The organism is Bowmanella pacifica, assembly GCF_014645355.1.
Taxonomy (GTDB): Bacteria; Pseudomonadota; Gammaproteobacteria; order Enterobacterales; family Alteromonadaceae; genus Bowmanella; species Bowmanella pacifica.
The window spans coordinates 57,672-173,014 of sequence record NZ_BMLS01000002.1 but is presented as its reverse complement, the minus strand read 5'-3'; the positions used below and the strand labels follow the sequence as shown (position 1 = coordinate 173,014).

Genomic DNA, 115,343 nt, shown 5'->3' with positions numbered 1-115,343 from the left:
CGAACATATGTTCCAACTGGCGGTTGCACATAACAATTTTGCCTTGCCCATCGACTACTAGTGTTGCATCTGGCATGGCATTCAGCAGAGTACTAAGCGACAGGGTTGGATCCAACATGCTGACATCCCGGGGTTTTTAATCATGTTAATTCTGTTGCAGCGATCTTACCCTTGGGAGGTTGATGGTTTTTTGATCTGCATCTATTGGTGTTGCTCGCCAGGGGACATGGCATCTGTCCCCTGGTTATGAACTGGGATTGAACAAATTCTATGCTAGAAAGTTAGCCCAATCCCAAATGCGGTTAACGTTGCCGAACCGGATAAGGCTGACCGCTGACCCATTTGTGATATAGCCAGCCGCTTAAGGTGATTAACAATGCACCGGTGAGCACGGGAGCAAACAGGAAGGGCCAATCCTGGGCGGTAAGCATAACTACCAGTGGATTGGCGCCAGCTGGTGGGTGGGTGGTTTTGGTCAGTAGCATCAGGCTAATGGCCAGACCAACTGCCACGCTCAGGCTCAGGGGAGTAAGTCCCCAAGTGTGCAGTACAGCAAGACCTACCAAGGTCGTGAGTAAATGGCCGATGATGATATTTTTAGGCTGGGCAAGCGGACTGGCTGGCAGGCCGAATAAAATCACCATAGTGGCGCCAAAGGGGGCCATCAGCCATACCTCGTGTTGCCACTCATCCAAATGGGTGAGCAACAGGGTGCAAAGGGTTGCCCCAATACCGGCAAGCAGAGCGGGATGAGAGAACAATAAGCGAGCGTGTTTCAATGATTACCTCTGGGTAGACAGTTCTGTGTATATTTATGGTAGACAGGTCTGTGTATTTTTGTCAATTTAAAACTCGGGAACAAGAAAAGTACTATTGCGCTTGATTGGCTGACGACATTAAAACTTGCTTGAATAGGGGGAAAGGGGAAGAAGGCACTGTTTAGCAGTGCCGCATGTAAGATGGCTAAATCGGGTGGTAAAAACGGTTGGTGCGGGGCAGAAAATAATTGCCGTAGTTCAAGCTGAACAGCACATGATGGGCTCGGCCCCGAATTTCGTGACGAGGAACAAAACCTATAACTCTTGAATCGGCGCTGTTGTCGCGGTTATCACCCAGCGCCAGATAGGCTTCATCGGGAACCGTTACGGGAGGAAAGTTAGCCAGGGGTTGTGGGCCAGGTTTAATGCGCACGCTGTGCTGCACACCGGTTAAATTTTCAATTAAATCTTCGCCCTGGTCGGTGCTGTGCAGCGCCACGTAGTCTAGCGCCTGTCCGTTAATTAATAACCTGTTGTTGCGCATTTCAACGATATCGCCGGGAATGCCGACCACTCGTTTCACCAACTGGTTACCGGCTTTGGCTGATTCAAATACGATAATGTCGCCACGGGCTGGATCGGCCAGCCTTTTCAAGGATATCTGGCTAAACGGCAGGCGGACATCGTAAGCCAGTTTATTTACCAGAATACGGTCACCTTCAAGAATGGTGGGCTTCATGGAGCCGGTAGGGACATCATTCCAATCTGCCACGGCACTTCGGAATATCAGCATCAGGGCGATAAAGACGAGCAGCCCTTTGTTATCTTTTAGCAGCTTGCTAAGGGTTTTATGCATAAGAACTTCCAGTTGTGGTTGCGTCGTTAATTTGAAACATAAATGGGCGGGAAATTCCCCCTGTGGAACAAGTTAAGTGTAACAAAACGCAAACTTTGGCTTTAACCCGTGGCCACCACTTGTCCGCTGACAGGATCCCAGCGCGGGCAGTCCTGGCGACTAATATCAAACGGACCAACCCACCAACTGTTGGTTATCTGCAACTGTGACATACTTGGCAGACTGACCAGGTGTTGGGACCAATCAGGGCCTGAAGGCTGAATCTGAATAAGCCCTTCACTGGCCTGATGTTTAAGCAATGCCCAAAACATCAAATCTCCCAGATGGGGGAGGGGCTCCAGCACTAAGTTCAACTCGTGAAACAGCTGACCGGCTGTGCGAGCGCCTTTATCTTGTAAAACTTGTAGTACTAGCTGTAGTGTTAGTCCCGCGCCACAATCTGTCCAAGGCAGCTCTTGAAGTTGCCGCTTTAATGCCTTAGCCATAGGTTCAATTGCCGGTGTGCCTTGTTTTATGATGGCATTCAGTTCAGCCACCTCACCTTGCTGAAAGGCATGCCAGGTGCGTTTTGCATCTTGGTACTGAGCTGGGCTGACCTCAAAGCGTTGCTGTTTATACAAATAAATTAATTGCTCAGGGGAGAGCTGGCCTAAACCGCTGAAATGAGCAATGCCGGGGAAGTCCGAAATGCAGATAAGCTGCAAGCGCTCAGCCAGATTGGCAGCGGCCAAACGGGTCAGCACATAAGCCAGGATCAACTGGTCATAATTATCATGCTCAAACCATAACACCACATGCTCATATTGATGGGCGGTTGATAAGCGTTTATAAGCCAATTGTTGGCGCTGTTCTACATCGGCCAGAGGCATGTCATAGTGCTGGGAAATAAACTGGCTGCGGGCGGTTAGCCATTCAAGGCCTGGCAGATCCAGTACCGGCCCCTGGCAAAAGGGATCGGAAAATTCCAGGAAATCGCCAATAAAGCCCGCTTCTTGCAGGTTTCGTTGTATATCAAGACCACAGCGAATATGCAGAGTTTTTGGGGTATCTAAGGTCGTCATGGGATTGTACGATTAGCGCAGGCTTAGCTTACAGGGTAGGAAAGGGAATGGCGCATCTCAAGCATAAATCGTGATGGCGCGATTTTTTGCTGCAAAAGCCTGAATGCAGTTCTGTCATTCGGTATCAAACTGGCTATGATGATAATGCGGCGACTTGCTTGGTTGATAGAGGTTTGGGTGACCCGATATCTGGTTTATTTATGCATGGCCATCGCTGGTTTTCAGGTTTGGGCGGCGGGCCCGGCTCAGCGCGTCATTTATACCTACCATGCCGACCCGCCTTTCTACCTGCCTGAACAGCCCACGGATCTCAGTCGTGCTTGGGTAACGCGCTTCAACCAATTTCAGTCTGAAGTACACTTACAGGTCAAACACATTGCGCGAGCGCAGCTCAATGGGCTTATAGAGTCTGGCCAGTCTTATTTGGTTTTATGGGCCAACCCGCTGTTCTTCCAGAGCAAAGATCCTGCTTTGCTGGCGTCTGAGGCGATATTCTGGGATGCCGATATACTGGTCAGCCGGGTTGATAACCCTGTTGAGTACCATCACCCCACCGATTTGACTGGGCTCAGGCTTGGTGGGCGGCAGGGCTTTTATTACCGGGGAATAAATGAATTGGTGGCGCAAGAGAAGCTGACCCGCCAAGACGCTGTCGATGATTACCAGAATTATCAGCGCTTGTTAAATAAACAAATTGATGCGTTTATTATGCAGCGCTCAGCCTTTTGTTACTGGCAAGGCAATGGGTTGAACGCAGCTTTACTTTATGTGGCAGAGGAGCCCCATGATGCCTATTCTCGCCATGTGTTAGCCAGCGTCGATAATCAGGATGTATTGAGTGCGATCAATGCATTTATCCGTGCGGAAAAAGCGGATCCACAATGGCGTGCATTGTTGATGAAGTGGGGCGTCGAAGGGTTGATGAACCCATTTGAGCTGGAGCTGGAAGAGCTGCTGGAAGCGGATATAGATAAGCAGAATTAAAGGCCTCCGCGTACCACTGGCGGAGTTGAGCCTTGTAGCCGGGGCATTGGTCGCAATCGGCATGGCCTTGATTGGGGTATCTGGGTAATCTGCCTAGGAGGTTAGAATAACAATTAAAGGATTACCCCAAATGAAACGACTCCTTCTTCCCTTGGCCTGTTTATCCGTTGGCGCAGCGAGTGCGGCGGACTTGGACATGGCCAATAAGATTCGCAGTGAGGGTTTTTACAACTCTCATGTTATGCACACTCTAGAACACCTGACCGATAAAATCGGCTCCAGAATCACAAATTCTCCGCAGATGGATGAAGCAAACCGCTGGACCATGGAGCAGTTAAAAAGCTGGGGCCTGGAAAACGCCCATCTGGATCCTTTCGATTTTGGCCGCGGATGGTCCCATGACTCAGCCAGCATTCATTTGATCGCCCCCCGTGAAGAGTCTTTGCACGGTATTCCTGTCGCCTGGACCCCTGGTACACAGGGTAAAGTTGAAGGTGAGTTGATGATGCTGGACGCGGTGACCGAAGCGGAGTTACAGCAATATAAAGGCAAGCTTAAGGGTAAGATCCTGCTGATGGGCGATCCGCCGCCAATTGGTAAGCCTAAGACTATTATCTTTGCGCGCCATGACAGCAAAAAACTGGGTGAGCTGAAGGAGTTTGATCCCAGCCGTCCTGCCAGCCATGAAGGTTGGATGACGCCTGCCCGTAAAGACACCCGCTTGCAGAGCTATAACTTTAACAAGGCACTGGAAGCTTTCCTGGCCAAGGAAAAAGTGGCGGGGGTGATATACCGCTCCAGCCGCCAGGGTGGTCTGGTCAGGGTGTTTGGTAAGAGCCACAGGGTTGGAGACACTTTCCCTGTACCCGCTATTATCATTGAGCAGGAAGATTATAGCCTGCTGCAACGTATGTTAGATCGTAAAGAAACGCCCAAACTGGCCCTGGATATCAAAGCCAGATTCCACGATGAACATACGGATGCTTATAACACTATCGCTGAAATCCCTGGAACGGACAGCAACCCCGAAGTTGTGATGGTGGGGGGACACCTGGACTCCTGGCATGCCAGCGACGGCGCAGTGGATAACGGTGTTGGTGTGGCCGTTGCCATGGAAGCGGTACGTATTTTAAAAGCCCTGGATGTACAGCCTAAACGTACCATACGTATCGCCCTGTGGTCAGGGGAAGAGCAGGGATTGCATGGCTCTCGAGCCTATGTGGAAAAGCAGTTCGCCACCCGTCCTGAACCAAAAGATAAAGTCGAGCGGGCGTTGCCTCGTTATTTGTGGAAAAGTCCCGGTTGGCCGATTGAAACCAAACCGGCATACGACAAACTGTCGGTGTATTTCAATATGGACAACGGCAGTGGCCGTTTCCGCGGTATCTACACCGAAGGTAACGTAGCGGTTAAACCCTTGTTTACAGACTGGTTTGGTCCATACATGGACTTGAGTACCGGCGCGATTTCTAACCTGTCTACCGGCGGTACGGATCATGAATCTTTTGATGATGTGGGCCTGCCGGGCTTCCAGTTTATCCAGGATCCGCTGGATTACAGCACCAGGTTGCACCATACCCATATTGACTCCATTGATCATGTAATTGAGGACGACCTTAAACAGGCGTCGGTGATCATGGCCGGTTTTCTGTTTGAGGCAGCCATGGCCGAGGAGCGTATGCCACGCAAACCTATTCCTGCCGCGCCGTCCAAGCTGAAGCAAGAGCGCCAGAAGCTGGAAACCGAGAAAGAACGTCGCACTCGCGAGCGCGATGCACGTAAAGCCCTGGATACCAAAGCCTACGGTATCTAATTTAAACGCCCCGCCGTTATCGCGGCGGGGCGTTTCTTTATTGCCTTTATCTGTCATTGAGTGAACTTCTGGCCTTCGCTCACCTTCTTCTTGTCGGTTATTAATCTTTATTTTCGGGATATCTATCGGGCGCATCTGGTCGTTTCTTTTAAGATAGTTTATTCTCCGTTTGTCTGAATTGTTGTAATAAATAATTCTTTGTTGTAGCTTTGTTAATGAGAACACGCTGCATTACAGGAAAAGAACATCATGAGAATGCTTAAGCACAATAAAATTCTGGTGGCCGTGCAAGCGGCCTTGATTGCCGGTGCCCTACCAGCTCTGGCGCAAGAACAAAAGCAAGCTGAAGAAAAGCAGGCTGACGTCGAGGTCGTGGAAGTTAAAGGCTTCCGTGGTTCGGTACAGAAAAGTTTAAATATCAAACGCTTATCCAGCACCATTGTGGATGCCGTATCAGCCGAAGATATTGGCAAGTTCCCGGATCAAACCGTGGCAGATGCTATGTCGCGTATTACGGGCGTACAGGTTGAAAAAACCGACGGCGAAAGCGATAAAGTCAGCATTCGTGGTACTGCTCCGCATTTGAATCTGACCTTGTTGAATGGTCAGAATGTGGCCTCCGCCACCGCATCTACCTCGATTCTGACCCCGTCCCGAGGCTTTAACTACTCATTGCTGCCTGCCGAAGTGGTTGAAACCCTGGAAGTGCATAAATCTGCTCAGGCCAAGGTTGACGAAGGTTCTATTGGCGGTACGGTGATTGTTAAGACTCGTAAGCCCTTGTCTACGGACCGCAATTATCTGGTGTTGTCGGCGCGTGACGCTTATCAGGAGTCTAGTGGTGAACACAGCCCACTGCTGTCAGGTTTCTATTCCTGGAAAAACGATGACAGCAACTTTGGTTTAAACATCGGTGCGGTTTATAAAGACAACAGCATTCGTCGTGACCGTGAGACGACAGCCGGTTTTGTTGAAGCACAGATCGATGACAAAACCTTTCTGGCACCTTCTCAGATCCGAGCCTCTCGTTATGAGTCAGATAAGGACCTGAACACTTTTACCGCCACTTTTGAATATGCGGCAACCGATGATCTGAAACTGACCTTCAACAACTTGTTCTCCAGTGTGGATGTTAGCAATAAGCAAGTGGCCAACGGTGCCTACGTGGTTGGTAGCGTGAATGACATCACTAATGCTCAGATTGTCGGTGACACTATCGTATCCGGTCAGGTGCAACCTAATGATGCCGACGTAAACTGGGCCAAAGAAGTACTGTACAGTGCCGGTAGTCATGATGGCAGCTACGATACCCAAGTTCATGATCTGCACATTGAATACCGTGGCGACAACTTTACCTGGACCACACAGCTTGGTCATACCCGCGCTGAGGGGGATATTCAGGATGACCAGGTTGAGTTTCAATCCTCTGCCCTGGTGGGCTTTGATGTCAGCAACGGCCAGATGCATTACGATTTGCCTGATGATCTGACCCCCGCCGGTTATGGTGGTCTGTATACCCACAGAAACCTCATTAGCAACGCCCAAAAAGAAAGCTATATCCAGACCGATTTTAATTGGTTGCTGGACTCCGAATGGCTGCGCTCCGTGGACTTTGGTGTGAAGTACCGCGACCACAGCAAGACCTCGGGTTTGTACAAAGTGGTATGGCACCCGGACGATGTGGGCGCCATGACTCTGGCTGACTTTACCGACGGTGCGTTGGTAGATGACTTTATGGGTGAAGGTCGTGAGCAGTCTGACTTGTATCAGTTCCGCTACGACAATTGGGATCAGTGGACAGCCAATACCAAACCACTGCGTGAATACGACCATATGCAATATGGCTTTGATTTGACCGAGAAGACCACCAGTGCTTATGTGCAAGGTAACTTTGCTTTCGATAAGCTGAGCGGTAACCTGGGTGTGCGTTATGCTCGCACCGACCAGCGCAGCGAAGGGGTGGATTTCTGGATGAAGTACAGCTGGGATCCCGCATCCTGGACTTGGATCCCGGTTATTGTTGAACGTGATTATTCAGACTTTTTGCCCAGCTTAAACCTGAATTATCAGTTGGATGATGATGTGATCATTCGCTTTGCGGCGGCCAAGGTTATGTCCAGACCGGACTATGATTTGCTGACCAGCCGTCGTGGTTACCGTAAGAGTGCTTGGTCTAACCCGAAAAACCCGGGCTTCCAGGGCAACCCCTATCTGGATCCTTACCGTGCAACCCAGTATGACATCTCGGCCGAGTACTATTTCACCAAGTCGTCAATTTTGTCGGTGGCCTTGTTCTATAAGGACATCAGCACTTATATCGATGAACAGTACTTCCCGGTTATGTTGCCCGACGATGAGGGCAATGTGGATGAGTACAACCTGAAGACCCCGGTCAACAGCGATGGTGGGGTTAACCAGGGTATCGAAGTCAATATTCAACATGACTTTGACAACGGCTTTGGGGTACTGGCTAACTATACCTACGCCGATGCAGATATGGACGAAGAAGGTAAAGAGTTGCCTAATAACTCAGAGAATACCTACAACGCCACTGCCTACTATGAGAAAGGCGATATCTCTTTGCGCTTGTCATACAACTATCGCGGCAGCTATTACGCCGGTGTGATAGGTGATATGCGTTGGTATCAGAAGGGCTACGGTCAATTGGACGCTAATATCAGCTATAACCTGAATGACAACGTGACCTTGTTGCTGCAAGGTGTAAACCTGAGTGATTCCAAACAGGAAGCCGACTTGGGCGACGACAACCGCCCATACTTTATCAACCATTACGGCCGTCGTTTATTCGCCGGTGTACAGATGAAGTTCTGATAACCATTGTTGACTGGATAAAAGGCTGCCTTAGGGCAGCCTTTTTACTTTTTGCCCTGGAATGTAATTGATGGTGATAAATTGCCTCTTTGTCTTAAATGAGAATTATTTGCAAGTGTGTGGCGGTAAACTCCCAGTGTTTAAGGTACTGACATAAGTTCAGGCCCTTTGACGTAGTATGACGGTTATTGTTGGAGAATGTTCTTTGAGTAAATTAGCCCCCCTTGCCCTAACAGTGTTAACCAATCATCTGCTTACCCCGCATATGCGGCGGCTGACGCTACAAGCTGAATCTATCGCGCCCCTGGAACAGGTATCGGCAGGGAGTTATTTAAAGCTGTTGTTTAATGCCCAAGGAGGCACAGATCTTAGTCGGTTGACCGAGGAACAGCGTCCTGCCATGCGGACTTACAGCATTCGCGCCATAGATAGGTCGCAGCAAACCTTGACCCTGGACGTGGTGATGCATGGGCAAGGACAGGAAACCGGACCGGGCTCAGATTGGGCAAGCAAGGCTGTGACGGGAGAGCAGATTTATATGGTGGGGCCGGGCCATCTGGCCAACAGCGCAGCGATGGAAGAGGGCGCCGACTGGTACTTTTTTGTGGGTGATGCCACCGCACTACCCGCTATTTCCACCTATCTGGAGACACTACCAGCTGATACCCAAGGTTATGCTGTGATACAGGTAAAGACTCAGACCGACCAACAAACATTGTTAAAACCCGAAGGTGTCAGGCTTCACTGGGTTGTCGAGGCTGAAGGTCAGAGCTTGCTTACTGAGGTGTCCCGACTGGATTGGCTGGACGGACGCGTTGCTGCGTGGGTAGCCTGCGAATTTGATGCCATGCGCCAGTTACGACAGTATTTTCGCAACGAGCGTGCGGTACCTCATCAAGATATCTATATCAGCAGCTATTGGCGACAGGGAAAGCCTGAAGATAAACATGTTATTGACAAGCGCATCGATGCACAGACCTATACGGCCAAATTGGCCACTGACATAAATAGGTAAGTTATTGTTCTGCTGATATTATATCTTGCATCATGGATTGGTGAGGCGGTCGGATAACCCGTATTCCAACAGGGTGTGATTATCCGTGTACTGCCTCTTAGCCTGTGCGATGACAGTGCATATAAGAGGAGCTGGCCATGACTATCATTTTAGATAAGTGAAGCGACAATCTAACGGAATTTCCGCTATGGGTTTGATTCTTCGCAAATATTCTTACTTTTAACGCATTTATACTGGCTGGGATGGATCTGATTTTCAGAATCTTTCGTATTGTCCGGTTAATAGAATGGCGTAGTCGTATTGTCTGCCCCCGTTTTGAGGTTCTGTCATGTACTGGAATAAAACGTCCCACCCGTTGTTTTTCATTATCTTCAGTTTGTTAGTGGCGGAAACGCTGCTGCTAGCGTTTTGGTATGACACTTGGGAGGTAGCACTACTGATCGGCCTGCCACTGGCGGCCATGCCCATGGCGGCGATGAAATGGAACGGCAACTCGGCCATGACCCCCCATGTGGTGGCGATTGCGCTAATGTTATTTACCGCGCTGCATATTCATCAAAGTAACGGCTTACTGGAATTCCATTTTGAAGTGTTTGCTTTTATGGCGTTCTTGTTGGTGTATCGCAACTGGAAGGTGCTGGTTACCGCGGTGCTAGTAGTGGCGATTCATCACGTAAGCTTTTTTGCCATGCAAACCAATGGCATGCCGCTGATGGTGCTGGAAGAAACTCACGCTACCTGGGGACTGCTGTTCTTACATGCGGTGTTTGCTGTGACTGAAGCTATTATTCTTGGCCTGGTTGCTGAGCAAAGCCGTAAGGAAGGCATGGCGGGAATGCATTTACGAGACGGTATCGAACACATGCTGGCAGAGGCTGAGAAAATTCGTCTGAAGCAGGCGATTGCCCATTGTCAGACTCACAATTTAGGCGCATTTGGCGGTTTTCTACAGACCCTGAATGACCAGATGAGCAAGGTGACAGACGAAACCCGTCATCTGGAAACCCAGTCGGATACCCTGGCGAATCTGACACAGGAGCTACATGCCTCTGCCGACACCCAAAAGTCCACGGCCAGAGATGCGTCTGAAACTGCAGAGGCGCTGGCGGGGGATATGCAGAGTCTGAGCGACAGCGTGCAGAGCTTAAGTACCTTGATTGATACGGTGGTGGAAAAAAACACCGATGTCAATTTTGCCTTAAAAACCTCTTCCAGCCGTGCTGAGAACCTGGTTTCGCAGTTTCAGCAAAGTCGTGGTCAAATTTCGGAATTACAACAAGTAGGCGACCGTATTGTCGATGTACTGAATTCCATTCAGGGCATCGCCGATCAGACTAACTTGCTGGCGTTAAACGCCGCCATTGAGGCGGCTCGGGCTGGGGAGCAGGGGCGAGGTTTTGCTGTGGTGGCTGACGAGGTGCGGGCGTTGGCGGGTAAAACCAAAGATGCGACCTTAGTGATAGCCCAGCAAACGTCGGAATTGCGCCAGGTGGTAGGTTCTACTGTGGATGCTTTTGCTCAATCGGAGCAACAGGTTTCGCAAATGAGCGCCGACATTATCAAGAGCACCCAGCTTATTGCCGAGGTGGATAGCGCCATGGGAGATGTGCAGGAGGTGAAATCCAAGGTGGAATATAGTGCCGAGCATGGTGCGAAGTTCGCGGCCAATGTCTCCGAGATGGCCGCACGCCAACAAGAGGCCATCAGCGCCGAGCTGCAGGCCATTGAGGAGGCATCAGAGATTGCCAGTCAGGTTGCACAGTCTGCAGATGTATTGTTTAACCAGGTTCGGGTGTTTGATACCCAGTGAAACGTGCATGGGTGTGGGGCATCGTCATCAGCCTGTGGCTGGTTTACATGATAGTGGCGTTCATTTGGATGGGCGAACGCCACCTGCGTTGGTTTGACCCCCAATACAAGCTGGCCGGACAAAGTGCTGCCTTACAAGGCTATATTGCCAACTTACCCGGCAACAGTGTGATTGAATTTGTTGAACCGGGCTGCTACTGCAATCCCTTCTCCAGTGACCATCGAGAAACGCTGCGCTCGGACTTCCGCCATCAGGGCAAGGTGGTGCAGGTTATCAAGCCAGGCGACGCAGAGCGGGCATGGTTACCCTCAACCCCAGCGGTGTTAGTGCTGGGGGAGAATAAGCAAATTGTTTACTTGGGGCCATATAGCGCTGGACTGTATTGCAGTGCAAACAACAGTTTTGTGGTGGCGGCGGTGAATAACTACCAGCGCGCTAATCTGACAACTGGCATTCTGGATGATGCCAAGGGCTGCTATTGTCACCTTTAGTGACCGGTTTGGCGTAACGCCATTTCTGCGCCTGAACAAGGCATCTAGCCTATGACAAAACAATCATTGCCCTGATATCTGAGCTGGGCCATCATGCCTGTTTTACAATACGGGATTGTTTGCTGGTGGGGTTGCCACACACTGATGTACCCGAACGTTTGGGTGTAAGCCTGGCGATTCTGGCTGCCTTTGGGTTTTCCTTTAAGGCTATCTTTGTCAAGCTGGCGTATGCCAGTGCCGAGGTGGATGCTGTTACGCTGCTAACCTTACGCATGCTGTTCGCTTTTCCCATTTTCTTCATTATTGGCTTTTCTGCACTGCGCGGAGGCCCCAGGCTAAGCCGTAAAGATTGGTTGTTGTTAGTTTTGCTTGGGCTGGCGGGCTACTACGGTGCATCCATACTGGATTTTATGGGCCTGGCTTATATCACGGCCGGCCTGGAGCGTTTAATTCTCTTTACCTATCCGACCCTGACTATTCTGCTGGGGGTATTGTTTCTCGGTAAGCGTTTTGACCGGCGCCTGATGTTTGCGCTGCTATTATGCTCTATGGGGATTACCCTGGCTTGTGTTACGGATTTTGGCTTTTCCGACGATGAAGCGAGGGTGATCACAGGCGTGCTACTGATCTTCGGTTCGGCATTGGCTTATGCCTTCTATAGCGCTTTTTCTGAGGTGTCGATTAAGCGGCTTGGTTCCATGCGATTTTCGGTATTGGCCATGCTGGTGTCTATTTTTGCCGTACAGATGCATTTCCTGCTGGTTAATCCGCTGACGCATTTAATTCAGCCCACGCCGGTGTATTTATATTGTGCTGCGATGGCAGTATTTTCCACTGTGCTACCGGTGTTCTTTCAATCTGCTGCGGTGCGTCGTATTGGTGCGCCCCGCACTGTGCTTATTGGTACTTTGGGGCCGGTATTAACCCTGTTTTTCAGTTGGTTAATCCTCGCGGAGCCGCTCACCCTGATGCAATTGGCTGGTACAGTGTTGGTGATTGCCGGTGTGATGGTGGTCAATCCGCCCAAACGTGGTTAGTTTGTGTCGGCGCGGATTCGTGGCCTTATTGCGCGTCCATATTCTGCATGATCCTTTGGGTCAGGGTTTCTTCCAACCAGCGACTTAAGGGATCTTCGCCACCTAACGCCACCGCGCGGCGGCAGGCGTAAAATGAGGCATGCTGGCGGCTCATACCATGATTTAAGGGATGCAGTGTCGCCAAGTGCTCCTGACTGAGCAGTGTCATAGGCAGGTAGCCCCAGCCAAGGTTATCCAGCACGCCATCGCGCACTAATTCAAAGCTGCTCAGGGCGATGCGGTTTTCTCCGATGCCGGGCAAATGAAAGCACTCCTGATTGGCACTGTTTAAATAGGTGACTTGCGGGTACATATCCAGGTCTTGATTTGCCACACGTTTGAGTTGACTCAAAGGGTGGCTTTTCGCGGCCATCATGGTCATATCTATCTGACCGGTGACCCGCATCACCAAATCGCTGACGTTCAGATTATGGTTACTGTCCATGGTGAAATAAGCCACATCTATTTCGCCGTCTCTGACCAGTTGAATAAGGTGCTCGGGACTGGAATACATCATCTTAACGTTTACAAAGGGCTGGCGGGCGGTAATTTCTTTTAGCAGGGTGCGCCAAAAGCGCTCAGGCAGCACATCGTCGCGTCCCAGGCGTAAGGTTTGCCCCATAGAGTCAGGCCCTTCATAGGCCTGACGTTTTAAGATGTTGTAAGAGGACACAATACGCTGACATTGATCGAGAATAAGGGTGCCGGTCGCGCTCAGACTCAGGCGGTTACCCTGTCGCTCAAAAAGTTGGGCATTTAGCTCATCTTCCATGGCCGCAATGGCCATACTGATGGTGGTGCGATTTACCTGCAGACTGCGAGCCGCCATTGAAATGGAAGAATGCTTGGCGACTTCAAGAAAGTATCCGATGCTGTCAATTTTCACTCGCTGGTACCCTTGTCTATGGTTTAGTGGCCAAGGCGCATAAGTAACACCGAGCCGATCAGCAGTGCCAAACCAAGGCAACTGACAAGATTCAGTTTATGACCAAATACCAGGCGGGTAGCAATGGCGGTGCCAGCAATGGACAGCGCGCCCCAGATGGCATAGGCCATAAACAAATTGATACCCTGAACGGCTAAGGCCAGTAAGGCAAAGGCCCCCATGATAAAGACAATGGACAAGATACCCCAGCCTTTATGGGCAAAGCCCTGGGATTTTTCCAACGCCAGGTTCGCGATAATATCCAGCCCAACCGAGCCCAGTACATAAAACAAATGGATACTCATGCCTGCTGCTCCGACAAATGGTGACCATAATGAAGTACCCCAATACCGGCCAGTGCCAGGACAATGGCGCCCATTTGCAGCGCGCTGATATGTTCACCCAGAAAATACAGCGAGCCCAGCGCAATAAGTACCATACCCAGCCCTTCCCAGAACGCATTGGCCAGTGCCACCGGAATAATGCTGGTAGCCTGGCTTAACAGCAGGTAGGCCAGCCCCACCATGCCAGCGGCTAACAGCATGCCATAAAAGTGCTGGTTTGCTTCAACCAGCAGTTTCATGCCGATGGTGCCAATCACTTCACCGACTACCGCCAAAATAAGAAATAACCAATGCATCTGTGCTCCTTTGCATTATGTTGTCTGACAGGCATTTAAACGCAAAAGCGCCGGGACCCTGAAACCACTGAGCGTCAATTATTTTGGCTGTTGTGCAGAGGAAGCCTTGTTTATTGTGGCTGTGATTTGTGAGCGCCTTGGTCGCGCGCTCTATACGCCGATATGCTGTCCGCCAGAAACTGGGCTTGTTTCAGCAGGAATTCTGCTTATACACTGGGTACTTACTATTGCCTGATAGGGGCTGGTCATTGCGTTATTTTGCCAAGGGACCTAACGGGCATACATCTGACTCAATATGGAGTGTGTTATGCGTATTGTTACCTTGGGGCTGTTGTTCGGCTTACTGGTCGGTTGCTCACAGCCGCCTAAACCCACTGAAGAGACACAAAGTGAATCTACCGCCCAGCAAGCGCTGCGGTTTAACGTGCTATTAAATGGCAATGTGGTGGGGCACTTGTATGCCAATCACCAGGGCAATGACATCAGTATCGACTTCGACTTCAAAAGCAATGGTCGGGGGCCTGCCTACAAAGAGCAGATAAGCCTCAATGACCAGGGCATTCCACAGAGCTGGCAAATCAGCGGCAACACCACCTTCGGTAATCCGGTAGAGGAGCAAATGCAGATCCATGCCGGGCAAGCCACCTGGCGGGACGCTACCGGACCGGGAGAAGCCAGAGTTGAGAGCAGCGCCCTCTATGTGCCGCAAAACAGCAGCCCTTATCAAGCCTACATTATGGCAAGGGCCTTGATGAACACCGAAGGTAAAAGCATGGCGGCGCTGCCGGCCGGTACCATGCGCCTAACTGCATTGGAAACCTTAACCTTGGATAACGACAAGGGGCCGGTGACACTCAATACCTTTGCCCTAAGCGGCGCGCAGTTGGATCCCGACTATTTGATCCTGGACGATAAAAAACAGTTTTTTGCCTATATTACACCGCGCCTGATTGTGATCCGCGAAGGTTTTGAAGCCGATGAAGCCAAGCTGCGCCAATTATCGGCCAAGTATTCCACCGAACGTTTTGAGGCTATTCAATCTGAATTTGCCCATCAATACCAAGGGGCGGTGCGGATCCGAAATGTGCGGATTTTTGAACCTCAAACCTTAAGCCTGAGTGCGCCGGTATCTGTGCTGGTTGAGGGCGAAAAAATTGCAGCCATTGAGCCATTAACGGTGGCCACCCAGGCCGGTGAAACCGAAATTGACGGTGCAGGCGGCACCTTAGTGGCAGGACTGTATGAGATGCACAGCCATACCGGTGACGACGATGCGCTGATGAATGTGCTGGCCGGCGTCACCACAGTGCGAGATATGGGCAATGCCCTGGAAGTACTGGATGAACTGAAAGGCAAAATCGACAGGGGTGTACTGGCGGGCCCGCGTATTACCCGCTACGGCATGATTGAAGGCAAAAGCCCGTCCAATAACAACAACGGTATTTTGGTAGCCAGCCAGGAGCAAGCTATTGAAGCGGTACATACCTATGCCAAGCACGGTTTTGAAGGGGTAAAACTCTACAACAGTATGAAAGGCGAGTGGGCCCCGGCGATTGCCGAGGAAGCCAAACGCCTGAATATGAGGGTAACAGGTCATGTGCCAGCGTTCTCTAACGCCAATGCCATGATCCGCGCCGGCTTTGATGAAATGACCCATATCAATCAGGTGATGCTGGGGTGGGTATTAAAGCCGGATGAAGACACCCGTACCTTATTGCGGCTGACTGCCCTGGACCGCTTGCCAGCATTGGATTTGACCAGCCCGGCGGTACAGGAAACCCTGGATTTGATGGTAGAGCATAATGTTACCATCGACCCCACCCTGGCTATTCACGAATATCTTTTGTTGTCGCGTAATGGCGAGACCCGGGCCGGGGTGAGAGATTATATCGAACATATGCCGCCAGGTGTGCAGCGTAGCGCCAAGGTGTCACTGGCAAAAATTGCCAGCCCGGAGCAGGACCAAGCGTACCGCGGTGCCTACGAGCAAATCCTGACGGTACTAAAAATGATGAAAGAGCGGGGCATCAAACTGTTGCCTGGTACCGACCTGGGCGGTGCATTTAACCTGCATCGGGAGCTGGAGCTTTATGAGCAGCTGGGCTTTAGCCCGGCCGAGCTGTTAAAGCTTGGCAGTTATGATATGGCCAATTACCTCGGCCACAGTGACCGCGGCAGTATTGAGCCGGGTAAACTAGCCGACTTCTTTTTAGTGCCAGGTAATCCGACTGAAAATATCAATGCCATTAAAACCATCAGCCTGGTGTCTCGCGGCGGCGTATTCTATTACCCCAGTGAGGTGTATCCGAGCTTTGGTATTAAACCCTTTACCGATATTCCCAAGGTGCAAGGGCCAGCCAACTTGTAATTCAGAGGGATAAACAGGCTCGCGATGCCGTTTATATATCGCCAGCCTGTTTTCTATCAGTTCAGTCGCATTTTCCTTAGTTGGCTGTCTCTTTTGTCAGGATATCGATCATGGCTTTGGCTACCCCGGCCGATGACAGGTAGTTTTGCCCGGTGATAATTCGCCCATCGATTTCAATATGTGGGGTATTGCGCGGGCTATACAGGAAGGTGCCACCGCGCTCTTCAATGGTTTTAGTAATAAGAAACGGGAATTCCTGGAAGTAAGGCCTGTCCTGATGCTCATACTCGTCAGGATAACCGCTGATACGTCGCCCCTTAACCAGGTATTCACCGTTTTTCAATCTAAGGTGGGCTATACCGGCGGTGCCGTGGCAAACCGCAGAGATAATGCCGCCATGCTGTTCATAGATAGTCATGCTGATTTTTTGCAGTTGTGGATGGTCAGCTACCCCATACATGGCGTTGGTGCCGCCCACGTAATGGACGGCCCGGTAGTCTTGTGCCACCACTTGCTCAGGTTTCAGCGTATGGCCAATGGCATACATAAAGTCGCTGTTATACAGGTACTTTTTGTGCATGGGTTCTGAGGTATTGATGTACGCCAGTGGTAACGCGCCACCTTCTGGACTGACAAAGTCTATGCTGAAGCCTGCTTTGGCAAATTCGTCGTAAGCATTGACGATTTCCGAGAAGCTAACGCCGGTAGGCAGCTTGGAATCCCCATGAAAGTGTGCGCTGGAGAGAATAAACAGAATGCGTTTGCCATTATGTGGGCTGGCTTCGCCCACCGCGCTTTTGCTTAAGATCTGCCACATCCCATCGAGCTTTTTCAGTAAAAACATATCGATATAGCGCTGCTGCCTGGCTGGCATCAGGATTTCGGCTTTTACTGTGGCCAGGTTGCCTGCCCTGTCTATATGCAGAATACGGCCAAGACGCCCGTTGAACTTGCCCTGATTAGCCTCCTTGTACCAATTGATATAGTCAGTGGCCGGTACTTCCCAAAAGGGCGTATCCGGCTTTTCCAGATACAAGCGGGCCTGGCTATGAAAGGCTTGTTTTAGTCTGGCTTTATCGCTGTAAGCACTGCCGTGGAAATAATCTTGGATGGCGGTTTCTATGGCCGCATGTTCTGTTGCTGCGGTTAACTCTGTGTCTGACCGGGCTGCTGCAACCTGTGTATAGGTGAACAAAATCAGCCAGGTGACAAGTGCGAGTAATCGATGTTTCAAAATAGTACCCTCCGTTAAAGTGGCTGGCCACGTTAACGAAAAGGTCTTGAAAAACACTACGAAATGATAATTCCGTACTGCCAGATTATGCTTTCGAAGCCTTGGCTGGTGTGAGCTGGCGGAATTTGGCCGGAGTGGTGCCGGTAAATTTCTTAAAGGCCGAGTAAAAGGTGGAAAGGGAGTTATACCCTGAGGCGTCAGCAATATCTTCGGCACTTAATGAGGCGTCTGACAGCAGTAGAGATTTAGCATGCTCAATGCGTTTCTCATTCAGGTAGTGAGGAAAAGACATAGCCAGGTTGTCGTTAACAAACTGCGATAATCTGGAGGTGTTAGTGCCCAGGCGTTTGGCCAGTTGTGCCAGGGTCAGGTTGGGATTCAGGAACAACTGCTCGTCGTGCATCAATTGGTTAAGCCTGACCAGCATCGCGGCCGCATCATCATGCGGAATTTTTTTATCCTGATAGCGGTGTTGTTGGCGTTCCCGGCGGGCAAGAACCGCCATCATGATGCTTAAGTAAAGGATCAGCGAAAAGCTCAGTGCACCACTGATATAAGAGGTATAGGCACCCGTGAAGTAGGCAAGCCAGATCACCGCCGTGCCCAGCCACACACTTAAGCAAAGTGTCTGTGGGTTGGATAAATCCAGCGGCTTTTGCCTGACTTGCTGCAGCAAGGGGCTAACGTGCCGCAGGCTGAGTAGCAGGTAAAACAGCCACACATAGTTCACCACTTTATACAGCACATCACCCCAGAGTGGGGCGTGGGTTTGATATGGATAAAGTACGCCGATAATGAGGATGGCCGACAGTGGCACCAATACATGGAGCCAGCGAGACTTGGGAAGGGGGGCCTGATGGCTTATCGACTGGCAATACAGATATAAAAAGGGCCCAATCAGCAAACAGGCAGACAGCCCAATTTGCAGGAAGACTTTGGCAAGATCCGGCGAGAAATAGAAAAACACCGACTTACCCACACGAATGCTAAGCATCAGCAGCAGACCACCAAGTAGCTCGTCACTTTGGCTGCGATGAGCTTTGCTTAGCAGGTAACCTACCAGCAATAAGGCGTTAAATACCCCCAGGGCGCTAAAGAAAAAAAGCAGTTGTATTGTCATTATGGTGCCTGCAGACAGGGTCTGCGTAGATCTTGTATTTGTGCTGGCCTCGTTCAGGCTATGGTGCCCTCCGGCATTGGCCAGTCTTGTCTGATGCTGACAACTATATCTTCTGAGATACATATGACAACAACAGAGCGCGGAGATTCGGGCTGATCTTGTCGAACAGCCCGATGATACAAGAGTGGGTAGGACGACACTGTCCTCATCAGGGGATCGCAGGCAGAGTGTTTGGGATTATCCCTGATGCTCCTTTAAGCCTGGTTTTCCATTCTCCAGATAGAAGCGCTTGAATAGTTCCAGCGGCGCACCTGGGGTGAATACCCGGTCAACTACCATCAGGTCGGCCTGCCATTTCTCTGGGGTAACAGTACAACGTGTATAGCCCCTTTTCACGGCGGTGGCTTTCAGATGAGGATTGAGGGCCAGCATGGATTTGGCCAGTTCATCCTGATAAACACCATCGCCGTTAGAGGTGATGGAGGTGGCCAGGAATTCGGCGCAAATAATGTCTTTACCATTGTCCTGCATCACATCGCAGGCATAGTGACGATGTGAGTCACCCGAGGCGACCACGGTTTTTCCTTTGGCATACCGTTCTATCTGGGATAACAGGCGTCGGCGGCTGTGCAGATAGCCAGACCAGGTATCCATGGGATACATATCCTCGCCGTCCTTTTGGCGATGAATTAAATGACCAAAATGTACTTGTTGGGCGAGTAAGTTCCAGTGGCTGCGGCTGTTGGCAAGTTGCTCAAATAACCAGGCTTCCTGAGCATCCCCCAGCATGGTGCGTTTATCTGAGTAGACTTCTGGCGATTTTACGCCGTCAGCCAACTGATCACTGCGATATTGCCGGGTGTCGAGAATGTAGGCGTTTAGCAACTTGCCATATTGTGCGCTGCGGTACATTCGCATATCACCGTTTTGTGGAAATGAGCGCAATCTCAGCGGCATGTTTTCATAATAGGCCTGTAGCGCCATGGCTTTTCGGGTTTGGAAAAGTAACGGTGGGGTGCCGTCCTGATCGATATTGCCCGCCCAGTTATTGTCTATTTCGTGATCGTCAAAGCTGACAAACCAGGGGGCGCTGGCATGGGCGCGTTGCAGGTGAATATCCAGTTTGTACAGGGCGTAACGGCGTCGATAATCTTCAATACTATAGATTTCCTGTCCAACTACCCGTCGTGCGGCTGCCCAGTGTTCCCCACGGTTAGGAAAAGGGCCAGTGCCTTTGTCTTTGTACTCGTAGATGTAGTCGCCGTAGTGGAAGATAAAATCCAGGTCTTCATTGGCGATATGATCCCATGCGGTATACAGGCCATGTTCGATGCTTTGGCAGCCGGCAATCACAAATTTTACCTGGCTCACATCGGCATCAGGTAAGGGCAGGGTTTTACTGCGGCCATGCACACTGCGCTCGCTGCCACATTTAAAACGATACCAATACAGAGTATCAGCCTTAAGCCCGGTAATCTCCGCGTGTACCGCGTGCCCAAGCTCCGGGGCGGCGACGGCAGTGCCTTTTTGCGCTATGCGTTTAAATGCAGGGTCTTCAGCTACTTCCCAGTGTACTCGCATAGGCACCATATGCATGCCGCCATGCTCAGCTACAGGTTCAGGGGCGAGCCGGGTCCAGATTACAAAGCCGTCGCTGTCAGGATCGCCGGATGCCACGCCAAGCTGAAAAGGATTTATTCTGAAGCTGGGGTATTCATATATCCCCTTACGCTCCTGCCGGGCGGCCAACACCTGTGAAGACAAACAAGAGAGCAAGCTGATGCCGCCCAGCGACATGGCTCCCTTGATAAATGTGCGCCTGTCTGTTCCTTTCATAATGACTCCAATACTGAGGCTGCCAATATGCTTATGTGGATTGCAGCCTGGAATAAAAGACAAGGGCAGAGGTGATTCTGCCCTTTATTATCTATACCTTGCGGGAAGCTTAGAATTGATACCGTGCGCCCAGCAGGATCCTTCTGTCCAACTGACCAGTGTCATGGGGCAGGCCCATGCGTGATACCGTTTCCAGACGCTGCTCGGTGATGTTTAATACCTGAAGCTGAATGCTTAAATCGTCAGACAGGTTGTAGCTGGAAGAGAAATCCAGTTGGCCGCGTGCATTCTGGAAAACCGGTACGCCGAAGCTGCCAGACATGGACTCAACAAAGTCGCTGCGATAGGCATAAGACAGCCTGGCGTCAAAGTTGCCATTGTCGTAGTAGATAATGGCGTTGTAGCTGTTCTTGGAAATACCCGGCAGGGCCGCGACATCTCCTTTGGTGTCTTTGCCGTCTTCAAAGGCCGCGTCACTGTCGGCATAGGTGTAATTAAAGATACCGCCAAAATCTGCCAGGGATTCATGCAGGAATTCAAAGTTAGACTGCACGATAAACTCCAGCCCCTTGAGATCATTCTTATCGCCGTTTGATGGGATAGAGAAGGTAATAGGGCCAGTTACCCATTCGCCGGTAACTTGCGAACGGAACTCTCTGTCTTCCACCATGGAACTGGTGACAATCAGCCCATCAATGTTTTTATAGAACAGATTGAACGCCAGCAGACTCTCTTCCGAAAAGTAATACTCCATGCCCACATCCAGGTTATCGGACGTGAAAGGTGACAGGTTTGGATTACCAGCGCTGCCGGTACCGCCACTTTCATCAATGCCAAAGTAGCTGGTGGATACCCGCAGTTGCATCAGGGTCGGACGGGTCAGGGATTTTGAATAAGACGCCCTGATTTGCATGTCCGGTGTCACTTCATAGCGCAGATTCATGCTAGGCAGTAGCTGTGAGTAGTCATTGTTGACTTCGGTAGGAGTGGAATAATCATTGGCCACCTCATAGCCATAAGAGGTCTGTCTGGTGTCTACAAAACGCAGACCGGCGTTAAAGTACAGATCCTCGGTCTCAAAGGTGATCTCACCATACAGAGCAAGGGTTTTTTCGTCACCAGAGTAGGTATTTTGTGCCGCACGGGACTGGTAATTCACCAGCACCGAGCCTGGGAGCGTGACCCCTTCAATGGTTTCGGTCACCAGTTGGCCGGTTTGTGGGGCCCAGTATTCGCTGACATCGAAACCGTTAACAAAGTACATATCCAGCAGCTTGTTAGGGTCTGCCGTTATGATTTGATTGGGGAAAGACGCCGGCGCATCGTTAATATTGAAATCTTCCAGAATCAGGGCATCGGCCAGGGTAGGCAGGGTGGTTAAATCGGTATCTTTGGCGGCATTGTCCACGGCCAGATACATGTATTCTCGACTTAACTCACGGTCAGAATAGCGAGCGCCAAAATCAATATGGCTGATAGGGCCAGAATCAAAGTAACGGGTAAAGTCGACCTTAGTGCTGAACTCACTGTCCTTATCGGTAGAGGGGCGAATTAAGATGACGTTAAGCATGTATTCTTCTGCCATTGCCGGGTCGGACAAGTCGAGCCCAGGGGAAGACCACTCGATAAAATCACCATTCACATTGTAGCTGACCGGGTAACGCACCAACTGACCCGTGCTTAGGTCCCCTCGGGCAAATGACAGCAATGAGGAGGCTGTATCGCGTGTACGGTCTGAATAACCGATGTAGGGTTTAATTTCCCACTGATCATTGGGCTGATAGCTGGCCGAGGCCGAGATAAGGAAAATATCTTCCTGCGAGTCACTGTCATTGGTGGCGATGCGGTTTTGTACATCGGTAATAGTGGCTGACTGAATAACACCATCCACAATGTTGGCGTTTTCTATGGCTTTAAGCTGGCTTTCCGGCGGCGCATCAGCGCGGGTGAAAATCCGGTCTCCTTCTAAGGAGCCGTATATGCCGTCGAGCTTGATTTCCAGGTCTTCTGAGGGCCTATACTGGAAACCCAATGTGGCGCCAATGGTTTCCCTTTCGTCGGTATTGATTTCATAGTTGATGGTCGATGGAACCAAGCTAGTCAGTTCTTCCTGTGTTGCCGTGGCGTGCAGGTCACTGGTTCCACCTGCTCCCAGAGCCCTGGCTGAAATACCGCCGTTGGAATGAGTTACGTAACGGGTGTCGGAATAGGCAATAGACGCGGTCAGGCCGAAAACGTCATCCCAGTTCTGGCTGATAAGACCCGCAAATCTGGGGCCGATGTCGTCGGCGTTTTCAGCGTATTGTCCCTGAGCCGAGACAGAGGCATTAAAACCTTCACGCTTAAGGGCTTCAGGGGTAGACAGTTGGATTAGTCCTGCCAGGCCACCTTCTGTATCTTTGGCGTTAAAAGACTTTTTTACCACGGCGTTGGAAAACAGCTCCGAAGCCAGGATTTCAAAGTTAAAGCCGCCACCTGTTACATTGCTGATAGGGCCGGTGATACCGTTAATTTCCACTCTGGAATAAGCCGGTCCTAAGCCTCGCAGGTTTATTGAACTACCATCGCCAAAATCGTTGCGGGTTAAGGTTACCCCAGGTACACGCTGTAAAGACTCAGAGATATTAAGATCGGGGAACTTACCGATATCTTCGGCAGATATGGCATCAATAAAACTACCGGAATCCCGCTTTTGATTGAGGTTATTCAGAATGCTGCCGCGCACACCTTTAACAACGATTTCTTCCACAGGCTCTTGCTGGCTGTTGTCCTGGGCGTAGGTGGTGGACACGCCCATTAGCAACAATGTGCCGGTGGGTACCAGAGCGGCTTTTAGGCTGGTATGTAGTTTGCTCTTCTTCATTCTGATTAAACACCTTAAAAATGGCTGAATCTGTGTTCAGGTTTTATGTATCGTGGCAGTATTTAATATTATGTTTGTGACAGTTTTAAGAAAGTCATGTTTTATTTGTGTATTTAATGAAGCGAGCAAGTGGTGAGTGTTGCGGTCCGGACGTAAAGCTGTGTCTCCCTTTATCGTCCTGGACCGCGTGACTATTGCACTTTTGCATGGGGAGGGCTGAGGACAAGTAACGCATTAGCCACGGGTCTTAATGCGTTTTGGTGAGAAGACGGGGAGTTGACCACCTGGTTGTTGATCACCATGGTGGTGGAGCCTCCGCCATCCAGGTTTATTCCGTCATAGGCCCCCAGTGCCAACATCAAATGGCGCAGTTCTTCTATGCTCAGACCTGCACTCACGCCAGGCTGTCTGCCATCAACGGTCACCAGTAAAATATTGCCCTTAGCCGTGATGCCCAGTGCGGTTCGCGGGTTTCTTAAATTAATCCAGCGATGAACCAGCAAGCGCCGTTGATGGTCAGCAGAAGTACTGAGCTGCCATCCCTCTATATGTTCCCGCCTGCTTGCTTGTCCGTGATAAAGCAGCGTTGGCCCGGCCGCCAGCGCTTCTATATTATCCGAGCTCAGCATGGGCTGGCCGTTTTCCTCGCTGACATCAAATGCCACAGTGAGGGTAGATTTATCTTTTAACTTCGCTTGTAGATAGGGGCGCAGATTGCCTGTCGCCGTTAAAATATAATCATCAGACTGGCTATCAGGATGAAAGGCCGAGAGTTGCCCTTGCGCATTGATACTGACCGACAGGGTGTCTGGCCCTGGTTCAAAACCAGCCTCTCGTGTGAGCAATACCAGCTCATTGCTGCGCAGGCAGGTTTTATCGTGTGCTGCCAAAGCACTGCCTTGTGCATCCCCAATACCGCAGTTTCTGACTTTGCCTGCGGCTCGGTTGATACCTGCGACCGGGCTAATGTCGCCGTCGTCCCAGAATAGCCGGATGTCAGTAAGCGAATACACCAACTTTGCGGTTAATTGGGGGGTATTTTGGATGACCACAGCCGGTTGATGATTTAATCCCTCACTTAGCAGCCGCCCATTTTCGATGAGCAACCCAGTGGGATCGCCAACCACCCCGTCTTGCTCATGCATCACAAAGAAGTTGGCATTGATGGCCGCAATAGCTTCACTTCGCTCGGCCAGTTGCAGCACCGTTTCCACGCCCTGTACTTGATTACCCGCCAAGCGATTTGCCAGTCTGCCTTCAAAGGCATTTACCTCAATTTCCAGGACATTGATATGCCATGTCCCCATGGCGCTTAGCGGGTGATATTCGGCATAACCAATTTGCAGCGGCGTCTCGAGTGGTGGCAGTGCGTGTAATTCTTGCTGAGCGGCCGAGTGACTGGCAAAACGGCCCAAAATCACTGTCTGATACTCCTTATCTGGCATACCTGGAACGCTAAAGCGCTCGCTTTCAAGCGCTGTTACCCCATGCTGGCGCAGTGTGTCTGTCAGTTGCTTATGTCCTTGCTCAGACAGCAATGGGGAGGAGTAGATATACCAGGGCTGCTTATCTGCTTTGGCGGTACTGACAACCTGAGCAACATGGTGATGCAGGCCTTCTCTAACAGGTTGCTTGCTGTAGGAGAGCACTCTTTGTTGTGCAGCGAAGATAAAATTGTCCGCTGTGATTTCCCCTGCTAGTAATGTATTGCAGAAGGTTGTTAGCGTATAAGTGAACGCCAATAGGCTTATTGGCTTGGTATAGGAATGGTTGCTGCTCATTGGGGGCTTGTATCCGATTAAATTTTCCAGACTAGCTTATTAATGACCTCTTGCTTTGTAAATACCGTCGCGGGTGTTAATATTCGGATATACCGCATCTGAGCAAAAGTTGATGAAAAATATTGAGTTGGCTGAGTTGATTCCCAGCCACATTGCTGTTTTGAGAGAAATACACCGACAGGGATCGGCCACGCGCGTAGATTTGGCAGAGTCGACGGGCTTATCCCCCCAGTCGTTAACCCGCTTGACTAAAGAGCTGCTTAACAAGGGGTTGATTGTTGAAGGTGAACGCCGCCAGAAACAGCGTGGCCAGCCAGCGATTTTTCTGTCAATTAAGCCCAGTAAGCTGATTTCCATTGGCTTGGTGATTGAGCATGATGCCATTACCTGCACCGCCAAAGAATTGGGCGGTGAACAGTTGGTGTTCTTGAAAAAACAAGGCAATTTTGAGCAGGCCGCCTTTGCCATTGAGCAGGTTAATCTGATGCTCAACGCGGTGATTGCACAGTGCCCGGATGATGCTTATGGCTTAGGTATTGGTGTGTCTATCCCGGGCTTTTTTGATAAGCAAAACGAGGTGTGGCGACTGATATGCTGGTTGGATACCGAGGGATGGAAACAAGTAAACCTTGATACATTTTTGGATGCATCGGCTACTTTCCCCGTATACATAGAGAATGACGGAAGATCAGCGGCCATCGGGCAAGCGGTTGAAGGGGTGGGAAGAAATGTCGGGAGTTTCTTCCAGTTGTTGATGACTAAGGGCATCGGCGGGGGCTTTGTTAAACAGGGTAAGTTGTTGCGCGGCAGTAACGGTAATGCCGGGGAATTTGGTTTTTTCAGTACCAACAGCGACCCTGAAACCATTCAATACTATCAGCCCACTACCGAGTGCCTTGATCATTACCTGCAGGAAAAATGGGGTAAGCCACTGGCCACTGCCGATCTCAATAAGGCGCTGCATGAGCAGGAACCCCACTTACAACACTGGCTTAACCGAGCCGTTTCCCATATCGAACCAGGACTGAATGCCATTATCGCGCTGTTGGACCCACAGGCCATTATTCTGGCTGGCCGCTTGCCTTTGGTTATTCGCCAGGAGTTGAGCAAGCGTGTCAGGTTGTCAGGGGTAACCTATGGGCAGTACCGGGCACCACTACCGCAAATTATTGTCGCTCCCGAGCAGGATAGCCTGATACTGGGGGCGTCCACCCTGCCGGTTGCACGCTATTTTTACGCGGAGTAATCAATCAAAGGCAATACGAGCAAGTTGGGTTTTGTGATATCGCAAATACCCGAGCGAACAGCATAGGCAGGCTAGGCTGACGGCCAGTTGGTAGCCGTGCAGGGAAAAACAGGCGCCAATAAAGGCCAGTAGTGAATAGATCAGCATAATGCTGGCGAGCCAGAGTTTTACCAGCATGACAAAGGGCACCTGAGCGGCAGGGGAGGGCATGGGCTCGTCCGTTAGCCGCCAGCCTATTCCTGATACCTGCACTTTGTTTTGGAATGCCTGCGTAACAGAGTTGGCCTGTTTACCCGCAGTGTAATGACTAACCAGCAGGGTGAGCAAACCTGTCACAACGATATTACTGCTGAGAATAATGGCGAACATTTCTCCGTTGCTGTTATCCACGGAAAAATACAGCAGATTCCCCAGTGTGACGCTGATGACTATGGCGGCAATCTCGGCATAAATCGTCATCTTCCACCAGTACCACCTGGCGATAGCCGCTACCGCTGTGCCGGCCTGAATAATCAGAATGTACTTGTAGATACCAATAATGCTGACCGAGGTATTGGCAGTGGCAATAAGAAATGCCAGTAACGCCAGCAATATCACCGCGCTGCGTTCAATTAAGGCGTTTTTGGGGCCCGCATCTGGCTGGCGTGGGGGGAAAATATCATGAACAAAATAGCTGGCGCCCCAGTTCAGACGGGAATCCAGGGTACTCATAAATGAGGCCACAAAGGCAAACAGCAATAAAAGCAGGCCACCGCCGGGAAAAAACTGTGTGGCCATAGGGAAGTACACCGACTCGCTGTTTTCTGCTCCGGGAAAATACACCAATGCAATGGCGCCCAGCAAGAACCACGGCCAGACACGCAGTACATAATGAATACCAATGAAAGTCAGGGAAGTCAGAAAGGCATCCTTTTCTGATTTGGCCGAGACCAGCCGCTGTACAAATAGGCCATCGCCGGGCACTGAGTACCACCATCCAAACAGCAGTAACAGCCAAAAAGACAGGTTGTCTGGCTGACCGAGAGAAAACCGCGCGTCCTTATCAGGTATTTTGTCCATTAGGGACAGCCAGCCGCCGTGTTCAGCACTCGCGTTAATCACGGCAATGCCACAGAGTAAGAAGCTGACGAAGAGCACCACAACAAACTGCAACATATCGGTTTGTACAACGGCTTTAAATCCAGACATCAGGGTGTAGAAAATTACCCCTACCATGATCAAGGCTGTGCACAGCACCGCAAGTTGATAACTGGATAGGGGGAGATTTAGCGCGGCGCGGTCGATCACAAACTGCAGCAGGATAACAAATGAATAGGTGACCGATGCCAGCACCAGTACATTGATAATACCGGCATCAATAAAGGCATTGATTTTGCGATAGACTCTGGCCGGGGCTTGTTGGCCATAACGTAGGGAAATGATTTCTGCGCTGGTGGTAACGCCGGAGCGGCGCCACAATCTGGCAAAGAAAAATAAGGTAGCCAGGGAGCCCGGTGCGCTAATTAGCCAGAACCAGTTCTCACTGATACCCCCATGATAAAATGCCCCGGAGATAAGTAATGGGGTATCCGAGGAGATAGAGGTTACCGCTGCGGAGCAGCCCAGAATCAGCCAGGACGTGGAATGCCCCCCGGTGAAACGATCAAAGGTCAGTTGGTGTTTCTTAAAACGGGCTGTGCACCAACCCAGCATACTGACAGCAGCCACAGTAAACAGCCATTCCACAGTGCCCATGCAAGACTCTCACATCGTCAAAAATCAATCTGGTGGTAAAACATCTAATCAACAAGCGAGGCGCAAGGCCGGACAGGCAAGGGCATACTTCTACCGACGGGAGTTAACAATAGCTTTGGCCGGGCAGCCTACAGGACAAATATGACATTACGACGACAGGCGTTGTCGATGGGGTTTGCTCAGGGGAGTAGGGCGAGGGGGGCTTTTTTCGCCCCATAAAGAGAGGGCTCAGTCTATGAAACTGAGCCGATGAAACTACTTAATAGCGCACGCAGTTGCGACCGGAGCGTTTGGCTTCATACAATTTGGCATCGGCTTCGTTCAGCAAACGCTGATAATCCGGATGCCCATTAAAGGTGGCTACCCCTAAAGAGGCTGTGGCTTTTACATGCCGTTGGTCGGCCAGTTCAATGTGCAGTTGTTCAATCCCAACCCGAATACGTTCGGCCAGTTTAACGGCATCTTCCAAGCCCAGTTCTGGTGCCACCACTAACACTTCTTCGCCGCCATACCTGAAAACATAATCGGTTAGGCGAATCTTGTCTTTAATGGTTTTGCTGGCGTGTCGAAGCACAATATCGCCAGCGCCATGGCCGTATATGTCGTTAATCCGTTTAAAGTGGTCCAGGTCCAGCATAATGACCGAGAAGCTGTTTTGCCCCTGCAGCGCCATTGCCGTTTCTTGCTGAAGTATTGGGCTTAAGAAGCGTCTGTCCAGCAAGGTGGTCAATGAATCTTGTTTGGACTCTTTGGCTAGATTGCGATCGGCTTCATCGGTAAGTAGCCAGATAATTTCCTTTAGCGTGTCGGTCAGCTTTGCTGCCTGCTCCCTTTCGTTCTCGGTGTCTGATTTGGCCAATGCGGTGCAGGCTTGGTCAGCGAGTTCTAAGGCTGCGTTAATATCCCCGGCGCGCTTAGTGTCGGCAGAAATCAATGGCAGCTTATGCCGGATCCACAGCCCGAAATCTTTTTGAAAAAGCGATTCATTAAAGGCATCGGTGGAGAACTTGTGCGCCAGTAAGGTGCTGGTCATCCACTGGTATATGCTTGATTTAATTCGTTCAATCTCCAGCGCCACTTCCTGCGCTGACGATGCGGTAATAAATTCCTGGGAGGTGCGCTCATTGGTCACTTTCCCTCGCATATAGGAATCATTAATAATGCTGAGCGCGGAGTCCAGCAGGCGGTTGAGGGTGGTAACTGCCTCGGCGGTTTCCTGCGTTGAATGCTTGGCGAGGATTAGGGTGGTAAAGATCTCACCTTTTAAGATTGTCATGCCCACGTCAACCAGAGACATAGGGATCTCTGCCCTGGCATGCACTTCTCCGACGCTTTGGTGGTAGCGCATCGAATCTACAACATATTCTTTGGTTTTGGGCTTGGTGGTTTCTCTTAACCATTTGGTCATTGAGGTCTTGAGTCGTTGTTCCACCAACTCATTGCTTAAAAATTTTGCCGAGCCTGGATCTGACAACAGCACATCATAAAACTTGTCGACATATCGGGTCAGGTTGGGTTCGATAAGAGGCTGAATTCGTTCCAACAGCGCATTGGTTTGTGGAGTGAAGATGCTTCCATAGTAGTAATGATCAATCATACTCATCTGCTAATTACCTATCTCTGAGCGAAGCGGGGCTGTATTTGGGTACACAAACATCCTGTACGGGCACAGTCCTTGTAGTCTCCTCTGTTTCCAATGAATTGGCTCTGAAGAGTATAAGTTAGGTTTCACAATTACCAGTGAATTTGCCCAAGATCAGATACCTGACCGATTGAAAGCGGCAAGGCCCGGAAAAGTACCGGCTAGACTGGTTGGCCATCGGCAATTTCGAGCACTGATATTGCACCGCTAAGCCGTCCTTTCTGAGGTTGCTACGCTGGCGGAAAATGGGGGAATAGATGAAAAGAGATGGCTTAGGGGGGAAGCATTCCCCCAAGCCATCACTGACGGACAGAGCAAGTTGCTCCACCGGCAATCTTATTGCTTAAGTTTTTGCTGGCTGAAGTAGGCGGCCAAATCGGCGGCGTCCTGGTCGCTGAGATTGGCTACCATAGGGGCCATCATCGCACTCATGCCGCCGCTGCGCTGACCATCTCGATATGCTTTAATGGCAGACTCCAGGTATTGGGCATGCTGCCCCGCCAAATTAGGATACATGGCAGCAATGCTGTTGCCATCGCCCCCATGACAGGCGGCACAAGTAGTGGCTTTGGCCTTGCCAGCCTCGGCGTTGCCTGCCGCCTGCGCGTTGTCGCCCAGGCTGAGGTATAAGAAAGCGGGCAGTGTCAGATAGAGTAATTTCATAAAAGCCTCTTCAAGTCAGGATGCATTCGGTATTGGCCTTATGGCCTGGCGTCAGTTTGGTAAAAGTCCAGCGAGGAATTCAGCACTGGGGTGACGATGTTGGTGCGAACCACATAATCACCAAAGCCTTCTTCACTATTTCTGTCCTGGCTCCAGCGACTAATCAAGCCTTCCAGTGTACTCAGAATATCTTCGATTCTTTCATTGCTTTGGTACAGCCTGGGGATGCGTGTGCCCTGGCGGTTTCCGCCCAGATATAAGTCGTAGCGCCCCTGCGCTCTGCCAACCAGACCCACCTCGGCCAGCATGGCGCGGCCGCAGCCGTTGGGACAGCCGGTTACCCGGAAAATAATCGACTCATGAGCCAATTGATTGCTGGCCAGCATATCGTCCAAGTGCTGAACAAGCTCTGGCAGCAGTCGCTCCGCTTCGGCCATGGCCAGCGGGCAGGTTGGGAAAGAAACACAGGCCATAGCGTCTTGCTGCTGAGGCGTGAGGGCTTTGTCGATCAGGCCATGTTCCAGGGCGATGGCGGTGATGGCTTCCCTGTCTTCGCTTGCTACGCCGGCCACAATAATGTTCTGGTTCGGGGTCAGACGAAAATCCCCTTTGTGGATAGCGGCAATTTTAGCCATGCCGGTTTTACGCATCAGACCGGGCTGGTCGATAAGGCGGCCGCTGGGGATAAATAAGGTCAGATGCTGCTTACCGTCTATGCCTGCGATCCAGCCGATGCGGTCACCGCGGCTGGTGAATTCATAGGGCTGAATGGGGGCGAACTGGCAGTGCGCGCGCTGTTCCACCTCGGCCTTGAATGTTGCCACGCCAACTCTGTCCAGGGTGTATTTGGTTTTGGCATTGCGCCTGTTGCTTCTGTCGCCCCAATCGCGCTGTACAGAGACCACGGCTTCGGCCACCGCCAGCACATGCTCAAGAGAGATAAAGCCGAATTCGCTGGCCAAACGCGGGTAAGTGCTGGTATCGCCATGGGTCATGGCCAGGCCGCCGCCCACCAACACATTAAAGCCAATCAGTTTGCCCGCCTCTTCGATAGCCACAAAGTTAAGATCGTTGGCATGAATGTCCACATCGTTTTGTGGTGGGATTACGATGGCGGTTTTGAATTTACGTGGCAGGTAGCGCTCACCCAGTATGGGTTCGCTCTCTGGCTGCTGGACCTTCTCCCCGTCCAGCCAGATTTCCGCGTAGGCGTTGGTTTTGGGCAGCAGATGCTCGGAGATTTTTTTCGCCCACTCGTAGGCCTGTTGGTGTAATTCACTTTCTATTGGATTGGAGGTGCAAAGTACATTGCGGTTTACATCGCCGGCGGTGGCTTTGGCATCCAGTCCCAGTTGGTTGAGCAGTTGGTGTACTGGTTTGATATTGTGTTTTAGCACCCCGTGCAGCTGCACGGCCTGGCGGTTGGTTACCCGAATGGAGCCGTATTCGGTGCGCTGACCGGCAAACTCATCAATGCCCAGCCATTGTTTGGGGCTGATGATCCCGCCTGGGAGGCGGATCCTCAGCATCACGCTGTGCAGCGGCTCCAATTTCTGTTTGACCCGTTCGGCGCGGATATCGCGGTTGTCTTGTTGATACATGCCGTGAAAGCGGATCAATTGGAAGTTATCGCCGTTAAAGCCGCCGGTCATGGGATCGCTGAGATCGTCATGGATGCTGCCGCGCAGAAAATTACTCTGGGCTTTGAGGCGTTCGTTGTCGGATAAGGGCTTTTTGGTCATGACTTAACTCTTGTTGGGGCAGGGCGCTACCAAGCGCCGCTGCCTGCGTAGAAGATGGTTTCTCTGGCTAAGGATTCGCCGCTGGCCAGCTCTTCGATATAAAAATGGATATCGTTCTTTTTCTGTCCCGGGGTTTTGGGAACCGACACGGCCAGCACGGTGGTGGCGTGCTCACCGGCAGCCACTTCAATCTGAGTTGGGCCGTTGATTTGCATGCCCTGTAGCCCTTCAGCGCGAATGCTGTAGTGCTTGCTGTGCTGGGATTTATTCAGTGTCTTAAGCACAAAGGTGTTTTCTATATCGCCCTGGTGATTAATGCGGTACAGAGACTGACGGTCGCGACTTACACTGACCTCAAAGTCATGGCGATGCGCCGCCCAGACAAACATCATGGTGACCGTCAGCAGTACTGCTGCACCATAGCCCAGATGGGCACCCCAGGTACTTTTGCTGCCACTGTCGACGGCATAACGAATCAGGCCTCTGGGATAGTTGAATTTATCCATGGTGTCGTCACAGGCATCCACGCACAATCCGCAGTTGATACATTCGTATTGCAGGCCGTCACGTATGTCGATCCCCACAGGACACACCTGCACGCACAAATTACAGTCGATACAATCGCCAACGCCCTCGGGTTTGGCGGCACCGCGTTTTCTGGGGCCGCGGGACTCACCGCGGGTTGCATCATAGGCAACCAGCTTGGTGGACTTGTGGAACATGGCGGACTGAAAGCGGGCATAAGGGCAGATATGCTGGCACATTTTTTCGCGCAGCCAGCCGCCGTTGATATAAGTACAGACCGCAAAGAACCATACCCAGCCCTGAATAAGCAGGCTGGCTTCTAAGGTAAAGAACTCTGAATACAATTCCCTGGCGGGCACAAAATAGGAGATAAACACCAGTGCTGTACCCAGTGACATGGCCACCCACAGGCTGTGCTTGAGGCTTTTTTTGGCTAGTTTCTCGCCGCTCCAGGGCTGTTTATCCAAGGTGCGGCTATGGCTGTGACTGCCTTCTACCCGCCGTTCTACCCAGTTGAACATCAAGGTCCATACCGTTTGCGGGCAGGTATAGCCGCACCACACCCGACCATACAGTTGGGTAACATAAAACAGCAGAAAGGCGCCTAAGATAAACAGCAGCGCGAATATGGCCAGATCGTGCGGGTACAGGGTAACGGAAAAGATAGCTAAGGTTTGCTGGCCAATATCGAACAGTATTGCCTGGCGACCGTCGAATTGTATCAGTGGCAACAGTACAAACAGTCCCACTAACAGAATGTTCAGATAGCGGCGGATACGCTGGAACCGACCGTTCTGTTCACGAATGTAAATCTTGGCCGGCGAAGCAGGCACCTTAAGAATAACGTGCTGCTCAGAGATGGATGATTTATCCATGTTACCCCCACAGGATCTGGCTTAAAGACCCGCGGAAGTGTAAGGATTAATTCTGTCTGTAATAGATACAATAAAGTAAATTACAATAGGTACAGATTGGGTAGCCGACGCACAGATATGACGAGTTTTATTTATGAACAACTGGCACAACGTTTCAGCGAGCAGATCCATACCGGGCTCTGGCGTCCCCAGCAGCGTTTGCCCTCTATTCGCCAGCTCAGTGAAGAGTTTGGGGTGGCTAAGATCACCGTGCAGCATGCGCTGCATAAATTAGAAGCCAGTGGCCTGGTGGAAGCCCGGCCCCGCTCTGGCTATTTTGTCTGTCAACGCTCGGTACCCGCGGTGCCGTCGTCTAAGCGGTTGCTGAATACCCAGCCGAGCCTGGTGAATATGCCGCTGATTTTTCAGGATATTATGGCCAGAAGCGCGGCCTTTGATTTGTGCCCAGGCGCCCCCGTTAATGAGCCTGCCAGCCACCTGTTGCAGCTTAACCGCCATATTGGCCGGGCCATGCGCCAGCAATTGCACCACAAAGCGCTGTATTACACCGGCCCGCAGGGAAATCCGGCCTTAAGAGAACAAATAGCGCTGCTCTACCAGGGGCGCAACTGTCCGCTGGATGCCGAGGCCTTGTGTATCACGGCTGGCTGTCAGAATAGTTTGTTCCTGGCGTTGATGAGTTGTTGTGAGCCTGGCGATACGGTGGCGGTAGAAAGCCCGGCATTTTATGGGGTGCTGCAATTGCTGCAACAGCTACGACTGAAAGTGGTGGAAATTCCAGTGTCACCCACCTTGGGCCTAAAAGCCGCCGATCTTGAAGCTGTAGTGCGCAAGTGGCCGGTTAAGGCCTGTGTTATTACCGCTAGCTTTGCCACCCCCACAGGCGCCTCGATTCCTGGCGAGGAAAAACGCCAGTTGGTGGCTCTGGCAGAGCAATACGGGCTCACCCTGATTGAAGATGATATTTACGGCGATCTTGGTTTTCACTTTCGTCCCGAGCCGCTTAAAGCTTTTGATAAAAACGGCAACGTGATCTTGTGCAGCTCTATCTCCAAATCGCTGTCCAGAGATCTACGCTTAGGCTGGATAGCCGGAGGGCGCCACCACGACAAAATTGTGCATCTTAAGCTGATTAACCAATTGGCCAGCGGTCAGGCCATGCAAGAAGGGCTGGCCAGCTTTATGGCCGAAGGGCACTACAAACGCCATTTGCTGCAATATCGCCAGCAACTTAAGCGCCAGCGCGACGATTTACTCAAGGCACTAAACGCGCTGTGGCAGTTTCCTTTTCGTTATACCGTGCCAGAAGGCGGCATTGCCCTGTGGCTAGAGCTACAAAAACAGCAGGATACCGCCCGCTATTACCAGCCCCTGCTAATGGAAAACATTGTGATCACCCCCGGCGCACTGTTCTCCACCCAAGGGCATTTTAACAACTACCTGCGCTTAAGTTTCGCCCACCCGGCCACAGGCCCAAGACGCCAGGCCCTGGCAAGATTGGCTGGGGTGTTTGCTGGTAGGGGATAAGTCGAAGCAAATAACCTTGTGGGAGCAAAGCTCTGGCTAATGTCTTGTGATTGCAGTGAATTTCGGGTCAGGGTTTTAGGTGTTCTGACTCCTTTGCTCTTGGGCCGTGGCTGAGAACTTTACAGCTATTGTATTAGTGACTATGTTGACTAGGACATGTTCTAGTGAAAGGATTTCTAACATGAGTTCCGCGTCAATTGAATTGTTGCGGGAGAAGGTTGGGGTTCTAGGCAAAATCTATTCTTCAGCGGCCTTTGTCTACGAGCAACTCTTCGGTTCAGCCAAAAGTGCTAACGAAACCTATAAAGTTCTGCAGCCCTTGTTAGAGCCTGCATCTATGCGCTATGGCCGAGATTCTGAGGAGTTTACTAACCTTCTTGATAAAATTGCCGAACTGGCTCCCTGTGGTGCGGTGAGAAGAAACTTCAGAAGGAAGTACGTGGAAAATAAGCATGGATGGAAGGAACTCCCTGCAGATCCCGACGTAATTATGTTTGGCTATTGGTGGTGAATATGCAAAGACCAGGTTGGAAGATCCTCTTTGTTGTTATCTTAATATCCAGTGTTTCCAGTATCTATCAAGCGTTTGATACACCGGAGGAATTAAAGCCTTCTCATCCTGCCTATGTCTCTGTACTGATCCTGATTTTTGAGGTCTTGACCTTGCTTTCCGCATTCTGCTGCGCATTCCAGAAGGTGGTTATTGACAGCATTCTGTTCTGGAAGTCAGTGCTGGCTGGCTTTGTACTGGTGAATGTGGTTGTTTTGTATATAGAATTCAGCGCACCAGGCGGATATAAAGCAAGTGAGCTGGCGATAATGGTGCCACTGTCACTGCTATTCCTGCTGTTGTATTCACTGCCAACTTACTTTTATTACTCGCATGATTTGCGCAAGCATGCAGATGGTGATGGAGAGGCAGAGGTTAGATGATTTCAAGTGTTCAGCCCCCTTGTTCTCCTGATCTAAAACTAGAGTTGGAACAGGCAGTTACTTAGATACATCGTTGTGCGGTAAGCTATCTCAATATTGTCTGGGATGATGCACAATGAAGATCCTTCACACCTCCGACTGGCATTTAGGCCAGAACTTCTTTACCAAGAGCCGCAAAGATGAACATCTGGCCTTTATTCACTGGTTGCTCGAGCTTGTGGCCAAAGAAAGGATTGATGCCGTAATCGTTGCCGGTGATGTGTTCGACACTGGTACACCGCCCAGCTATGCCAGAGAGTTGTATAACCAGTTTGTCGTTGACCTTCAAAAGCTAAATTGTGTTCTGGTTGTCTTGGGAGGCAATCACGACTCAGTGTCCACCCTAAACGAGTCCAGACAGATACTCGCCTGCCTCAATACTTTTGTGGTTGCCAGCGCCGGTATGGCTATGGAGGAACAGATACTCTCAATACCTAGCAAAGAAAGCGAAATTGGCGCAATTATTTGCGCAGTGCCTTTTATTCGCCCCAGAGATGTAATTCAAAGTCATGCTGGAGAGACGGGCATTGAGAAGCGCCAGGCCCTTGGGGATGCGATAAAACAGCACTACCAGTTACTTTTTGACATGGCACAACAGCAAAAACGTAGTCAGGGAGTTGATGTTCCCATTATTGCCACAGGGCATTTAACCGCCATGGGTGTATCTCAGTCGGAGAGTGTCAGAGACATTTACATTGGGACACTGGATGGTTTTGCGGCGGATGGGTTTCCGCCTGCTGATTACATTGCTCTGGGCCACATTCACAAGCCCCAGGTGGTCGCAAAATCAGAGTATATTCGTTACAGCGGTTCGCCCATTCCTCTGAGCTTTGATGAACTTGGCACTCAGAAACAAGTCATGCTGGTTGAGTTTGAAGGGGCGCAAAGAAAGGCGCTTGTCGCGGTTGATGTACCCGTTTTTCAACCAATGGCGGTATTAAAAGGTGACCTTGCCGAGCTTGAGAAAGAGTTGCAGCAGTATAGCGGCCATACCGATGCAAAGCCTGTTTGGTTATGCCTGGAGGTGGAAAACCAGGACTATCTTTCCGATCTCCAACAGCGTGTTCAGGCTATGGTCGAAGGGCTGAATGTTGAGGTTCTGCAGCTTCGCAGAGTACGCAATGCACAGCGTCAGTTGATGGCTCAACAACAAAAAGAAACACTGTCAGAACTTAAGCCTGAAGAGGTATTTGAAAAGCGCCTGGAAATGGAAAATTTTGACGGCGAGGAGGAACAAGCGAGGCTGCAACGTATACGCCAACGCTTTGGACAAATCCTGTCAGAAGTGCAGCATCAGGAAACAGAGGTATGAAGATACTTACCCTAAGGCTGAAAAATCTTAATGCTCTGAGAGGGGAGTGGAAGATAGATTTTTCTCAGTCCCCCTTTGCCGAAAATGGCTTATTTGCCATTACAGGCCCAACCGGGGCCGGCAAAACCACACTTTTGGATGCCATTTGCTTGGCGCTTTATCATCAGACGCCGAGGCTTGGCGTTATCTCAACCTCTTCCAATGAAATTATGACCAGAGGCACAGCCGAATGCCTGGCTGAAGTGGAGTTTGAAGTAAAAGGAACAGCCTATCGGGCCTTTTGGAGTATGCGCCGTGCCAGGGGCAACCCGAACGGCAATCTGCAACAGGCTGACACCGAGCTGGCTGAGGTGGCAACCGGCAGGTTACTGGCCAGCCAAATTCGTCACAAGGCCGAGGAAGTTGAAAAACTGACGGGGTTGGATTTTGCCCGTTTCACCAAATCCATGATGCTGTCACAAGGGGATTTTGCCGCCTTCCTAAATGCCAATGAAGGGGAGCGCGCGGAACTGCTGGAAGAGCTGACGGGAACAGAGATCTACGGCCAGATCTCCCAGCGAGTGCATGAACATCATGTGGTGGCTAAACAGAATCTGCGCGAGCTGGAAGCTAAGGCCGACAGTTTTCAACTGCTGACCCCAGAGCAAAAACAGCAGCTCCAGGAGCAACAAAGCCAATTGCTAAAAAGCCAACAGGCCTTGGATGAGCAAATCGGGCATTGGCAAGCGCATCTAAATTGGTGGCAGCAATTAACGGCTGCCAGGCACAAGCAAGCGCACACCAAAGAAAACGCTGAGCAAGCCAACCAAGCCATCGCGAGTGCCCAGGCTGAGCTTGAAAAGCTGGCCAGGAGTGAGCCTGCTGAGCGTTTACGAATGCCCTGGACGCTGCTGAATACTGTGACCAGTGAGCTTGAAAAATTAACTATTCAGATTAACCAGAAACAGCTTGCCAAAGAAGGGCTGGAAGAACAGCTTAAGGTAGCAACAGAAAACTTGGCCCAGGCAGAGCAGAGCCTGGAAAGCACAAAACAAGCGGCGCAACACCAAGAAGCGCTTATCACTGAAAAAGTGCAGCCTCTCGATTCGCAACTCCACACAACAGAGAGCAAAAAAGCGGATAAGCAGCAAGAACTGCTCCGCCTGCAAAACCAACTCACCGAACTAAAGCACCGAAGTGCAAGCTTCGTTGAGGAACTAAATCACTTAGATAAGCAAAAACAGACCATGCTCGAGTACCTGGAACGCCATAAGCTGGATGCGGCAGTTGGCGAGCACCTGGGGCGTTGGGCTTTACAGGTACAACAGATTGAAAAGGATAATCAGGCAGCAGTCGCTTTTAGTCAGGAACTCGAAAATCTTCAACAACAAATCGCGGCGATTGCGCTCGACAGAGAAAAGCTGCTCCATGCCAAGCTGCTGTATGCCGACACAACCAAACAGCATCAGCAACAGCTGGATGAGAAAAAACGTCAATGGCAGCAGTTGCTTGAGCTGGGGGATGAAAAAGAGTTAGACGCGAAGCTGGAAGCTATTCGCAATCGCTGGCCGGATTATCACAGCGCTAAGGTAGTGCAAAGAGACTACTTGCAACTGCAGGAGCAGAAAAACGCCTATGAGGCTGACAGGAATGCCTTACAGGATAAGATAAAGCAGCTGACCAGCAAGCGAAATGAGTTAGCCGAACAGTACAAAGTTCAGCATCAGCTTTTTGAAGATCTACGGCGACTGGTAAGCCAGGAAGAGCAACTGGTACAGTTTCGCCAGCAGTTAAAAGAGGGGGCAGAGTGCCCGCTTTGCGGGGCAACAGAGCACCCAAAACAGGCTGAGATGAGCGTTGATGTGCCACAAACCATCCAAAGGAAGGACGCAGCAGAAGCAAAATATAAGCAGATTGAACAAGAAGGAAAGCAGGTTCGCGAAGAGCTGGACGCTTGTACCAGGCAGGAAGGTGAAATTCAAAGCCGGCTGCAAGACAGTGCGCAAAAGCAGCAAGCCTTGGTAGCTGCCTGGCCGGCTCTGAGCGACCGGCTTCAATCTGAGGTTTCATTGACAGATGCTAATGGCCTGCAGGCGTTAGAGGTGAGTTGGAATAAGGAGGCGGATGATATCGGCGCCCGGCTTAAGACTCTGCGTCAGTTAGATAAAGCATGTCAGGGCATAAAGCAGCAGCTGGATGCCAGTTTGCGGGAACAAGACAAGTCCGAAGCGGAACATAAACTGCTGATGCAAAAGGAGCAAAGCCTGACAGATAGCCTGCATAAGTCACAAAGGCAGCACAATCAGGTACTTGGGGATGTCGATGCTAATCGAAACGCGTTATTAGGCCAAATTAGGGAGCAGGGTTTTGAGCCAGCGGGACAAGACTTGAGCGCATGGTTTGACACCAAAAAGGCCGATGTTGCTCAGTATCAGGCTCAGAGTCAGGCACTGCAACAAACCGAACAAGCTATGTCGGTAAAGCAGACGGAATGCAAAGCAGCAGAGCAGCAAGCGCGGGAATTAACCGAGCAGCAAGAGGTACTTAAGAAAACTGTCGATGAGTTAGAAGGGCTGCTCACTGTTCTCAGGCAGCAGCGCTTAGCGTTATTTGGGGACAAATCTGTCGCTGAAGCCCGGCAAAACTTAAATGAAAGGCTGAGACAGTCTGAGCAGACGCAGAAACAGCAATTTCAGAACCACCGACAGTCAGAGCAGGCCTGTTCAGAGTTATCTTCTTCCATCAAGGTACTGTTAAACAATCAACACGAGCGTAAGAAAGACTGTGAGCAGCAGCAGGCTAATTGGCAGGCGCTGCTGGATGCGAGCCCCTTTGATAACTTGCCAGATTTTACTCAAGCATTATTACCCGAAGAAGAGCGCACCAGGCTTGCTGAATTGAAACGCCGACTGGACTCAGAGCTGCACAGAGCTTCTACCTTGCTTGAAGAGGCCGATGCACAGTTAGCGCTGTTGACCAAAGCCGAGCATGCCCAAGAGTGGGAGAGCATCCCGCAGCAACAAGTTTCAGGTAACTTGCAGCGACTTCAGGGGGACAAAAACCAGGTGCTCGAGCGCAAAGGACAGATAGAGCAGCAATTGCAGGCTGATAAGGAACAAGGCGAGCGCCAACAAGAGTTGGGTAAGCAAATAGAAGCGCAAAAGCTAGAGTATGATGACCTTAGTTACCTTCACTCGCTGATTGGTTCTGCCAGCGGAGACCGCTTCCGTAAGTTTGCCCAGGGACTCACGCTAGATAACCTGGTATATCTGGCTAACAAACAGCTGGACAGATTACATGGCCGTTATCTGCTAAAGCGCAAAGACTCAGAAGGTCTCTCACTTAGCGTGCTGGATACCTGGCAAGGTGATGTTGAGCGCGACACCAAAACCCTGTCAGGCGGAGAAAGTTTTCTTGTCAGTCTTGCCCTTGCCTTGGCGCTATCCGACCTAGTCAGTTATAAAACCAGCATAGACTCTCTGTTTCTGGATGAAGGATTTGGAACCCTTGACTCCGAGACCCTTGATATCGCTCTGGATGCGCTGGATAACCTTAACGCCTCGGGCAAGATGATAGGGGTTATCAGCCATATCGAAGCGATGAAGGAAAGAATACCGACGCAATTAAGGGTAATTAAGAAAAGTGGATTGGGGGTGAGTGAGCTAGCCCCGGTTTTTCGCATAAGCTAGAAAAAAAAGCGGCAATTGGGAATAGGTTAGGCTGGCCACTAATTGAGATTTATTCCTGGCTCGTTACCGAGCCAGGAATACTGGGTTTTGTGGACTAAATCCGGCTAGATATAAGCTGCACTAGTGTGATGACCAAGTGTTCTGACCCCTTGATCACCTTGATCCTCGGACCCCTTGATCCTACGAAACCTTGTAGACGAAAACCCGGAGTTCTCAGAAATCCATAAGGCCGCTGATTCGGGGGACTGGGCGTCTTATACGAGGCAGATTGGAAATAGTGCTACTGTCGCTAATTTTCCCGTTGTTGTATTCACTGCCAACGTACTTCTATTACTCGCACGATTTGCGTAAATTTTCAGGCGGTTTTCGGGAGGTGGAGGTTAGATGTTTAAAGTGTTCTTGCTCCTTTATCATAGTTTGTGGTAATGCCTCCCTAAATTTCTCCTAAGTCCCATTGAGCATTTCCCCCTAATTGATTGTATTTACAGGAACTTTTCTCAAAGGCATACTTATACCTTATAAGCAGGTTGAATTTACATCTCAACCTGCGGTCCACTAGAAACTCTTAAGCGTATACTTTAGCTGATTCGAGTTCTAAATCAGATATAAAGTCCTGCATTGAATACAAATCTGAGTCTGTTTGCTCAATATCATGTGAGAAATAAAGCGCAAGACAAGGAGCGAGTATTGCCATAAATAAATCTCCTCCGCTAACTGATAATTTTTGAGCGGATTTTATGGCTTCTGCTGTTACTTCAGAAAATTTCAATTTGAATTCCTTAGCGGATATTTTTTTTGAGCTGCTGCTTGCGTCAATTTTATTCAATACCAAAATGCACGAAGTAGCTAGTGCATCCACTTTACTATGTTGAAACTTAGATTTTCGCTCGGAATGAATAGGCCATGAGCTCACAGGAGTGAATTTTGACCTTTTAATTGCTTCAAAAAGGTGAATCCAAGCTTCAATCTTTTTATGCCCATACATTAGTATTAATTGTCCGTCGTCTTTTAAAACTCTATGCTTTTCCATTAAGCAAGCAGTCATCTTCTCTTCAAAAAAATTACTATCCTTTGGTGATGGGGATAGTTTGTGCTTGCGATCGACAATAAGTTCGGCAGATTTCGGTGTCGACTTCTCTTGAAACCAATTTGGTAATTCATCCGACAGTAATGGCTTCATCCAGGAATAGAAAAAGTCGCTTAAGTAAGCGTAAGTTATTGAGTCAAAATATGGCGGGTCAATGACTACTATATCTACCGATTTATCATTTAGATCTAAGTTTGCGGCATCTAACTTACTCACGACTGCTGTAGTGTCAATATTACTGATATGGTCGATAATCTTGTTGAGCCATTTTACGGAGCTTGCCCAGCCACCTGCAAATTTTGTGTGAATTGGAACTTCGACATAGCTCCAAACCATAGAAATTGCTTGCCTAACAAAAATACTAGCAGGAAACTCTCCATTGGCTTGCCACCAAGAATGTTTATTGTTGTAAACCATAATTCTATTCAGGGATACAACGAGCATTAAATATCTTGCTTGATATTCTTGCTCTGATTTTGAACTTTTCCTTATTTTTTCCTTCATCAGCAGGACGGCATTAACGAGTTCCAGTAAGACATTTTTTTGCCTATTTGAAAATAATGATGAAACAGTTGATACTCCATACTGAATTGCCCATAGATGGCGAATCCCATTTAAATCCAATGGAATATCTAGGCAGTTAACTAAATGCTCTAGATTTCTATCAATATCTGAAGAATTAAACGCGTTTAGATCATCAACTGTTGGAGATTCGTATAGTTTATTACCATCACTATCTATGGATAACTTGGCATATAGAATATCACCTATACCGCCTGCTTTTCCTAGCTCCTGCAAATTAGACGTAGGAACTTCAAAACTACAGCATGGACACTTTGCTGTCTTTGTTGAAATTGTACCGATTGAAGCATATTCAATTTCTAATTTACTCTTTGGTTCGAAAATCTCGAATGAAATATGGTTTTCACTTGTAATAAGCTTCACTGCTCGGAGATTCTTTTTCTTAGAAAGCCACTTATTGGGAAGTAGAGGAACATCAGCATGACAGTTAGGGCATTCATACGTTCTGCACCACATGTAAGCCAAACTATCGGCAGCTCCAAAATGTTTACGGCCAATTTCATCGGCGACATTCTGAAAATCGGCTAGATCTCGCTTCATTTTCCGTGCTAGTTCTTTTCCGCCCGCAGGAATTAGTTCTAGAGCCAACTTTAGAGCAGTAGCCGCAACAGGATTAAGGTCGGAAGCATAAGTTGGCAGTCCTAATCTTATGGATTCCAATGGGATTGAGCCCCCACCAGAGAAAGAATCCAATACCACTGGTAAGCCGCCTTCCCGCAAAGAAATAATTTCCTTGGCTAGCCCCAGTAGTTCCATATTTTCGACATTAGACCAGTTTGAAAGATCTGCACTGAATCGCTCAATTCGAGCTAAATCGTTGTCAATACTGGGATAGAGTTTACAAAGTCTCGAATAAATCTCCGTGCTGTTCCTAATTCTGCTTAAACAGGGGGCTGAAGCAAGAAAAAGAGTTGCTCTACAAAGAGCCAAAGGTCTCCGTGCCCACCAGGGCTGTAATGTACTGATGTGACCTTGCCTAACAGACTTTTCTTTTCTGCATGCTTCGGAGATGTCTTCAATTGGAAATATTGTATTTATGTAACTCAAAATTCTTACTCCATACACTCAGATAACTCAATAAGTTTGGTATCTGATGGCAAAGCAGTATCCAACAGTACATTAAGGTCTTTTGCTGAAATCTTAGGGAATGACATTCTATGTTTTACACTAGGTCTATGATTTAAAATAAAATCGGCAGCGTTTTCTGAATTAAGGTATGCACAGAGGCCTTTGAGTAATCTAATGTTATTTTCTTTATGTTTTATAACGAGAACATCACCAGCACATAATGTAACTTCGTCATCATAAGCAGCACCTAACATCCGGTTCTCCCAGATTGGAACCCGTCTAACAAATAACTTTGGTCCCGAAAATCGCTCAATATCTTTGGGGTGTGCTAGGTGAGGTCCGTATTTGACCCACAATCTTTTTTTGTTAACCGAATAAGGTTGTATGTCACCAGTTCTAAGACAAGGAAGCCAGCCTTCAATTTCTATGTCTGAGCTGAAAGGTTTTTCGTTCTTAATCTCCTCAGATTGAGGAGGGTTACCTTCTCCGACAGCATATAATTTAAGCCCTGTAAGTACTTCGAATTCGCTACTGTTCGACTTGGCTCCTGATGTGCTAGCCAGAGTGAATTTAGTTCCTGCCTTATGAGTTACAATTACGTGACCGGTTGTTACACCTAGCGGACGTCCGTCTAATGGCTTATATTTTACGCCCTTAACGCGGTCTATGAAGGCTAAGGGCTGTAGAAAAATCATTTCAGTGCCAGCAGAAAATAACTCGTCACATAAATTGAAAAATCTATACTCTCGATTTTTTCCATACGGAGGATTTGCAATAACAATATTAATTTTTGATAGATAATCAGTGTATTCATTCGGTATGATGCTTTTCTTTAGAATAACTTCTGAATCTCCCTCGAAAATATGAACTTCGCTCTCAGGAATGCTAAGTTCATCAGAGATTCTCCTTTTAGCAATAGCGACCATATCCGGGTCTATGTCAAAACCGAAAATTCTATCCTGAATTTTTTCTATGCTTTTGTTTTTTAATGCTTTAATAGCGGAGAGTAGAAGGTTTCCATCACCACATGAAGGATCAAATACGTACCAATCCTCTGGCTTATTCTCTATGAGATTTACCATTTCAGCACCAACTGATAATGGCGTCATATATTGACCTAACTCATACTTTTTATTGCTCATTAACATTTTATTCCGTAAAGCATTCAAGTTCTATAAAACATTTTGTGTTAATAGATTTATCTCGAAGTTTTGTTATTTTGTTTTGATGTCGAGAACTTATTTTCTTTACTAAAATTAACTCGCAATCAATGTTTGAAACAGAAGACAAGTCAAGTCCACTATTTTTACTGATTTTTGACGTCCAATCTCTCCAGTTGTTATTGTCTAACAAAGATTCCCTCATCTCATCGAATCGAAGAATTATGTCTTCCGACACACTATCGGTAAGATTTATTTCAACTTCAACAAGAAGTATTGTATTCATTTTCAAGGCTACAATATCCGGATAACGCTGTTTGCTTGAACCGTTCAAAATGGGTATAGGAACTACTCCAACATGTACCGAATTTGGAATGCATTTGTAAACGATGTTCCATCCAAGCTTTTCTAGATAGTTTGCATATTTTTTTGTAATATTTCCTTGGCCAGCCATACTAAAAGCAGCTCCGGTGAATTTGTCTGATAGCCATCAGTTCGTGTTTCGTACAATCTGCTGCAAACTTCAGTTTTATATCCGATCTGATTTCGTCTTTATCCAACAGCTCTTTCAAAACTCTTGGCACGAGAACTGTGGAGTCGGCAGGAATCTGACTAATCAGGTTGATGAATTCAATTTTCCAATTGGGGTAGTAGACCCTAAACGTGCAAAGATACAGATTTTGGATATTCAGGATTTCTTCTATTGCTGCAACTACAGGTTTGGGTGTGCTTTTGAGCCCTTTGGAAGCTATCGATGAGACACTTTTCCCATGTATTAGATCTGATACTTTGAACAGATTATTATCCCAGTCCAATCGTTCTAAGGTTAAAGATGGATTGTCCTGTAGTAGTTTAATGTCATCATTCGAGAGGTCTTCTAAAAATTTAATGTTACAGCTCCCTCTGAGTTCTACCATTATATTTTTGAAGCGTTTACTTTTGTACCCCCTATCTCTCTGTTCTGAAACCCATGCGTGTTCTCTTGATAACTGGGGGAACCAGCATTCAAAAGACTTGGGTTTCAGTTCGCTTGGTGTGTAATCTATTTGGTCGAGTGTAAACATTAGTCGACCGTCAATTGAGTCGAATTGCCCCTCACCCCTTTCCCAATGGCCAGAGTCGGGTCTAGTATTATACACTTGGATCCACCTATCGCCTTGAACTTTTAAGGTGTTTGCTTCAGTGTGACCTGTATTTTGACAACAAGAGTTAGCAAGAGACTTTAGCTTTTCAAACGTACGTCCTACTTTTTGTTGTGAACCTGTATTTGGACTAATCTGGTTTGCCAAATAGTGGGCGAAAAATTCAGCATAATCTTTCCAATTAAACATGAATTTTTTGACTGTGCTTGGCACTGCCTCATCATCAACTTGTAGCTCATTAGTGGGTACGATTTGCTGGAGTACTGCTTGTCCTGCATTAACATACTCTTCTGCATTATGTAGGATGTCTAAATTTCTCTGTGAATGCCTGTTAGGTAGTCGATTTATACTCCCATTTGGGCGAACCTTTGAATACGGAGTAGCTATAAACCCATTCACTCCATACTTTTTACTTGCCCAAATGAATGGATAGCGCTTTTCTACATTTGAACCGTCAGGTGAGTGGACTGTTATCTCTATCCCGCCAATAACCTTACCAATGTTTTCACAATAAAAGAAAATATCGGGGTTTCGTATGGCTGCTATTTCATTAAGTGGAAAAGGTAGTTTTTCAATTTCTTTTTGTTTTTTTACGTTTATTGGCCCTTTGAAACTAAGTTCGGGGAAGCTAGAGTAATCATGCCTCCAAATATTAAGCCATTCATCAACAATTACTTCTAAGCATTCTGGCTCATCACCGTCCACAAAAATAGTTATAGTTATTTTATCCATTTGCATCATGCTTAGCTCCGCATTTACCACTTTTCGTTTCACAAACGTTAGTGTGCCTTAAGCAAGAACCTCTGTAAATGCATACAGTCTTTGTTGAAAGACTTTAAGCGTGAACTGCGCTATTACGACTTTTTACACGATGCGCGATACCGCGCCTGTAGTGGTCGCCTTTACCATCAGAAATACAGCAAAATGCACCTGTTCCAAGCTTTTGTGCGAACCACATGGCTTGGACAACTCGACAATCTTGGTAAGGCTTGGGATTTTACAGATAGGATGCTGCTGAACAGCGCGGATTTAGTGGAGTGGTGGCCCCTCCCAGACTTGAACTGGGGACCTAACGATTATGAGTCGTGTGCTCTAACCAACTGAGCTAAGGGGCCACATTTTTACAACTTAAACCAACTTTTCCACTATTACTACTTGGCCCCAGTGATTATGAGTCGGGTGCTCTAACCAACTGAGCTATAGGGCCATTGGGAGGTGCGTTTTATGCCATTGCGGTGTAAAAGCGAGGCGCAGTATAAGCAGTTTTGTCAGTGCTGTCATCAGTTTGCAAAGCTTGTATGGACCAAAAGGCGAATATTTGTTCAGCTGTGGGGCTATGTAGCGTTGCTTTGGTGGGAATAGAAGGACGCGGCTGACTTGGGCTGGCTGATATCACTAACAGGGCTGCTAACCCTGCTAGTGATAGCCTTGGATTACAGGGGCAGCGGCATAGGCTCGCCATTTAGCAGTGCTTCACCTTCTTTAAGGCTGAAGTTGCTTTGGTAGCCTTGCTCGGTTTCCACCAAAATCCCTTGTTGCTGAATCATTTCCAGCATCATAGGGGCTTGCTCCTCAGCGATTTGTTCTGCCTGTTCTTTGTCTAACCGGCCAAAATCAATAGCCTGTTGCATCTGGCCGAGCATTTGTTGCTTGGCCACAAATAACAAGACCTCTTTGTCGGCTGTCAGCTCGGCATCCACTAGCAGATTGTTTAGCCAAAAATCGCTGCGCATCCACTCGCCGTCAAACATATCGTCTACGTTTTCGACTTTTATCTGGCTATTGATATAACCGCTAAACTTACCCATGGGCAGAGTGCCGCTAAGTTTGGATAAATTCAGCGCCGGGCTGTCTTCCAGTGCGAAGGGCAGGTTATCTTCAACAAACTCCATCATGGCCTGAGGATCGGCCATGTCGCCAGAGCGGGCCAGCTTCTGGTACTCCATCATGACGCCTTCGTTGAGGTTTTGCATTTGTACCTCAAGTGCCAAATCGCTACTTTGGTATCCGGCCACTTTCAGTTCCTTGGCCAGATACGCGATATGCATATCGCCGGTGGCTTTATCAGCGTTACGTGTGGTTTGCACTTCAATGGCCAGGCCCTTGGCATCCACTTCGCCAATGTCGGTGCCCGGTACGTTGATGGCCAACTGGTCTAAGACTAGGCGGGTTTGGCTGTCATAGAAGCCACCTTCCATCATGGCGCTCACGCTGACATCGGCGTCCATTTCAATGCGCAAATCCTTCAGCGTCAGGCGGTTTTCACCGTTTTCTTCGCCGACCAGATTATTGGCATGACCTTGGTAATAAATCCGGTTGCTGGTGATCTCACCACCACCTTGGTAACCGCTGAATTGAATATGGCTATGCTGTCTTTCCTGAAAGCGCAGGGCAGGGATTTCGTCGCTGAAGCTATGGCTACCGAACAGGCTGGTTACGCCGGTCAACTGATAAAGGGGTTGGTCTTCAGCCCAGGTTAAGTGCTTGCGCAGACTATCTGCTTCCATATCTGCCTGCCAGGCCGCCAGACCTATCAGCCCCTGGGATGAAAACAGCACCGGCCCGTGTTTGATGGCCAGGTTAATGCTGAGAGGGGGAAACTCCGGCATATCTGCTGCGGCGGCCGGGTCCAACTGTGCTATATCAAACTGAACGGCAATAGTGGCCGATGACTTGAACCAGCTTCCCTGATATTCAGTGATGCTGGCGCGGTAACCTGCTTGCTGATTGAGTTGTTCAACCTGCTGTTGCACTACTTGTTCTACGTGCTGGCCAATAAAGTAGGGGGAGACGACAGCGGCAGCAACGGCAATGGCCGCCATACTCAATATGAGTCCTTTTTTCACAGATATTCCTTGGTGAGAAGCGAATGCGGACGCGAAACCTACTAGATTCTGCGCCGCTTATCCAGTACCAAACAGATAACCAGGTATAAAAGCAGCCAATAGGTCGCGCCGCCGCCACCGCCATTGTCGGCTGGGGGGCTGGCGACCGGGGCGACTACCTGAATAGTGATTTGGTCGCTGCTGCTAAGGCCAAAAATGTCGGTGGCGGTTAGTTGCAGGATAACTTGTCCGGCTGTGGCCGGGGCAACAAAGGCGGTGAGCACCCCATTGCTGCTAAGCGCTATGTTTGGGCCGCTGACTTGCTGCCAGGTGTAGCTGAGGCCGTCCTGATCATCAGACGCGCTGGCGTCGCGCAGGTTGACTTGAGCGCGGGTGTTAACCTGGCGATCGCCCCCCGCATTAACAACGGGGGCCTGATTACTGTCATCGTCTAACAAGGTTATAGTTAAACTGGCGGGCTGTCCCAGTATTGTGTCCCCTTGTGCTTGCAAAACCAGTTGCAGTGTTTCACTGGCTTCATGGAGACTGTCGTCTAGCGGTTGCAGGCTGATTTCCCTGATGCGCTTATCGCCGTCGGGCCAGGTGAGGGTAGTGTTCACGGCTTGGATATCTTCACCTACTGTGGCGGTTTGGCTGAGCAAATGATAGCTCACAGCAAGCTCGCCGCTTTGCCCGCCAATACGTTGTACCTGTACTGTGTACGCGGGCTGGTTTTCCCGCAGGCTGATGGCACTTTGACTAAAGGCAATCACGCCGGGCGGTTTTTTTCCGGCAATGTCGATTCTGCTCAGGCTGGTTTGCCCTAGGGTGGCCCCGTTGCGCGGGTCGAATAAGCGCACAAAAAAGCTTTCGGTGGGTTCATTGTCCAGGCTGTCCGATAGGATTTGTAAGGTAATAGTGCGAGCGCTCTGTTCTTCACCTGACCAACTGAGACGTCCTGATGTCTCAACGAAGTCAGCAGCGGTGGCGGAGCCAGCCAAGGTTTCGTAAGCCACCTCGATAAGGCCCGGGGCGGTGCGTTGTGGTGTTACCTCGAGGAGCAGGTCCTTCCCTTCTTCGGTGCTAATGCGGGCCTGGCTTAAGCTGATGCTGGCCAGCGGGCTTTGGCGGGTATTGTCTCGCAAGATATACAGGCCGCTATTGATATCGCTGACCAGAATCAGGCCACTGGGCAAAAAAGGATAAACGCCCCAGGCACCATTGAAGGTGGTTTGGTCGCTGGCAGGGTAGGTATCAAAAAAGCCAGCTTGGGTAGGCTGAGTAGGATCGCTGATATCCAGTACGGTAAGTCCGCGTTCGTAATTAGACATATAGTAGCGATTGCCGCGCACAAAACCATTATGGTCAATAGCCTGGGTGGGACCTGTCCAGGTGCCGACAAGCTGCGGTGCACTGAGATCGCTGATCTCAAAAATGCGCAACGTGGTGTTCAGGCCCAACCTGGACTCATCCAGCTCATCATGCACCATAATGTAGCCTTTATCTTCACTCCACCACCCTGAGTGTACGTATTCAGCATCGGCATAAGTAGTGGTGCTGAGCTGTTCACTTTGCTGATTGTGTTGTTGCCAGAGCCTGAATTCTTGTTCATTAAAGTCCAGCAGTATCAGGCAGCCTAACGCATCGGGCTGACACTGACTGGCCGCTCTTTGGTCGTTGATGACAAGAGAAGCAGCGTCATGGCTATAGTCTGTGCGCGCTGCTGCGGGGCTGGCGTAATGCAGGCTAAGATTAGTGGGGTTGGCCAGACTGTAACCATGCAGCGAACCGAAGCGATTGTCGGCACCGCTGATATTGACCAGCGGCTTGTGCCCAGAAAGGGGAATATTCAGGCTATAGTCCACATTACTGATATACAGATTATGCGCGCCGCCATGCAGTGTCTGGCGCTTGACCAGGCTTACCTGAGTGGGCAACTGATTCAGGTCAATAATGCTAAGGCCCTCAGAAACGGCATCTGCGGTGGCATAGGCATAAGCCTGCCAAACGCCAAGTTGGGGATCAAAGTATTGGTACACCTTGATATCCCGCCACAATGTGGATTGCCCGGCAATATGCCCAACCAAAGCGGGGTTAGCCGGATCGGCCAGGCTAACCACCGCTACGCCATTAGATAAACCAATCAGGGCGTATTCTGTACCGGTGTTTAAATCAATATGTCCCCAGATATCGTTTGCCGAGGAGGGATTATTCAGTGCGCTGAGCGGAAGGTGACCCACCAGATCGATATTGTGACAGCTGAAAGTGCCCGCCAGGCCATCTTCACATAGCTGGGCTGATTGTTGTTGGTTGAGCGCCTGCACCTTATGCAAACCTTGCTTAAATTCATCTGATGGGCCGGTGTGGCGGTCTTGTATCGGCATAAAGCCCTGTTGGGAAAGGCGTTGTAAATACTCGGGGGGAATGCCGCTCACAAAGGTGGTATGGCTGTCGGGCGCCTGGGTTTGATACAAGTCGATACGACTGTATCCGCCTAGAACCGGCACTAAATTACCCAGTAGCGCTAATAATTCTTGTTCGGACGCTGCACTGTAATGTCCTGTTGCCACCAGTACCTTGTCACCTTTATTGGCGCGGCTGACGGCGTAGGCGATAGTCCGGCAAGGGCGCAGCCGATTGTCACATACGCCCAGATCCTGACCATCTGCGGCCACAAATCTGGCTTTATCGTGTTCACTATGGCTCAAAGCGCCTTGACTGAGTAGCGCCGAAACCAGCATCATAGGCAAAAGCCGTAGCCGCATCATGAAACCTTAATAAAAATAGCAATATGACATTTAATCCTGTGGCAAACATAGCAGCATTTTTTCAGCCTTTAAAATCTTCCCCTGGGCTTTTTATGCTTTGGCTGTGTGGCCTTCTTTTGCTATCCGGGTGTGGCTACTTTATGCCGTCCCACAAACTCCAGGTGGAACTGCGCTTTGACGGCAGGGCACTGCCCTGTGGCACGGCCTTGAGTTTACAAGGCTCACCCTGGTATCTGGAGCACTCGAAGTTTTACCTCAGCGACTGGCGCGACCAAGACGGTAATCCATTGCCTCTGGTTAATAATAAATGGCAAACCAGCGAGACCGTACTGGTATCTATCGAGCAGCGCGAGTGTTGGCAGGATGGAGAGATGGCAGGTAACCACAAAGTGATCTTTGATAGCGATGTGGATTTAGACGATGTCTCTGAGCTGCAAGTTGTGCTGGGGATCCCTTTTGCACAAAATCACCAGAACCCCTTAGCGCAGCCTTCGCCGCTCAATTTGTCGAGCATGTTCTGGACCTGGCAAAGCGGCCATAAGTTTGCCCGTATTGAATTAAAGTCGGTGGCGGACAGTTGGGCATTCCACCTCGGCAGTACGGGGTGTGAGGCCGATTCTGCCATGCGCGCACCGTCCGAAGCGTGCGAACACCCTAATTTACTGGTGTTTAACCTCAAGCGCCCGAAAGGCAAGGCGCAAACGCTGGTGTTTCATATTGACCGGTTGCTGGAAGGTATTCGGGTCGGTCAGGAAAACAGCTGTACTTTTCATCCGGACGAAAGTGCCACTTGCGAGCAATTGTTGGGGAATTTGCGGCAAGCCGTTATTGAGTGGATATAAGTGCGGGCGGCAGCGGCGCTAATTCCGGCCCTGCTACTGACCCTTTGGGCCTGCTCTCCTGCCGAGCAAGTTTATCAATGGAACTTACCAGCCGGTTTCCCTGTACCTGATGTACCTGCCGACAATCCAATGTCCAACGCCAAAGTCGCATTGGGACGCGCCTTGTTTTACGACACCAAGTTGTCAGCTAATCAGGGCCAGGCTTGTGCCAGTTGTCATCAGCAGGCCTTTGCCTTTGCCCAGCCCAGCGCCGTGGCGGTGGGCAGTACCGGCCAATTACACCGACGTAACAGCCCGGCTTTGGTCAATGTTGCCTATCTGTCTAACCTGACCTGGGCGAACCCCAAACTAACGCGTTTAGAACAGCAACTGTTGATCCCCTTGTTTGGTGAGCATCCCGTCGAACTGGGCCTGAACAGCCATGATGAAGAGGTATTGGCACGATTTGCCGGCCAAGACTATGCGCCTTTGTTCAAGGCGGCTTTTGGCGATGCTGAGGTGACCTTTGTGCGTATTATCAACGCGCTGGCCAGCTTTGTACGCAGCCTGGTGTCTTTTGATAGTCCGTTCGACCGCTATGCCTATCAGATGCAGGACAATGCGTTGTCTGAGTCTGCCAAGCGCGGGATGGCACTGTTTTTTTCCGAGCAGTTGGAATGCCATCATTGTCACGGTGGGTTTAATTTCAGCCAATCGAGTCGCCATGCCGAACAAGCCTTGTTAATACAGCCTTTTCACAACACAGGTTTGTACAATGAAGACGGCAAGGGCGCTTATCCTAAGTCTGACCAGGGGTTGTATGAGGTGACCGGACGAAGCACCGACATGGGACTTTTTCGCGCTCCGACCCTGCGAAATGTTGCGCGCTCTGCGCCTTATATGCACGATGGCAGCGTGGCAACCTTGTCAGAGGTGATTGATTTGTACGCCGCGGGGGGGCGCACCAGCGGGAGGCAAAATCCACATAAAAGTGTGTTTGTTAAGGGCTTTTCGCTTAGCCAAGAGCAGAAACAGGATCTACTGGCGTTTTTACACAGTCTGACCGATGAGGGCTTTCTGAATAATCCTGATCATGGCCAGCCATGATTGTTGTATAGCTGGCACCAGGCTAATACCCGGTTTTTTCTAGCGAAAGTGCGGTAATTATGGGGTGCGCAGCAAGGAAAACTCTGATATCTTTTGGCCAATTACCAAGCCCATAGTATAACAATAACGTCAGTTGCTACGAGGACGAACATGACTGAAAAGCCTTATTTGCTGAGTGGTCGTAATACCATCATTCACAAGTTACGCAAGTTTGACTTGCTGGTTCTCAATGGCGATGACAATCCGCCTATTTTGGTCACGCACAAGGGCATCAAAGAATACACTGGTAATGTGCCTGAGAGTAAACGCGACGCCAAACTGATGGATATGGAGTTGTTGGATGTGACTCTGGGAGATTTTTTCGGTGAAGAGAAAATTCTGCTGTTTATCCAGACACTGAATGGTAAAGAATACAAAATTGACTATAGCAAGGTGGGGACTGAACTCTTTATCCGTATCCACCAGGACAGCATCATCTGATCATGTGTTGTTGCTAAGTTTCAAAAAGGGCCCGAGAAGGCCCTTTTTTGTTGCCCTATATCCGTATGAATTTTCTACAAAAGTAGATTTATTTCCTCAAATCTCGATTTTTGACGGCTGAATTTTGCCCGATATCTCATATTCTTTGGTTTTTGTCCTTCAATTCGGGCATTTCGTCACATAGCCACTTATTTCGTCATATAACCTAGTTACACTCCACCTGTTGGCGTAGTGAACCAACCTGTACATATTTTAAAACATATGTATTGTTTCCCTGATTGGGGGCCTTTTTGGCCCCCTCCTTCTAAGCTTTGATTCCCTCTTATGGCGTTTCATCCGGTATTTTTAAGTTATGACGACTGCACACCTTTGCCAGAACTTCATGCTGCAATGGTTTAATCAGGTAGTGCTTTGCCCCCACTTTGGCCGCCCTTTGCACCATATGTTTTTGTTTAATGCCGGTAAGTATGGCAACGACGGTGCTGCTGTTAATGCAGTTCATATGCGGTAATTGGTCGGCAATCAGTAGACCGTTAGTGTCTGGTAGGTTGATATCCATCAGAATTAAGTCAAAGGGTTTGGCCTGCAGCAACGCCAGGGCCCGACGGCCTGAAGAGGCCCAGTCAAAACTTAATCCCATACCTTCAATCAGCCGTCTGCTCATCATGGCGCTGACATTATCGTCTTCGACTAACAAGATTCGGCAAACCTGAGCTTCATCCCGGATGGTTTGAGCGGATAACTGCTGAATTTCTGGCGCGCTATTGCTCTCTATGTCGGCTGGGTCATCGGGATGGGTGAGCTTATCCAACAGGGCATTCAGCAGGTTCAGGGTTTTATGCTGCAGTCTTATCAAGCTTGGACGAAAGCTGCTTTGGTGTAAGCGTTTAAGCAGGCCTTGCAAGCGTTTTACATCGTCGGCACTGATCTCCTGTTTACTCAGATGCGCATCGGCTAGTTCTATGGCTTGATCAAACTCTGCGATCAGGGTTTCAAACTCACCGCGTAACTTCAATTTGCGCTCTGCACCTTCTCGAATCAGACTGTTGTGTGCCACCGCCGGTGAATCGCCATTTAACTCTGTGGTCAGGATGGACTTGTGTAAGTTCACACCTAACCGCTCCAACTGCGCGTAGCACACGCTTATGGGGCGATGTAGCTCGTATAAAGGCCGGGTTAGCAAGTAGTCATCAACGACGCGACTTTGATAGTAATTAAAGGCCTGGCGCTCTTCATGACGCGAGCAGGTAACCACCAGGGCATGGCGACAGAGTTCTTCATCGGGAATATCCAGCAAGCATTCGTAATAGAAGCGCACCGAATTGACCAGGCTCGGAGTGGAAATCAGGATCAGCTTGTTGATCCCGTCCTTGAGCTTGTTTAATAGCTGTTGTTTGGAGTTGGTCACTTCAAAGCGCAGCTCAGATTGTTTCAAAATGCTGAGCAGCAGCTCGTCATCTTTCCTGTTGGTGCTGTACAACAGCAAATGTGCATTATTTCTACCTGGCATCTTGATGATCCCAATGCTGAATAACGTCGATGAGGGCTTGTTGTACGGCAATACTTTGCGCAGAGAAGCGCTTTACCCAGCGCTGTAATTCAAAAGTACCGGGCTGCGCTTGCAAGGTGAACTGTTCGGCTTCGGCGCAAATATGATGCAGCTCAATGGCACCGTAATACAAGGCATGGGTTTTCAGTTTGTGCGCCAGGGCATTGAGTAGGGATAGCTCAAATTCTGTTGCCGCCTTAATGATCTCATCATGACGTTGCTGTAGTGAGTTGGACAGCCTGATAAGCAGTTCAAGCTTGTCTGCGGCACTTACATTACCAACATGACTGGATAGCTTGGATAAATTGATAACCATGCTTGCCTCCATGCATCCCACCTGGGATCGCAACCCAGGCAGTTCCCCTGCCGGTGATAACCAATAAGTGTCAGCGATATTGGTAAAAAATCAACTTAAGTAGAGTGAATATCCAAAGGATGAGTTTACTGGCTAGGTTTCTTATCCTTTCGTATGTATTTTAAACGTTTGGTGGGCTAAGGGCGCATATATGGGCAGGATGCTGAGATTATTCTTTGTTAATTAAACAGAATCTTGCTATCAATAAGTTGAGACTCAGCACAAAGCTTTGTGTTGTGTCGGTTCCTGGACTGGGTCGTATTCCGTCAGAATCTGCAGGTTTTCTTCTATGTTCTCTGTACTGATTTGTGATGATTCACAAGTAGCGCGCAAGCAAGTGGCCAAATGCCTTCCTCAAGACTGGGACGTGGCCGTGCATTTTGCCCGTCATGGTGAAGAAGCTGTTACTGCGCTGGATGAAGGTAAGGGCCAATTACTATTGCTGGATTTGAATATGCCGGTGATGGATGGTTACCAGGTTCTGGAGCATATCCAGCAGGCCGGGTTGCACACCGCGGTGATTGTCATCTCCGGTGATATTCAGCCTGAGGCCCATGAACGGGTAAAGCGCCTGGGGGCGCTGGAATTTATTGAAAAGCCCATTAAGCCAGAGGTGCTCAGTGGCTTGCTGGTCAAACATCAGTTGTTTGTCAAAGAAGCTGCTCAGCCGGTTAAGCAACTGGACAGGCTGGAGCCTGCTATTCGAGACTGTTATCAGGAAATTACCAATATCGCCATGGGCCAGGCCGGCGACCATTTGGCGCGCATTTTCAATGTGTTCGTTAAACTTCCTATTCCCAATGTCAATCTGATAGAAGCATCTGAGTTATTGATGATGCTGCAGGATATAGAGGACAAAGAGACGGTATCCGGAATTTGTCAGGGTTTTGTTGGGCCCGGAGTCTGTGGCGAAGCGTTGTTTATTTTAAGTGATTCCAGCTTTACCGATGTGGCCAAAATCCTCGATATTAAAGAGGAGGTGGATGACCGAGTGCAACTGGAGCTGCTGATGGATGCAGCCAATATCCTGATTGGCACCTGCCTGAACGGGCTGGCGAATCAGTTGGATATGCATTTCAGTCAAGGGCATCCCGTGGTGCTAGGGCAGCACCGTAATATTACTGAACTCATCAACACCAATCGTACCCGCTGGCGACGTACCCTGGCCATTGAGCTGAGTTATGGGTTAGAGGGGTACAAGGTTCAGTGTGACTTGATTCTGCTGCTAACCGAAGAGTCACTCAAAGTGCTGAATAACAAACTATCCCATCTGCTGGAGGATTAGCCATGAGTCAGAGCATGCTGAGCGACATGAGCGAGTTTCACTGGATGATGGACATGCTGCAAACCGTTGATGTTGGGTTGGTGGTATTGGACAGGGACTTTAAGGTGAAGCTTTGGAATGGGTTTATGGAAAGTCATTCCGGGCTGCTCCCCAGCCAGGTGCGGGAGCGCTGCCTTTTCGACCTGTTTCCTGAAATTGATAAAAAGTGGTTTATCAATAAAAGCCGGCCGGTGTTTGAGTTGAGAAACCGGGCCTTTATCATCTGGGAGCAGCGCCCTTATCTGCTGCGTTTTTCCAACTACCGGCCGCTAACCGGTACCGAAGACTTTATGTATCAAAACATCACCTTGTCTCCCCTGACTAGCCCCACAGGCCGCGTTGATCATATTTGTATGATGATTTATGACGTGACCGATGTAGCGGCCGGCAAGAAACTACTGGAATCGGCGCAGGTAACGCTCAGCGAGTGGCAGGAGCGAGTGTGAAGCGGATCGTCAGCGATGCCGATTACCCCGTTTTTTATCCTGCTGGTCTGCTGACCCTATGCCAATAGCGTTTGTCGAGGCAAAATAATCAGGGTAATGGTTAATAGGATCCACAACGTGAAATGGTGTGTTGTGCTGCTTGGGTTGCTGGGGCTACCAGTACAGGCAGCGTTTAAATGTGAGGCAGATCTGCAATATGGTTTAGCGGTTAATGACCGTTATATCCGCGTGATCAATTCTTCCCGCACCCTTTATCAGATCAATCAGAGCAACCAGTTGATTGTGCGTGGCGAGTGGATTGAATTGCCCGAGGAGCAACAGGCGTTACTGCAGGAACTGGCCGACGGCCTCTATTACGCGGTGCCTAAAGTGGTGTTGCTAGCCAGCGAAGGGGTTGATCTAGCCATTGGTGCGGTTGATCATGTGTATGTGGGCCTGGTTGGCAGTGACCATGAAAGCTACCAGCGTTTGCAAAAAGCCCTGTGGCGGGTTAAGCAGAAGGTGAAAACCAAGTTTATTCGTGCCAGCGACAATTATTATATCGGTCCACGCAGTTTGGAAAACGTTGATGAGCTGATGGACAATCAGTTAGAAAGCCAGATCGAAGAAGCCCTGACCACTTCGGTTGGCGGGATTTTGTCGGCCATAGGTGGTTTGCCCGCGCAGGGTGATGAGAATCTGGAAAAACGCATGGAAATGTTGTCGGCTAAGCTTGAGAACATGGGGGCAGAGATTGAAAAGCATATCGCCCCGCAGGCCAACAGCCTCAGACTTAAGGCCGAGTGGTTTTGCAATGAGATTAAGCGGTTGGATGGCGTTGAGGAAGAATTACGCCGCACCGTACCAGCGCTGGCTCCCTACGATTTAATTATTACCGGCCAAGTAAAACCGCTTAAGTAACCTGTAGGTCAAGACGATACAAATCCTGTAAAAACATGATATCTATCATGTTTATTGTAAATGTTTTAGGTTAGGATTTTACGTTAGCACCAAAGGGGCACTCAGGAGCGGACATGTTTCACGACCTCTATCACTTTATAGAGAAGACCTTCTTCTTTACCCTCAGCCGCAAGATTATCGGCAATCTGACGTTTTTGTATCTGTTTCAGGTACTGGCGTTATGGCTGGCGTTTTCTGACTCCAGTTGGGCGAAATCGTCCGTTTTGCATATCGCTTTGGGTGTGATGAGTGTGCTGGTATTTCTGTTTACCTTGTTTTACATGAATTACCTGATTGTACGTCCGGTTCGGGCCATGGTGAAAAACCTCGACGAAATTAACCACCGCCAGGGCGATTTGTCTGGGCACTTGCCAGCTTTTACTCACGATGAATTCCGTCAGTTGTCAGACGGCTACAATGCCTTTGTGGATAATCTGTCTAAGCTGCTCAAAGGCATAGGCAGTCAGGCTGCAGGCGCCAGCAGTAAGAACCAACAGGTACTGCTGAAAGTAAATAATGCCTCTGCCAATGCCAGGCGGCAGGATAAGATCAGTGACGAGATCTTTGCCTCCAGCAAGCAAGTCAATGACGAGATCCAAGCCATAGTGACGCGCACCGATGAAGTGGCCGAGGCGACGCGAGATAACCTGGGCGCGGCTCAATCTTCTATGACGAAATTGGTGCAATTGTCACAGGACGTTGGGGATATCGACAGCCTGTTAAAGGAATTCGACAGTACAGTCGGAGGCATGAAAGAAAATGCCGAGAATATTCGTAACATCCTGAAAATGGTGCAGGAGTTCTCCGATCAAACCAACTTGCTGGCCCTTAATGCCGCTATTGAAGCCGCGCGGGCTGGGGAAGCTGGGCGCGGGTTTGCGGTGGTGGCGGACGAAGTGCGCACTTTATCGGTGAAAGTAAACGAAGCAACAGGTCAAATCAGCACTTTTATCACCCAGATGGAAGGGCTGGTGAAAAACACCCAGCAAGAGTCGTCCAAGCTCACCGAAGTGGCAAATAAGGCGCAAAACGATATCTCCCATACCAATGACCAGTTTGGTCAAATGGTCGAGCAGCTTGAGCAGAATACCGAGCGTTTGGCAGCCATTGGAGAGTCTGTGCATGCGCTTCGCCGCACCTACGATGCGGCTCATGAGTCGGTGGCGAACATCTCCACTTTGGGGGCTGAAATTCGTTACGATATGCAGCAGGTGGAAGAAGAAATTCAGGAATTGAAAGTCGAAACCGAAGCCACCCAGAAGCAATTGCAGCGTTTTGTTTGATCAGGGCTTTTGTGCCTGGTTTAGCCTCATGGCAAACACCCAGCCGCCAATCAGCCCTGTGGCGGCTTGAGTAAGCAATCCCAGTGTGCCTCTGGCCCCAGCGATTAAGGTGATATCCATCAACGGCTGCATGGCCAGATGAATACAAAGCAGTGCCGCAAAGCCCGCCAGGGAATACAACATCACCCGCTTGCCAGTGAAACGACGCGCCAGCCAGGCCGCCACGCCAAAGGCGATTAGCAAGCCCACCGCAATCACGACGCCATAGGTGGGTAATAACCCCCACCAGTCACTCAGGCTCATTTGCCATCTTTGTGACAGCGTAATGTGAATACCTTGTTCGCTTAGCCCCGACAGCACGAATTGACTGTGGGCCAGACTGGCCAGCGTAAAGCAAACCAACCAGGCCAGCATAAAGCGAGTAAGTAGCATAAGGGACGGCATAGTGTTCTCCGAACAGCGGCGCATCTGGCCCGACGATAAAAGGATATCAGACGGCATAACGAAACAAACAGGATTAACCCGAGGGAAAAACTGCGTTATGGTTAGGTTAACATTCCTGAATATCAAGACAATAAGAGACAAGCCGTGCGTGTGAACTATCGAATTGGAGTTTTGTTGCTGAGCCTGTTGTACGGGGCGGTTATTCAGGCTACCGAGCAGCCGCTGGGTGATTATCAAGTCAAGGTACTCGGCAAGGCGTTGGAATTTCCCTGGGCGGTGGTGGAGCTGCCCGATGGCCGCTTGCTGGTCAGCGAGAAAGTAGGGCGCCTTAATCTGATTGCCACTGACGGCCAGAAAGTATCGCTCAGTGGGATACCCGATGTGTTTGCCCAGGGGCAGGGTGGGCTGATGGATGTGGTGCTGCATCCTGATTATGCCAATAATGGTTGGCTTTACCTGAGCTTTGCCCAGGGTAATGCGCAAGCGAATCACCTGCAGGTCATCCGGGCGCAACTGGATGGCACCCGTTTAGTGCACACAGAGACGATTTTTAGTGCCTCGCCAGATAAAGCAACGCCGGTACATTATGGTGCCCGTATGGCGTTTTTGCCTGATCACTCGTTGGTGATTGCCAGTGGGGATGGCTTTGATTATCGCGAGCAGGCGCAGAATCCGGCCAATCACCTGGGCAAGTTGATTCGGGTTAAGGACGATGGTAGCTCGCCCGCCGACAACCCTTCATTTGAGGGCGGCGTGGCGGGGCTGTATAGCCTGGGCCATCGTAATCCCCAGGGACTGGCCTGGGATCCTGTGCGCAGACAGTTGTTTGCCAACGAACATGGACCGGCTGGCGGGGATGAAATTAATCTGATTATTGGTGGACTGAATTACGGATGGCCGGTGATCACTGAGGGGAAAGACTACTCAGGGGCGAATATCAGTCCGTTTCGGGCCTATCCAGGAATGCAGCCACCCCTAGTGGATTGGACTCCCTCCATTGCGCCATCGGCCCTGGTGGTTTATCGCGGTGAGATGTTCCCGGAATTGCGTGGTGATTTGCTTTCTACCACATTGAAATCTCAGGAAGTACGCAGGGTTGTGTTGAGTGGCGAGAATATCGTTCGCCAGGAGCGCCTGTTTACCGAATTGGAAAGTCGTTTGCGGGATATTCATATAGGCAGCCGTGGACAAATATTTTTGCTCACAGATGGGCCGCAGGGGCAGTTGTTAGTGGTTGAACGTTAAGCAAATTGTACAAAACCAGTGAATTCCGCAGACAGTTTGTTGTTAAAAAAATTGTCATAAAACTGTCATGAAAACGTCATTTTGATGCATACTTGCAGCCTACGTTGCTGTAGGTTTATATATGCTCAAAAAGTATTCATCTCCTCATTTTCGTCGGTTAGCTTATGCAATTGCGTTAAGTTTACCGGTCTGTTCCACTGCTGTTGCCGAGCCATTTACCTTCTATGGAAAATTAAACGTTTCTTATCAGTATGCTGATGAGGGGGAAGGCCGTTTCAGTGATTTGAAAAGTAATTCGTCACGTCTTGGCGTAAAAGGTGAAGTGGCGTTACAGGATAATCTGACCGCGTTCTATCTGTTGGAATGGCAGGTGGATCTGGCCGATTTATCCGGTGATGACAATATTAAATCCCGAAACCAGTACGTGGGGTTACGCGGCAACTGGGGGGAAGTATCCCTTGGACGCCAAGATACCGCCTTAAAGATGGCGCAGGGCAAGCTGGATCAGTTTAACGATCTGGAAGGCGATATTAAAAACCTATGGCGCGGCGAAAATCGTCCTGGTGACACTATTACCTACCGTAGCCCTAAATGGCAGGATCTGCGGTTTACTGGTACTTTTATTGCCGGTGAGAAAGATGGCCCTTCCAGTTATTCCACGTCTCTTACTTACGGCGATGCCGGTTTGAAATCCCAGCCCTGGTATCTGGTTGTGGCCAACGACAGCAACGTGGAAGGCTATGATATTCAGCGCCTGGGTGGCCAGTACAAACTGGACAACTGGGTTATCGGTGCCATGGCTCAGCGTCAGAAAAGAGAGTCCGATGGTGATTCGCGCAAAGGCTGGCTGCTCAGTAGCGCCTATACTCTTCAACAGTTAGGTCTGAAATTACAGTATCAAGAACTGGAACAGGACTGGAGCCTGTCGGCCGGTGTCGATTATCCCCTTGCCAAGCAAGTGAAACTTTATGCCTTTGTTACCCGCCAGGATAAGCAGGAACTACCTGACAAAGATTGGTTGGGACTGGGCTTGGAGTTCCGTTTCTAGTTTTATTTTGGCCAGCTAAGGGTCTGTGGCCGAGTGCTCTATGGACAAATTGCACGAACTCTGGATTGGCAGCCGGTGAAGGCCGGTTTGCCGATGTGTTCCATGATCTGCCCTACTGGCAGGGAGTGAGTAGCTATGACCATTAAAAACCGCCTTTTCAGCAATGCCGCTATTGTCCTGGTGGCCATTATCCTGATGTTTCTGTTGTCCCGTTATGCCTCTTCTAACTTAAATCATCTGGCCAACACCTTGGCTAAAGCCGAACAGTTGAATGCCAGCATGTTGATGCTTCGGCGCCATGAGAAAGACTTTCTGGCCAGAAAAGACCTCAAGTATATCGACCGCTTCGATACTCAGATTGAAACGTCTGTGCAGTTAATCGATGAGCTACGGGATGCTTACCAACAGATGGGCTTGCCGGATGCCGAGCTACTGCATCTGAATAAAACCTTCCTGGCCTACAGTCAGGGCATGCATCAGTTGGCGGAGCAGCAACAACGTATCGGCCTGGATCACAAAGACGGCTTATATGGCAGTCTGCGACAAGCGGTGCATGGCATTGAGCAGGAGCTAACCGGTGCCAACGCCGTAATGTTATTGGTGGATATACTGCAATTGCGACGCAACGAAAAAGACTTTATGTTGCGCCGGGACATCAAGTATTTGCAGGATTTTACGAGCAATGCGGCCGCCCTTGGCGACCATATTGGTCAAGGTGGATTGGATGAGCAATTGCAGCAAAGATTGCACACCTTGCTCACTAGCTATACCACACAATTTGAGCAGTTGGTGCGGGCTGAAGAGGTGATAGGTCTGGATGAGCAAGCCGGTATTCGTGGGCAACTGCGCCAGACCATTCAAAGTACCGAAGAGGTGCTGGACACTGTGGTGGCCAATACCCGTGAGCAGATTCGCCAGGCTGTGGATTTCAATAATCTGATGGTGACTACCCTGACGCTGTTTATTGCTGTATTGGTTGCGGTTCTGGCCTGGCTTATCGCCCGCAGTATTATTATTCCCATACAGAATGTTAGCCGCACAGTGCACCGTATTCGCAACGAAAACGACTTCACGCTAAAACTGGAAGTGAAAGGGCGCAATGAACTGGCGGATATGGCCGCCGATCTCAATCGTCTGGTGGCGTCTTTTCGCAATGTGGTTGTGGAAATTAACCGTTCGGTGAACATGCTTAATGACGCGTCTACCGAACTGGCACAAAGTGCCGAGCAAACGGCTAACGATATGCGCAGTCAGTTGCAGGAAACCGAAATGGTGGCGACCGCGGTAACACAAATGAGCCACACCATAGACGAGATTGCCGCCAATACCGAAAACACCGCCAGCAAAGCCAAAGACAGCAGTAACTATGCATCTACAGGTTCCACTGAAGTGGAACTGAGCATAGGACAGATTCGCGAGCTGGCCACCCAGTTAACCGAGTCAACGGGGGCAGCAAGCGAGCTGGAAAAGGAAAGTCAGGTGATAGGTTCGGTGCTGGATGTTATTCGTGGCATCGCCGAGCAGACTAATCTGCTGGCCCTCAATGCGGCCATTGAAGCGGCCCGGGCCGGTGAGCAGGGACGAGGATTTGCGGTGGTGGCGGACGAAGTGCGTAACCTGGCGATTCGCACCCAGCAAAGTACCGAAGAAATCACCGCCATTGTCGGTAATTTACAGCGCCGTACACAGTCTATCGTGCACCTGGTGGATAACAGTCACGGTAAGGGGCAAGATGCTGCGCAGCGTGCCAGTACTGTGGGTGAATTGCTAAGCCGCATCATTGGCGACTTGAACAGTATTATGGAGATGGCAACTCAGGTGGCCACGGCCATTGAAGAGCAATCCAGTGTGGCGGCTGAAGTGGGTAAAAACGTCGTACAGATTCGGGATTTAGCAGAACAGGTTAACGGCGCGTCTATTCACAATAAACAAGCCAGCGAGATGGTTGCTGAGCAGGCAGCTAATTTAAAAACGTCGGTGAATCGGTTCAGAGTCTAGGCAGGGATAAAAGGAGGACACGGCTTGTGTGCCGTGTCCACAAAACGCTTAGTTGCAGGCGTCTTTCAGAGCTTTACCAGCTTTGAATGAAGGCAGCTTAGAGGCAGCGATCTGGATGGTTGCACCCGTCTGAGGGTTACGACCAGTGCGAGCTGCACGCTCAGATACTTTGAAAGTACCGAAACCCAGGATGGCAACTTCGTCACCACTGGACAGCGCTTCAGTCACAGCACCGGTGAAGGCGTCGATAACACGGCCGGCAGAGGCCTTGGAGATGTCGGCACGCTCAGCGATTGCATTGATCAGATCAGTTTTGTTCATTGGATGCTTCCTTTTGTTTTATGTTGATAATGAGTTTGAGATACGCTACCCCAGACTCAATTCATTGGCGATGTTTGTGGGGTATATTCCTGAGACGCTGAGTCAGCATTTCTATACCTCAACGTGCCATCGGCACAGTTCGTTACTTGTTCGTTAATCATCAGCTCTATTCGCCTGTCTGAGACGAATATGGCGATTTTGCCGGACAGGTATGACACTTCGGTTAACAGCCGTTGTCATTAACGCACAACCAGCCGGATCCCGCAACCTTGCAAGTATTCCGCTTGCAACTCTAGGTCTGCCACCACCAGAGGCGCATTCTGCAACCAGTCGTCGGCAAATTCCAGTAATAACTTGTCTTGCTTGGCTTTTGCCTTGATTTGGGGCAAAAAATCATCCAAACGTTTGATATTTAGCACGACGCCCAGCTGCAATATGCTGGTGAGCCGCTGCACCTGCTCATTGCGGTACTGCGAAAACTCCGGGAAATCGGCGGTTTTTATCTTTTTGCGATGAAAACGCACCAAGGTGGCCAACAGGTCTTGTTGCTCCTGGTTAAAGCCCGGTAAATCGGCATTCTGGAGTATATAGCCGGAATGGCGCTGGACGCCACGGGAATTTATCTGTAATCCCACTTCGTGCAACAACGCAGACCAGCCAAGCAGGCTCTGCAACTCATCGAACTTAATATCCCAATCCTCGGCGACCTGATGGTACAAAGCCATAGTGGTTGCCAGTACGCGCCGGGCTTGCTCGGTATCTACGTCGTAACGCACCGCCAGACTCTCTGCTGTCCGCTCGCGAATATCCTGATGTTCCAGGCGGTCTTCCATTTCATAGATAACCCCTTCGCGCAGGGCCGCCATGGAAAATTCCATTAGCTGAATGTCCAGGCTTTCAAAGGTGGCCAGCAGAATAGCCAGGCCGGCGGCAAAAATAGGCTTGCGATCATCACCCAGCTCTTTAAAGCTCAGCTTGTCCACGTGTTCCGCCTTGATACAGGCATCGACCAGCTTGCGTAACTCATAACGTGTCAGGGTGCCGTTTTTTAACTCGGGATTAATCTCCTGAGCCAGCGCAATAATGGTTTTGATGGTACCAGAGGTGCCGATGCTCACATCCCAGCCTAGCTGGCGATAGCGACGGTCTATCATCTCCAGTTCTTGTTTGGCGGCGGTGATCGCCCGGCTAAAGGCCTTGCTTTTCAGTTCACCGTTTTTGAAATAGCGCTGAGTAAAGCTAACACAGCCCATTTGCAGGCTACGCATCAGGGCGGGTTTAAAGCCTTTACCGATAATAAACTCGGTACTGCCCCCACCAATGTCTACCACTAAGCGTTGGCCGTTGTCCTCGGTGGTGTGAGCGACGCCCTGATAGATCATCCTGGCTTCTTCTACCCCGGAAATGATTTCCACCGGATAGGGAAGCACCTGGCGTGCGGCGCGGATAAAATCCCGCGCATTGTGGGCTTTTCTTAATGTGTGGGTAGCAACAATCCTGACCGAATCGGGCTTAAAGCCGCGCAGGCTGTCGGCAAACTGTTCCAGGGCGGCAATACCGCGCTCAATGGCGGGCTGGTCCAAATAGCCGTCTTTATCCAGACCATCGGCCATTCGGACCCGCTGCTTCACCTTGTAGAGAATTTGCAGACTGCCCGCATTAATCCGGGCAACCACAAGGTGAAAACTATTTGAGCCAATATCCAGCGCCGCCACATGGGTGACATTTCTGGCTTCGACGTCGGAAAATGCGTTGGCTAATTGATTCATTGGGTCTGATTACTGGTTTCCAGAGCCTTCAGATAATCGTAGATTTCTACCTGTGAGCGCAACTTTTTCCTGTTGCCGCGGCGCACATATTTATTGGTTTGCTCCTGATCAATCACGCGCGCCTTAATGGTATCCCGGAACTGAATCTGCAAAATATCCAGAACCCGCTTTTTCAGCACCGGGTCTAGAATAGGGCAGCCCACCTCAATACGGTTATCCATGTTGCGTGTCATCCAGTCGGCAGAGGAAATAAACACCTTATGATCGCCGCCGTTTTCAAACACCATCACACGGGGATGTTCTAAAAACCTGTCTACCACACTGATGATGGTGATATTCTCACTGAGGTCTTTCACACCTGGCACCAGCGAGCACATGCCTCGCACTATGGCGCGAATTTTTACACCGGCCTGACTGGCTCGATATAGGTCATCAATCAGCGGAATATCCACCAGGTTATTCACTTTCAGCAGGATCTGGGCTTTAAGTCCTTCTTTGGCGTTTTGTACTTCCTGACGAATCAATAACTGAATCTTGGTTCTGGCGTTAACCGGCGAAACCTGTAGATGCTGGAATTTGAAACGTCTGTATGGATATTGAATGAAATCAAATACATCCACTGCTTCCTGAGCCAGTTCCTGGTCACGGGTAAACAGGCTGAAGTCGGTATAGATCTTGGCGGTCTTCTCGTTAAAGTTACCGGTACCAAAATGGGCATAATGGATTAGCTGGCCCTGTTCTTCGCGACTGATGACACAAAGCTTGGAGTGAATTTTCAGGGTGGGGATACCCAGGATGACCTTAACCCCCGCATCGGTCATCATCTTTGACCACTCAATGTTGTTTTCTTCATCAAAGCGGGCACGCAGTTCTACCACCACCGTCACTTGCTTGCCGTTGTTAACCGCATCAATCAGTGAGTTAATGATGCGGGATTTGCTGGCCACCCGGTAAATATTCAGGCGAATATGCTTTACGCTTGGGTCAAAGGCGGCTTGGCGGACAAACTCGGTTAGATGCAAGAAGCGGTGATAAGGGTAATAGAGCAGAATATCCCGTTTGCTGATGGCGTCGAATACCGTATGGTGGTCAGCAAACTCCCGGGTATTAATGGCCGGCAAGCGCGGATTTTCCAGATATTCGCGGCCCACGTTGGGAAAGCCAATAAAGTCCTTAAAGTTACGATAAGCCCCGCTGGCAATCAGGCTGTCGTAGTTTGATATCTTCAACTGCTTCTTGAGAAAATCCAGCATGTCTTGCGGCATGTCGCCGTCATATACAAAGCGCACTGGCTCGGCTATCAGACGCTGCTTCATGCTTTCAGACATTTTTTCCACGTAGCTTTCGTCAATTTCATCGTTGATACGGTATTCCGCATCCCGGGTCATCTTGAAGGAATAAGCTTCTAACTTGTCAAACTCGATAAAGCCACGGAAAACCTGTTCCAGACACAGGTTGATAATGTCATCGAGCAGAATAATGTGTTTTTTCTTGCGGCTTCGCTCTGGCGGAATAAGCACAAAGCGCGACATGTATTCGGTGGGGACTTCCAGCAGGGCGTATTGGGTTTTGTGCTCTGACTTGCGAATTGCCACAAACAGGTAAGTGGCGGCATCGTTTAGCCTGTCTACCAGTTTGACCTTATTACTCAGCAGCACCGGGGCCATGTAGCGCAGAATTTTGTTCTGGAAGTAACTTTTCAGCCACTGGGTTTGGTAATTATCCAGCTCGTCCTTATTGGTCAGATAAATCTGGTATTTAGCCAGACGTGCTACCACTTCCTCATGAATGCGCTCGAAGTCTTCGGTCATCACCAGCACCCGTTCCTGGATCTTGTCCATTAGTTGCTTGGTTTGGTCGGCGGCTTCCTGGTTCTGGTCATTCAAATGAATATAAATCTGCCGTTTTACGTCAGCTACCCGTACCCGATAGAACTCATCCATGTTGTTAGAGTAAATACCGAGAAAACGAATTCGCTCGACAATAGGGTTACGTTTGTCGGCAGCTTCCTGCAACACCCGCTGGTTGAATGCCAACCAGCTCAGTTCCTTGGGGTAATAGATTGTGTTAATGCTCATCATCTAGGCTACGGCAATAAAAATTCGCAAAATTCTAGCAACACTGCCAGTGGGTTAATGTGAAGCTTTTATGACTGGCTACTGCCAGTCGATATCAACAATCAGATCGTTGGCGATTTGCTCCAGTGACTCGCCCAGCGGGTCGGTGTCGAAATCGGCCGGTATATCAATAATAACCTGCGCTTTAAACAGGTTGCCTCCCCAGTTCGGAGCCGGTTCACAGTGGGATGTGAAACGCAGGATATTGAGATTAAATTGGTGCAAGACGCGGGTCAGTTCTTGCACTATACCGGGTTTGTCATTACCCATGATTTCCAGCGAAACCTGACGGGTCTGCGTGGTTTGCGGCTCGTCACCCTGCACCAGACGAATATTCAGTTCTTCCATGGCGTCCAGTTTGTTCAGCAAGGGCTGCACGTTTTCTTTGGGTATTTGCACTTGCACGAAGCCGGTAAAATGTCCGGCCATATGGGCAAAGTTGCTAGACAGCCAATTGCCCTCTAACTGCCTTACCGTGCGGGATATAGCCTCCATAATGCCGGGCTTGTCTTTGCCAATCAGTGTGAAAATAACGGTATCCATGCTGTTCTCCTGTGCAACAAAATGGCGGGGCGGTGTGCAGCGCTGGCGACGTGACCGCCGAATGACCCAACTATAATCCACAAGCGGCCTGGCGGCGAGTAAAGATGATCTTGGCGGTCAAAGCGTTAGTAATTGCCAGAAACGGCCTTTACAATGTCGCCAGCTCAGCGTTCCAATGGTTGTATTGTGCAGACTGATTACCCTTATCCATCGTCCAGTTTACGACGGCGTCGAACCCGGGACCGGCTGGCTGCGCGTGTTATTACCATTGGTGGCTGGACGGTGTTGGTGACACTGGCGATGCTGATCTGGCATTTGTTGTATGTCACCATTCCGTTACTTCAATCTCCCTCACTGCAACCGGGCGCCGTCTGGCAGTTACCCAAAGAACAGGTTCTGTTGCTGGAAGACTTGCAGCAGGAAAGGGCGCTGATTACCCGTGCGGCGGATTGCCAACTTGGCTTCTTCCAGGTTCAGCAGGAACAAGGGGCCGGCCTGAGTGCCCTTAAGCATGTGCCCATTAGTTGTCAGACGCAGGTAAAAGCCAAACATTATCTGGGCGGCCGTTTTTTATTTATGCTCGGTAATGACGGCATGCTGCGTGTGGAACGCCTGACTCGTGTGGGCGGGCAGGTGTTGCGTGAGCCGCAAATGTCCCTGTTTTTGCCCAACTTGCCGGGGGGACTGAACAAAGAACACTGGCAAGTGGCTTTATCTGAGGACTGGCTGGGGATTGCCGTTAAAAATGCCGAACACTGGCAACTATACTGGGCGTCGCGTCAAAACCCGGCGCAACTGACAGAGGTAAAATTGCCAGCCTCTTCCGTACCCACCTTATTGCCATCTGTTCGAACCGCCGTGCAGCTAAATGCGCAGGGACTGGTGTTTAGCGATACCCGCAATACCTATGAGGCACCGTTAAGCCAAAGCGCTGGAGACATACTGGCCTTTCCCGGCGACAAAGCCTTTTTACTGAATTACGCCGACGGGCGGGTTGAGAAATGGTCAGCATTTAATCAGGGGGGCGTTTTCCGTTTCCGTCCCATTTATGCCCTTCAAGACCCCTTTAGCTTGCAGCAGTTACAAATGGCACAAGGCAAAGATTTGGGCGTGTTACTGGGCGAGCAAGGGCAACTGCGGTTGTTTTTAAGCAGCACGGGCGAGACCATTTTGCGCACCCAAGTGGCTCCGGATGCAGAAGGTATCTGGTTAGTGGATGACCGTTTGTATGTTTGGGGGCCTCAAAGTGTGCAGCAGTGGCGTGTGAGTAACCTCAGCTCCATTGTCAGCTTTGAGCGGCTTTGGCAGCGGGTTTGGTATGAGGGATATGCCGAGCCGGATTACGTTTGGCAGTCATCAGCGGCGGAGGATGTCAGTCAGGCTAAATACAGTTTAGTGCCCTTGGTGATTGGTAGCCTGAAGGCGGCGATTCTGGCGCTGATCATTGCCATTCCACTGGCCGTGGGCGCTGCTATTTACACGGCGTATTTTGTGCCGGCGCGCTTGCGTAACTGGCTTAAGCCGGGCATTGAATTACTGGAAGCCGTCCCCTCTGTGGTCATTGGCTTTATTGCCGCCATCTGGCTTATCCCCATAGTGGAAGATTACTTACTGGGCATGTTGATATTTTTGCTGATGTTGCCTTTGTGTTTACTGGCCCTGGCCATGGTTCAGCAACCTTTGTCCCGGGGCTTGTCGATTCAATGGCAGTCCGGCTGGGAATTGTTGTTGTTGGTGCCTGTGGTGCTACTGCTGGCCTGGGGAGCCTTTGTGCTGGGTGGTGAGGCACAAAACTGGTTATGGCCGGATGGCTGGTTCCCTGGGCAGGATAATCACAGCAGCAAAAATGCCTTGGTAGTGGCACTGGCGCTGGGCATTGCCATAGTACCCAGTATTTATTCGCTGGCCGAAGATGCCATTTTTGAAGTGCCAGGGCATTTGCGTCAGGCATCCTTTGCCCTGGGGGCGACCCGTGCCCAAACCTTACGCCGGGTGGTCTTGGTTGCTGCCTACCCTGGCATCTTTTCCTCCATCATTCTGGGCTTATCGCGGGCCTTCGGGGAAACCATGATCGTACTGATGGTAACGGGCAATACCCCGGTGGCTGATTGGGACATTTTTGCTGGTATGCGCTCGTTAACGGCCAATATTGCCATTGAGCTACCGGAGTCAGAGGTCAACAGTATTCACTATCGTGTGCTGTTCTTTACCGCCTTGCTGTTGTTCGGTTTTACCTTTGTTATCAATACCCTGGCTGAGCTAGTCAGGGGCAGACTGCGGAAGCATTACCAAAGTGTTTAAGCGTTTACTCATTTCCCGGCAAAAAGAAGGCTTGCCTATTGTGGGAGGCGCCGCGTTGGTGGCCATTATCTTGCTGCTGTTGTGCGGGATGGTGGGGATTATGCTGGTTAAAGGTATGCAGCACTTCTGGCCCACGCCCTTGTACGAGGTGAGCTACAAGGATGAGCTTGGCGAACAACAACAGATTTACGCCACTTTGCTGTCGCGGGACTTTACCACTACGGGTGGCCAGAAGCGGTGGTTGTTCAATCAGGCTCGGCTTTATCAGTTCAGCGATCAGCAACATTTGTTAGAGGAAGAGCAGATTCTCAGCATGCGTCCTTTACCAGAACTCATTGATATTCAACTGCGCAGCGGCAATCGTTTATTTGCCCGCCTGGTGGGACTAAATGACGGGAAAACCCCCTTGCCACTGGCTCAGTTACCAACCCAGTTGGAGATGGTCAGCGGTGAGGTGGCCGCTATTTCGGATTTGGAGCGCGGCAGGCTGGCCGCTATTCATCAACAAATTGCGCAGTATAACCGTCGTGACGTTGAAGACGAGGCGCCTGCCCGGGTCAAACTTGAACAGGAGTTTGCAACCCTGATGGCCGCTTTGGAGGCGCGCCGGCAAACCCTGTCTCAATTGCGCCTGCTGTTGGTGTTTGACAGCGGTGAACACCATCAACTGCCACTGGCCGATGTGGAAAAGTACCTGCAGATTAACCAGCAGGGAGAATTACAGAAGTTCGCCACTTTTATGTCCCATATCTGGGAATTTGTCAGCGATACCCCAAAACGGGCCAACAGTGCCGGTGGGGTGTTTCCGGCCCTGTTTGGCACTGTGGTGATGGTGCTGTTGATGACGGTTATTGTGACCCCGCTTGGCGTTATGGCGGCCATTTATCTGAACGAATATGCGCCAAGTAATTCTGTTACATCGCTAATCCGTATTGGGGTTAATAACCTCGCCGGGGTGCCCTCTATCGTCTATGGCGTTTTTGGGTTGGGGTTCTTTGTTTACCAGGTGGGTGGCAATATCGACAAATTGTTCTTCAGCGAGCATTTGCCCGCGCCCACTTTTGGCGCGCCGGGGATTTTCTGGGCGGCACTGACCATGGCCATGTTGACCTTGCCCGTGGTGATAGTGGCTACCGAAGAAGGCTTGCGTCGTGTCCCCAACAGTTTGCGTCAGGGCAGTTATGCGCTGGGCGCTACTCAGTTTGAAACCCTATGGCGTACGGTTATTCCCATTGCCAGTCCGGGTATTATGACTGGGGTAATCCTGGCCATCGCCCGCGGGGCGGGGGAAGTCGCGCCGCTACTGCTGGTGGGGGCGGTGAAGTTTGCGCCTACTTTGCCGGTTGATATGGAATTTCCCTATTTGCATCTGGATCGTCAGTTTATGCATTTGGGGGTGCTGATTTATGATGGTGCTTTTCACAGCAACAGTATTGGCCATGGGTCGTCCATGATGTTTGCCTCCTGCTTGCTGTTGCTATTGGTGGTATTGAGTCTGAATATTATTGCCGTAGTGGTCCGGGCTAAACTGCGTCGACAGTATCAGTCCATGGCCGGACAAGGGTAATTACGAGTTGAAACACTATGTTTGAGTATTTTGAGTTAGCCAGACAAGGCCTGGAACTTGATAACCTGCAGGATGAACAAGTGGCCATCGATGTGCGCGAGCTCTCGTTAACCTTCGGTGCCAAGCGGGCCCTGCATCATATCAGTATGAAGATCCCTAAGCGTCAGGTGACGGCGTTGATAGGTCCCAGCGGCTGCGGAAAATCCACCTTGCTGAGCTGTTTCAACCGGCTCAATGACCTGATACCCGAATGTCGGGTGGAAGGGGAGGTGCATATTAACGGGCGCAATATTTACCACCGCAGAGAAGATGTGGCGCTGCTGCGCAGACAGGTGGGCATGGTGTTTCAAAAGCCTAATCCTTTTCCCATGTCGATTTATGAAAACTTGGTTTATGGCCTTAAAATTCAAGGGGTTAAGGACAGGCGAACCCTGGACAATGCAGTGGAACAAGCGTTAAAGGATGTGGCCTTATGGCGGGAAGTGAAAGACCGCTTGTTTGAGTCGGCCTTAACCTTATCCGGTGGTCAGCAGCAGCGTTTGGTTATTGCCCGCGCTATTGCGCTACAACCTGAGATTCTGCTGCTGGATGAGCCGACATCGGCTCTGGACCCCATCTCCACCCTGACCATTGAAGAACTGATTACCCAGCTAAAAGAAAAATACACCGTACTGATTGTGACCCACAACATGCAGCAAGCGGCCAGGGTGTCGGATTTTACCGCGTTTTTGCATCAGGGCCATTTGATTGAATATTCTGATACCGACCGTTTGTTTACTCGCCCTAAAGAGCAGCAAACCGAAGAATATATCACTGGCCGTTACGGCTAAAATAATGTCAGAACAGTGTAACCGGCGATATGTGCTGAAACCCTAATGCTCAGGCATATATTGCAAACTCGAAACCCCAAGAGGTAGCGATGCAACCAATCAAACTCAATACCCATATATCCGGTCGTTTTAATCAGGAACTGGAAAACCTGCGCAACTCGGTATTGACCATGGGCGGGGTGGTAGAGCAGCAGCTTTGTGATGCCATCAGTGCCCTGCGTGACAATAACCGGGCGCTGGCTGAGAAGGTTATGCTTAACGATCTGATGGTCAACAATATGGAAGTGCAGATTGACGAAGAATGCACCCGGATTATTGCTAAACGGCATCCCGCTGCCAGCGATCTACGCCTGGTTTTGGCTATCAACAAGGCCACCGTAGACATTGAACGTATCGGCGATGATGTCGAACGAATCGCCAAACTCATCGTTAAAGGCAATTTACCCGTGTCTGAAGACATCAAAAACGGTATGATCGCGACCGGCAATCATGTGATGGAAATGTTGCGCCAGACCTTAAATGCGTTTGCCCGGCTGGATGCCGATGCTGCATTGGCCATTCATATTGGCGACCAGGAAATCGATGAGCAATACAAGCAGCTGCTCACCCAGGCTGTTGCGGAGATGCAGCAAGAGCCGGAAGCACTGCCACAATGGCTGGATATACTTTGGGCCATGCGCGCGTTGGAGCGGGTTGGTGACAGGTGTAAACACGTTTGTGAGTATATAATTTACCTGGTTAAAGGTAAGGATGTTCGGCATATCTCCCGTCAGGCAATGCAGGAGAAAATGCAAGAACTTAGGTAGTTAAGACAGGATTGTCATAAAACTGAAATATTTCGTTCATATTCTGTGGTGTATCATGCGCCACCACCTTGAAGGTAGAAACAGTGCCATTTATGTCAACTAATTCATTTCTAGAGGTTTTTGCGAAATCTCCGCTAAAACCACTGGAAGAGCATATCAACACCGTTCATGAGTGTAGTCAGGGTTTGTTACCGTTTTTTGAAGCCGTTTTCAACAAAGATTGGAAAGAGGCGGAGAAACTGCAACATGACATTTCTCACCTTGAACGTAAGGCTGATGCTCTCAAACGTGAATTGAGAGTTAACCTGCCTGCAGGTATTTTCATGCCCATCCAGCGCCAGGATCTGTTGGACCTGCTGAGTCAGCAAGACAAGATCGCCAACCGTGCGCGGGATATTTCCGGTTTAATGTTAGGCCGCCAACTGGCAATCCATGAATCCCTGCACGACCTGTTCCGCAATTTTGTTATGCGTTCAATCGACGCTACCCGCCAAGCCCAGAACGTCACCAACGAGCTGGACGAGCTGCTGGAAACCGGTTTTAAAGGCCGGGAAGTCAAAGTTGTTGAAGATATGATTGACCAACTTGATCAAATTGAAGACGACACCGACAAGATGCAGGTGGTATTGCGTCGTGAGCTGTGGAAGCTGGAAAGCCAGTTAAACCCGGTAGACGTAATGTTCCTGTACAAGGTCATTGAATGGATCGGCGATTTGGCCGACATCTCACAACGCGTTGGGTCGCGACTTGAATTGATGCTAGCCAGCTAAAGGGCAGTCTGATGGATATTTTAACTACTTACGGCTTTATGCTGATAGCCACGGCTGCGTTCGTGGGATTTCTTATGGCGTGGGGTATTGGTGCGAATGACGTAGCCAATGCCATGGGGACCTCCGTAGGCTCCAAGGCACTGACTATCAAGCAGGCCATTGTAATCGCCATGATTTTTGAGTTTGCCGGGGCTTACCTGGCAGGCGGGGAGGTAACGTCCACTATCCGCAAGGGCATAGTCGACAGTGCTTACTTTGTCGACTCCCCCGAAATCTTAGTCTACGGCATGATTGCCTCTTTGCTGGCAGCCGGTATCTGGTTGGTTATCGCCTCTTATCTGGGCTGGCCGGTATCTACTACGCACTCTATCGTGGGTGCCATTGTTGGCTTTGCGGCCGTGGGTGTCAGTGCCGACTCCGTTGAATGGGGCCAGGTAGTAGGTATTGTCGGTAGCTGGATTGTTACCCCTGCCATATCCGGTTTCCTTGCTTATCTCATCTTTATGAGTGCCCAACGGCTTATTTTTGATACCGACACACCTTTTGCTAATGCCAAACGTTATGTGCCTTATTACATGGCGCTGGCGGGCTTTGTGATGTCTTTGGTAACAATCAAGAAAGGACTTAAGCACATTGGTCTGCATATCGGTAACCTGGAAGGGTATCTGATTGCTATTGCCATTGCGGCGGCTGTGGGTGTGATTGGTAAGCTGTACATCAATCGCATTCAGATTGATCAGGAAGCAAACCGTAAGATGCAATTTGCCAGCGTTGAGAAAGTGTTTGCCATTTTGATGGTGGTTACCGCTTGTTGTATGGCTTTTGCACACGGTTCTAACGATGTGGCTAACGCTATTGGCCCATTGGCTGCGGTTGTTAGCGTAGTGGAAAACCATGGTGAAATCGCCAGCAAAGCCAAACTGGCCTGGTGGATATTGCCCTTAGGTGCGGTCGGTATCGTATTGGGTCTGGCTATCTTTGGTCACCGCGTGATTCAAACCATAGGTAAAGGTATTACTCACCTGACGCCAAGCCGTGGTTTTGCTGCTGAGTTGGCTGCTGCTACTACTGTTGTTGTGGCCTCTGGTACTGGTTTGCCTATCTCTACTACCCAAACCCTGGTGGGTGCGGTATTAGGTGTGGGTATGGCCCGTGGCATTGCGGCCCTGAACTTAGGTGTTATTCGTAATATCGTGGTGTCCTGGGTGGTGACTCTGCCTATAGGTGCGGCCTTGTCGATTATGTTCTTCTTTATGCTGAAGGGAATCTTCTCGGCCTAAGCCTGCTAATCCTATTCAAGAAACCCGGCTTCTGCCGGGTTTTTTATGTCCATGGATGGACGGGACGAAAAGTTGCTCCTGCATTTTCGTCACTTCCGCCATCCTTGGCGGTCGTATTCCGCGGTCGCATGGACGCGAAGGAACGGCGATGTTCATGGACGAACGGGCAGATGACAGCTCCTGCGTAATCTGCACTTCCGCCATCCTTGGCGGTCGTATTCCGCGGTTGCATGGATGCGAAGGAGCGGCGATGTTCAGGACGGACGGGCAGATGACAGCTCCTCGGCTTTGTCTCCTGAGTCGCTCTACCTCCTCCTTCCCTGGAGTCGTGCGTAATCTGCACTTCCACCATTCCTGTGATCTAGAAGAGCGAGGCGCTATTAGTCCTGAGACAGGCTTTCCATGTAATCGCGGGGGGTCACGCCATTCCAGGTTTTAAATGCGCGGTTAAAGCTGCGGGCATCAGAAAAGTGCAGACGCTGAGCCACCTCTTCCAATGCCAGTTGTTGGGCCAGTAGGGTTTTTGCTTCTTGATTCAATACTTGTTCGCGGCACTCCCTAAAGCTACTTTGGCTTTGGGCTAATTTGCGCCGCAGCGTAGCCACGCTGTAACCCAATTCTGCCGCCACTGCCTCCTGGCTTTGTATGCCCTGTTCCAGCATGCCTCTGACCTTACTTACCAGGTTGCTGTCATTGTTGCTTTGACCCAGGTGAAACTGCAATTGGTTATACACACTGCTTAAGGTTAAGGGAGCTTGCCATTGCAAAGGTTGCTCAGCCATGGCCAAGTCATAATGCAACACATAGCTGGACGCGCCGAATCTTAGCGGTAAGTGCGAAAAAGCCGCCTGCAATACTGAGTTATCGCCATTATCAGCGCGACTTTGTACTTTTAGCAGGCTATTGGCCGCGCCGTGGCCACCCAATGAACACACCACACCATGTACGTAGAGCAACACGCAGTCCATATTAAAACGGATATGGGTGGGATCACTGTCGTCCAGGTAGGGGAACTGTCTATCATCAATGATATACAGCAATTCGCGGTCGCGACGTTCCACACGGTTATAGGCACCGCCATGAATGAAATTATAGGAGGCGGCCAGCTCCTGCAGGGCATCTTGCAGGCTGCGGCATTTGCCCAGGTTGGATAAAACGTGATCATTGGTACCCGGCAATAGTGGCCGTTTGGACATATGCAGGGATTCGTCACATACCTCAACCGCGAAAGACTCAAGAATACGCAGAAAGTCGACAATATTCAGCTCACCGCTATGAGCAAGTCCTGAGCGGCGTAGCTGCTCGTCCAAACTCATACCGGCACCGGCCAGAATATGCTCCAGGGTCGTCATAGCATTGGCCCGGATTTTAGGTAAATCCGGGCTGAATGGATGTTTCTCGGTCACGGGCAAACGGCACCCCATGTAAGACGGTTGAGCAAAATAGAGCATAAAGGTTACGCCATATCAATCCTGCTTAAGTTAGGTGCCATATATTCGGCTACAGCGCGTTCAACCAGGTCTTAATTTGGTTGATACCGCTACTTGACCAGCCAAGCTTAAGGTGATTTACGCTAATTGTTGCCGAACCGCCATGATTGCCCAGGCCACTGGCATCATTACAGCTGGAAACAAACACCACGCCATCGGATGGGCCGGTATGTTCATTGTGGATCAAGGCAATATCGGCTTTGTTGCCACATAAGTTGTGTACCCGCACTGCGGGGTCTGTTCCGGCCGCGCGCACATCGTCCACCAGTGAATAGGGCAGGAAGGCATCAATGCCCTGTCCATGGGTGTAGAAACCCCAGCCGCCTTCGTAAGTGGTGTACCAATCCTGCTCGCTGACGGGCAATGCATAAGTGCTGTCCCAACGTTTAAGCATTTGTACCGAGCCTGGGAAATAGCTGGAGGCATAACTCCACTGGCTGCCACTTTGCCAGATGCCGTAGCACAAGATGCTGTCGTGGGCGGTGGGGCCGTTAATTACGCCGCCACAACCTGGATAAACGGCAAAGGTATGTGTCCAGCCATGGCGGAACGACCAGTCTATGCCGTTATTTGGTGCGCCGAGCATAACTAAACGTCGCACATCACCTTGATAGCTGGTGCCCCAGGGCTGGGTAACAGAAGAGACATACATACGGGCATTAAAGGCGCTTTTTGACCAGGTCACCAGGTCAACCTGACTGGCACCGGTCTGGCTTTTGATAACGCTGATGGCATTGGCAATTTGCTCGGCCCAGATATAGCCGTCGCCATTTTTATGTGCCAACGACAAGGCAAATACCTTGAAGTTGTCGGCGGCTAGGGCCTGCATTAAACCCGTAGTTGGGCAGCTTTGTTGGCCACAACCGTAGTCGCCTGCGTCATTGGGATTAGCCCAGGCAAGGTCGGCATCCTGATTGGCCCCGTGAATAAGCAGTACAGGTACCGCTTTGCTGTTGGTGTTCCAGCCGGGGGCGTAGTAGAGCAGAAAGTTGTCAGACGAAGGGCTGGGATCGGCAAAGAAAGTGGCCCGCTGACCACTTTGATCGCCACGGCCATCGCTGGGAAACGCTTCCTGACCAATATTTCCACTGGTATCCCGCCAGCGCTCTACTTTTACCCAGCCATTGCTGATACCGCTGGTATAAGTGGCTTGCAAACTGGTGGGGCCGGCCAGCGCCGGCATACTCAGGCTACATAACGCCAGGCTGATACCGCCCAGCCAGTTGGAAACGCGAAACATCGGGACTAACTTACGCATAAGGTTCTCCTTTACGCTGTTTGTGAACCGGCCAGATCCTGTTTTAGCTGATTGGCCAGTGCCTGCCTGGCTTCCCTGGCTACCGGCAGGTCACCAAAAGAAAGAAAGGCATGAATGGTGCTTTCAAAGCTTTGGAAGCGCAGCAACACATCGGCTTGTTGTAATCGCCTGGCAAAGCGCTCTCCCTCGTCCTTAAGCGGATCAAAACCCGCTACCAGTAACGACGTGGGCGGCAGATGGCTAAGCTCAGTGAGCAACATAGGAGAGACTTCGGGATTGTCGCTGCCTGCCTGCCCACCTATGTACCAGTCTCGGGTACCGTCAATGGCGGCGTTGGCCAGCAGGTAGTCACCGTTACCAAACTGCAAACGAGAGGGGTATTGGTCATGGCTATTATGCACATCCAGTACCGGATAAATCAGGTACTGGGCTGCCAGTCGCAAAGAGCCTTTACTATGTAAGCGATGGCTGGCCACCAACGCCAGATTGCCACCGGCACTGTCACCCATAATGGCGATGCGCTGTGGGTCGGCGTGCAGTGTGTGTGCCTGGGCAAACACCCAGTCCAGCGCCTGACTGACGTCATCCAGTCCTGCCGGGTAGGGATGATCGGGGGCCAGACGGTAGTCCAGACTGATAAACAGGCAGCCACTTTGCTGGCAAAGATCCCTGACCAGCGCGTCATAACAGTCCAGATCGCCCAGAGACCAGCCGCCGCCGTGTACAAACAGCACCAGAGGCAGTGGCATATCGCTCTCTCCCTGCGGCCGGTAAAGCCGCGCCGGAGTTTTGCCGTCTTTGCCCGGAATACTCAGATCCGTAACCCGGCAGTCGGGATTAACCGGCCCCTGCAGGCCGATAAACATGGCTCTGGCCCCGGCTCTGGACGCTTCAATGCCTGTTTGCGTCTCGTCTGTGCTGGGAACATGCTGGTTAAATTGCGCCAGCAGCGCTTGGGTTTCCTTATCCATCATCTGTTAGAACCTGTATTTGAGATTAGCGCCGTAAGTACGTGGCGCACCGTAGTAACCAAGCTGCACGCCAGGGGAAGCACTTAGATCGAAGCCGTGTTGACGGTAGTGTTTATCGGTCAGGTTGTTGGCATACAAACTGACCTGCCACTGCTCGTCATTAGTCAGATAAGTTACCGACATATCCATCAGGGTATAAGCGGATTGCGCCAGCACTTCACTGCTGCTGACCGTCAGGTAGGTTTTGCTGCGATAGCTGGCTGACACCGACCAGTTCAGACTGCCGCTGTCCAGCTCCATAAAGTATTCCAGTCCAAGGCGACCATTCCATTTGGGCGCGTTAACCAGTTCGCGCTCATCGCTGATCTCCTGATCAAAATCGCCGATCAGCTCATCGTAACCGCCGCCCAGATAACCGGCGTTCATATTCAGAGTCAGTGAGTCGGTTAACACCGCGCTCAGCTCCATCTCGGCCCCGTAAATAGTGGCCTTACCGGCGTTTTCGAACAGCGATAAGAAGGCGCCACTATCCGGGTCAATGGAGAAACGACTGAGCTGGAAGTTCTTGTAGTCGTTGTAAAACGCGGCCAGGTTTAGACGTACATTGTCGTTGTTGAGCATGGACTTGGAGCCCACTTCGTAGCTCCACATGGTTTCCGGGTCAAAGGGCTGAGCAAAGGAGGTTAAACGGCCGTTAAAACCACCGCTCTTAAAGCCGCGGCTGGTGCTGGCATACAGCAGGTGATCGGCATTGAGCTTATAATCCAATGACAGTTTGGGGGAAAAGTTGTTCCAGCTCTGTTCGGCGTCATAACCTGAGGGTGAGTGGCCAACACCGGTACCAAATACTCGTTCCATTTCTTCGGCACTGTTGATGCCTGTACCGGCAAATTCTTCCCCGCGGCTGGATACCTGTTTTTTCTCTTTGGTGTAGCGCGCCCCAAGGGTTAGTCCAAGCTCTGGGGTCAGATCCCAGCTCAGGTTGGCATAAATCGCACTGCTGGTATTGGTCTGGTCACGTAATCCGGCGCTCATTACCGGGAAAGGGAAATACACACCTTCGCCCAGCGGCACAAAAAAGTCCGGTGCTACTGCCCCGCCCAAGGTGCTGTCATCTTCCTTAAAGTAGTAAACCCCGGAAACCAGTGACATACCTTCTGTATTGTACAACCACTGGAACTCCTGGCTGAGCTGATCCTGATCTTCAAAATTGTAGATCCCGAACGAGCCATCTGCGGTGCCATCCAGATCCAGATGCGTGCGATAGTCCATCTGCCGATAGGCGCTGATAGATTTGAATGTGCTGTTACCCCTCAAGTATTCCAAGGTCAGGGCACCGCCTGCGGTTTCCAGGCTTTCCAGATCGTTGTAGTTCACATTAACCGTAAAAGGGTCATCTCCCGGTGGCAGCATTTGCCCCTGTGACATCGAATAAATCGGTGTTTCACGATGGGGGGTACGGGAATGATTGGGCGAGCTGTCAGAGCCGTCTACCACCAGGTAAGCCGACAGGTTATCGCTGATCTGATACAGCAGGCTGCCACGCCAGGCCAGGGTATCTTTATCGTAATCATCTTCACCCGTTAGGGTGTTCTCGGCATAGCCGTCTCGCTTGCTGCTGGCGATGGCAAAGCGACCCAGCAATTTATCTTCCACCAAGGCACCACTGATGCTGCCTTTGAGGTTCAGCAGGCCATAGTTTCCGACGCCCACATCTACATAGCCTTCGGTAATATCAGTAGGTTTGGCACTGGTAAACTTCACCGCGCCGCCTATGGTATTGCGGCCATACAAGGTACCTTGCGGGCCACGTAGCACTTCAATTTGTTGCGGATCCACCACATCCAGAAACGAGCCTTGTACCCGGCCCATATAGACGTCATCCAGATACACGCCAACGCCGGGGTCGTTAAAGGAGATCGAATCAATTTGTCCCACGCCGCGAATATAAATCACCGCGTTTGAGGCATCCCCCACATGCAGGTTTAAGTTAGGTACATGTGACTCCAGGTCACCCAGGTCCAGGATCTGCATTTTTTCCAGTTCATTGGCCGACAGAGCCGTTACGGCTATTGGCACATCCTGCAGATTTTCGGTTTGGCGCGTGGCTGATACTTCGATCACTTCAATACTGCGCTCCGCCTTGGGTTCTGATGGTGCCTGGGCGTTAACGGCGGGCGCTAAAGCCAGGCCGACAGCCAGAGCCAGCAACTGTTTACGGGTGTTAAGCGCGAATGTTAATGAATTGGTAGGGTGTGACATCATCTTATGTAAACGCCTTGTTAATTTGTGTTTGAATTGTTGCGGTAAGGGGGGCGCAACCACAAGGACAAAAAACTTCAATCTAAGGGGACAAATACGCTCAGGCAAACGGAGATTATTCTGTTAGGATTAGCTAATTAGATTAATTTCATGCCTTTTAATAGGTTTAGTTACAAAGGAGGTCGGGATGAAATGGCCCAATCTTAAACACTTGCATTACCTGGTGGTTTTACATGAAGAGCAGCATTTTAACCGTGCCGCACAGCGCTGCTTTGTCAGCCAATCCACCTTAAGTACCGCCATTCAGAACCTGGAGGAACAATTGGGCTGCCAGTTGTTGGAGCGGGATCATAAAACCTTTATTTTTACTGCGCTGGGGCTGGAAATGGTGGAGCGTTGTAAAGCCTTGCTTAACGGCGCCAGCGAGCTGGTGGATTATGCCCACAGTGCTGGAAACTGGCAGGCAGGTAAACTTAAGCTTGGCGTGATCCCCACTATTGCGCCATTTTTGCTGCAAGGCTTGATAAGCACCTTGGGCGAGGCGCTGCCCGATTTAAGTCTGCAATTGCAGGAAAATACCACCGCCAACCTGTTAAGGGAGCTGCATGGCGGCGAACTGGACTTGTTGATCCTGGCCTTACCCATGGAAACCCCTGGCTGTAAGCAGATGGTGATTGGTCATGATCCTTTCCATCTGGTGGCACACCCCGATATGGTCAAGTTACTGCCTTCGCCGCTGGATTTCAGCGCCTTACCTAAAGACAGCGTGTTCTTATTGCAGCAGGAACATTGTATGACCGGCCATGCGGTAAGCGCTTGTGGCCTGAAACACAAAGAGCAGGTTAGTGCACTGGCGGCCAGCAGTTTGTTTACCTTAGTGCAGCTTGCCAACAGCCGATTGGGTTTGACCTTCCTGCCGGAGCTGGCGCTGAAAAGCGACATACTGCAGCACAGTTCGCTGGTGTCATTTCCGGCCGAAGATAAGGCGTACCGGGAGATCGGCCTGGTGTGGCGTAACGGTACCACCCGGGTACGGTTGTTCCGCCGCATTGCCGAGTTGCTGCAACCGCTGATGCCTAAACCTGTGCTGTAAGCCGGTGAAAAAATAATTTTAAATTCCACCAAACTATTTTCTGACTGGCCTCGACATTAAGAGCAGAGAATAACAACGCAGCACGGAATGTGAACATGACTGGGGAAGGCCTTGTTCGAACAAACTGATGAGAAGCTGATCAGCAAGGCCATGAGCGGCAACAATGCAGCCTGGCAAAAACTGGTAAAACGCTACGACAAAGCGGTATACAACTACGGCCTGCGCATGACGGGAAATGCCGACGATGCGATGGACTTGCTTCAGGAAGTGTTCTTGTCGGTGTTCCGTAATCTGGCCAGCTTTCGTGGCGAAGGCACATTCAAGGCTTGGTTGTTTCGTATCGCTCATCATCGGATGGTGGAGTTTTATCGGCGCAAGCGTGACTACCAGCCGTTGGATGAAGAAAACCCGCTGGTGGATGAACAATCTTGTGTCAGTCGCCTGACCATTGCCGACGCGCAGTCGCGGGAATTAATCAGGGCCATGCAAAAGTTGTCACTGGAGCAAAAGGCGGTGGTGGAGTTGAAGTTTTTTAGTCAGTTTACCTTTGAAGAAATTGCCGAGCAGCTGGGCGTATCGAGTAATACGGTGAAATCCCGCTTATATACGGGCCTTGGCAAACTGAAAGCATTGATGGAGGTGCAATATGTCTGACAAGCATGAATTGTTTGCATTGTGGTTAGACGGCCAGCTATCAGCGGCGCAGCAACAGGCATTTGAACAGTTATGCGCACAAGATGATGAGTTTGCCCAGCAAGTGGCGCTGGCCAAGCAGGTGAGCCATACGGCTAAGCACTATGAGGAGCAGCCTGTACCTAATTGGCAAATACCGGCCATAGGCCCACAGCCTGGGGCGTCGTCATCCTGGTGGCGATTGCGAGCCATGCCGTCTTTGTCTTTTGGTATGTCTATGTTAGCGCTGGTGATGGTGCTGTTTAGGGTTGAAGTGCAGATACAAAGTGGCGCGCTGACGGTCAGTTTTGCCGGACAGGGGCGTGAGGATGAGATTCGCCGCCAGGTGGATACCGAAATCGCTCAGTTCCGTGAGCAGCAGCAAGTGCTATTGGCCGACTACAGCCGTGAAATGCGCGAGCAGCAGCAGGATGTCAGCAGCCAGTTGACCAGCTATTTGCTCACGGCCAGTCGCAGCGAACGCCGGGAAGATTTTGCCGAACTGATTAAGTTCGTCAACCAGCAGCGGGAAGACGACCAACAGTTCTATGCCCGTCAGTTTAACAAGCTTCAGCAGCAGGTTTATCAGAATCCGGAGCCAGTGGCCCAGGAAAACCTGTAACCAGAAATAACGAGGTCAGCCATGAAAAAGTCATCCATTTGTTTATTGTTAGCCGGTATGTTTGCAGCCAGTGTGCAGGCCGCCCCTCAGCTTGAAGAGCTGAGTAAAGAGCTGGAAATCATGAGCAGCATCATGCAAACCAGTTACAAGCAAAATCGCGATAAAAAAGGCATTAGCGTGCGCACTTTGCAAAGCACTTATCTGGCTGGCCAGGGCGTGGTATTCAGAATTCAGACCTCGGGTAGTCATCGTTACCGCTTTTCCTTTAACGGTATTGATCATGTGATCCCCGTGCCGCCGGTCGCGCCGCAAATTGAAGTGAATGGCAGTGCCATCGTAATCGAAAATGAAGGGCATGTGATTGAGTACGAGTCTATTGGTGAGGAGCTGGAGCGGGTACGTGAGCTGTTTGTGGAGTCTAATGACAAGCTGAGTGAGCTTAGAGACAAACAACGCGAATTGAACTGGGAAGCTCGCGAGGTTGAGCGCCGTAATCGTGATAATGAGTTTGAAAAACGTCATGCCGAAGGCGAGCGTCGCGCAGAGCTGGAAAAAGAAACCAAAGAGCTGCAAAAAGAACTGGCGAAGATTCGCGAGCGCCAGCGTGAGTTAGAAAAGTACGCCCAGCAATTGCAGGAAGAGCAGCGCGAAGCCAACAGTAAACGGGTGGCGGCGGCGCAGGAACAAAGCAAAAAGTTTCTGGCCGAGTTTGAACAAAACAGCGCGGATATTCTGTGTAAATACGGCAGTGGTTTGAAGAGCCTACCGGCGGGTGAACATATTACCTTAGTGCTGGACGGTTACGCCGATAACAAAGGGCGTGGCAAGAGCCAGGATCGTATCTACGTATTTGACTATAAAGATGTGCAGTCTTGTGTGGCCGGTAAACTGGATACACAAAAACTGTTAGGCAAGGCCAATACCTACCAATTCTAAGTGCCGGGGCGAAGATAACGCCCGATGCTGAGAAAAAGCCCGCTATTGCTTATCGCGGGCTTTTTTATGGGGGTAATCTTGTGCTTCGTTTCACGCCACGGTTCCTTGGTATCAACGTAAAAGTCTGAACAGATACAAGATATAGTGTTGCTTGTGCGTTGGGCTCATATCACATCAAAGGTTTTTTCAAGCAGGTAGTGCAAGGTACCGAGAACGGCCAGGATAGACAGCATGGAAACCGCACGAATGGCGAAAAAGTGACGAGATGACTGCCATTTTCTTTTCAGATAAAAGACATCAAAAAGTATAAAAAGCACCGCTAAGATGGCGCCGACAATGCCACCTACATAAAGCAGGGCAAAGACATATATTTTTGCAATCAGAAACGACAAGCTGTTGGTTTCTTCTGGTGCTGAGCCGAGAATCAGGTGCATATAGCCCATGCCTAGCAGCAGGGCAGCTATTGTCCAAATCAGGTATTCCAGCAATGACTTTCTTATCGTCGTCATATAAACAGTGCCTTTATGTTTATGCTCATTTGACAGACAAACGGCCCGTATTGACAGTAAAGATTGCCGTTATGCAATGCTTAAAATTCAGGGTTAGCAGCAGTGTTAATGGCATCTTTAGTGGTTTTTGCGGGCGCAACCAGATTGGACAGACGGTCGGATTTAACCACACCATGCTCATCGAAATAGCGCAGCTCACCGCAGTGCAAAGGGGCCTCGGCTTGGCAGGGTGTGTAGTTAAACTCGGCTAATTTGTACCGTCTATACATACCCAGCTCTTCCGTGACCATGCCACCCAGGTCTTCTTCGTTGTCAATAAAGTAAGCGGTGCCTTCATCCTGGAAAACACTAATGGGGAAAGCCTTGTAGTATTGGTAAAAGAAAATAGTGCTTTGTTTCTCATAGGCCAGGGTTTTACCCACAGGAAACTCGCTTTTTAGGTGTGTGATGACGCGCTGTCGTATCGCCTGCTGAAGGACATTATTATCCTCATCGGGGTACTGGACTAAATAAAGGTTGGGATAAACCTCGGACCGGATAAAACGCATATGCTTATAAAAAAGGTGGTGGATCCCTATCCCAATCACACCCAGTATCAGCGTGGCGTACAATATCCTGGCCCGGGTTTTATTTTTTAGTATCCACTGGCTTATCCTGACTGCGCCAAACAAGCTGCCAATTAGCATAAGCAGCAGAAAGACTATTAGGACTATTTCCATAGGGCGTTACATCCATCGGCTGCTTGGAAATGTCTTTGAGGTACTTTCATCAATATTCCTTTCCTGCGGTACATAAGGCGCAGAGACTGGTCAGTGTACGCCTAATGACGCCAAAAGGCTTGCACAGATTTAGGGAGCGTTATCTTCTCTGTGACATTCTTTGTCAGCCTGAGTAATGCTGATTTCTATTTTAAATTCCAAGCTGAAAATTAAGAAGGATGGCGTGAAAATATCGCTCTATTTATTGTATTTTGAGCACTATCACTTGTTATTTTCCCTTACTCTGTACCCAGCTTAAAATGTTTGCTGACTTCGTCTGCTTTGCATACATATGGCATGTTTACATACCCCCCTTTTCCATAGAGTCGGATAGAGGCGTAATTAAATATATAGCCGAGGGGAGTTTTAACCACCTCAACGTTATCAATGCTACTGATTTTTAAACTATCAGTTATTCTGGGAGTAATGCCGTTTTTTACGGTAACAACCTCTTTAGAAATTTCCACCTTGGAAAAGAAAGGTTCAAAAATTATTAATGAATCTTTCAACACGTAAATGGCAGGTAAAAGTAATAGACTCAGCAAAGTATCTTTTGCGAAATCTTCACTAATATAGTTTCCAATTTCACTTATTAGTAAATACACTAAGTAAGTACCAAAGAGCTTTGAAAATATTTCTAAAACAGCTTCGAGCGATCTTATCAATTTTGATGTATTCACTGCTTCCATATATATATTTCCGATGTTAAACCAGCAATATGACGCCTGCAGCATGTGCGCCCGCGGAATGGATCCAAAGGCGCAATTTAGTGGACGTCACTGTGCCTGCATTTGTTATAACTCACTGTAATCAAGTCGAACTCTCAACAACTCGCTCACTCTCTGGAGATCCATAAGTATTTGAACGGACCCTTGGAACTTTCCCTGATGCTGTGATGTATCTCTGACCATTTCATATGATATGCCGTTTAGAAGATGACAACTTTCGATTATCGACGCTTTATTTGGCAAGCCGAGCACTTTGGCAAAAGCCGAGTAAAACGGAACGGACTGGCTTTTCGATAAAATCGTCGAGATCAATATCTTGAGTTCATTCTGGAGTTCAAGTGAAGCGTTGGCGTTTGTGATTTTAGCTCTGTACCTCAGACAAAATGCGGATAAATTACCCAGGCTTTCCTTGAAGGAGACTATCGGCTCAAGCACCAACTTGAGAATAAATTGACCCAAGACGAAAACCGAAACACCGGCCAGTATTGTGAAGAAAACTGAGTCTTTCAACGAACTCTCCCAGAGTTACAACAGTTTATTGCCCGGCGAAGCGCCGTGTTTAAACACGGCCTTTCGCCGTACTTTTACTTGGTCATTTTTTAGCATGCTTCTAACTTATTGCCTAGCCAGAGTTTTTCTGGGACGCACCAATTTGGTGCCGGGGAAAGACGGACGTGTTCCGTACTATTGCTGTTATACGGATATCTGCCTGGCGCTGGTTCGCTCTACAGAGCTTTAGGGGAGTGGTAGCTAGCGTTTTCCCCGCTGTGTTCAGGCGTAGTCGATGAGGGGATTGACCTAGCTATTCTCTGATATGGCGTTCCTTGGTGCGAGGTTGCCATACTTTTATCTCTAACCTCTTGCTAGTGATGCGAAATAAAAGTGCAGAGTTAGCGGTTTTATTTGTCCATCTGATCTGCATCATCCAGCGCGTCTATTTCTCCATTTCTGATCCTTAAAACCAAATAATTTTCTTTGCTTTTAGCTAAGACCGTCTGGTTTGTTGTTAGCAAATTGGCTTTCCCTTGGCCTGTATAACGCTAACACGAACCAATATAAAGAATTGTTTAATACTAATAAATTCAATTTCTTAGCTTTCCATTCACAACTTTTCACAGCACTTCAAGACACTTCATCTGGCCTCATTTACAAAAAATTTGCATCTGCCGGGCGAAGGCCGCGGTGGGTTCTCCCGGTAACCAATATGGCAAGGCCGAGACGTCCGGGATGGGTGTGCAAAGCAAATAAAAATATAAGGGGATCATAACAATGCATCAGTTCAATAAGGCCAGGGTTACCTGTGCCATCCAACTGGCCTTAATGGCGGGATTAGGTTTACAAAGCCATGCGGTAATGGCTCAGCAACAAACGGCCACCGAGGAAGTGGAAACCATTCAGGTGCAGGGCATTCGTGGCAGTGTGGTGAAATCGCTAAATGCCAAACGCTTTTCAGACAGCATAGTGGATGCGATTACGGCGGAAGATATCGGTAAATTCCCGGATCAAAACGTGGCGGAGTCGCTGCAACGTATCACGGGGGTGTCTATTACCCGGGGCTACGGTGAAGGGGAGCGGGTGAGCATTCGTGGTACCACGGAAAGCCAGAACCGTACCTTGTTGAACGGTCAGGCGGTTGGCTCGGCCGACTGGTGGACTAACTCCGCGCCAAGCCGTGGCTTTAATTACACTATGCTACCGGCCGAAATTGTATCTGGCCTGGAAGTGTACAAATCGCCGCAGGCGGACGTGGATGAAGGCTCTATCGGCGGGACTATTGTGGTGAAAACCCGTAAGCCGCTAGACCTTGATGCCAACTCGGTATTTGGCTCTGCCATGGCGCAATATAGCGAGGTGTCAGGCGAGACCGACCCGGTATTGTCCGGCCTATACAGCTGGAAGAACGAGGACGAGACCTTTGGTGCGCTGTTCTCGGTTATCCGCCAGGAGCGTAATTTGCAGCGCCACGGTATTGAGGCCTGGAGTTGGGATCATCGCGATATCACCTTAGAAGACGGTACGGTTTATGAAGATGTGTATAGCTCGGGTGGCGGCGGCTCGGCGCGTTTCAGCCAGGAGCGGGTCAGAACCGGTTTAAATGCGGTATTGCAATGGCGCCCGCAGGACAATCTGGAAACCACCCTGAATATTCTCGACTCCACCTTAGATGCGGATAACGAAAATCAGAACTTTTTGTGGCTCCCTGAGTATAACGGCGCTATGTATCAGGATGTCACTATTACCAGCCATAATGTGGTGGGCAATTTCCTCTCAGCTGGCACGCTGGGCCTGGCCCCTGATGGGCAGGACAATATTCTTGATGAAACTAAGGTACGTAACTCCAAATTAAAGACCAAGGTGTATGACTTTACCCTTAAACATGACGGGGATATCTGGACCAGCAGCTTGCAGGCCGGTTACACAGAAGGTAGTGGGGGCTCACAAGCAGACCGCAGTGTGGGCTGGGGCGGTAACTATGTGCATCGTTATGATGCATCCCAGGTGAAGAGCATTGAGACCAGCTATGACGCCGACCCTAAAGACGGTAATCAGTGGGATCTGAGCTTTTTGCGTTACGACAATAACCTGGCCGAAGATGAAGAATACTATCTGCAATCCGACTTTTCCCGCTCGTTGGACTTAGCAGTATTCGACAAGCTTAAATTTGGCGTGAAGTATCGTGACCATTCACGTTTTAACACCAAAAACACCACAGATGCGCGAACCGATTTAAACTGGAGCCTGGCGGATTACTCGCTGGCGATGCCTGGTGGTTTCCTGTCAGGGCAGGGCACTGCGGGTACCTTGCGTGATTACGCCATTACCGATTCTGATAAAGTACGCGCCGAAGGTGATGCCCTGGGCTGGAACTATCGAGTGCTCAAAGCCAGTACCTTTGAGGTGGAAGAGAAGATTCTGGCCGGTTATGTGATGGCCGATATTGATGTGGAAGGCATGCGCGGTAACTTGGGCGTGCGGGTGGTGCAAACGCAGCAATCCTCCAGCGCCTATGAAGGCCCTACAGGTGAAGAACTGTGGGTAACTAAAGACAAAGACTATCTGGATGTGTTGCCAAGCCTGAACCTGGCCATCGACCTGGATGATGATCTGATTATGCGCTTTGGTGCCGCCCGCGTTATGTCACGCCCTGACTACACGGATATGACGGCGTCAACCTCTTACAATACCGAGACCCGCACCGGTGATGGCGGTAACCCTAATATAGACCCTTACTATGCCAACCAGTTTGACCTGAGTATCGAATGGTACTTCAGTGAAGCGGGTATTTTTTCTGCGGCTTACTTCCATAAGGACATCCAGTCATTTGTGCGTGACGTGACCAGTCAGGAAGTCTTTGAGGGGCGGGAAATCAGTATCAGCCGGCCTACCAACGGACAAGGCGGGACCATTCAGGGTATAGAGCTCGGGTATCAGCAGGAGCTTTACCAGGGCATAGGCCTGATGGCCAACTACACCTTTGTAGACGGTGAAGCCAAAGATGCCCAGGGCAATGACATTACTATCCCGGGTAACTCGGAGCATACCGTTAACGTTAGTGCTTACTACGAGAATGAGTATTTGAGTGGGCGTATTTCCTATAACTATCGCACCGGTTATGACAGTGGCTCAGCATGGCCCGGCTATATCGATGACTACGGTCAGTTGGATGCCAATATCTCGTATAAGGTTAACGATAATCTGACCCTGGTACTGGAAGGGATCAACCTCACCGATGAACTGATTTTCAGCTATCAGGAAAAAGGCGTAGAGCATGCCCTGACCGGCCTGTACCGCGATGGTCGTCGCTATGTAGCCGGTATGCGTTTCAGCTTCTAAGTAAGCTAAATCCGACGACAGCCAAAACGAGTGCCCTCTCATGTTGCTGTCTGGTGTTGGCCCCTGACTAACAAGTCAGGGGCTTTTTTGTCTCAGTGGACTTCGTTAAATTTTTATTTTGAATCAAGTATATAGCAGACAATGGCGAATATTTAAGTAAAATGGACTGAGCGTGGACGCTACGACCATTATCATGGGAAGCTATTGTTGAGATCAGTTCTATGCGGTTTGTTTGCCTCTGTGGGCCTGTTGCTCGCCAGTATGATGGTGAGAGCAGACCTATTGACGGCCACCGTTGCCTACCAGCAGGAACAATTTGACAAAGCCCGGCAGGAATTTATGCAACTGGCCCGGCTGGGAAATGTGGATGCCTTGTACAATCTGGGCGTTATGAATCTGCATGGCCAGGGACAGGACAAAGACTACGCCAAAGCCTTTGCCTGGTTTTCCATTGCCGCCGATTTTGGTTTGTCTGAGGCGGGCTCCGCCGCCAGTCTGGTGTATCAGCACTTGCCACAGCAAAGTGAACCGGTAGGACTTAAGCAGCAGCTTGACCATGAGTTTGGCTTCCTCAATTACCAAGAAAATCTACAACCCATATTTACCTCTGACGCCAGCCTAGATGAAGCCTTAGCGCCTCAGCGTAGCCATTTTTTGGAGCCAGTGTATCCCGAAGAAGCCTATAAAAAAGGTCTGGAAGGCTGGGTATGGGTTGAGTTTGATATTGATCCCAGTGGCGCGGTAAATGATCTGGAAATTATTGATGGTTACCCACCCCGCGAGTTTGAACGGGCTATCTATAATGCCGTCAGTCGCTGGCGTTACCAACCGCTAGTAAAAGACGGTCAGCCCCAGCCCTACCATAGTCGCTCATTGCTTTATCATTTCAGCACCCATAAGGGCCGTCGCTACCGGGAAAGTTTTTCCCGTCAGAGCAATGCCTATCAGCAGCGCATTAGTGAATTGATCGAACGGGCTGAGCAGGGCGATGCCGTGGTGCAATACTATATTTCTAACTGGCTGATGACCGAACAAAGCAATGCCGCCATGCTGCTGCGCCGGCATTTTCAGCAGGATAATGCGCCGGGCGAGGTATTGCTGGATGCGGCCAAAAACGGTTATGCGCTGGCACAGTACCGCCTGGGCAGCAGTTTGCTCAGAGGACAACTGGCTGAGTCGGATCGCCACAAAGGTTTAAATTGGGTGTTACAAGCCGCGCAGTCTGGTCTGGCGGTAGCACAGTATCGTCTGGCCAGAGAAATTCTGGACAGTAAAGACGTACAACAAGATTTCAGTAAAGCGGCGCGATGGTTAGGTCAAGCAGCCGAACAGGGGCATTTTCGTGCCATTCGCGATCTGGCCGAGCTTAACCTTCAACAAGGCCTGCTAAATGACGTTGAGCCTTTGTTACTGCGGGGATTGGCGCTGGATGACCAGCATCCACAATTGCTGTTTATTCAGGCCCGCCTGCTGAGCCGTCAGGGACAAGCTAAGGCGGCCCGCATCCAGGCAGAAAAAGCGCTGCAACACGCCGAGAGCCGGGAATGGTATCGCCAGGATATTCAAAACTGGCTTAGCTCATCAGTCTTACAATAATAACCATACTTAATCGCTATACATTGCAACGGAAGATGAGGAAGGGAATCATGAAAAAGCTGGCACTATCATTTTGGGGATTGTTTTTGGGCTTTGGCGCTAGTGCGGCTGAGCCTGCTTTTCCGGATGTGCAACAACGTCAAGCGCTGGCGGATACTTTACTCAAGGGGATGGAGAGTATTGATGCCCTGAGTATATATGTACGAGACCAAACCCGGGACGTTAAATGGAACCAATATAGAGCGCATGCCACTGAGCAAATTGCACAAGCCGAGAATTGGAATGCCTTGTATTTTGCTATCGGCAGTTTGCATTTCGGTATCGTTAATCAGCACAGCTTTTTGCAAGTTGGCGACTGGATCAAGGAACAGGTCACTCCCGTACCTCGCTGGCCGGAGGTAAATATAGGTTATACCTGGCCCAAACTGAGCTTTTTTAACCAACAAGACGGTAAAGATATCAAGTTGCTTAACGGTGTTGATATAACAAAACTGTTTAGCGACTATCACAACTACTTTTGCCGCAGCGCGCATGAGATAGGTTGTTTAGAGAGCTTTGTAACAGACATGGAACGAGGCTATCGCTTTAACCTGAGCGAGCCCTCACTGGAGATTGCCTATCATGATGGCACTAAGCTAACCCTTGCGAGCGGGGCTGATAAAAACAGAACCATCAGCACCAGTAACGCGCCTACCTGTGAAGGGCTTTATGAAGGTTTATCCTTCCAGCAGCGCTATGTTTCTGAGCAAGCTTGTTTGTATGAAACGGATGATGCTTTTGTACTGAAGATCCTGTTTTTCGGAAATTGGGGTACAGAGCAAGATGATATTTACTGTAGTGCTGAGCAAGCCACTGGCATGTGCGGTGCCATTCATGGCGTTCGGGACATCATAAACAGTAAGCCAGCCAAAAAACTGGTTGTGGATCTACAAAACAACCCCGGCGGCTCTGAAAATACGCCGTGGGTGGCTGCATTTGGTAAACCCTTTAAAGACAATCTAGTGCGTTATCGTAACGTTGAACCGTTGCAGAACCAGGCAACCAGGGTAAGTGCCTTTTACGGCAGTGAGTTCGCAGAGGACTGGTATCAGCTATTGAGCGACGAAGATAAAAAGCAGACCTATTTGCCACTTAGGGCCGATTTTTGTCGTGGTTCAGCGCTTTGCCAGAGTAAGGATGTGGCTCCGGCAACGTCAGCTATTCAATACCAGCGCCTCGCTATTGTGACCAACCCACAATGTGTTAGTTCTTGTGACGATCTTGTCTGGCGATTAAAAGCCTATGCTGGAGCGAAAGTCTTTGGGCAGCTACCTGCCACCGACGGTACCTATGCCAGATTGGATGGGTATTTGTTGTTAAACGCTGATGGTCAGTTCAGCACTGTGATTAAAGGCGAAGGGGAAAATGTGGATTTTGGCGCTGACATATTGGTGGCGCAATATCGTTTACCGATTTCACGTACGGTAAATCTGACTGGTGTGGTGCTTGAGGGGAATAGCGATGTTTTGGATTTTCCGCTAGCGGTAGAAAAGCAAAGTTTTTCCACCAGAACACATCAAAATTTGCTCAATACTCTGTCGCAACTGTAATGCGGCACCGCAGTCAGCGGCTACTGACGCTCCCTAAGCATAAGGTTGTTCTGCTGGGAGCTCAGCATACTCATCACCATCTGTTGTTCATCCGGGCTGACCGCCAGATTTAAGGTTAAGCCCAGGTGTTGTTGGTGAATGGCCAACTGATGAATAAGCTGCACGTCGCCTGTTTGTCTGTCCAGTTTTAATAGGTCTGACTCTGTCAGGCCTGGCAGCACAAAGTACAGATTGTCTGGCGTTAACGCCGGGCGAATGCGGGTGATGGCCTGGGTAAGCCGGGCTGCGGGGATCTCTGGCAGGGCGGCGGTGAGTATGTCCAATATCCGTTGGTTAAAGTCGTCGAAACTGGCGTTTAACAATACTGGCGTACCGGCTTGCGGGGCGATTAAATCCACCTGCTGTTTTTGCAGATCAAACTTGCCTGCAACTGCGCTATCCCCTTGCACGGCACTAAAGTAAAGCTGCTGTTCGTTATCCAGCCAGTAGAGCGCCGATACCTGTTTAAAATCCGTCAGTACCGGGTGCAGACTGCGCGCATACAGGTTCAGCAGAAATACCCGTTGCTGTTTGTCTTGCAACAATAAAAAACTGCCCTGGGGTGACCAGCTCAGATAATCCGGCTGCACATCATCAGGCAGGGCGGTAAGCAAGGTGGCGGTAGGCTTTTGGCTATGCTTAACCCACACTTCCTGATGTACCTGCTGGTCAACATAGTCAAAGTACTGCGAGATATAAGCGGTTTGCAGCCCATCGGCAGACAGTGCCGGTAAATATTCAAAATTGGGCGAGGACGTCAGCGCGTGCAATTGCTGGGGAGATTGCATATCCATCACCACCAGGTTGGCTTGCAAGGTGCCTGAAGCCAGAAATAACTGCTCACTGGTTTCGTCGCTAACCTGTGCCATATCCATAATAAAACCCGGTGGTGCGGCCAAATTCTGGCGAGTGCCATCAATATCGGCTAAGCGCAGTTGCTGGCCGGCGAGCCAATATTGTTGGCCGGGTACCTGCCATTTCAGGCTGGCAATGGGCGGTGTCAGGGTTTGCACATATTGCTGCTCAGCGGTTTTCAGATCGTCATAATCCAAATACAGTAATTTGCCGCGACGACTGGCTCGCAGTAAATGGCGACCTGTGACATCCACATCAAAATACGCCACATTCTGCCAGTGCTCTGTGGCTTCAACGGGCGTGGCATCCAGGTTTAAACGAAGTAAACGGTTGCTAACCGGGTCAAGGTAGAACAGACCGCTGCGTGTCCAGCGCAGCTTGCTTTGACCGGCGTCGGTTTGACAGTCAGTGAGGGGACTGTCTTGGGCCAGGCGCCAGGTTTCCACCGGCCCGGATAAGGTCAAGGTGCGTATCTGACAACTAAAGGCGTTTTGCCTGATATAGGCCAGGCGCTGGCCATCCGGCGACCAGGCCGGTGACAGTTCGTCGTAACCGCTTTGGCGCAGGGCGTGAATATTTTCGCTTTGGCGGTCGAATACCATCAGGTCGCGTAAGCCGCTTTGTGCATCTTGCTGGGTAAAGAGTAAATAACGCTTATCCGGCGATAGGGTTAAGAATGCTTCATCCCCTGGGCTGGCGGTTAACTGCGCCTTGTGATGATATGGATGGGGGCTGGCTGGCCATAGCCATAAGACCAGCAAACTTATCGCCAGTATCAGGGATAGCGCCAGCCCCGCAGCCCGGCGCAGCGTGATACTGGCCTGTGGCTGGGGCGTATTGTCGGGGTAATGAATATCGGCAATCAGCTGATAGCCTTTGCGCGGCACGGTGCGGATAAAGGTTGGGCTGTCTTTGGGCTCCTGCAGGGATTTGCGTAACTGGGTAACGGCCTGGCTGACCGAATTGTCACTGACCACCACATCGGGCCAGATCTTATCCATGATTTGCTGACGGGAAACCGCTTGCCCCTGATGCTCGATTAACAGCCTGAGCAGGGCCAGTTGCCTGGCTTCAATGTCATACCAAATCCCGTCAATCTGTAACTTCAGGGCGGCGAAGTCCACCAAGACCTGGTTCAGTCGGATCCGGTTGTTGCTACCCTGATTTGTCAACGTATTGTCAGCATCCCTGTAAGTTTGTGAAAATATTGGTAAATCACTGCTGTACAATGTTATTTTATGGTTCCGGAAGCGCCAAGGCAACGGCCAATCTGTGCCGGATGAAGCCAAATACACAATGGCTCCCTAAAAACTAAGCATCATCGAGGGCAAGACAGCATGCGAGGGCGGGGTTTTATTTTGACAGCGTTGTCATTTGTGGCTGCGGGTAGCTATGCCCAAGAGACCGATGACGCCTTTGAACATATCAAGATTCGGGGCATTCGCAGTAGCCTGCTCGAAGCGATCAACAGCAAAAAAGAAACCAGCAATTTTATCGACGCTATCTCGGCGGAAAATATCGGTAAGTTTCCCGACAAAAACGTGGCCGAGTCCCTACAGCGCTTAACCGGTGTATCACTTTATCGGGTGATGGGTGAGGGTGAACGGGTTGGGGTGCGAGGCACAGCGCCGAGCCAGAACCTGACCTTACTTAACGGCCACAGTATTGCCTCCTCTGACTGGTGGATTTCCTCCCAGCCCAGCCGTGGTTTTAACTACACGATGATCCCTTCTGAGCTGGTGGCCTCGCTGGAAGTGAATAAATCACCGCAGGCAAACTTAGATGAAGGCTCCCTGGGTGGTGCCGTAGTGCTGAATACGCCTAAGCCACTGGATACCGAGCCGGGCAAATTGATGCTCAAGGCTCAGTTGCAATATACCGATGTGGCCGATAAATGGGCGCCGCAGTTTTCTGCCTTGTATAACTGGCGGGATGACAGCAATGATCTGGGGCTGCTGATGGCGCTGGTGAAGCATAAGCGTAACCTGCGCCGGGATGGTCTGGAGTCCTGGGGCTGGGCAGAGCGAAATTTTGCCCAGGAGGCCGACGGCAGTCTGCGTTTGTCGGATGCCGACGATGCTGATATTCAGGGGTTATGGACGCCAGGCGGCGGCGGGTCGGCGCTGTTTCAGCAATCCCGCGATTTGACCAGTTCGCTGTTATCTGGGCAGTGGCGTGTCAGTAAAGATACCGATCTAACCCTGAATGTGCTGTATTCGGTATTGGATGCCGATAATTCCAACCAGAATTTTTTATGGCTGCCGAGCAATACCTACCGCGCTGGTGGTCGTATCAGCGATGTGCAGATTAGTGACAATACCTTACTGGCCGCAACCTATCATCAGTTGCCCAATGCGCCTTTTAACACCTCGATGGAGGCGATTTGGCGGAATTCCCGTATAGACCAAAAAAGCGCCCAGCTGCATCTGAATCATTTTGTTGAGTATTGGAAAATTCAATTGCAGGCCGGGGTAACGGCCAGCTCCGGAGACACCAGCGCCGATTCCACCTCACAGTGGTCGGCCAACACCGATTACCGGGTCGATACCAGTGTTGAACGGGATATCCGTGTTAGCTATGGGGTATCCCCACAGCAAGGGCAGGATTGGTTTATCAGTGAAGTGCGCCAGGATGCCAGCTATTCCGAAGACGAGGAAAGCTACCTGCAACTGGACTTCAGCCGCTCCATGGACCATCCCATCCTGTCGGAACTGAGTTTTGGCGCAAAATACAAAGATCACGGTCGTGAACTTCAAAGGCTACGCACCCGTAACGGCGGGTATGATGGGCTGGCAGGCTCGCTTGATTGGCGTATGAGTGACTATAGCGCCGCGTTTCCCAGTGATTATCTGCAAGGGATAGGATCGCAGCACACCCTTAAGCATTTTGCTTTTGTGGATACCGCCGCCCTGGAAAGCGCTTATCAGCACCTGCCCTTTGAGGTCAGTGAGGAGAAAGAAAGCCGCTTTATCATTGACGAGAAAGTGGTGGCCGGTTATCTCAAACTTGATTTAAAAGGCCGGGATTATCGCGGCGATCTGGGCCTGAGAATGGTACATACCCGCCAGCAGTCATCCGGTTATCAGCAACTGCCTGGCGAGGGCTTGCCTGAGTTTGCCTGGCTGAGTCGTGAGCGTAGCTATACCGATATTTTGCCCAGCCTGAATTTGTCCTTCGATCTCAGTGAAGATCTGGTGCTGCGTAGCGCGGCGGCCAAAGTGATGGCCAGACCCGATTACGAGCATATTATGCCCTCGGTCAACTACAACAAAACCCAGGCCCAAGGTGTGGCTGGCAATCCAGATTTAGATCCTTTCAGAGCCACCCAGTTCGACCTTGGTCTGGAATGGTACTGGCAGGAGGCATCGCTGGCATCCATGGCGCTGTTCTTTAAAAATGTGCGTTCCTTTGTGGATGTGTCCCGCTCGCTGGAAGTGCATGAGGGCATTGAGATGAGCATCGACAGGCCGGTTAACGGTCCTGGCGGCACTATTAAAGGCCTGGAGCTGGGCCTGCAACATGAATTTATCTATGGGCTGGGCGTTATCGCTAACTACACCCTGGTGGATGGCGACCGTGACTCTGGCGCGCCGGGTCAGGAGTTATCGGAAATTCCGGGTAACTCACGCCATACCTTTAACCTCTCCGGTTACTATGAAAATGACCTGGTCAGCGCCCGTTTGTCATATAACTACCGCACCAGCTATGCCACGGGCCTAGGGGAAGAGCGCGCGGACAATACCGGCCAGTTGGATATGAATCTGACAGTGCATGTTAACGACAACTGGGACCTGCTGCTGGAAGCCATCAACCTGACCGACGAAGTGCTGTATTCCTATGACAGGGTGCGTAGTGCGCCGCTGGGCATCTATAAAAATGGCCGACGCTTTTATGTGGGTGCTAGCTATCGCTTCTGATATCAGCGCTGTTTGAGACGTAATCAGTAAAAGGATGTACTTATGAACAAACTTACTCAATTTGCAATCAGCCTGGGCCTGGCATTTACTGCTCTGTCACCTGCGATGGCCAGTGAGCCAGCCAAGCCCAGTATTCTGGCCATTTTTGCCCACCCGGATGACGAGGTAACCGTGGGGCCGCTATTGGCCCGCTATGCCCGCGAAGGTCATGATGTATATCTGGCGGTGGTGACCGATGGCCAGCACGGGGTTACCGAACATGCCGGTATTGCGGCAGGGGAGGCCTTAAAGCAAACCCGTCTGGCTGAAACCCAATGTGCCACCAAGGCGCTTGGGATTAATCCGCCTATTATGCTCGAGTTTGTCGATGGCAGCCTGGCCCAGTGGCAAAACCTGCAACCGCTGGATAGCAGTATTGCCAAGCTGTTTGAGCAGGTTAAACCCAATGTGGTAATCACCTGGGGGCCGGAAGGCGGCTATGGGCATCCTGACCATCGTATGGTCAGTAATCTGGTGGCGCAGGTGTATCAAAAAGCCACTGAACACAGCCCGGATACACTGTATTTTGCCGCCGCCTCAGAGCTGGAACTGCATAAATACCAAGATAACGGCTCAGGCTTTGGGCAGTTAATTCAACACAACTGGCATACCAGCGAAGATAAATGGCTGACCCATAAAGTTGCCTTTACCAAAGCGGATATGCAGCGCGCGGCCAAGGCTATCGCCTGCCATCAATCGCAGTTTACCCCGGCCGATATACAGGCTATCTCCCGCTTTGTGGATGGCCCGTCCAAGCAGGTTTATTTGCGCCAGTCGCATATTGAAGTGCCGCAGAAGCAGGGCTTATTTGAGTAATAGGTTGGGGCTGAGAGATTTGCATCTATGGTTTTGTCTTTTGTTTTCCCTTATCGCATCTGACTTTCGGTCCCCGACTTAGATCAGGGTGAATTCCAGGGGAATGATCTGGTTTCCGCCATGTCAACGAAACTCGCCCCAATGGTCTTAGTCCATTGGAAATTTTTGTTTTTGGTGTAGAACACGCATGATGCGAATGATATCGCCGTCAAACCAGTAGGATACGATCATAGAGATTTCCGGAATAATGAGTAGCCGGCCTCTGATTCCGTCACGTTGTACACCCATAAGAGGTTGAACTAACAGGTTTTCAACTTTTGCTTCGATGATCTCATCGGTTTTATCGGCAGCTTCTGGGTTGAAGTCGTAAAGAAACTCAAAGATCTTTTCACGATCGTTAAGGGACTCTTGTTCCCACAGAATCATGATTTGCTTCGGTTGCGGATTTTAGCTTTACGCTCAGCCATTTCAGATCTTGCGGCTTTGTGGCCAACAAAAACGGCTTTTTCTGAGTCAAACTTTTCAAACGCCGAGTTTACTTGTTCAGTCAGCCATGCATCGTGAGATAGCGTCTTTCGCTGTTGTTCTGCAAGTTGCTCAGTTAACTCTCGACAAGCATCACTCAATGTTCGGCCCTGACTTTCGGCCATTTGCTGGGCTAGCCGTTTCGTTTCTTCATCAACACGAAACTGAATTCTAGTGTCCATGAAATACCCTCTGTTTTTGTGTGTACAAATGTTAGCACCGGGGCAAGAGTTGGGCAACTAACAGCCCAGTGGTGTCAGAGAGTGTTTAGTGGAGGCAAAGAGGGGTTATCCAATTTCATTGCCGCTGTATTACCTTGTATGTCACCTACTTTCTATTTCCTCCTAGTTCAAGTCTGAACACCGCTGCACTGGACTAGATTCTGCTATTTCAGTCAGCCCTGAGTCCATAAGGCTCAGGGCTGATGACTTAGAGAAAACTCTTATCAACAAACTTAGCCAGATGGGCCTTTTCATCGGCCGAGCGAGAGGCAAGGTATTGCTTAAATACCGAGTGGATATAGCTGATTCTCACCGCTCTGGTATAGCTGGCGCTGGCGGTTTGGGTGCTACGTACCATCACCCCAATCAACTGCCCTTGCTCGTTAAAGATACCGCCACCGCTCATACCGGCTTCGGCCGGTAAGTTGGCAATAAATTCCACGTCTTGCTGATAGGGAATATCACCTTCTTCGTCACCCTGGGCTTTTAATTCAGCAATGGCTTGCTCGGCCGCCTGATGGCTAAGGATGCTGCCCACTGACACCAGCCCATAAGGATGACTCACGCTATCCTGCGGGTAGCCCAGCGCCAGCACTTTTTTGCCGGCTGGTGCCTCGGACCAGGTATTGCCTGAACTGAGCAACTTGTCCGGGTCGTACAAGGCGATAGGGGTTTGGCTGTTAATATCTTCCGGGTATCTGGCCAGATTGGTAAAGGGAATGCTTTGGCTGTCGAGTAGCCCCAGATAGAAATCGTCAGCGGGTAGAATGCTGGTGTTTTGTGCATCGTCGCTGATTGTAGGGTGGTAAAGAGGAAAATTGGCGGCAAAATTATCCCAGATATTGATATCGCCATCTTCCATCACCCGGTGTGAGGTGATGTATACCCCTTGGTCGATGAAATTGCTGATATGGGTTTCGTCAAAACCCGGCCAGGACGATAAGCCGTAAACATGGTTGGCGGAGGCATAAAACGCCAGTCCGGTCTCGCTGTTGGTGCCGATAATGCTGATACTACCGCTGCGCAGAGCGCCAATACGCCCTCGTACCCGCTGGACCAGTTTGGCCAAATTGGTATTGGGTGTCTGCAGAATCTTATCCAGATTTTCACTGTAGCCATCTGCTTGGCTGAGGGTTAAGGTGCTTGGTTGGTCACCCGCTGGAGGCGGTTCTGAGTCGCCAGAGCGGTTTGAATCTGAATTGCTGTTGCAGGCTGATAACATCAGTATCAGCAGCGGGAAGGTGAACAGGGTCCTTAATTTCATAACTATTCCATAGTGGTTTGCAGACCTGTCATACCTTACTGATAGAAGGGCGTATTAATCCTTTGAAAAATGCCACGCTTTGTTAATTTTTGTGATCCGGGAGGTTGCTACTGGTCACAGGTCGGGCCTTTGCATGACAAGATGGCCGCTTTTCAGTATTCTATGGGCTGAATTACAGCGGGAATTTTCCATGTCGCAAGCAGCCTCTCAAGCCGTCGTTATCAGCGGTAGCGGTCTTTGGACCCCCTCTCACAGCATTAGCAATGAAGAGTTGGTCAGCGCTTATAATGCCTGGGCCGATAAATATAACCAAACCAACCAGGCCGCCATTGAAGCCGGGACACTGGAAGCCAAGCCGCATTCCAGTGCGGAGTTTATTGAAAAAGCCTCTGGCATAAAGAGCCGGTTTATCTACTGTAAAGACGGTGTGTTGGATATCGACCGTATGTATCCGCACTTTGCCGAGCGCGGTGATGAACAGGTTTCACAGCAGGCTGAAATTGCCATAGAAGCAGCCAAGGCCGCATTAAAAGCGGCCAATAAGCAGCCGCAGGATATCGATGCGGTGATTGTGTCATGCGCTTATACCCAGCGCGCCTATCCGGCCATTGCCATTGAAGTGCAGGAAGCTCTGGGCATTGAAGGCTTTGGCTTTGATATGCTGGTGGCCTGTTCGGCGGCGACTTTTGGTTTGCACCGCGCCTATGAAATGGTTAAGGCCGGTACCGCCAGAGCGGTATTGGTGATTAACCCCGAGCTGGTGTCGCCGCAAATTAATTACACCGACCGTGACAGCCATTTTATCTTCGGTGATGTGGCAACCGCCAAGGTGGTGGAGTCTGCGGCCACGGCAAGCAGCGAACACCAGTTTGAAATCTTAAGCACCAAAGCGGTAACTAAGTTTTCCAACAATATCCGCTCTAATTTTGGTTTTATGAGCCGCGCTCAGGACACCGATCCTTTTGCCGTGGATAAGCTCTTTCACCAAAATGGCCGCAGCGTATTTAAAGAGGTTTGTCCTATGGCCGCGGCGCACCTGGAAAGCCATGTGGCGCAGCATGGTCTGGGCGCTGCCGATGTACGTCGCTGGTGGTTACACCAGGCCAATATCAATATGAACCTGCTGATTGCCAAAAAGCTGCTCGGGCGTGAAGCCAGCAGCGATGAAGCACCTATTGTGCTGGACCGTTACGCCAATACTGCCTCTGCCGGCTCAATGATTGCTTTTAATCTGCATCATCAGGATATGCAATCTGGCGATGTGGGGGTGCTGTGCTCCTTTGGAGCCGGGTATTCCATCGGTAGTCTGGTTATACGTAAACGTTAAGCGAGCTTCAGGGATGACGCAAAAATCGAACACTGGCGGCGATGTCCGCCAGGAACCGGCTATGCAAAATTTGCTTAGCCGCATGCCCAAAGCGGTGGCCGAGAGCTTTAATGACGAGCAACTTAACCACCTGAAACTGGCACTGGGCGCCCGTAGTTGGGGGCGTCATGCGGTGGATATTCGCACCACCTTGCCGGTGCCTTTTACCCGCTGGCGTTATTATCTGGTGTTTTTAATGGGCAAAAACCGCCGGGAATTATCCGAGCGGGAAAAAGCCGTATCCGCCCTGGCATCCGCAGCGCTGTTAAGTGCGTTTATTGTGTTTTGTGTATTGCTGGGCTTGCTGGTGCTGTACCTGATTAAATCGGCACTGGGGATTAACTTGTTTGATAATTTCTCGTTGGGGATTTGGTCAGAGTTTAAAAAGCTCTTCGAGTAACGCTTCGGGTTGGGGTCGAAGCGTTACCCGTCAAGCTGAAACCTTAACCTTGCTGCAAGCGTGCTTTCATTTCGCGGCGCTTTTTATGTAGCACAGGCTCAGTATAGCCGCTGGGCTGTTCTGCACCCGCGAAAATCAGCTCAGAAGCAGCTTGGAAGGCAATGGCGTTATCCAGGTCCGGCGCCATGGGGATATACTCAGGGTCGCCGGCATTTTGCTCATCCACCAACACCGCCATTTTCGCCAGTGATGCCTGCGCTTGCTGGGCATCCAATAAACCGTGTTTCAGCCAGTTGGCAATATGCTGGCTGGAAATCCGCAAGGTGGCGCGGTCTTCCATCAAACCCACGTTATTGATATCCGGCACTTTAGAACAGCCCACGCCCTGATGTACCCAACGTACTACATAGCCCAAAATACCTTGCACGTTGTTATCCAGCTCACGTTGTAATTCATCGGCGCTAAGCTGTCTGTCTTTCGCCATCAGCGGGACCTGCAAGATAGTATCCAGGCCGTCAAAGTCCTCATTGGCCAGTTGCTGCTGAATAGCAAACACATCAACCTGATGGTAATGCAAGGCATGCAAGGTAGCGGCGGTCGGTGAAGGAACCCAGGCGGTATTGGCACCGGCTTGCGGGTGCCCCAGCTTGGCTTGCATCATATTGGCCATTTGATCCGGAATCGGCCACATACCTTTACCTATCTGGGCCTTACGGGATAAACCTGATACCAGACCAGCGGCCACATTGGCGCGCTCGTAGGCATGGATCCAGGGCAGGGTTTTTAGCTCGCCTTTGGGGGCAAAAGCACCAGCCAGCATACTGGTATGAATCTCATCGCCGGTTCTGTCTAAAAAGCCGGTGTTGATAAAGATCACCCGCTCAGGGGCGGCAGCAATACAGGCACGCAGGTTCACGCTGGTGCGTCGCTCCTCGTCCATAATGCCCATTTTTAGGGTATTGGCAGCCAAGCCCAGCAAGGCTTCTACCCGACCAAACAGCTGGTTGGTAAAGGCCACTTCTTCCGGGCCGTGCATTTTCGGCTTAACAATATACACACTGCCGCTTTGTGAGTTTTTAAACTTACCCAGTCCCAGCAGGTCGTGTTTGGCAATCAGTGAGGTGATCACCGCATCCATAATACCTTCGGGAATCTCCTCGCCGTCAAACAAGATGGCCGGGTTGGTCATCAGGTGGCCAACATTACGGACCAGCATCAGGCTGCGGCCTTTCAGGCTAAATGGCTGGCCTTCTGGCGATAGGTAGCGGCGATTCTCATGCATGGTACGGCGCTGAATTTTGCCGCCTTTTTCCAAATCGGCACTTAAGCTGCCTTGCATTAGCCCTAACCAGTTTTGATAGACCAGGGTTTTATCTTCACCGTCTACCGCGGCCACCGAGTCTTCGCAGTCCATAATGGTGGTCAGCGCAGACTCCAGCAGAATATCTTTAATGCCCGCTGGGTCGGTTTTGCCCACCGGGTGATTGCGATCAAATTGCAGCTCAGCATGCAGGGCATGGTGTTTGAGTAAAATGGCATCAGGCTGCTCAGTGCTACCCTGATAACCCACATAGCCAGCAGGATCTTGCAGGGTTGTGGTGCTGCCGTCTTTAAGATCAATCAGCAAACTGCCATTATCCAGGCGGTAGCTTACTGCTTGTTGGTGCGAGCTCTTCGCAAGAGGTGCGATGCTATCCAGCCAGGTTCTGGCCCAGGCCACCACTTTTTGCCCGCGTACCGGGTTATAACCTTTGCCTTTTTCAGCGCCGTCAGTTTCATCAATCACGTCTGTGCCGTAGGCGGCATCATACAAGCTGCCCCAACGTGCATTGGCGGCATTTAAGGCGTAGCGGGCGTTGTTAATTGGCACCACTAACTGCGGGCCGGCCATAGTGGCGATTTCGGCATCCACTTTAGTGGTGCTGATTAGGCTAGTTTGCGGCACGGGTTGCAGGTAGCCAATGTCTTGCAAAAAGGCTTTGTAGTGCGCCGGGTCAAGCTGAGGGTGCTGGCGGTGATACTCGTCTATCTGTGCTTGCAGCGTTTCACGTTTAGCCAGCAGGCTTTGATTAACTGGGATAAGGTCGGCAAGCAGCGTTTCAAAACCAGACCAGAATGCATCTGCGTCCACTTGTGAGCCGGGCAGGGCCTGCTGCTGGATAAACTCATACAGACCGGGATAAATGGCCAGGCGGCCCTTGTTGATTGTCTCTGCCATGCGGGGCTCCTTTGTGTAGGGCTGAGCCAATAGTGGCTCTATATTTATGTGTGCGCCAATAACTGGCAGCGAAAAATCTTGCTTTGGCCAGTCTAGACAGGTCAGCTGTGTTTGTAGAGTGTATGGATTGTATTTTCGGTATTCATCCTGTTTATAGTGTTGTGTGAATGCATGCTCTGAAGGCATTTTTTAGCTACCCGGCAGCATGATTAGCTCGTTGTTGTGCACAGGTGATAAGGTTGCTTAGGATATTAATCAATCGCTTGAGGATGCTATGAAAGGGAATCTGTGGCTGGGAATAGGGATATTACTAGTGCTTGGCTGGCTGACCTTCGATTATCTAGGGCCTCAGTCATCCGCAGAGACTGCTTTTGTGCAGGAAACTGCCACACGAGAAAACGCTTCAAACCGCTCTAAAACTGAAACCCCTGCACCCAACCCCTTCGTTATTGCAGGGCAGGAGGACAGCGCTGAGCAGCAAATTAAGGCGATAAACTCGCATCGAGCAGATGACAATCAGTCTGGCACTATTGAAACCAGCGCAGGTTTATCTGTTCGTGAGGGGAAAACAGACCAAGCACCTACCTTAACGGTGAACAACGCGGATAACCGGCATCGCGACGCTGAAATGGGGGACATCAATATGGAAGCGGCGCGCCGTCATTTGCCGGAGCCGCTTGCCGGGGCATTTGCCCAGACTCGATATCGCTTTGCGAATGCTAAACAAATCAATCAGTTGCTTGAAAATGAGGCGGGCCGCAATAAGGCGTTTGAGCAACAAGTCTCCGAATATATTGCGCAGGTGGCGGTAACCTGGGGAGTTACAAGCTATGCGGTTATTTGCTCATCAGCGCAATGTATGTTGCTTACCACACAACAAAAAGATTTTTACCTGAATTCACAGCTCAAGGACTATTCGGACGATGTGGCTGAGCGTTTCCCGCTGCAATTGACATTTAGTTCCAGCAGCGCTCCGCCAAAAGCCGGGGATGCACTTAAAGTTGCCTTTTACCTTATTCAAAAGTCAGGATAATTCTTTAGCAATATCAATAATTAAACGGCGCAGCCAGATATGCCCAGCATCGTGCTGGAGTAGGGCACTCCAGGCCATTTTCAGGGCGATAGGGGGAATATCAAAGGGCGGCTCCAGGATCACCATATTGCTGTCGTCTTTGTAGATCTTGGCGGCGCGGCTTGGCAGCGTGGCAATCAGGTTTTGTTCGCGGGCCAGCTGTAGGGCCACATGATAGTGGCGGGTAAACACGCGGATATGGCGCTTTCTGCCTAATTTAGCCAGTTCCAGATCCACCCAGCCGAGCTTTTGCACTTCATTAGGGTCGATACCCACCCCCACGCCAAAGCCGGTTTTACTGACCCAGATATGCTGACCTTTGAGGTATTTATCTAAGGTGAATTGCTTCACCACCGGGTTTTGTTTATTCACCACACAGGAAAAGCTGTCGTACCAGATGACCTTCTGGTGGAAAGATAGCGGCAGCTCTTCAAAGCGGTTAATGGCCATGTCCACCTTGCCGTGTTCCACATCATGAAAGGTCACATCCGACGGGGTAATTACGTCCAGAGTAATATTCGGGGCCTGCTGATTTAGCTGGCGAATCACCTCAAGCAACAGGGTCGATTCGGCATAATCGCTGGCCATAATGCGAAAGGTCCGCTCACTGGTGAGGGGATCAAAGTCACTTTTGGGTTGTATAGCGGCTTCCAGACGGGAGATGGCGTCGCGCACTACAGGTTGTAATTGCAGGGCGCGCTGGGTGGGTGTCATACCGTCGCTGGTGCGCACCAGAATAGGGTCGTTAAACAACTCCCGTAAGCGCTTTAAGCCATTGCTCATCGCCGGCTGAGTAATAGACAGCTGTGCAGCAGCCCGGGTGACGCTACGCTCACGCATTAATACATCAAAATACACCAGCAGATTCAGGTCAACTTTGGCTATATTCATAAAACTAATGGCCGGTATGAGATTTATAAATTGGTTGAATCCTACCCCGGATGTCTATGCTTGTCATCAGCAGATTCGCCCATAGAGGCACTTTCACCATCTGTACACAGCAAAGTTGAAGCGGCTGGTCGGGCAAGGCCAGCGATAACCGGAGAACGCTTATGTCAGCCTATTTACAGGATATTGAACATTTCACACAGTTGCTCAAAAGCCGCCACACCTGGGGTGCTATCGATCCCGAATACGCCGCACGTATGAAGGCGCAAAACCAGTTTAAAACCGGTTTGGATATTGCGCGTTACACGGCCGCCATTATGCGCCGTGATATGGAAGAATATGATGCAGACAGTAGTGCCTACACGCAGTCATTGGGTTGCTGGCATGGTTTTATCGGTCAGCAAAAGCTGATCTCCATTAAGAAACATCATGGCAGTACCGCCAAGCGTTATTTGTACCTGTCCGGCTGGATGATTGCAGCACTGCGCAGTGAATTTGGCCCGCTGCCTGACCAGTCCATGCACGAGAAAACCTCGGTACCGGCGTTAATTGAAGAACTCTATACCTTCCTGCGTCAGGCTGATGCCCGTGAATTGGGTGGCTTATATCGTCAATTGGATGATGCCCGTGCCAGTGGTGACACTGCCAAAGCCGCCAGCCTGGAAAACCAGATTGATAACTTTGAAACCCACGTGGTGCCTATTATTGCCGATATCGATGCTGGTTTTGGTAACGAAGAAGCCACCTATCTGCTGGCTAAGAAGATGATAGAAGCCGGTGCTTGTGCCATTCAGATTGAAAACCAGGTGTCTGATGAGAAGCAATGTGGTCACCAGGACGGTAAGGTAACCGTACCTCACGCCGACTTCCTGGCCAAAATCAATGCCGTTCGTTATGCCTTCCTGGAATTGGGTGTGGAAGATGGCGTGATTGTGGCCCGTACCGACTCACTGGGCGCTGGCTTAACCAAGCAGATTGCCGTGACCAACGAGCCGGGCGACTTGGGTGACAAGTACAACAGCTTCCTGGATGGCGATTACATTGAAAGCGCTGCGGATATTCAAAACGGTGATGTAGTCGTTAAGGCCAATGGCAAGTTGTTAAAGCCTAAGCGTCTGCAATCTGGTTTGTTCCAGTTTAAGAAAGGCTCAGGCGAAGATCGCGTGGTGCTGGACTGTATCACCAGCTTGCAAAATGGTGCTGACTTGCTGTGGATTGAAACCGAGAAGCCACATATCGGCCAGATCGCCGGTATGGTGCAACGTATCCGTGAAGCTGTGCCTAATGCCAAGTTGGTATACAACAACAGCCCATCGTTCAACTGGACGCTGAACTTCCGTCAGCAGGTGTTTGATGCCTGGCAGGCTGAAGGCAAAGACCTGAGCGGTTTTGATCGTGCCAGCCTGATGAGCGCAGAGTACGACAGCACCGAACTGGCGCAGGAAGCCGATGCCAAGATCCGTAGCTTCCAGGCAGATGCGGCCCGTGAAGCCGGTATCTTCCATCACCTGATTACGCTGCCTACTTACCACACGGCGGCCCTGTCTACCGACAATCTGGCCAAGGGCTATTTCGGTGATGAAGGTATGCTGGCTTATGTTCAAGGGGTACAGCGTAAGGAAATCCGCGAAGGTATTGCCTGCGTTAAACACCAGAATATGGCGGGCTCGGATATGGGCGACGATCACAAAGAGTACTTCTCTGGTGATGCAGCGCTTAAAGCCTCAGGTAAAGACAACACCATGAATCAATTTGGCTGATTGCCACTTTGCTAAGCTCAGGCCACCGCTAGTCGGTGGCCTTTTTTGTTATGGCCGACTCATCAGCCAATCCGTATTTATCTAGTAGTTGCTGATAAACACCGTTGCCTCGCAGCCGGTATAAGGATTGCTGCAGCAATTGCGCGGTCTGCTCACCACTGGCTTTATTAAGGGCCGCATACAAGGGCAGGGTCATCACTTTCTGGCGCCGCTCGATGTTATCTGCCAGACGAGTTAGTAAGCGGGCCTTTTCTGTTTCCATATTGGTTGCCATCAATACGCCATCCACTCGCCGGTGGGCGAGCATCATCAGCGCATCTTCAATTTCTGTCACCGGATAGGTATTTTCTTTGCTAAAACGTCTATCCAGCAGCAAACGCTTTTCAATGGCGCTTTTACGAATAAAAGCCAGCCGGGCGTTTCTGAGTTGGGTGTGATCTTTCAATCTCAATGGCGGTGCATCAGAGGATTGCCAGAGATAAACATCCACGTTGGCCAGTGGTCCCACCCAGTAGAAATAGGCTTCCCGTTCTTTGGTGCGGCCGATGGAATAAATCAGGCTATGAGGGCTATCTAACACCCTTTGGTAGGCCCTGGCCCAGGGGTAAAGGGAAATCTGATAAGGAAGTTGGTTGTCTTCCATCATCCGTTTGAGCAACTCGGTGGAAAAGCCGCTGAACTCGCCGTTATGCTGATAATTAAAAGGCGGGAAATGTTCGGTAACCAGTTGCCAGGTGGGTTGTTCTGCCGTGCTGCGGACTGGGAAAAGTAAAGTGAAAAACAGTAAAGAAGCAGACCAGATTCTGCCTTTTGCTAAGGCCGGCCACATCCGTACCATGCTACCTGAAAACAAGGTAAGCCGTTGAGCATATTGAATTTGCTGTTGGAACATCAAGACAGACTGCTCTGCCATCCTAGGCTCTTGGAAAGCATCTTGTCATCTTGCGCTTTTTATCAGCAGGATGCAAGGCGGCACTCTGGAAGGGGAAATGCCGCTATAGATACGACGGCAGACAATGATTTAGGTCCATAGTGAATAAGATGTAGAGTCGAAGACGGATTGAAATCTTCTATCAGGCTTACTGTTTAGTTGTTTTGACACTATAGTTTTGAGTTGGAGCTTTACTGAGCAACCTCGTTTGTGCAGGTTTCTTTGTTTGCAGCACTGCTCAGTAAAGCCTCTAGGTTAGCTTCTTTATGTTTCACCCTTTAAAATCTCTCTATAGCGCAGCTCAGAGCATAGCTGCGACAGTGACACCAATAAATGTGCCGATCGCGTACCCAAATAGGCCCGCCAGAAGGCCAGGTGTCACTAGGTGGCGCCATCCTCTTGCTGCAGCCAATGCTGCTGCCGTGGTTGGTCCAAGAATGCACGCATTGGAGGCAATAATGACTTCCCCCAGACTCAACTTAAATGCGCGAGCAATAGGGAAAAGCAGCACAGCATGGATAACAATGACTAAGATGGCAAAAAGCATAATAGTAGGTGCGACTTGAAGTAAAACAGTCAGGTTTGCGCTAGCGCCTACAGCGGCAAAAAATAGATAAGTACAAATCATACCCAAGTCAAATCCGCCATTTACTCCCTTCAACTGATTAGCAAATAACGTGCTAGGTAGCAAAGAGATTGCAGTAATAAACAAGATGGCATAGGAGGGCATGCCTAACCAAGCCGATAGTAAATTACCGATCGAAACAATGAGCGCACTTGCCGCTAGAAGACTGATGATCGAAAACAGCGTAATGGGTTGCTTGTCATTATCTATAGTAACCGCATTAGTTGATGGTTCTTGCCCAAAAACCTTAGTTAAGAACTGCACTGACGGGAGTACCGCAAGCACCATAATGTAAATAAATCCGGCTAAGCCATCTGCAGCGATGCCTGCTGACAGTAACGTTGGGTCTGGAAACTGTATCGCTTCGGAGGCAGAGGCAAAGTTCAATGCACCGCCAATGTATCCTGCAGCAAACAAACCTGCTAGATCACTTTCCAATGGTCCCAAATCCAAAAATGACACACAGATAACAATACCGATAACAGTGGTAAACGCACCGATAGTAAAGGCTATTATCGTTCTTCCTGTTTCCTGAAAGATCTCTTTTAAATTAACCCGAAATAAAAATAGTGGAATTGCCATCGGTACTAAGTACGTCATAACGAACTCATAGGCTTGAGATTGGAACGGAAGTACGCCCATATTTGATAGAACAATTGCACTGCCGGCGGTGCAAAACAGCCCTGTTAGCATCTTACCAACTTTGGTTTTCTCTGCCGCAAAACCTAACCAGGCCAGCGCTGAAATACAGGCAAATACCAGCATAATATTGCTTGATGGGACTAGTGATGTCATTCAATTCTCACAGTTGTCAACTTCAGAACCAAAAATGCAATGCATATATCCATCACATTCTCAATTGAGCGGCTCTCCGCAAGAAAAGGGAGCATTCGGTCTTCTTTCCTAGCGGCGCGAATTACTTTTTATTCAATCCAAAATAACAGCCTTTCTTAAAGGTGTATGGACTGAATTGAGGTCTTAGCAGTGCTCTAGCAACTGACTTTCATTCTTCAGGTACAGCACACTTTTCACCGTTGTTTACCAATACTCAACACTCGATCTTGAAAAATAAAACAAACGACCGTTTGAATTTAACAAATTGTTAATATAGTGTAAAGGCGCATTCAAGAAAAAGTGTGGAATTAAACTTATGGAAACTCTAAAGAACGCTGGGCTTTGTTTGACTTTATTGACAATGAGTATCTCTTCGGCCTTGGGACAAGAGAGTACTTCCCCCGAACGTCAGGGAAGTCAATCTGAAACTGGTGAAATTGAATCGATACAGGTTACGGCTCGAAAACGCGTAGAATCTGTTCTCGACATTCCCGAATCTATATCCGCTTTAAATGCTGAAGAGCTTGAGCGAGGTGCGATAGTCTCTCTTGATGACTTAGGCATGGCTGTCGGAAACTTAAATCTTGCAACACGTACAGACGGAAACCCAAACGTTACCATTCGGGGTGTCGGATCTTTTGGTAATACTCAAGGTGTTGGTTTCTATCTAGACGATGTGCAGTTATTTACGGATGCCTCCGCCCGTTTAGGCGACTTGCAACGAGTAGAAGTACTAAAGGGCCCTCAGGGCACGCTGTATGGCGGCAGTAGTATCGGCGGAGCAGTGCGCTTTGTCTCCATGCGACCTGAAGCCGATGAGTTTTTTGGTCGTGTTAAGGCTGTTGTTGGCCAGCAGTCCACGAGAGATCTTGAAGCATCGTTTAATATTCCCTTAAGTGACAATGGTTGGGCCGCACGCGTTTTTGGCTACAGTGCGTCAAACGATGGTTATCTGATCAATACAAATCCTGCGCGCATTAATGGCGGTATTGGCTCCAACGATGCCGATATAGGTAGTTACAACGAAGAAGGATTTAAACTCGCAATTGCAGGAACTATCAGTGACAATTTTTCGGCATATGCCACACTCCGTTGGAATGATTTAGATTCTCCTAACAACCCTTGGGCGATTGAGGAAGATAATCAATTCTCCTACAACAATGAGCGAAACTTTTCTTTCAACCCTCGCGTATTAAGAGAAACCATCGCAGCAACCGCAGAGTTTGAATTAGAACTGGATTCGATGTTTATGACAGCGATATCTGGTTACACTGATACTGACTTCAACGAAGGATCAGATCTAGATGCAACCCAAGAGTTTGTATTCGATTTTGATCGCGGTATTCAATCGGAAATTTTTTCTCAAGAGGTTCGTTTCACGTCCAAAAATGACGGTCCGACTCAGTGGCAGGCCGGCTTGTATTACCTTTCGTTTGAACGGGATACACAAAGCGATTTAATTGCTCATGGCAGTGGGAACGCGGTCATTGGGTATGCTTTAGCCGGCGGCCCCCCACCGACTGCAGCTGAAGAAAGTATCTCGGCGGACGTACCATTAGTCGGCTTAGACGTTAAACGCCAGCAATACGCAACTTTCGTTACGGGTAGCCATGAGATAGGTAATTTTGTTGTCGACTTGGGCGCGCGCTTTGAACGCTGGGATATTAAAGGGAATAATACATTAACCGCAATTGCTGGAGACACTGGTAACACTGAGTTTCTGCCGAAAGCTTCATTGTCTTACAAGCTTAGCGACAACGGATCCAATATTTACATCACCGCCTCAAAAGGGTTCGAACCAGGTGGACTTAACCCTGCAAATTTCACTGGAAAGTCTGAACTTTTCTCATTTGGATCAGAGAAAACCACCAATTTGGAAGTCGGATATAAGGGGCGGCTTCTAGACAATAG

Annotated in this window: 89 protein-coding genes, 1 tRNA gene and 1 pseudogene (2 of these 91 cut by a window edge); 44 read left to right on the top strand and 47 right to left on the bottom strand. The window is 50.0% G+C overall.

The window, feature by feature from the left end:
• From IEX02_RS06845 to IEX02_RS06830, 4 genes are all read right to left on the bottom strand, one after another.
• Window positions 1-118, bottom strand: the beginning of a protein-coding gene (locus IEX02_RS06845; protein WP_188692247.1) for a sensor domain-containing diguanylate cyclase. It extends 794 nt beyond the left edge of the window; only the first 118 of its 912 coding nucleotides appear in the window; the start codon lies at window positions 116-118; the stop codon falls past the left edge of the window.
• A 184-nt stretch (window positions 119-302) separates the two neighbouring features.
• Entirely contained in the window at window positions 303-779 is a 477-nt protein-coding gene (locus tag IEX02_RS06840; RefSeq protein WP_229702128.1) for an HPP family protein, read from the bottom strand.
• Between the two features lie 184 nt (window positions 780-963).
• On the bottom strand, window positions 964-1,614 hold the full coding sequence (gene lepB, locus IEX02_RS06835; RefSeq protein WP_188692233.1) for a signal peptidase I: 651 nt from the start codon (window positions 1,612-1,614) through the stop codon (window positions 964-966).
• 101 nt (window positions 1,615-1,715) lie between these two features.
• Window positions 1,716-2,675, bottom strand: coding sequence for a DUF1835 domain-containing protein (locus IEX02_RS06830; RefSeq protein ID WP_188692230.1), 960 nt, complete (start codon window positions 2,673-2,675; stop codon window positions 1,716-1,718).
• A 177-nt stretch (window positions 2,676-2,852) separates the two neighbouring features.
• Here IEX02_RS06830 and IEX02_RS06825 point away from each other — a divergent pair, with 177 nt between their 5' ends.
• From IEX02_RS06825 to IEX02_RS06795, 7 genes are all read left to right on the top strand, one after another.
• The gene (locus IEX02_RS06825) at window positions 2,853-3,659 is read left to right on the top strand and encodes a substrate-binding periplasmic protein (RefSeq protein ID WP_188692224.1); all 807 of its coding nucleotides are present in this window, start codon (window positions 2,853-2,855) and stop codon (window positions 3,657-3,659) included.
• Window positions 3,660-3,789: 130 nt separating this feature from the next.
• Window positions 3,790-5,472, top strand: a complete 1,683-nt coding sequence (locus tag IEX02_RS06820; protein WP_188692222.1) for a M20/M25/M40 family metallo-hydrolase — start codon at window positions 3,790-3,792, stop codon at window positions 5,470-5,472.
• Window positions 5,473-5,721: 249 nt separating this feature from the next.
• Window positions 5,722-8,304 (top strand): TonB-dependent receptor, encoded by a 2,583-nt coding sequence (locus tag IEX02_RS06815; RefSeq protein WP_188692220.1) that lies wholly within the window; start codon window positions 5,722-5,724, stop codon window positions 8,302-8,304.
• 205 nt (window positions 8,305-8,509) lie between these two features.
• Window positions 8,510-9,319, top strand: a complete 810-nt coding sequence (locus IEX02_RS06810; protein ID WP_188692217.1) for a siderophore-interacting protein — start codon at window positions 8,510-8,512, stop codon at window positions 9,317-9,319.
• A 328-nt stretch (window positions 9,320-9,647) separates the two neighbouring features.
• Entirely contained in the window at window positions 9,648-11,129 is a 1,482-nt protein-coding gene (locus tag IEX02_RS06805; RefSeq protein ID WP_229702127.1) for a methyl-accepting chemotaxis protein, read from the top strand.
• On the top strand, window positions 11,126-11,620 hold the full coding sequence (locus IEX02_RS06800) for a DUF6436 domain-containing protein (RefSeq protein WP_188692215.1): 495 nt from the start codon (window positions 11,126-11,128) through the stop codon (window positions 11,618-11,620). Before IEX02_RS06805 ends, IEX02_RS06800 begins: the two co-directional genes overlap by 4 nt.
• Before the next feature lie 125 nt (window positions 11,621-11,745).
• Window positions 11,746-12,657 carry a DMT family transporter gene (locus IEX02_RS06795; protein WP_229702126.1) on the top strand — a complete coding sequence of 304 codons (912 nt, stop codon included), beginning with the start codon at window positions 11,746-11,748 and terminating at the stop codon, window positions 12,655-12,657.
• 25 nt (window positions 12,658-12,682) lie between these two features.
• Here IEX02_RS06795 and IEX02_RS06790 read toward each other — a convergent pair whose 3' ends face one another.
• From IEX02_RS06790 to IEX02_RS06780, 3 genes are read right to left on the bottom strand one after another with little or no spacing between them, the layout of a single operon-like run.
• On the bottom strand, window positions 12,683-13,582 hold the full coding sequence (locus IEX02_RS06790) for a LysR family transcriptional regulator (RefSeq protein ID WP_188692212.1): 900 nt from the start codon (window positions 13,580-13,582) through the stop codon (window positions 12,683-12,685).
• A gap of 23 nt (window positions 13,583-13,605) precedes the next feature.
• Entirely contained in the window at window positions 13,606-13,926 is a 321-nt protein-coding gene (locus tag IEX02_RS06785) for an SMR family transporter (protein ID WP_188692210.1), read from the bottom strand.
• A complete protein-coding gene (locus tag IEX02_RS06780; RefSeq protein WP_188692207.1) occupies window positions 13,923-14,261 on the bottom strand; it encodes a DMT family transporter in 339 nt (112 codons plus the stop codon). The genes IEX02_RS06785 and IEX02_RS06780 overlap by 4 nt, the downstream gene beginning before the upstream one ends.
• 307 nt (window positions 14,262-14,568) lie before the next feature.
• On the opposite strand from IEX02_RS06780, the gene IEX02_RS06775 reads away from it, so the two are divergent.
• Window positions 14,569-16,629 carry an amidohydrolase family protein gene (locus tag IEX02_RS06775; RefSeq protein ID WP_188692204.1) on the top strand — a complete coding sequence of 687 codons (2,061 nt, stop codon included), beginning with the start codon at window positions 14,569-14,571 and terminating at the stop codon, window positions 16,627-16,629.
• A gap of 76 nt (window positions 16,630-16,705) precedes the next feature.
• Here IEX02_RS06775 and IEX02_RS06770 read toward each other — a convergent pair whose 3' ends face one another.
• From IEX02_RS06770 to IEX02_RS06750, 5 genes are all read right to left on the bottom strand, one after another.
• The gene (locus IEX02_RS06770) at window positions 16,706-17,863 is read right to left on the bottom strand and encodes a nuclear transport factor 2 family protein (protein ID WP_229702125.1); all 1,158 of its coding nucleotides are present in this window, start codon (window positions 17,861-17,863) and stop codon (window positions 16,706-16,708) included.
• Between the two features lie 85 nt (window positions 17,864-17,948).
• Window positions 17,949-18,983, bottom strand: coding sequence for an AraC family transcriptional regulator (locus IEX02_RS06765; protein WP_188692200.1), 1,035 nt, complete (start codon window positions 18,981-18,983; stop codon window positions 17,949-17,951).
• Window positions 18,984-19,220: 237 nt separating this feature from the next.
• Complete coding sequence (locus IEX02_RS06760; protein ID WP_188692197.1) at window positions 19,221-20,819, bottom strand: alkaline phosphatase D family protein; 1,599 nt, start codon at window positions 20,817-20,819, stop codon at window positions 19,221-19,223.
• A 109-nt stretch (window positions 20,820-20,928) separates the two neighbouring features.
• Window positions 20,929-23,682 carry a TonB-dependent receptor gene (locus IEX02_RS06755; RefSeq protein WP_188692194.1) on the bottom strand — a complete coding sequence of 918 codons (2,754 nt, stop codon included), beginning with the start codon at window positions 23,680-23,682 and terminating at the stop codon, window positions 20,929-20,931.
• 191 nt (window positions 23,683-23,873) lie between these two features.
• Window positions 23,874-25,463 carry a phosphodiester glycosidase family protein gene (locus IEX02_RS06750; protein ID WP_188692192.1) on the bottom strand — a complete coding sequence of 530 codons (1,590 nt, stop codon included), beginning with the start codon at window positions 25,461-25,463 and terminating at the stop codon, window positions 23,874-23,876.
• A gap of 112 nt (window positions 25,464-25,575) precedes the next feature.
• Here IEX02_RS06750 and IEX02_RS06745 point away from each other — a divergent pair, with 112 nt between their 5' ends.
• Window positions 25,576-26,709 carry an ROK family transcriptional regulator gene (locus IEX02_RS06745; protein WP_188692189.1) on the top strand — a complete coding sequence of 378 codons (1,134 nt, stop codon included), beginning with the start codon at window positions 25,576-25,578 and terminating at the stop codon, window positions 26,707-26,709.
• Here IEX02_RS06745 and IEX02_RS06740 read toward each other — a convergent pair whose 3' ends face one another.
• From IEX02_RS06740 to ccoG, 5 genes are all read right to left on the bottom strand, one after another.
• Window positions 26,710-28,443 carry a sodium:solute symporter family transporter gene (locus IEX02_RS06740; RefSeq protein ID WP_188692187.1) on the bottom strand — a complete coding sequence of 578 codons (1,734 nt, stop codon included), beginning with the start codon at window positions 28,441-28,443 and terminating at the stop codon, window positions 26,710-26,712.
• 259 nt (window positions 28,444-28,702) lie between these two features.
• A complete protein-coding gene (locus IEX02_RS06735; protein WP_188692184.1) occupies window positions 28,703-30,046 on the bottom strand; it encodes a GGDEF domain-containing protein in 1,344 nt (447 codons plus the stop codon).
• Window positions 30,047-30,421: 375 nt separating this feature from the next.
• Entirely contained in the window at window positions 30,422-30,748 is a 327-nt protein-coding gene (locus IEX02_RS06730) for a c-type cytochrome (protein WP_188692180.1), read from the bottom strand.
• Window positions 30,749-30,786: 38 nt separating this feature from the next.
• Window positions 30,787-32,490 (bottom strand): assimilatory sulfite reductase (NADPH) hemoprotein subunit, encoded by a 1,704-nt coding sequence (gene cysI / locus IEX02_RS06725; protein WP_188692177.1) that lies wholly within the window; start codon window positions 32,488-32,490, stop codon window positions 30,787-30,789.
• 26 nt (window positions 32,491-32,516) lie between these two features.
• A complete protein-coding gene (gene ccoG, locus IEX02_RS06720; protein ID WP_188692175.1) occupies window positions 32,517-33,890 on the bottom strand; it encodes a cytochrome c oxidase accessory protein CcoG in 1,374 nt (457 codons plus the stop codon).
• A gap of 117 nt (window positions 33,891-34,007) precedes the next feature.
• Here ccoG and IEX02_RS06715 point away from each other — a divergent pair, with 117 nt between their 5' ends.
• The 5 genes from IEX02_RS06715 to IEX02_RS06695 all read left to right on the top strand — a co-directional run bounded on the left by IEX02_RS06715 (window position 34,008) and on the right by IEX02_RS06695 (window position 41,369).
• Window positions 34,008-35,417 carry an aminotransferase-like domain-containing protein gene (locus IEX02_RS06715; RefSeq protein WP_188692172.1) on the top strand — a complete coding sequence of 470 codons (1,410 nt, stop codon included), beginning with the start codon at window positions 34,008-34,010 and terminating at the stop codon, window positions 35,415-35,417.
• A gap of 181 nt (window positions 35,418-35,598) precedes the next feature.
• Window positions 35,599-35,928: a hypothetical protein gene (locus IEX02_RS06710; RefSeq protein WP_188692169.1), complete on the top strand. Its 330-nt coding sequence runs from the start codon at window positions 35,599-35,601 to the stop codon at window positions 35,926-35,928.
• A gap of 2 nt (window positions 35,929-35,930) precedes the next feature.
• On the top strand, window positions 35,931-36,350 hold the full coding sequence (locus IEX02_RS06705; RefSeq protein ID WP_188692165.1) for a hypothetical protein: 420 nt from the start codon (window positions 35,931-35,933) through the stop codon (window positions 36,348-36,350).
• 115 nt (window positions 36,351-36,465) lie between these two features.
• Window positions 36,466-37,701 (top strand): exonuclease subunit SbcD, encoded by a 1,236-nt coding sequence (gene sbcD / locus IEX02_RS06700; protein WP_188692163.1) that lies wholly within the window; start codon window positions 36,466-36,468, stop codon window positions 37,699-37,701.
• On the top strand, window positions 37,698-41,369 hold the full coding sequence (locus tag IEX02_RS06695) for an AAA family ATPase (RefSeq protein ID WP_188692160.1): 3,672 nt from the start codon (window positions 37,698-37,700) through the stop codon (window positions 41,367-41,369). The genes sbcD and IEX02_RS06695 overlap by 4 nt, the downstream gene beginning before the upstream one ends.
• Window positions 41,370-41,934: 565 nt before the next feature.
• Here the strand turns inward: IEX02_RS06695 and IEX02_RS06690 are convergent.
• From IEX02_RS06690 to IEX02_RS06660, 8 genes and pseudogenes are all read right to left on the bottom strand, one after another.
• Entirely contained in the window at window positions 41,935-43,794 is a 1,860-nt protein-coding gene (locus IEX02_RS06690; protein WP_229702124.1) for a hypothetical protein, read from the bottom strand.
• 159 nt (window positions 43,795-43,953) lie between these two features.
• Window positions 43,954-44,103 (bottom strand): annotated as a pseudogene (locus IEX02_RS20560) (DUF1156 domain-containing protein); the annotation flags it as partial.
• Window positions 44,091-45,248 (bottom strand): N-6 DNA methylase, encoded by a 1,158-nt coding sequence (locus tag IEX02_RS06685; RefSeq protein WP_188692153.1) that lies wholly within the window; start codon window positions 45,246-45,248, stop codon window positions 44,091-44,093. The gene IEX02_RS06685 and the pseudogene IEX02_RS20560, both read right to left, overlap by 13 nt.
• Window positions 45,249-45,255: 7 nt before the next feature.
• Window positions 45,256-45,720, bottom strand: coding sequence for a hypothetical protein (locus IEX02_RS06680; protein ID WP_188692150.1), 465 nt, complete (start codon window positions 45,718-45,720; stop codon window positions 45,256-45,258).
• A gap of 1 nt (window position 45,721) precedes the next feature.
• On the bottom strand, window positions 45,722-47,149 hold the full coding sequence (locus IEX02_RS06675) for a hypothetical protein (RefSeq protein ID WP_188692147.1): 1,428 nt from the start codon (window positions 47,147-47,149) through the stop codon (window positions 45,722-45,724).
• Between the two features lie 297 nt (window positions 47,150-47,446).
• Window positions 47,447-47,523, bottom strand: a tRNA-Ile gene (locus IEX02_RS06670).
• A gap of 318 nt (window positions 47,524-47,841) precedes the next feature.
• Window positions 47,842-49,254 carry a YdgA family protein gene (locus IEX02_RS06665; protein WP_188692144.1) on the bottom strand — a complete coding sequence of 471 codons (1,413 nt, stop codon included), beginning with the start codon at window positions 49,252-49,254 and terminating at the stop codon, window positions 47,842-47,844.
• A gap of 41 nt (window positions 49,255-49,295) precedes the next feature.
• Window positions 49,296-51,977, bottom strand: coding sequence for a choice-of-anchor B family protein (locus IEX02_RS06660; protein ID WP_188692142.1), 2,682 nt, complete (start codon window positions 51,975-51,977; stop codon window positions 49,296-49,298).
• 164 nt (window positions 51,978-52,141) lie between these two features.
• Between IEX02_RS06660 and IEX02_RS06655 the strand changes: the two genes are divergently transcribed.
• From IEX02_RS06655 to IEX02_RS06645, 3 genes are all read left to right on the top strand, one after another.
• Window positions 52,142-52,843 (top strand): MbnP family copper-binding protein, encoded by a 702-nt coding sequence (locus IEX02_RS06655; RefSeq protein WP_188692139.1) that lies wholly within the window; start codon window positions 52,142-52,144, stop codon window positions 52,841-52,843.
• Entirely contained in the window at window positions 52,844-53,929 is a 1,086-nt protein-coding gene (locus IEX02_RS06650; protein ID WP_373284964.1) for an MbnH family di-heme enzyme, read from the top strand.
• Window positions 53,930-54,079: 150 nt separating this feature from the next.
• Window positions 54,080-54,409 carry a hypothetical protein gene (locus tag IEX02_RS06645; protein WP_188692136.1) on the top strand — a complete coding sequence of 110 codons (330 nt, stop codon included), beginning with the start codon at window positions 54,080-54,082 and terminating at the stop codon, window positions 54,407-54,409.
• 322 nt (window positions 54,410-54,731) lie between these two features.
• On the opposite strand, the gene IEX02_RS06640 is transcribed toward IEX02_RS06645, so the two are convergent.
• Entirely contained in the window at window positions 54,732-55,919 is a 1,188-nt protein-coding gene (locus IEX02_RS06640) for a response regulator (RefSeq protein WP_188692133.1), read from the bottom strand.
• Window positions 55,909-56,274: a hypothetical protein gene (locus IEX02_RS06635; RefSeq protein ID WP_188692131.1), complete on the bottom strand. Its 366-nt coding sequence runs from the start codon at window positions 56,272-56,274 to the stop codon at window positions 55,909-55,911. The genes IEX02_RS06640 and IEX02_RS06635 overlap by 11 nt, the downstream gene beginning before the upstream one ends.
• A 328-nt stretch (window positions 56,275-56,602) precedes the next feature.
• On the opposite strand from IEX02_RS06635, the gene IEX02_RS06630 reads away from it, so the two are divergent.
• From IEX02_RS06630 to IEX02_RS06615, 4 genes are all read left to right on the top strand, one after another.
• On the top strand, window positions 56,603-57,598 hold the full coding sequence (locus IEX02_RS06630) for a response regulator (RefSeq protein WP_188692128.1): 996 nt from the start codon (window positions 56,603-56,605) through the stop codon (window positions 57,596-57,598).
• 2 nt (window positions 57,599-57,600) lie between these two features.
• Window positions 57,601-58,083 (top strand): PAS domain-containing protein, encoded by a 483-nt coding sequence (locus IEX02_RS06625; RefSeq protein WP_188692127.1) that lies wholly within the window; start codon window positions 57,601-57,603, stop codon window positions 58,081-58,083.
• A 117-nt stretch (window positions 58,084-58,200) separates the two neighbouring features.
• Window positions 58,201-58,983: a YggN family protein gene (locus IEX02_RS06620; RefSeq protein ID WP_229702123.1), complete on the top strand. Its 783-nt coding sequence runs from the start codon at window positions 58,201-58,203 to the stop codon at window positions 58,981-58,983.
• Window positions 58,984-59,096: 113 nt separating this feature from the next.
• The gene (locus IEX02_RS06615) at window positions 59,097-60,305 is read left to right on the top strand and encodes a methyl-accepting chemotaxis protein (protein WP_188692120.1); all 1,209 of its coding nucleotides are present in this window, start codon (window positions 59,097-59,099) and stop codon (window positions 60,303-60,305) included.
• Here the strand turns inward: IEX02_RS06615 and IEX02_RS06610 are convergent, their stop codons facing one another.
• Window positions 60,306-60,749: a hypothetical protein gene (locus tag IEX02_RS06610; RefSeq protein WP_188692119.1), complete on the bottom strand. Its 444-nt coding sequence runs from the start codon at window positions 60,747-60,749 to the stop codon at window positions 60,306-60,308.
• Between the two features lie 150 nt (window positions 60,750-60,899).
• Between IEX02_RS06610 and IEX02_RS06605 the strand changes: the two genes are divergently transcribed.
• The 3 genes from IEX02_RS06605 to IEX02_RS06595 all read left to right on the top strand — a co-directional run bounded on the left by IEX02_RS06605 (window position 60,900) and on the right by IEX02_RS06595 (window position 65,040).
• Window positions 60,900-61,994 carry a PQQ-dependent sugar dehydrogenase gene (locus IEX02_RS06605; protein ID WP_229702122.1) on the top strand — a complete coding sequence of 365 codons (1,095 nt, stop codon included), beginning with the start codon at window positions 60,900-60,902 and terminating at the stop codon, window positions 61,992-61,994.
• Between the two features lie 121 nt (window positions 61,995-62,115).
• Window positions 62,116-63,042 (top strand): porin, encoded by a 927-nt coding sequence (locus IEX02_RS06600; RefSeq protein ID WP_188692116.1) that lies wholly within the window; start codon window positions 62,116-62,118, stop codon window positions 63,040-63,042.
• A 135-nt stretch (window positions 63,043-63,177) separates the two neighbouring features.
• A complete protein-coding gene (locus tag IEX02_RS06595) occupies window positions 63,178-65,040 on the top strand; it encodes a methyl-accepting chemotaxis protein (RefSeq protein WP_188692112.1) in 1,863 nt (620 codons plus the stop codon).
• A 48-nt stretch (window positions 65,041-65,088) separates the two neighbouring features.
• Here IEX02_RS06595 and IEX02_RS06590 read toward each other — a convergent pair whose 3' ends face one another.
• The 4 genes from IEX02_RS06590 to IEX02_RS06575 form a co-directional block, all read right to left on the bottom strand.
• Window positions 65,089-65,361 carry an HU family DNA-binding protein gene (locus IEX02_RS06590; protein WP_188692109.1) on the bottom strand — a complete coding sequence of 91 codons (273 nt, stop codon included), beginning with the start codon at window positions 65,359-65,361 and terminating at the stop codon, window positions 65,089-65,091.
• A gap of 239 nt (window positions 65,362-65,600) precedes the next feature.
• Window positions 65,601-67,130, bottom strand: a complete 1,530-nt coding sequence (ppx, locus tag IEX02_RS06585; RefSeq protein ID WP_188692107.1) for an exopolyphosphatase — start codon at window positions 67,128-67,130, stop codon at window positions 65,601-65,603.
• Window positions 67,127-69,208: a polyphosphate kinase 1 gene (gene ppk1 / locus IEX02_RS06580; RefSeq protein WP_188694010.1), complete on the bottom strand. Its 2,082-nt coding sequence runs from the start codon at window positions 69,206-69,208 to the stop codon at window positions 67,127-67,129. Before ppk1 ends, ppx begins: the two co-directional genes overlap by 4 nt.
• 78 nt (window positions 69,209-69,286) lie before the next feature.
• Window positions 69,287-69,790, bottom strand: coding sequence for a glycine cleavage system transcriptional repressor (locus tag IEX02_RS06575; protein WP_188692104.1), 504 nt, complete (start codon window positions 69,788-69,790; stop codon window positions 69,287-69,289).
• 153 nt (window positions 69,791-69,943) lie between these two features.
• On the opposite strand from IEX02_RS06575, the gene IEX02_RS06570 reads away from it, so the two are divergent.
• The 6 genes from IEX02_RS06570 to IEX02_RS06545 all read left to right on the top strand — a co-directional run bounded on the left by IEX02_RS06570 (window position 69,944) and on the right by IEX02_RS06545 (window position 77,344).
• Window positions 69,944-72,091 (top strand): ABC transporter permease subunit, encoded by a 2,148-nt coding sequence (locus tag IEX02_RS06570; RefSeq protein WP_188692101.1) that lies wholly within the window; start codon window positions 69,944-69,946, stop codon window positions 72,089-72,091.
• Window positions 72,084-73,658, top strand: coding sequence for a phosphate ABC transporter permease PstA (gene pstA, locus IEX02_RS06565; protein ID WP_229702121.1), 1,575 nt, complete (start codon window positions 72,084-72,086; stop codon window positions 73,656-73,658). Before IEX02_RS06570 ends, pstA begins: the two co-directional genes overlap by 8 nt.
• A 17-nt stretch (window positions 73,659-73,675) precedes the next feature.
• The gene (gene pstB, locus IEX02_RS06560) at window positions 73,676-74,488 is read left to right on the top strand and encodes a phosphate ABC transporter ATP-binding protein PstB (protein WP_188692099.1); all 813 of its coding nucleotides are present in this window, start codon (window positions 73,676-73,678) and stop codon (window positions 74,486-74,488) included.
• Window positions 74,489-74,577: 89 nt separating this feature from the next.
• Window positions 74,578-75,294, top strand: coding sequence for a phosphate signaling complex protein PhoU (gene phoU / locus IEX02_RS06555; RefSeq protein WP_188692096.1), 717 nt, complete (start codon window positions 74,578-74,580; stop codon window positions 75,292-75,294).
• Between the two features lie 92 nt (window positions 75,295-75,386).
• Window positions 75,387-76,064, top strand: a complete 678-nt coding sequence (locus tag IEX02_RS06550) for a TIGR00153 family protein (protein WP_188692093.1) — start codon at window positions 75,387-75,389, stop codon at window positions 76,062-76,064.
• Window positions 76,065-76,075: 11 nt separating this feature from the next.
• Entirely contained in the window at window positions 76,076-77,344 is a 1,269-nt protein-coding gene (locus IEX02_RS06545; protein WP_188692090.1) for an inorganic phosphate transporter, read from the top strand.
• Between the two features lie 380 nt (window positions 77,345-77,724).
• On the opposite strand, the gene IEX02_RS06540 is transcribed toward IEX02_RS06545, so the two are convergent.
• Genes IEX02_RS06540 through IEX02_RS06525 form a run of 4 tightly spaced genes read right to left on the bottom strand, consistent with a single transcriptional unit; the run spans window position 77,725 to window position 83,328 of the window.
• Window positions 77,725-78,795 carry a helix-turn-helix domain-containing protein gene (locus tag IEX02_RS06540; RefSeq protein ID WP_188692088.1) on the bottom strand — a complete coding sequence of 357 codons (1,071 nt, stop codon included), beginning with the start codon at window positions 78,793-78,795 and terminating at the stop codon, window positions 77,725-77,727.
• 49 nt (window positions 78,796-78,844) lie between these two features.
• The gene (locus IEX02_RS06535) at window positions 78,845-80,092 is read right to left on the bottom strand and encodes an esterase/lipase family protein (RefSeq protein WP_229702120.1); all 1,248 of its coding nucleotides are present in this window, start codon (window positions 80,090-80,092) and stop codon (window positions 78,845-78,847) included.
• Window positions 80,093-80,103: 11 nt separating this feature from the next.
• On the bottom strand, window positions 80,104-81,066 hold the full coding sequence (locus IEX02_RS06530) for an alpha/beta hydrolase (protein ID WP_188692085.1): 963 nt from the start codon (window positions 81,064-81,066) through the stop codon (window positions 80,104-80,106).
• Window positions 81,067-81,069: 3 nt separating this feature from the next.
• The gene (locus IEX02_RS06525; protein WP_188692082.1) at window positions 81,070-83,328 is read right to left on the bottom strand and encodes a TonB-dependent receptor; all 2,259 of its coding nucleotides are present in this window, start codon (window positions 83,326-83,328) and stop codon (window positions 81,070-81,072) included.
• A gap of 184 nt (window positions 83,329-83,512) precedes the next feature.
• Here IEX02_RS06525 and IEX02_RS06520 point away from each other — a divergent pair, with 184 nt between their 5' ends.
• The 4 genes from IEX02_RS06520 (at window position 83,513) to IEX02_RS06505 (ending at window position 86,648) form a co-directional block, all read left to right on the top strand.
• Window positions 83,513-84,418: a hydrogen peroxide-inducible genes activator gene (locus IEX02_RS06520; RefSeq protein WP_188692079.1), complete on the top strand. Its 906-nt coding sequence runs from the start codon at window positions 83,513-83,515 to the stop codon at window positions 84,416-84,418.
• 111 nt (window positions 84,419-84,529) lie between these two features.
• Window positions 84,530-85,072 carry an RNA polymerase sigma factor gene (locus tag IEX02_RS06515; protein ID WP_188692077.1) on the top strand — a complete coding sequence of 181 codons (543 nt, stop codon included), beginning with the start codon at window positions 84,530-84,532 and terminating at the stop codon, window positions 85,070-85,072.
• The gene (locus IEX02_RS06510; RefSeq protein WP_188692074.1) at window positions 85,065-85,712 is read left to right on the top strand and encodes an anti-sigma factor family protein; all 648 of its coding nucleotides are present in this window, start codon (window positions 85,065-85,067) and stop codon (window positions 85,710-85,712) included. Before IEX02_RS06515 ends, IEX02_RS06510 begins: the two co-directional genes overlap by 8 nt.
• Before the next feature lie 21 nt (window positions 85,713-85,733).
• Window positions 85,734-86,648 (top strand): hypothetical protein, encoded by a 915-nt coding sequence (locus IEX02_RS06505; protein WP_188692071.1) that lies wholly within the window; start codon window positions 85,734-85,736, stop codon window positions 86,646-86,648.
• Window positions 86,649-86,812: 164 nt separating this feature from the next.
• Here IEX02_RS06505 and IEX02_RS06500 read toward each other — a convergent pair whose 3' ends face one another.
• The 3 genes from IEX02_RS06500 to IEX02_RS06490 all read right to left on the bottom strand — a co-directional run bounded on the left by IEX02_RS06500 (window position 86,813) and on the right by IEX02_RS06490 (window position 88,604).
• On the bottom strand, window positions 86,813-87,157 hold the full coding sequence (locus tag IEX02_RS06500; protein ID WP_188692068.1) for a hypothetical protein: 345 nt from the start codon (window positions 87,155-87,157) through the stop codon (window positions 86,813-86,815).
• An 80-nt stretch (window positions 87,158-87,237) separates the two neighbouring features.
• Window positions 87,238-87,876, bottom strand: coding sequence for a hypothetical protein (locus IEX02_RS06495; RefSeq protein WP_188692064.1), 639 nt, complete (start codon window positions 87,874-87,876; stop codon window positions 87,238-87,240).
• A 278-nt stretch (window positions 87,877-88,154) separates the two neighbouring features.
• Window positions 88,155-88,604, bottom strand: coding sequence for a PH domain-containing protein (locus IEX02_RS06490; protein ID WP_188692061.1), 450 nt, complete (start codon window positions 88,602-88,604; stop codon window positions 88,155-88,157).
• A gap of 1,359 nt (window positions 88,605-89,963) precedes the next feature.
• Between IEX02_RS06490 and IEX02_RS06485 the strand changes: the two genes are divergently transcribed.
• From IEX02_RS06485 to IEX02_RS06475, 3 genes are all read left to right on the top strand, one after another.
• Entirely contained in the window at window positions 89,964-92,477 is a 2,514-nt protein-coding gene (locus IEX02_RS06485) for a TonB-dependent receptor (protein WP_308422490.1), read from the top strand.
• Window positions 92,478-92,681: 204 nt separating this feature from the next.
• The gene (locus IEX02_RS06480) at window positions 92,682-94,073 is read left to right on the top strand and encodes a TonB family protein (protein WP_188692056.1); all 1,392 of its coding nucleotides are present in this window, start codon (window positions 92,682-92,684) and stop codon (window positions 94,071-94,073) included.
• A 50-nt stretch (window positions 94,074-94,123) separates the two neighbouring features.
• Window positions 94,124-95,662: a S41 family peptidase gene (locus tag IEX02_RS06475; protein WP_188692054.1), complete on the top strand. Its 1,539-nt coding sequence runs from the start codon at window positions 94,124-94,126 to the stop codon at window positions 95,660-95,662.
• 20 nt (window positions 95,663-95,682) lie between these two features.
• On the opposite strand, the gene IEX02_RS06470 is transcribed toward IEX02_RS06475, so the two are convergent.
• On the bottom strand, window positions 95,683-97,728 hold the full coding sequence (locus tag IEX02_RS06470) for a winged helix-turn-helix domain-containing protein (RefSeq protein ID WP_188692051.1): 2,046 nt from the start codon (window positions 97,726-97,728) through the stop codon (window positions 95,683-95,685).
• 186 nt (window positions 97,729-97,914) lie between these two features.
• On the opposite strand from IEX02_RS06470, the gene IEX02_RS06465 reads away from it, so the two are divergent.
• Both IEX02_RS06465 and IEX02_RS06460 read left to right on the top strand, forming a co-directional pair.
• Complete coding sequence (locus IEX02_RS06465) at window positions 97,915-100,473, top strand: TonB-dependent receptor (RefSeq protein ID WP_229702118.1); 2,559 nt, start codon at window positions 97,915-97,917, stop codon at window positions 100,471-100,473.
• 42 nt (window positions 100,474-100,515) lie between these two features.
• Window positions 100,516-101,328 (top strand): PIG-L deacetylase family protein, encoded by an 813-nt coding sequence (locus tag IEX02_RS06460; RefSeq protein WP_188692046.1) that lies wholly within the window; start codon window positions 100,516-100,518, stop codon window positions 101,326-101,328.
• A gap of 147 nt (window positions 101,329-101,475) precedes the next feature.
• Here IEX02_RS06460 and IEX02_RS06455 read toward each other — a convergent pair whose 3' ends face one another.
• The 3 genes from IEX02_RS06455 to IEX02_RS06445 all read right to left on the bottom strand — a co-directional run bounded on the left by IEX02_RS06455 (window position 101,476) and on the right by IEX02_RS06445 (window position 103,338).
• Window positions 101,476-101,754 (bottom strand): type II toxin-antitoxin system RelE/ParE family toxin, encoded by a 279-nt coding sequence (locus IEX02_RS06455; protein WP_188692042.1) that lies wholly within the window; start codon window positions 101,752-101,754, stop codon window positions 101,476-101,478.
• The gene (locus tag IEX02_RS06450) at window positions 101,751-102,035 is read right to left on the bottom strand and encodes a type II toxin-antitoxin system TacA family antitoxin (protein WP_188692041.1); all 285 of its coding nucleotides are present in this window, start codon (window positions 102,033-102,035) and stop codon (window positions 101,751-101,753) included. Before IEX02_RS06450 ends, IEX02_RS06455 begins: the two co-directional genes overlap by 4 nt.
• 247 nt (window positions 102,036-102,282) lie before the next feature.
• Window positions 102,283-103,338: a S1 family serine peptidase gene (locus IEX02_RS06445; RefSeq protein WP_188692039.1), complete on the bottom strand. Its 1,056-nt coding sequence runs from the start codon at window positions 103,336-103,338 to the stop codon at window positions 102,283-102,285.
• A gap of 190 nt (window positions 103,339-103,528) precedes the next feature.
• On the opposite strand from IEX02_RS06445, the gene IEX02_RS06440 reads away from it, so the two are divergent.
• A complete protein-coding gene (locus IEX02_RS06440; protein WP_188692036.1) occupies window positions 103,529-104,665 on the top strand; it encodes a beta-ketoacyl-ACP synthase III in 1,137 nt (378 codons plus the stop codon).
• Between the two features lie 61 nt (window positions 104,666-104,726).
• Window positions 104,727-105,104 carry a 3-phosphoshikimate 1-carboxyvinyltransferase gene (locus IEX02_RS06435; RefSeq protein WP_229702116.1) on the top strand — a complete coding sequence of 126 codons (378 nt, stop codon included), beginning with the start codon at window positions 104,727-104,729 and terminating at the stop codon, window positions 105,102-105,104.
• A gap of 43 nt (window positions 105,105-105,147) precedes the next feature.
• Here the strand turns inward: IEX02_RS06435 and IEX02_RS06430 are convergent, their stop codons facing one another.
• A complete protein-coding gene (locus IEX02_RS06430) occupies window positions 105,148-107,322 on the bottom strand; it encodes a malate synthase G (RefSeq protein ID WP_188692032.1) in 2,175 nt (724 codons plus the stop codon).
• A gap of 274 nt (window positions 107,323-107,596) precedes the next feature.
• Here IEX02_RS06430 and IEX02_RS06425 point away from each other — a divergent pair, with 274 nt between their 5' ends.
• A complete protein-coding gene (locus tag IEX02_RS06425) occupies window positions 107,597-108,355 on the top strand; it encodes a hypothetical protein (RefSeq protein ID WP_188692029.1) in 759 nt (252 codons plus the stop codon).
• Here IEX02_RS06425 and IEX02_RS06420 read toward each other — a convergent pair.
• Window positions 108,347-109,285, bottom strand: coding sequence for a LysR family transcriptional regulator (locus IEX02_RS06420; RefSeq protein ID WP_188692026.1), 939 nt, complete (start codon window positions 109,283-109,285; stop codon window positions 108,347-108,349). The genes IEX02_RS06425 and IEX02_RS06420 overlap by 9 nt on opposite strands.
• A 161-nt stretch (window positions 109,286-109,446) precedes the next feature.
• Between IEX02_RS06420 and IEX02_RS06415 the strand changes: the two genes are divergently transcribed.
• Window positions 109,447-111,042: an isocitrate lyase gene (locus IEX02_RS06415; protein WP_188692023.1), complete on the top strand. Its 1,596-nt coding sequence runs from the start codon at window positions 109,447-109,449 to the stop codon at window positions 111,040-111,042.
• Window positions 111,043-111,070: 28 nt separating this feature from the next.
• On the opposite strand, the gene IEX02_RS06410 is transcribed toward IEX02_RS06415, so the two are convergent.
• Both IEX02_RS06410 and IEX02_RS06405 read right to left on the bottom strand, forming a co-directional pair.
• On the bottom strand, window positions 111,071-111,955 hold the full coding sequence (locus IEX02_RS06410) for a substrate-binding periplasmic protein (protein WP_188692020.1): 885 nt from the start codon (window positions 111,953-111,955) through the stop codon (window positions 111,071-111,073).
• A gap of 319 nt (window positions 111,956-112,274) precedes the next feature.
• Complete coding sequence (locus IEX02_RS06405; RefSeq protein WP_188692017.1) at window positions 112,275-113,363, bottom strand: DUF819 family protein; 1,089 nt, start codon at window positions 113,361-113,363, stop codon at window positions 112,275-112,277.
• A 385-nt stretch (window positions 113,364-113,748) separates the two neighbouring features.
• Here IEX02_RS06405 and IEX02_RS06400 point away from each other — a divergent pair, with 385 nt between their 5' ends.
• Window positions 113,749-115,343: the 5' portion of a TonB-dependent receptor gene (locus IEX02_RS06400; RefSeq protein ID WP_188692014.1), read on the top strand. The gene runs 604 nt beyond the window's last position; 1,595 of the gene's 2,199 nt are visible here — the first part of the coding sequence; its start codon is at window positions 113,749-113,751; the stop codon falls past the right edge of the window.

What these genes read in the sequence shown, in the direction of transcription:
- IEX02_RS06715 (WP_188692172.1), top strand. Translation starts at nt 34,008, where the DNA reads ATGACGAGTTTTATTTATGAACAACTGGCACAACGTTTCAGCGAGCAG.
- ppx (WP_188692107.1), bottom strand. Translation starts at nt 67,130, where the DNA reads ATGAATCAATTAGCCAACGCATTTTCCGACGTCGAAGCCAGAAATGTC.
- IEX02_RS06445 (WP_188692039.1), bottom strand. Translation starts at nt 103,338, where the DNA reads ATGAAATTAAGGACCCTGTTCACCTTCCCGCTGCTGATACTGATGTTA.
- IEX02_RS06775 (WP_188692204.1), top strand. Translation starts at nt 14,569, where the DNA reads ATGCGTATTGTTACCTTGGGGCTGTTGTTCGGCTTACTGGTCGGTTGC.
- IEX02_RS06475 (WP_188692054.1), top strand. Translation starts at nt 94,124, where the DNA reads ATGAAAAAGCTGGCACTATCATTTTGGGGATTGTTTTTGGGCTTTGGC.
- IEX02_RS06830 (WP_188692230.1), bottom strand. Translation starts at nt 2,675, where the DNA reads ATGACGACCTTAGATACCCCAAAAACTCTGCATATTCGCTGTGGTCTT.
- IEX02_RS06485 (WP_308422490.1), top strand. Translation starts at nt 89,964, where the DNA reads ATGGCGGGATTAGGTTTACAAAGCCATGCGGTAATGGCTCAGCAACAA.
- IEX02_RS06820 (WP_188692222.1), top strand. Translation starts at nt 3,790, where the DNA reads ATGAAACGACTCCTTCTTCCCTTGGCCTGTTTATCCGTTGGCGCAGCG.
- IEX02_RS06540 (WP_188692088.1), bottom strand. Translation starts at nt 78,795, where the DNA reads ATGCTCTATTTTGCTCAACCGTCTTACATGGGGTGCCGTTTGCCCGTG.
- IEX02_RS06590 (WP_188692109.1), bottom strand. Translation starts at nt 65,361, where the DNA reads ATGAACAAAACTGATCTGATCAATGCAATCGCTGAGCGTGCCGACATC.
- IEX02_RS06570 (WP_188692101.1), top strand. Translation starts at nt 69,944, where the DNA reads ATGTCGCCAGCTCAGCGTTCCAATGGTTGTATTGTGCAGACTGATTAC.
- IEX02_RS06760 (WP_188692197.1), bottom strand. Translation starts at nt 20,819, where the DNA reads ATGAAAGGAACAGACAGGCGCACATTTATCAAGGGAGCCATGTCGCTG.
- IEX02_RS06780 (WP_188692207.1), bottom strand. Translation starts at nt 14,261, where the DNA reads ATGCATTGGTTATTTCTTATTTTGGCGGTAGTCGGTGAAGTGATTGGC.
- IEX02_RS06785 (WP_188692210.1), bottom strand. Translation starts at nt 13,926, where the DNA reads ATGAGTATCCATTTGTTTTATGTACTGGGCTCGGTTGGGCTGGATATT.
- IEX02_RS06460 (WP_188692046.1), top strand. Translation starts at nt 100,516, where the DNA reads ATGAACAAACTTACTCAATTTGCAATCAGCCTGGGCCTGGCATTTACT.
- IEX02_RS06610 (WP_188692119.1), bottom strand. Translation starts at nt 60,749, where the DNA reads ATGCCGTCCCTTATGCTACTTACTCGCTTTATGCTGGCCTGGTTGGTT.
- IEX02_RS06575 (WP_188692104.1), bottom strand. Translation starts at nt 69,790, where the DNA reads ATGGATACCGTTATTTTCACACTGATTGGCAAAGACAAGCCCGGCATT.
- IEX02_RS06675 (WP_188692147.1), bottom strand. Translation starts at nt 47,149, where the DNA reads ATGATGCAAATGGATAAAATAACTATAACTATTTTTGTGGACGGTGAT.
- IEX02_RS06595 (WP_188692112.1), top strand. Translation starts at nt 63,178, where the DNA reads ATGACCATTAAAAACCGCCTTTTCAGCAATGCCGCTATTGTCCTGGTG.
- sbcD (WP_188692163.1), top strand. Translation starts at nt 36,466, where the DNA reads ATGAAGATCCTTCACACCTCCGACTGGCATTTAGGCCAGAACTTCTTT.
- IEX02_RS06530 (WP_188692085.1), bottom strand. Translation starts at nt 81,066, where the DNA reads ATGATGGATAAGGAAACCCAAGCGCTGCTGGCGCAATTTAACCAGCAT.
- IEX02_RS06435 (WP_229702116.1), top strand. Translation starts at nt 104,727, where the DNA reads ATGCAAAATTTGCTTAGCCGCATGCCCAAAGCGGTGGCCGAGAGCTTT.
- ccoG (WP_188692175.1), bottom strand. Translation starts at nt 33,890, where the DNA reads ATGGATAAATCATCCATCTCTGAGCAGCACGTTATTCTTAAGGTGCCT.
- IEX02_RS06550 (WP_188692093.1), top strand. Translation starts at nt 75,387, where the DNA reads ATGTCAACTAATTCATTTCTAGAGGTTTTTGCGAAATCTCCGCTAAAA.
- phoU (WP_188692096.1), top strand. Translation starts at nt 74,578, where the DNA reads ATGCAACCAATCAAACTCAATACCCATATATCCGGTCGTTTTAATCAG.
- IEX02_RS06680 (WP_188692150.1), bottom strand. Translation starts at nt 45,720, where the DNA reads ATGGCTGGCCAAGGAAATATTACAAAAAAATATGCAAACTATCTAGAA.
- IEX02_RS06710 (WP_188692169.1), top strand. Translation starts at nt 35,599, where the DNA reads ATGAGTTCCGCGTCAATTGAATTGTTGCGGGAGAAGGTTGGGGTTCTA.
- IEX02_RS06615 (WP_188692120.1), top strand. Translation starts at nt 59,097, where the DNA reads ATGTTTCACGACCTCTATCACTTTATAGAGAAGACCTTCTTCTTTACC.
- IEX02_RS06535 (WP_229702120.1), bottom strand. Translation starts at nt 80,092, where the DNA reads ATGCGTAAGTTAGTCCCGATGTTTCGCGTTTCCAACTGGCTGGGCGGT.
- IEX02_RS06440 (WP_188692036.1), top strand. Translation starts at nt 103,529, where the DNA reads ATGTCGCAAGCAGCCTCTCAAGCCGTCGTTATCAGCGGTAGCGGTCTT.
- IEX02_RS06490 (WP_188692061.1), bottom strand. Translation starts at nt 88,604, where the DNA reads ATGGAAGCAGTGAATACATCAAAATTGATAAGATCGCTCGAAGCTGTT.
- IEX02_RS06405 (WP_188692017.1), bottom strand. Translation starts at nt 113,363, where the DNA reads ATGCTGGTATTTGCCTGTATTTCAGCGCTGGCCTGGTTAGGTTTTGCG.
- IEX02_RS06500 (WP_188692068.1), bottom strand. Translation starts at nt 87,157, where the DNA reads ATGACGACGATAAGAAAGTCATTGCTGGAATACCTGATTTGGACAATA.
- IEX02_RS06410 (WP_188692020.1), bottom strand. Translation starts at nt 111,955, where the DNA reads ATGGCAGAGCAGTCTGTCTTGATGTTCCAACAGCAAATTCAATATGCT.
- IEX02_RS06525 (WP_188692082.1), bottom strand. Translation starts at nt 83,328, where the DNA reads ATGATGTCACACCCTACCAATTCATTAACATTCGCGCTTAACACCCGT.
- IEX02_RS06415 (WP_188692023.1), top strand. Translation starts at nt 109,447, where the DNA reads ATGTCAGCCTATTTACAGGATATTGAACATTTCACACAGTTGCTCAAA.
- IEX02_RS06450 (WP_188692041.1), bottom strand. Translation starts at nt 102,035, where the DNA reads ATGGACACTAGAATTCAGTTTCGTGTTGATGAAGAAACGAAACGGCTA.
- IEX02_RS06625 (WP_188692127.1), top strand. Translation starts at nt 57,601, where the DNA reads ATGAGTCAGAGCATGCTGAGCGACATGAGCGAGTTTCACTGGATGATG.
- IEX02_RS06455 (WP_188692042.1), bottom strand. Translation starts at nt 101,754, where the DNA reads ATGATTCTGTGGGAACAAGAGTCCCTTAACGATCGTGAAAAGATCTTT.
- lepB (WP_188692233.1), bottom strand. Translation starts at nt 1,614, where the DNA reads ATGCATAAAACCCTTAGCAAGCTGCTAAAAGATAACAAAGGGCTGCTC.
- ppk1 (WP_188694010.1), bottom strand. Translation starts at nt 69,208, where the DNA reads ATGAGCATTAACACAATCTATTACCCCAAGGAACTGAGCTGGTTGGCA.
- IEX02_RS06420 (WP_188692026.1), bottom strand. Translation starts at nt 109,285, where the DNA reads ATGAATATAGCCAAAGTTGACCTGAATCTGCTGGTGTATTTTGATGTA.
- IEX02_RS06815 (WP_188692220.1), top strand. Translation starts at nt 5,722, where the DNA reads ATGAGAATGCTTAAGCACAATAAAATTCTGGTGGCCGTGCAAGCGGCC.
- IEX02_RS06600 (WP_188692116.1), top strand. Translation starts at nt 62,116, where the DNA reads ATGCTCAAAAAGTATTCATCTCCTCATTTTCGTCGGTTAGCTTATGCA.
- IEX02_RS06685 (WP_188692153.1), bottom strand. Translation starts at nt 45,248, where the DNA reads ATGAGCAATAAAAAGTATGAGTTAGGTCAATATATGACGCCATTATCA.
- IEX02_RS06655 (WP_188692139.1), top strand. Translation starts at nt 52,142, where the DNA reads ATGCCGTCCCACAAACTCCAGGTGGAACTGCGCTTTGACGGCAGGGCA.
- IEX02_RS06495 (WP_188692064.1), bottom strand. Translation starts at nt 87,876, where the DNA reads ATGGAAATAGTCCTAATAGTCTTTCTGCTGCTTATGCTAATTGGCAGC.
- IEX02_RS06645 (WP_188692136.1), top strand. Translation starts at nt 54,080, where the DNA reads ATGACTGAAAAGCCTTATTTGCTGAGTGGTCGTAATACCATCATTCAC.
- IEX02_RS06430 (WP_188692032.1), bottom strand. Translation starts at nt 107,322, where the DNA reads ATGGCAGAGACAATCAACAAGGGCCGCCTGGCCATTTATCCCGGTCTG.
- IEX02_RS06730 (WP_188692180.1), bottom strand. Translation starts at nt 30,748, where the DNA reads ATGAAATTACTCTATCTGACACTGCCCGCTTTCTTATACCTCAGCCTG.
- IEX02_RS06740 (WP_188692187.1), bottom strand. Translation starts at nt 28,443, where the DNA reads ATGGGCACTGTGGAATGGCTGTTTACTGTGGCTGCTGTCAGTATGCTG.
- IEX02_RS06630 (WP_188692128.1), top strand. Translation starts at nt 56,603, where the DNA reads ATGTTCTCTGTACTGATTTGTGATGATTCACAAGTAGCGCGCAAGCAA.
- IEX02_RS06425 (WP_188692029.1), top strand. Translation starts at nt 107,597, where the DNA reads ATGAAAGGGAATCTGTGGCTGGGAATAGGGATATTACTAGTGCTTGGC.
- cysI (WP_188692177.1), bottom strand. Translation starts at nt 32,490, where the DNA reads ATGACCAAAAAGCCCTTATCCGACAACGAACGCCTCAAAGCCCAGAGT.
- IEX02_RS06660 (WP_188692142.1), bottom strand. Translation starts at nt 51,977, where the DNA reads ATGATGCTGGTTTCGGCGCTACTCAGTCAAGGCGCTTTGAGCCATAGT.
- IEX02_RS06805 (WP_229702127.1), top strand. Translation starts at nt 9,648, where the DNA reads ATGTACTGGAATAAAACGTCCCACCCGTTGTTTTTCATTATCTTCAGT.
- IEX02_RS06755 (WP_188692194.1), bottom strand. Translation starts at nt 23,682, where the DNA reads ATGAAGAAGAGCAAACTACATACCAGCCTAAAAGCCGCTCTGGTACCC.
- IEX02_RS06695 (WP_188692160.1), top strand. Translation starts at nt 37,698, where the DNA reads ATGAAGATACTTACCCTAAGGCTGAAAAATCTTAATGCTCTGAGAGGG.
- IEX02_RS06690 (WP_229702124.1), bottom strand. Translation starts at nt 43,794, where the DNA reads ATGGAACTACTGGGGCTAGCCAAGGAAATTATTTCTTTGCGGGAAGGC.
- IEX02_RS06545 (WP_188692090.1), top strand. Translation starts at nt 76,076, where the DNA reads ATGGATATTTTAACTACTTACGGCTTTATGCTGATAGCCACGGCTGCG.
- IEX02_RS06705 (WP_188692165.1), top strand. Translation starts at nt 35,931, where the DNA reads ATGCAAAGACCAGGTTGGAAGATCCTCTTTGTTGTTATCTTAATATCC.
- IEX02_RS06735 (WP_188692184.1), bottom strand. Translation starts at nt 30,046, where the DNA reads ATGAGTATGATTGATCATTACTACTATGGAAGCATCTTCACTCCACAA.
- IEX02_RS06520 (WP_188692079.1), top strand. Translation starts at nt 83,513, where the DNA reads ATGAAATGGCCCAATCTTAAACACTTGCATTACCTGGTGGTTTTACAT.
- IEX02_RS06745 (WP_188692189.1), top strand. Translation starts at nt 25,576, where the DNA reads ATGAAAAATATTGAGTTGGCTGAGTTGATTCCCAGCCACATTGCTGTT.
- pstB (WP_188692099.1), top strand. Translation starts at nt 73,676, where the DNA reads ATGTTTGAGTATTTTGAGTTAGCCAGACAAGGCCTGGAACTTGATAAC.
- IEX02_RS06505 (WP_188692071.1), top strand. Translation starts at nt 85,734, where the DNA reads ATGAAAAAGTCATCCATTTGTTTATTGTTAGCCGGTATGTTTGCAGCC.
- IEX02_RS06640 (WP_188692133.1), bottom strand. Translation starts at nt 55,919, where the DNA reads ATGCCAGGTAGAAATAATGCACATTTGCTGTTGTACAGCACCAACAGG.
- IEX02_RS06510 (WP_188692074.1), top strand. Translation starts at nt 85,065, where the DNA reads ATGTCTGACAAGCATGAATTGTTTGCATTGTGGTTAGACGGCCAGCTA.
- IEX02_RS06635 (WP_188692131.1), bottom strand. Translation starts at nt 56,274, where the DNA reads ATGGTTATCAATTTATCCAAGCTATCCAGTCATGTTGGTAATGTAAGT.
- IEX02_RS06750 (WP_188692192.1), bottom strand. Translation starts at nt 25,463, where the DNA reads ATGAGCAGCAACCATTCCTATACCAAGCCAATAAGCCTATTGGCGTTC.
- IEX02_RS06765 (WP_188692200.1), bottom strand. Translation starts at nt 18,983, where the DNA reads ATGACAATACAACTGCTTTTTTTCTTTAGCGCCCTGGGGGTATTTAAC.